107 protein-coding genes and 4 tRNA genes are annotated in these 102277 nt (G+C 70.8%); 20 read left to right on the top strand and 91 right to left on the bottom strand.

Annotated elements, in window-relative coordinates:
• The first annotated feature begins 233 nt into the window (after positions 1 to 233).
• Positions 234 to 1439 carry a class I SAM-dependent methyltransferase gene (locus V2J85_RS31880; protein WP_330823551.1) on the top strand — a complete coding sequence of 402 codons (1206 nt, stop codon included), beginning with the start codon at positions 234 to 236 and terminating at the stop codon, positions 1437 to 1439.
• Positions 1440 to 1446: 7 nt separating this feature from the next.
• Here V2J85_RS31880 and V2J85_RS31875 read toward each other — a convergent pair whose 3' ends face one another.
• The 4 genes from V2J85_RS31875 to tsaB all read right to left on the bottom strand — a co-directional run bounded on the left by V2J85_RS31875 (position 1447) and on the right by tsaB (position 4365).
• A complete protein-coding gene (locus V2J85_RS31875; protein ID WP_261957071.1) occupies positions 1447 to 1812 on the bottom strand; it encodes a hypothetical protein in 366 nt (121 codons plus the stop codon).
• A 191-nt stretch (positions 1813 to 2003) separates the two neighbouring features.
• Entirely contained in the window at positions 2004 to 3146 is a 1143-nt protein-coding gene (gene tsaD / locus V2J85_RS31870) for a tRNA (adenosine(37)-N6)-threonylcarbamoyltransferase complex transferase subunit TsaD (protein ID WP_330823550.1), read from the bottom strand.
• 5 nt (positions 3147 to 3151) lie between these two features.
• Positions 3152 to 3625 carry a ribosomal protein S18-alanine N-acetyltransferase gene (rimI, locus tag V2J85_RS31865; RefSeq protein WP_261957568.1) on the bottom strand — a complete coding sequence of 158 codons (474 nt, stop codon included), beginning with the start codon at positions 3623 to 3625 and terminating at the stop codon, positions 3152 to 3154.
• Positions 3626 to 3705: 80 nt separating this feature from the next.
• Positions 3706 to 4365, bottom strand: a complete 660-nt coding sequence (gene tsaB, locus V2J85_RS31860; protein WP_261957069.1) for a tRNA (adenosine(37)-N6)-threonylcarbamoyltransferase complex dimerization subunit type 1 TsaB — start codon at positions 4363 to 4365, stop codon at positions 3706 to 3708.
• An 88-nt stretch (positions 4366 to 4453) separates the two neighbouring features.
• On the opposite strand from tsaB, the gene V2J85_RS31855 reads away from it, so the two are divergent.
• Positions 4454 to 5020 (top strand): hypothetical protein, encoded by a 567-nt coding sequence (locus V2J85_RS31855; protein ID WP_330823549.1) that lies wholly within the window; start codon positions 4454 to 4456, stop codon positions 5018 to 5020.
• Between the two features lie 45 nt (positions 5021 to 5065).
• Here V2J85_RS31855 and V2J85_RS31850 read toward each other — a convergent pair whose 3' ends face one another.
• The 9 genes from V2J85_RS31850 to V2J85_RS31810 form a co-directional block, all read right to left on the bottom strand.
• Positions 5066 to 5326, bottom strand: a complete 261-nt coding sequence (locus V2J85_RS31850; RefSeq protein ID WP_330823548.1) for a hypothetical protein — start codon at positions 5324 to 5326, stop codon at positions 5066 to 5068.
• Positions 5327 to 5543: 217 nt separating this feature from the next.
• On the bottom strand, positions 5544 to 6077 hold the full coding sequence (gene tsaE, locus V2J85_RS31845; RefSeq protein ID WP_261957066.1) for a tRNA (adenosine(37)-N6)-threonylcarbamoyltransferase complex ATPase subunit type 1 TsaE: 534 nt from the start codon (positions 6075 to 6077) through the stop codon (positions 5544 to 5546).
• Between the two features lie 54 nt (positions 6078 to 6131).
• The gene (locus V2J85_RS31840; protein WP_261957065.1) at positions 6132 to 7469 is read right to left on the bottom strand and encodes an alpha/beta fold hydrolase; all 1338 of its coding nucleotides are present in this window, start codon (positions 7467 to 7469) and stop codon (positions 6132 to 6134) included.
• Positions 7466 to 8863 (bottom strand): alanine racemase, encoded by a 1398-nt coding sequence (gene alr, locus V2J85_RS31835; RefSeq protein WP_330823547.1) that lies wholly within the window; start codon positions 8861 to 8863, stop codon positions 7466 to 7468. Before alr ends, V2J85_RS31840 begins: the two co-directional genes overlap by 4 nt.
• 59 nt (positions 8864 to 8922) lie before the next feature.
• Positions 8923 to 9756 carry a L,D-transpeptidase gene (locus tag V2J85_RS31830; RefSeq protein WP_330823546.1) on the bottom strand — a complete coding sequence of 278 codons (834 nt, stop codon included), beginning with the start codon at positions 9754 to 9756 and terminating at the stop codon, positions 8923 to 8925.
• A 112-nt stretch (positions 9757 to 9868) separates the two neighbouring features.
• Positions 9869 to 11293, bottom strand: a complete 1425-nt coding sequence (locus tag V2J85_RS31825; protein WP_261957063.1) for an NAD(P)H-hydrate dehydratase — start codon at positions 11291 to 11293, stop codon at positions 9869 to 9871.
• A gap of 10 nt (positions 11294 to 11303) precedes the next feature.
• Entirely contained in the window at positions 11304 to 11672 is a 369-nt protein-coding gene (locus V2J85_RS31820; protein ID WP_261957062.1) for a holo-ACP synthase, read from the bottom strand.
• Positions 11669 to 13516 (bottom strand): glutamine--fructose-6-phosphate transaminase (isomerizing), encoded by a 1848-nt coding sequence (glmS, locus tag V2J85_RS31815; protein WP_261957061.1) that lies wholly within the window; start codon positions 13514 to 13516, stop codon positions 11669 to 11671. The genes V2J85_RS31820 and glmS overlap by 4 nt, the downstream gene beginning before the upstream one ends.
• Before the next feature lie 25 nt (positions 13517 to 13541).
• On the bottom strand, positions 13542 to 13811 hold the full coding sequence (locus tag V2J85_RS31810; protein ID WP_330823545.1) for a hypothetical protein: 270 nt from the start codon (positions 13809 to 13811) through the stop codon (positions 13542 to 13544).
• Positions 13812 to 13979: 168 nt separating this feature from the next.
• On the opposite strand from V2J85_RS31810, the gene coaA reads away from it, so the two are divergent.
• Both coaA and V2J85_RS31800 read left to right on the top strand, forming a co-directional pair.
• A complete protein-coding gene (coaA, locus tag V2J85_RS31805; protein WP_261957059.1) occupies positions 13980 to 14969 on the top strand; it encodes a type I pantothenate kinase in 990 nt (329 codons plus the stop codon).
• A gap of 16 nt (positions 14970 to 14985) precedes the next feature.
• Entirely contained in the window at positions 14986 to 15933 is a 948-nt protein-coding gene (locus tag V2J85_RS31800) for a DUF389 domain-containing protein (protein ID WP_261957058.1), read from the top strand.
• A 31-nt stretch (positions 15934 to 15964) separates the two neighbouring features.
• Here the strand turns inward: V2J85_RS31800 and glmM are convergent, their stop codons facing one another.
• The 4 genes from glmM to V2J85_RS31780 all read right to left on the bottom strand — a co-directional run bounded on the left by glmM (position 15965) and on the right by V2J85_RS31780 (position 20387).
• Positions 15965 to 17323 carry a phosphoglucosamine mutase gene (gene glmM, locus V2J85_RS31795; protein ID WP_261957057.1) on the bottom strand — a complete coding sequence of 453 codons (1359 nt, stop codon included), beginning with the start codon at positions 17321 to 17323 and terminating at the stop codon, positions 15965 to 15967.
• 160 nt (positions 17324 to 17483) lie between these two features.
• Positions 17484 to 17987, bottom strand: coding sequence for a 30S ribosomal protein S9 (gene rpsI, locus V2J85_RS31790; protein ID WP_261957056.1), 504 nt, complete (start codon positions 17985 to 17987; stop codon positions 17484 to 17486).
• A 44-nt stretch (positions 17988 to 18031) separates the two neighbouring features.
• Complete coding sequence (rplM, locus tag V2J85_RS31785) at positions 18032 to 18475, bottom strand: 50S ribosomal protein L13 (RefSeq protein WP_030413033.1); 444 nt, start codon at positions 18473 to 18475, stop codon at positions 18032 to 18034.
• A gap of 283 nt (positions 18476 to 18758) precedes the next feature.
• Positions 18759 to 20387: an ABC-F family ATP-binding cassette domain-containing protein gene (locus V2J85_RS31780; RefSeq protein WP_261957055.1), complete on the bottom strand. Its 1629-nt coding sequence runs from the start codon at positions 20385 to 20387 to the stop codon at positions 18759 to 18761.
• A gap of 56 nt (positions 20388 to 20443) precedes the next feature.
• Between V2J85_RS31780 and V2J85_RS31775 the strand changes: the two genes are divergently transcribed.
• Positions 20444 to 21316, top strand: coding sequence for a hypothetical protein (locus tag V2J85_RS31775; protein WP_261957054.1), 873 nt, complete (start codon positions 20444 to 20446; stop codon positions 21314 to 21316).
• 24 nt (positions 21317 to 21340) lie between these two features.
• Here V2J85_RS31775 and truA read toward each other — a convergent pair whose 3' ends face one another.
• From truA to V2J85_RS31540, 47 genes are all read right to left on the bottom strand, one after another.
• Positions 21341 to 22198, bottom strand: a complete 858-nt coding sequence (truA, locus tag V2J85_RS31770) for a tRNA pseudouridine(38-40) synthase TruA (protein WP_261957053.1) — start codon at positions 22196 to 22198, stop codon at positions 21341 to 21343.
• Positions 22199 to 22286: 88 nt separating this feature from the next.
• Positions 22287 to 22769 carry a 50S ribosomal protein L17 gene (gene rplQ, locus V2J85_RS31765; RefSeq protein ID WP_030413029.1) on the bottom strand — a complete coding sequence of 161 codons (483 nt, stop codon included), beginning with the start codon at positions 22767 to 22769 and terminating at the stop codon, positions 22287 to 22289.
• A gap of 128 nt (positions 22770 to 22897) precedes the next feature.
• Complete coding sequence (locus V2J85_RS31760) at positions 22898 to 23920, bottom strand: DNA-directed RNA polymerase subunit alpha (protein ID WP_003956430.1); 1023 nt, start codon at positions 23918 to 23920, stop codon at positions 22898 to 22900.
• A gap of 134 nt (positions 23921 to 24054) precedes the next feature.
• Positions 24055 to 24681: a 30S ribosomal protein S4 gene (gene rpsD / locus V2J85_RS31755; protein ID WP_261957052.1), complete on the bottom strand. Its 627-nt coding sequence runs from the start codon at positions 24679 to 24681 to the stop codon at positions 24055 to 24057.
• A gap of 27 nt (positions 24682 to 24708) precedes the next feature.
• Positions 24709 to 25113: a 30S ribosomal protein S11 gene (gene rpsK / locus V2J85_RS31750; protein WP_004571845.1), complete on the bottom strand. Its 405-nt coding sequence runs from the start codon at positions 25111 to 25113 to the stop codon at positions 24709 to 24711.
• A gap of 64 nt (positions 25114 to 25177) precedes the next feature.
• Positions 25178 to 25558, bottom strand: coding sequence for a 30S ribosomal protein S13 (gene rpsM, locus V2J85_RS31745; RefSeq protein WP_018090888.1), 381 nt, complete (start codon positions 25556 to 25558; stop codon positions 25178 to 25180).
• Positions 25559 to 25757: 199 nt separating this feature from the next.
• Positions 25758 to 25871, bottom strand: coding sequence for a 50S ribosomal protein L36 (gene rpmJ / locus V2J85_RS31740; RefSeq protein ID WP_003956441.1), 114 nt, complete (start codon positions 25869 to 25871; stop codon positions 25758 to 25760).
• A 60-nt stretch (positions 25872 to 25931) separates the two neighbouring features.
• Positions 25932 to 26153 (bottom strand): translation initiation factor IF-1, encoded by a 222-nt coding sequence (gene infA / locus V2J85_RS31735; RefSeq protein ID WP_003956442.1) that lies wholly within the window; start codon positions 26151 to 26153, stop codon positions 25932 to 25934.
• 171 nt (positions 26154 to 26324) lie between these two features.
• Positions 26325 to 27161: a type I methionyl aminopeptidase gene (gene map / locus V2J85_RS31730; RefSeq protein ID WP_261957051.1), complete on the bottom strand. Its 837-nt coding sequence runs from the start codon at positions 27159 to 27161 to the stop codon at positions 26325 to 26327.
• A gap of 100 nt (positions 27162 to 27261) precedes the next feature.
• Entirely contained in the window at positions 27262 to 27915 is a 654-nt protein-coding gene (locus V2J85_RS31725) for an adenylate kinase (RefSeq protein ID WP_261957050.1), read from the bottom strand.
• Positions 27915 to 29228, bottom strand: a complete 1314-nt coding sequence (secY, locus tag V2J85_RS31720) for a preprotein translocase subunit SecY (protein ID WP_030413025.1) — start codon at positions 29226 to 29228, stop codon at positions 27915 to 27917. Before secY ends, V2J85_RS31725 begins: the two co-directional genes overlap by 1 nt.
• A 227-nt stretch (positions 29229 to 29455) precedes the next feature.
• A complete protein-coding gene (gene rplO, locus V2J85_RS31715) occupies positions 29456 to 29911 on the bottom strand; it encodes a 50S ribosomal protein L15 (protein ID WP_030803138.1) in 456 nt (151 codons plus the stop codon).
• Between the two features lies 1 nt (position 29912).
• The gene (gene rpmD, locus V2J85_RS31710) at positions 29913 to 30095 is read right to left on the bottom strand and encodes a 50S ribosomal protein L30 (RefSeq protein ID WP_030413023.1); all 183 of its coding nucleotides are present in this window, start codon (positions 30093 to 30095) and stop codon (positions 29913 to 29915) included.
• Positions 30095 to 30697, bottom strand: a complete 603-nt coding sequence (rpsE, locus tag V2J85_RS31705) for a 30S ribosomal protein S5 (protein ID WP_030413022.1) — start codon at positions 30695 to 30697, stop codon at positions 30095 to 30097. Before rpsE ends, rpmD begins: the two co-directional genes overlap by 1 nt.
• Positions 30698 to 30744: 47 nt before the next feature.
• Positions 30745 to 31128 carry a 50S ribosomal protein L18 gene (rplR, locus tag V2J85_RS31700; RefSeq protein ID WP_261957049.1) on the bottom strand — a complete coding sequence of 128 codons (384 nt, stop codon included), beginning with the start codon at positions 31126 to 31128 and terminating at the stop codon, positions 30745 to 30747.
• Positions 31129 to 31131: 3 nt separating this feature from the next.
• The gene (gene rplF, locus V2J85_RS31695) at positions 31132 to 31671 is read right to left on the bottom strand and encodes a 50S ribosomal protein L6 (RefSeq protein WP_201803195.1); all 540 of its coding nucleotides are present in this window, start codon (positions 31669 to 31671) and stop codon (positions 31132 to 31134) included.
• A gap of 22 nt (positions 31672 to 31693) precedes the next feature.
• Positions 31694 to 32092 (bottom strand): 30S ribosomal protein S8, encoded by a 399-nt coding sequence (rpsH, locus tag V2J85_RS31690; RefSeq protein WP_006604885.1) that lies wholly within the window; start codon positions 32090 to 32092, stop codon positions 31694 to 31696.
• A 239-nt stretch (positions 32093 to 32331) separates the two neighbouring features.
• The gene (locus tag V2J85_RS31685; protein ID WP_003956452.1) at positions 32332 to 32517 is read right to left on the bottom strand and encodes a type Z 30S ribosomal protein S14; all 186 of its coding nucleotides are present in this window, start codon (positions 32515 to 32517) and stop codon (positions 32332 to 32334) included.
• Positions 32518 to 32522: 5 nt separating this feature from the next.
• Positions 32523 to 33083: a 50S ribosomal protein L5 gene (gene rplE, locus V2J85_RS31680; protein WP_030413018.1), complete on the bottom strand. Its 561-nt coding sequence runs from the start codon at positions 33081 to 33083 to the stop codon at positions 32523 to 32525.
• Positions 33083 to 33406 (bottom strand): 50S ribosomal protein L24, encoded by a 324-nt coding sequence (rplX, locus tag V2J85_RS31675; protein ID WP_030062892.1) that lies wholly within the window; start codon positions 33404 to 33406, stop codon positions 33083 to 33085. Before rplX ends, rplE begins: the two co-directional genes overlap by 1 nt.
• Positions 33407 to 33409: 3 nt before the next feature.
• Entirely contained in the window at positions 33410 to 33778 is a 369-nt protein-coding gene (gene rplN / locus V2J85_RS31670; protein ID WP_003998823.1) for a 50S ribosomal protein L14, read from the bottom strand.
• 104 nt (positions 33779 to 33882) lie between these two features.
• Positions 33883 to 34167, bottom strand: a complete 285-nt coding sequence (gene rpsQ / locus V2J85_RS31665; RefSeq protein ID WP_261957048.1) for a 30S ribosomal protein S17 — start codon at positions 34165 to 34167, stop codon at positions 33883 to 33885.
• Positions 34167 to 34391 carry a 50S ribosomal protein L29 gene (rpmC, locus tag V2J85_RS31660; protein ID WP_046927445.1) on the bottom strand — a complete coding sequence of 75 codons (225 nt, stop codon included), beginning with the start codon at positions 34389 to 34391 and terminating at the stop codon, positions 34167 to 34169. The genes rpsQ and rpmC overlap by 1 nt, the downstream gene beginning before the upstream one ends.
• The gene (gene rplP / locus V2J85_RS31655; protein ID WP_004571829.1) at positions 34391 to 34810 is read right to left on the bottom strand and encodes a 50S ribosomal protein L16; all 420 of its coding nucleotides are present in this window, start codon (positions 34808 to 34810) and stop codon (positions 34391 to 34393) included. The genes rpmC and rplP overlap by 1 nt, the downstream gene beginning before the upstream one ends.
• 5 nt (positions 34811 to 34815) lie before the next feature.
• On the bottom strand, positions 34816 to 35634 hold the full coding sequence (gene rpsC, locus V2J85_RS31650; RefSeq protein ID WP_261957047.1) for a 30S ribosomal protein S3: 819 nt from the start codon (positions 35632 to 35634) through the stop codon (positions 34816 to 34818).
• On the bottom strand, positions 35634 to 35981 hold the full coding sequence (rplV, locus tag V2J85_RS31645; protein WP_009997296.1) for a 50S ribosomal protein L22: 348 nt from the start codon (positions 35979 to 35981) through the stop codon (positions 35634 to 35636). The genes rpsC and rplV overlap by 1 nt, the downstream gene beginning before the upstream one ends.
• A 44-nt stretch (positions 35982 to 36025) precedes the next feature.
• Complete coding sequence (gene rpsS / locus V2J85_RS31640; protein ID WP_129279480.1) at positions 36026 to 36307, bottom strand: 30S ribosomal protein S19; 282 nt, start codon at positions 36305 to 36307, stop codon at positions 36026 to 36028.
• A gap of 12 nt (positions 36308 to 36319) precedes the next feature.
• Positions 36320 to 37156, bottom strand: coding sequence for a 50S ribosomal protein L2 (gene rplB / locus V2J85_RS31635; RefSeq protein ID WP_006604876.1), 837 nt, complete (start codon positions 37154 to 37156; stop codon positions 36320 to 36322).
• Between the two features lie 39 nt (positions 37157 to 37195).
• The gene (gene rplW / locus V2J85_RS31630) at positions 37196 to 37519 is read right to left on the bottom strand and encodes a 50S ribosomal protein L23 (protein WP_030413013.1); all 324 of its coding nucleotides are present in this window, start codon (positions 37517 to 37519) and stop codon (positions 37196 to 37198) included.
• On the bottom strand, positions 37519 to 38172 hold the full coding sequence (rplD, locus tag V2J85_RS31625; protein ID WP_261957046.1) for a 50S ribosomal protein L4: 654 nt from the start codon (positions 38170 to 38172) through the stop codon (positions 37519 to 37521). The genes rplW and rplD overlap by 1 nt, the downstream gene beginning before the upstream one ends.
• A gap of 8 nt (positions 38173 to 38180) precedes the next feature.
• Positions 38181 to 38825 carry a 50S ribosomal protein L3 gene (gene rplC / locus V2J85_RS31620; RefSeq protein ID WP_030413011.1) on the bottom strand — a complete coding sequence of 215 codons (645 nt, stop codon included), beginning with the start codon at positions 38823 to 38825 and terminating at the stop codon, positions 38181 to 38183.
• 18 nt (positions 38826 to 38843) lie between these two features.
• Complete coding sequence (rpsJ, locus tag V2J85_RS31615; RefSeq protein WP_003948644.1) at positions 38844 to 39152, bottom strand: 30S ribosomal protein S10; 309 nt, start codon at positions 39150 to 39152, stop codon at positions 38844 to 38846.
• A 424-nt stretch (positions 39153 to 39576) separates the two neighbouring features.
• Positions 39577 to 40770, bottom strand: coding sequence for an elongation factor Tu (tuf, locus tag V2J85_RS31610; protein WP_261957045.1), 1194 nt, complete (start codon positions 40768 to 40770; stop codon positions 39577 to 39579).
• A gap of 166 nt (positions 40771 to 40936) precedes the next feature.
• Positions 40937 to 43057 carry an elongation factor G gene (gene fusA / locus V2J85_RS31605; RefSeq protein WP_261957044.1) on the bottom strand — a complete coding sequence of 707 codons (2121 nt, stop codon included), beginning with the start codon at positions 43055 to 43057 and terminating at the stop codon, positions 40937 to 40939.
• Positions 43058 to 43096: 39 nt separating this feature from the next.
• Positions 43097 to 43567, bottom strand: a complete 471-nt coding sequence (gene rpsG / locus V2J85_RS31600; protein ID WP_004571813.1) for a 30S ribosomal protein S7 — start codon at positions 43565 to 43567, stop codon at positions 43097 to 43099.
• Positions 43568 to 43569: 2 nt separating this feature from the next.
• On the bottom strand, positions 43570 to 43941 hold the full coding sequence (rpsL, locus tag V2J85_RS31595) for a 30S ribosomal protein S12 (RefSeq protein ID WP_003948652.1): 372 nt from the start codon (positions 43939 to 43941) through the stop codon (positions 43570 to 43572).
• Positions 43942 to 44296: 355 nt separating this feature from the next.
• On the bottom strand, positions 44297 to 44776 hold the full coding sequence (locus V2J85_RS31590) for a DUF1707 and DUF4190 domain-containing protein (protein ID WP_261957043.1): 480 nt from the start codon (positions 44774 to 44776) through the stop codon (positions 44297 to 44299).
• A 208-nt stretch (positions 44777 to 44984) separates the two neighbouring features.
• Positions 44985 to 48884 (bottom strand): DNA-directed RNA polymerase subunit beta', encoded by a 3900-nt coding sequence (locus V2J85_RS31585; protein ID WP_030413006.1) that lies wholly within the window; start codon positions 48882 to 48884, stop codon positions 44985 to 44987.
• Positions 48885 to 48981: 97 nt separating this feature from the next.
• Entirely contained in the window at positions 48982 to 52464 is a 3483-nt protein-coding gene (gene rpoB / locus V2J85_RS31580) for a DNA-directed RNA polymerase subunit beta (RefSeq protein ID WP_330823507.1), read from the bottom strand.
• Positions 52465 to 53089: 625 nt separating this feature from the next.
• Entirely contained in the window at positions 53090 to 53476 is a 387-nt protein-coding gene (rplL, locus tag V2J85_RS31575) for a 50S ribosomal protein L7/L12 (RefSeq protein WP_261957042.1), read from the bottom strand.
• Positions 53477 to 53602: 126 nt separating this feature from the next.
• Entirely contained in the window at positions 53603 to 54130 is a 528-nt protein-coding gene (gene rplJ, locus V2J85_RS31570; protein ID WP_261957041.1) for a 50S ribosomal protein L10, read from the bottom strand.
• Between the two features lie 305 nt (positions 54131 to 54435).
• On the bottom strand, positions 54436 to 55281 hold the full coding sequence (locus tag V2J85_RS31565) for an SCO4651 family lipoprotein (RefSeq protein WP_330823506.1): 846 nt from the start codon (positions 55279 to 55281) through the stop codon (positions 54436 to 54438).
• 145 nt (positions 55282 to 55426) lie between these two features.
• Entirely contained in the window at positions 55427 to 56143 is a 717-nt protein-coding gene (gene rplA, locus V2J85_RS31560) for a 50S ribosomal protein L1 (RefSeq protein WP_201803183.1), read from the bottom strand.
• A gap of 82 nt (positions 56144 to 56225) precedes the next feature.
• Complete coding sequence (gene rplK, locus V2J85_RS31555) at positions 56226 to 56660, bottom strand: 50S ribosomal protein L11 (RefSeq protein ID WP_030412999.1); 435 nt, start codon at positions 56658 to 56660, stop codon at positions 56226 to 56228.
• A 194-nt stretch (positions 56661 to 56854) separates the two neighbouring features.
• Positions 56855 to 57730 carry a transcription termination/antitermination protein NusG gene (nusG, locus tag V2J85_RS31550; RefSeq protein WP_330823503.1) on the bottom strand — a complete coding sequence of 292 codons (876 nt, stop codon included), beginning with the start codon at positions 57728 to 57730 and terminating at the stop codon, positions 56855 to 56857.
• A 72-nt stretch (positions 57731 to 57802) separates the two neighbouring features.
• Positions 57803 to 58099: a preprotein translocase subunit SecE gene (secE, locus tag V2J85_RS31545; protein ID WP_030412997.1), complete on the bottom strand. Its 297-nt coding sequence runs from the start codon at positions 58097 to 58099 to the stop codon at positions 57803 to 57805.
• Between the two features lie 106 nt (positions 58100 to 58205).
• A tRNA-Trp gene (locus V2J85_RS31540) sits at positions 58206 to 58278 on the bottom strand.
• A gap of 183 nt (positions 58279 to 58461) precedes the next feature.
• On the opposite strand from V2J85_RS31540, the gene V2J85_RS31535 reads away from it, so the two are divergent.
• Complete coding sequence (locus V2J85_RS31535; RefSeq protein ID WP_261957039.1) at positions 58462 to 59697, top strand: pyridoxal phosphate-dependent aminotransferase; 1236 nt, start codon at positions 58462 to 58464, stop codon at positions 59695 to 59697.
• Positions 59698 to 59826: 129 nt separating this feature from the next.
• Positions 59827 to 60903 carry an adenosine deaminase gene (locus V2J85_RS31530; protein WP_261957038.1) on the top strand — a complete coding sequence of 359 codons (1077 nt, stop codon included), beginning with the start codon at positions 59827 to 59829 and terminating at the stop codon, positions 60901 to 60903.
• Between the two features lie 79 nt (positions 60904 to 60982).
• Here V2J85_RS31530 and V2J85_RS31525 read toward each other — a convergent pair whose 3' ends face one another.
• From V2J85_RS31525 to V2J85_RS31500, 6 genes are all read right to left on the bottom strand, one after another.
• Positions 60983 to 62047: a UDP-N-acetylmuramate dehydrogenase gene (locus tag V2J85_RS31525; protein WP_261957037.1), complete on the bottom strand. Its 1065-nt coding sequence runs from the start codon at positions 62045 to 62047 to the stop codon at positions 60983 to 60985.
• Positions 62048 to 62115: 68 nt separating this feature from the next.
• The gene (locus V2J85_RS31520) at positions 62116 to 62550 is read right to left on the bottom strand and encodes a MaoC family dehydratase (RefSeq protein ID WP_030803088.1); all 435 of its coding nucleotides are present in this window, start codon (positions 62548 to 62550) and stop codon (positions 62116 to 62118) included.
• Between the two features lies 1 nt (position 62551).
• A complete protein-coding gene (locus tag V2J85_RS31515) occupies positions 62552 to 63004 on the bottom strand; it encodes a MaoC family dehydratase N-terminal domain-containing protein (RefSeq protein ID WP_330823499.1) in 453 nt (150 codons plus the stop codon).
• An 84-nt stretch (positions 63005 to 63088) separates the two neighbouring features.
• Entirely contained in the window at positions 63089 to 63253 is a 165-nt protein-coding gene (gene rpmG, locus V2J85_RS31510) for a 50S ribosomal protein L33 (RefSeq protein ID WP_006604855.1), read from the bottom strand.
• 88 nt (positions 63254 to 63341) lie between these two features.
• Positions 63342 to 63414 (bottom strand) — tRNA-Met (locus V2J85_RS31505).
• Between the two features lie 46 nt (positions 63415 to 63460).
• Positions 63461 to 63533 (bottom strand) — tRNA-Thr (locus V2J85_RS31500).
• A 182-nt stretch (positions 63534 to 63715) separates the two neighbouring features.
• Here V2J85_RS31500 and V2J85_RS31495 point away from each other — a divergent pair.
• On the top strand, positions 63716 to 64984 hold the full coding sequence (locus tag V2J85_RS31495) for an amidohydrolase family protein (RefSeq protein WP_261957035.1): 1269 nt from the start codon (positions 63716 to 63718) through the stop codon (positions 64982 to 64984).
• Positions 64985 to 65085: 101 nt separating this feature from the next.
• Positions 65086 to 65748, top strand: coding sequence for an NAD(P)H-binding protein (locus V2J85_RS31490; RefSeq protein WP_330823496.1), 663 nt, complete (start codon positions 65086 to 65088; stop codon positions 65746 to 65748).
• 106 nt (positions 65749 to 65854) lie between these two features.
• Here the strand turns inward: V2J85_RS31490 and V2J85_RS31485 are convergent.
• A tRNA-Tyr gene (locus V2J85_RS31485) sits at positions 65855 to 65936 on the bottom strand.
• Positions 65937 to 66126: 190 nt separating this feature from the next.
• Between V2J85_RS31485 and V2J85_RS31480 the strand changes: the two genes are divergently transcribed.
• Positions 66127 to 66615, top strand: a complete 489-nt coding sequence (locus tag V2J85_RS31480; RefSeq protein WP_261957033.1) for a YajQ family cyclic di-GMP-binding protein — start codon at positions 66127 to 66129, stop codon at positions 66613 to 66615.
• A 151-nt stretch (positions 66616 to 66766) separates the two neighbouring features.
• Positions 66767 to 67516, top strand: a complete 750-nt coding sequence (locus V2J85_RS31475) for an antibiotic biosynthesis monooxygenase (RefSeq protein ID WP_261957032.1) — start codon at positions 66767 to 66769, stop codon at positions 67514 to 67516.
• 27 nt (positions 67517 to 67543) lie between these two features.
• Here V2J85_RS31475 and V2J85_RS31470 read toward each other — a convergent pair whose 3' ends face one another.
• The 14 genes from V2J85_RS31470 to V2J85_RS31405 all read right to left on the bottom strand — a co-directional run bounded on the left by V2J85_RS31470 (position 67544) and on the right by V2J85_RS31405 (position 82805).
• A complete protein-coding gene (locus V2J85_RS31470; RefSeq protein ID WP_261957031.1) occupies positions 67544 to 67936 on the bottom strand; it encodes a YccF domain-containing protein in 393 nt (130 codons plus the stop codon).
• A gap of 134 nt (positions 67937 to 68070) precedes the next feature.
• On the bottom strand, positions 68071 to 68937 hold the full coding sequence (gene htpX / locus V2J85_RS31465) for a zinc metalloprotease HtpX (protein WP_261957030.1): 867 nt from the start codon (positions 68935 to 68937) through the stop codon (positions 68071 to 68073).
• Between the two features lie 207 nt (positions 68938 to 69144).
• Complete coding sequence (locus V2J85_RS31460) at positions 69145 to 70674, bottom strand: NADH-quinone oxidoreductase subunit N (protein WP_261957029.1); 1530 nt, start codon at positions 70672 to 70674, stop codon at positions 69145 to 69147.
• A complete protein-coding gene (locus V2J85_RS31455; RefSeq protein WP_330823554.1) occupies positions 70674 to 72293 on the bottom strand; it encodes a complex I subunit 4 family protein in 1620 nt (539 codons plus the stop codon). The genes V2J85_RS31460 and V2J85_RS31455 overlap by 1 nt, the downstream gene beginning before the upstream one ends.
• Positions 72294 to 72310: 17 nt before the next feature.
• Positions 72311 to 74308 (bottom strand): NADH-quinone oxidoreductase subunit 5 family protein, encoded by a 1998-nt coding sequence (locus V2J85_RS31450; protein ID WP_261957028.1) that lies wholly within the window; start codon positions 74306 to 74308, stop codon positions 72311 to 72313.
• The gene (nuoK, locus tag V2J85_RS31445) at positions 74305 to 74673 is read right to left on the bottom strand and encodes an NADH-quinone oxidoreductase subunit NuoK (protein WP_261957027.1); all 369 of its coding nucleotides are present in this window, start codon (positions 74671 to 74673) and stop codon (positions 74305 to 74307) included. The genes V2J85_RS31450 and nuoK overlap by 4 nt, the downstream gene beginning before the upstream one ends.
• Positions 74673 to 75302 (bottom strand): NADH-quinone oxidoreductase subunit J family protein, encoded by a 630-nt coding sequence (locus V2J85_RS31440; RefSeq protein ID WP_261957026.1) that lies wholly within the window; start codon positions 75300 to 75302, stop codon positions 74673 to 74675. The genes nuoK and V2J85_RS31440 overlap by 1 nt, the downstream gene beginning before the upstream one ends.
• The gene (locus V2J85_RS31435) at positions 75299 to 75898 is read right to left on the bottom strand and encodes a NuoI/complex I 23 kDa subunit family protein (protein ID WP_261957025.1); all 600 of its coding nucleotides are present in this window, start codon (positions 75896 to 75898) and stop codon (positions 75299 to 75301) included. Before V2J85_RS31435 ends, V2J85_RS31440 begins: the two co-directional genes overlap by 4 nt.
• On the bottom strand, positions 75895 to 76863 hold the full coding sequence (locus V2J85_RS31430) for a complex I subunit 1/NuoH family protein (protein ID WP_330823490.1): 969 nt from the start codon (positions 76861 to 76863) through the stop codon (positions 75895 to 75897). Before V2J85_RS31430 ends, V2J85_RS31435 begins: the two co-directional genes overlap by 4 nt.
• Positions 76860 to 78098 carry an NADH-quinone oxidoreductase subunit C gene (locus V2J85_RS31425; RefSeq protein WP_330823489.1) on the bottom strand — a complete coding sequence of 413 codons (1239 nt, stop codon included), beginning with the start codon at positions 78096 to 78098 and terminating at the stop codon, positions 76860 to 76862. Before V2J85_RS31425 ends, V2J85_RS31430 begins: the two co-directional genes overlap by 4 nt.
• A complete protein-coding gene (locus V2J85_RS31420) occupies positions 78095 to 78739 on the bottom strand; it encodes an NADH-quinone oxidoreductase subunit B (protein WP_315975476.1) in 645 nt (214 codons plus the stop codon). Before V2J85_RS31420 ends, V2J85_RS31425 begins: the two co-directional genes overlap by 4 nt.
• Entirely contained in the window at positions 78730 to 79131 is a 402-nt protein-coding gene (locus tag V2J85_RS31415; protein ID WP_261957023.1) for an NADH-quinone oxidoreductase subunit A, read from the bottom strand. The genes V2J85_RS31420 and V2J85_RS31415 overlap by 10 nt, the downstream gene beginning before the upstream one ends.
• 288 nt (positions 79132 to 79419) lie before the next feature.
• On the bottom strand, positions 79420 to 81039 hold the full coding sequence (locus V2J85_RS31410; protein ID WP_330823487.1) for a hypothetical protein: 1620 nt from the start codon (positions 81037 to 81039) through the stop codon (positions 79420 to 79422).
• A gap of 617 nt (positions 81040 to 81656) precedes the next feature.
• The gene (locus V2J85_RS31405; protein WP_330823553.1) at positions 81657 to 82805 is read right to left on the bottom strand and encodes a secretion protein snm4; all 1149 of its coding nucleotides are present in this window, start codon (positions 82803 to 82805) and stop codon (positions 81657 to 81659) included.
• A gap of 316 nt (positions 82806 to 83121) precedes the next feature.
• Here V2J85_RS31405 and V2J85_RS31400 point away from each other — a divergent pair, with 316 nt between their 5' ends.
• The 7 genes from V2J85_RS31400 to rarD all read left to right on the top strand — a co-directional run bounded on the left by V2J85_RS31400 (position 83122) and on the right by rarD (position 92450).
• Complete coding sequence (locus tag V2J85_RS31400; protein WP_261957021.1) at positions 83122 to 84387, top strand: sensor histidine kinase; 1266 nt, start codon at positions 83122 to 83124, stop codon at positions 84385 to 84387.
• A gap of 308 nt (positions 84388 to 84695) precedes the next feature.
• The gene (locus V2J85_RS31395) at positions 84696 to 86009 is read left to right on the top strand and encodes a sensor histidine kinase (RefSeq protein ID WP_330823486.1); all 1314 of its coding nucleotides are present in this window, start codon (positions 84696 to 84698) and stop codon (positions 86007 to 86009) included.
• 159 nt (positions 86010 to 86168) lie between these two features.
• Positions 86169 to 86828, top strand: coding sequence for a response regulator transcription factor (locus V2J85_RS31390; RefSeq protein WP_330823552.1), 660 nt, complete (start codon positions 86169 to 86171; stop codon positions 86826 to 86828).
• A gap of 295 nt (positions 86829 to 87123) precedes the next feature.
• Positions 87124 to 89076, top strand: coding sequence for a 2-oxoacid:acceptor oxidoreductase subunit alpha (locus V2J85_RS31385; protein ID WP_261957019.1), 1953 nt, complete (start codon positions 87124 to 87126; stop codon positions 89074 to 89076).
• Positions 89069 to 90163, top strand: a complete 1095-nt coding sequence (locus tag V2J85_RS31380) for a 2-oxoacid:ferredoxin oxidoreductase subunit beta (protein WP_261957018.1) — start codon at positions 89069 to 89071, stop codon at positions 90161 to 90163. The genes V2J85_RS31385 and V2J85_RS31380 overlap by 8 nt, the downstream gene beginning before the upstream one ends.
• A gap of 179 nt (positions 90164 to 90342) precedes the next feature.
• Complete coding sequence (locus V2J85_RS31375) at positions 90343 to 91209, top strand: SDR family oxidoreductase (RefSeq protein ID WP_330823485.1); 867 nt, start codon at positions 90343 to 90345, stop codon at positions 91207 to 91209.
• A gap of 215 nt (positions 91210 to 91424) precedes the next feature.
• A complete protein-coding gene (gene rarD, locus V2J85_RS31370; protein ID WP_330823484.1) occupies positions 91425 to 92450 on the top strand; it encodes an EamA family transporter RarD in 1026 nt (341 codons plus the stop codon).
• Here the strand turns inward: rarD and V2J85_RS31365 are convergent.
• The 6 genes from V2J85_RS31365 to V2J85_RS31340 all read right to left on the bottom strand — a co-directional run bounded on the left by V2J85_RS31365 (position 92440) and on the right by V2J85_RS31340 (position 99902).
• Positions 92440 to 93312 (bottom strand): ABC transporter permease, encoded by an 873-nt coding sequence (locus V2J85_RS31365; protein WP_261957015.1) that lies wholly within the window; start codon positions 93310 to 93312, stop codon positions 92440 to 92442. The two genes, rarD and V2J85_RS31365, sit on opposite strands and share 11 nt — an antisense overlap.
• Positions 93299 to 94369 (bottom strand): ABC transporter ATP-binding protein, encoded by a 1071-nt coding sequence (locus tag V2J85_RS31360; protein ID WP_330823483.1) that lies wholly within the window; start codon positions 94367 to 94369, stop codon positions 93299 to 93301. Before V2J85_RS31360 ends, V2J85_RS31365 begins: the two co-directional genes overlap by 14 nt.
• A gap of 85 nt (positions 94370 to 94454) precedes the next feature.
• Positions 94455 to 95735, bottom strand: coding sequence for a LolA family protein (locus V2J85_RS31355; RefSeq protein WP_330823482.1), 1281 nt, complete (start codon positions 95733 to 95735; stop codon positions 94455 to 94457).
• Between the two features lie 246 nt (positions 95736 to 95981).
• The gene (locus V2J85_RS31350) at positions 95982 to 96995 is read right to left on the bottom strand and encodes a polyprenyl synthetase family protein (protein WP_261957012.1); all 1014 of its coding nucleotides are present in this window, start codon (positions 96993 to 96995) and stop codon (positions 95982 to 95984) included.
• A 352-nt stretch (positions 96996 to 97347) separates the two neighbouring features.
• Positions 97348 to 98550, bottom strand: a complete 1203-nt coding sequence (locus V2J85_RS31345; RefSeq protein WP_330823481.1) for an FAD-dependent oxidoreductase — start codon at positions 98548 to 98550, stop codon at positions 97348 to 97350.
• A complete protein-coding gene (locus tag V2J85_RS31340) occupies positions 98547 to 99902 on the bottom strand; it encodes a carboxylate--amine ligase (RefSeq protein ID WP_261957010.1) in 1356 nt (451 codons plus the stop codon). The genes V2J85_RS31345 and V2J85_RS31340 overlap by 4 nt, the downstream gene beginning before the upstream one ends.
• A gap of 499 nt (positions 99903 to 100401) precedes the next feature.
• Here V2J85_RS31340 and fahA point away from each other — a divergent pair, with 499 nt between their 5' ends.
• Positions 100402 to 101628, top strand: coding sequence for a fumarylacetoacetase (fahA, locus tag V2J85_RS31335; protein WP_261957009.1), 1227 nt, complete (start codon positions 100402 to 100404; stop codon positions 101626 to 101628).
• Entirely contained in the window at positions 101625 to 102266 is a 642-nt protein-coding gene (locus tag V2J85_RS31330) for a GOLPH3/VPS74 family protein (protein WP_261957008.1), read from the top strand. Before fahA ends, V2J85_RS31330 begins: the two co-directional genes overlap by 4 nt.
• Positions 102267 to 102277 lie beyond the last annotated feature (11 nt).

The raw sequence follows: 102277 nt of genomic DNA, 5'->3' as shown, positions 1-102277 counted from the left end.
CGGGAGGGGACGGGCCGGAGGGGCCGGTTGTGTGGACGTAAAGCGTCAGCAGTCCACACAACCGGCCCCGGAGGCCCGTCACCGCACCCGACACCCACCCAGCCCGCCGCAGGCGCAACGGCGAGAACAACCGCGGCGGGACAGCCAAGTACGTGGGAGGCGCCGCCAAGCGCGCAACGGCGAGCAAGCCCCGCGGCGGGAAAGACGGGTACGTGGGAAGCGACAATGACTCCGTGAATGACCTCGACACCTTCGTCGCCCTCCTAGGCCCGGAGGGCCAAGCGCTGCTTCAGGAGTTGCGGGACCACGACCCCGCCGACGAGCTGGCGGCAGCCACCCGGCTGCGGCGGGACCACGCCGCACCGCTCGTTTCCGCCGCGCTCACCCAGGCGCGGCTCCGGCAGCGGGCGGCCGCGAAGTTCGGGGCCGACGCGCAGCGGATGTACTTCACGCCGAACGGGGTCGAGCAGTCCACCCGCGCCTCGGTCGCCGCGCACCGCGCGGCACGGCTGGCCGGGCTCGGCGTGCGGACGCTGGCCGATCTGTGCTGCGGGATCGGCGGTGACGCGCTGGCCCTGGCGCGGGCCGGGATCCGGGTGCTGGCCGTCGACCGGGACCCGCTGGCCTGCGCGGCGGCGCGGGCGAACGCCGAGGCGCTGGGGCTCGCGGAGCTGATCGAGGTGCGCTGCGCGGACGTGACGGAGGTGGACACCGCCGGGTACGACGCGGTGTTCGTCGACCCGGCGCGCCGCACCAAGGCGCGCGGGGGCCGGATCTTCGATCCGGAGGCGTACTCACCGCCGTTGTCGTGGGCCGTCGAGGCGGCCCGTACCGCCCCGTTCGCGGCGCTGAAGATCGCGCCGGGGGTGCCGCACGAGGCGCTGCCCGAGGACGCCGAGACGGAGTGGATCTCCTACGGGGGCGAGGTGAAGGAGGCGGTGGTGTGGTTCGGCCGGCCCGGCGGGGGCGACGGGCCGGTGGCCGGCGGGCGCCGGGCCACGCTGCTGCCCGGTGGGGGCTCGCTGCTCGGCGCCGGTCTGCCGGACCCGGAGCCCGGTCCGGTGGGCCCCTACCTGTACGAGCCGGACGGCGCCGTCATCCGCGCCCACCTCGTCGCGGAGGTCGCCCAGCAGGTCGGCGGGCGGCTGATCGACCCGACGATCGCGTACGTCACCGCCGACGAACTGCGCCCGACCCCCTTCGCCACCGCCTACGCGATCACCGATGTGCTGCCGTTCAACGTCAAGCGGCTCAAGGCGCTGCTGCGGGAGCGCGGGGTCGGCGTCGCGGTGATCAAGAAGCGGGGGTCCGCGGTGGAGCCCGAGGAGCTGCGCAAGAAGCTGAAGCTGGCCGGCGGCGGCAATTCCTGCACGATCTTCCTCACCCGGGTCGCGGGGGCGCCGACGATGCTGCTGGGGCACCCGGCGGACGAGGTCTGACCGGCGGTCAGGCGAGGTCGGTGAGGTCCTCGGCGTAGATCTGGGAGAGCGGCTGCGGGCCGACGTACTGCTGGCAGGTGCACTGGCCGGCCTCGTACTGGACCGGCTTGTGGTCGGCGTCCCAGGCGACCGGAATCTCCACCCGCTCATGACACTTGCCCTTTTTGTCATGCTTGGCGAGGTGGTGGGTGCAGCCGCACACCGGCTCCGGCGGCTTCTGGGCGGCCTCCAGCGCCTGCCGTTCGTGACGGGCGGACTCCAGCCGCTCCATCTTGCGCTCGTGGCGGGTGCGCAGCGCCGTACGGGCGGTGTCCGCGACCTTCGCGAAGCCGCCCGCCATGAAGAAGATGAACACCCACCAGAACCAGTCCACAGCCTGCCGCCTCCCCACGCGCCCGGTGCTGCACCAGAGTAAGACCTCGCGGCAGCCGCGGAGTCCGGGGAGGCGGCGGTTGTCACCGATCCTCAGATGTCGCCGGTCCGGAGGCCGACATTCCGGACCGGCGCCCCTTACGGGAGGCCCTTACGGAAGGCCCCCTTACGAGGAGGGATGGCGAGCGGGGATCACTGGTAGAGGTTCTGCTTGCTCAGCTCGTGGACGTGGTCGTGGCTGTGGCTGTGACCGTGGTCGTGGTGGCCGTCGTCCTCGGCCGGTTCCGCCGGGACGTGCGGTTCGGTGACCGGGAGCGAGGAGTCCGCGGACAGGTCCCAGGCGGAGGCCGCGCGGCCGCGCGCCACCATCTCGGCGCCGAGCGCCGCGACCATCGCGCCGTTGTCGGTGCACAGCTTGGGCCGCGGCACCCGCAGCGTGATCCCGGCGTCCTCGCAGCGGCGCTGGGCCATCGCCCGCAGCCGGGAGTTGGCCGCGACGCCGCCGCCGATCATCAGGTGGTCGACGCCGTTGTCCTTGCAGGCGCGTACGGCCTTGCGGGTCAGCACGTCCACCACGGCCTCCTGGAAGGACGCCGAGACGTCCGCCACCGGCACCTCCTCGCCGGCCGCCCGCTTGGCCTCGATCCAGCGGGCCACGGCCGTCTTCAGACCGGAGAAGGAGAAGTCGTAGGCGGGGTCGCGGGGGCCGGTCAGGCCGCGCGGGAAGCGGATCGCGTCCGGGTCGCCCTCGCGGGCGTAGCGGTCGATGACCGGGCCGCCGGGGAAGCCGAGGTTCAGCACCCGGGCGATCTTGTCGAAGGCCTCGCCGGCCGCGTCGTCGATGGTCGAGCCCAGTGGGCGCACGTCGGAGGTGATGTCCGGGGCCAGCAGCAGCGAGGAGTGGCCGCCGGAGACCAGCAGGGCCATCGTCGGCTCCGGCAGCGGGCCGTGTTCGAGCTGGTCGACGCAGATGTGCGAGGCGAGGTGGTTGACGCCGTAGAGCGGCTTGCCGAGCGCGTAGGCGTACGCCTTGGCGGCCGAGACGCCGACCAGGAGGGCGCCGGCCAGGCCCGGGCCCGCGGTGACCGCGATGCCGTCCAGGTCGCTCGCCGCGACACCGGCGTCCTTCAGGGCGCGCTGGATGGTGGGGACCATCGCCTCCAGATGGGCGCGGGAGGCCACCTCCGGCACCACGCCGCCGAAACGGGCGTGTTCGTCGACGCTGGAGGCGACCGCGTCGGCGAGGAGGGTGTGGCCGCGGACGATGCCGACACCGGTCTCGTCGCAGGAGGTCTCGATACCGAGGACGAGCGGTCCGCCGCGTGAGTCAGCCATGGTTGTCAGGTTCCTTGTACGGAGGGTGCTTCGGAGGAGGTCTGGGTGGTGCGGCGCATCACCAGGGCGTCGATGTTGCCGGGCTGGTAGTAGCCGCGCCGGAAGCCGATCGGCTCGAAGCCGAAGCGTTCGTAGAGGCGCTGCGCGCGGAGGTTGTCGACCCGCACCTCCAGCAGCACCTCGTGGCATTCGAAGTCCGTTGCGGCGCCGAGGAGTTCGGTCAGCAGCCGGGCGCCCAGTCCGGTGCCCCACTGGTCGCGGGCGGCGGCGATGGTCTGGACGTCGCCGGTGCCGTCGACGGCGGCCAGTCCGGCGTAGCCGACCAGCCGGCCCGCGAGTTCGGCGACCAGGTAGCGGCGGGTGGCCCGCGGGCCGCGGGCGTGCGCCAGCTCGGACCAGAACATGCCGTGCGACCAGGCGTCCTCGGGGAACAGCCGGCGCTCCAGCTCCAGCACCGGGGCTATGTCCCACCAGCGCATCTCGCGCAGCTCGGCGGAATGGGGGGTGCCGCCGCGCAGCGGTGCCGTTGAGGGGCGGTGGTCGGGCGACGGGCGGGACGTCACTTGGGGGTGACCACCTTGTAGTTGGCGGGCACCTGGGCGTCCGGGCGGCGCAGGTACAGCGGCTGCGGCGGCAGCAGCTCCTCGCCCGCGGCCAGCTTGGCGGCGGCCAGTTCGGCGAGCGCGCCGGCGGACTGGTGCTCGGGGGCGTCCCGCCGTACGCCGGTGAAGACGGAGTCGTAGAGCAGCGCGCCCGCGCCCACGGCCGGGACGCCGGCCACCTGGTCGGCGATGTCGGCGGGCCGGTCCACGGCGGGCTCGGTGATCCGCGTACGGGCGTCCGCGTAGCGGGCCCAGTAGACCTCTTTGCGGCGGGCGTCGGTGGCGACCACGAACGGCTCGGTCAGGCCGGAGGCGTGGGCCAGGCCGTCGAGCGTGCACAGGCCGTGGACGGGGACGTCGAGCGCCGCGCCGAACGTGGCGGCGGTCACCAGACCGACCCGCAGTCCGGTGTACGGGCCCGGGCCCACGCCGGCCACGATGGCGCTGACCTCGTCGAGCTTGCGGCCGGCCTCGGCCAGCACCCGGTCGACGGCGGGCAGCAGCAGCTCGCCGTGCCGGCGCGCGTCCACCTGGCGGGACTCGGCGAGGACCCGCTCGCCGTCGTGGAGCGCGACGGTGACGGCGGGGGTGGCGGTGTCAAGAGCTAGCAGCAGCACGTCTCAAGACTACGGCGCGGCCGGTGGTGCCCGTCGCGGTGCTACCGTCGGCCCGTGGTCAAGGCCCGTACGGAAAGGTGGCACAGCGGTGCCCGCTAAGAGCAGCACGATCGTCACCGCGCTGACCACGGCCGCCGTGGTCGTGGTCGGGGTGCTCGGCTACCAGGCCGCGGCCTCGGCCCCGGACTCCCTCGCCCCGGCCCGCAAGGGTCACCACGGCACCGCCAAGGGCCACGAGGACGGCTCCGGCAAGAAGCGCCGCGCGCCCGCTCCGGCGCCGGTCCCGGCGGCGTCCGGCACCGGCAAGAGGGTGGTGTACTCGCTCGCCGCCAAGCGGGTCTGGCTGGTCGGGGCGAACGGCAAGGCGCTGCGGACGTACCAGGTCGCGCCCAGCACGGTCAGCCCGCCGGCCGGCGCGTACGCGGTGACCTCGCGGTCGGTGAGCATCACCGGCTCGGACGGGGTCGCGATCGAGCACGTGGTGCTGTTCGGCAGCGCCGGCGGCGTCCCGGTCGGCTTCAGCGCGGCCGTCGACGGCTCGCGGCCCGACCCCGCCGCCAAGAAGAAGACCGGCGGCATCCGGGAGTCCCGGGCCGACGGCAAGGCGATGTGGGATTTCGCACTCCAGGGCACCAAGGTCGTGGTGGTGTCCTAGGGCCGCGCCCCGGCTGGGCAAGGAGAGTTTCTTAGCCCGTACGGACTACGCCGCGGTGCGGCCCGGAGTGGACGCCGGTGTGTCCCCGCCGTCCGCCGGCGGCTCCTCCGCGGCGGCCGCGGGCCGTTCCGCCTGCCGGTCCTTACGGGGTTCCGGGCGTTCCTTGCGGGATTCCTCGGCGGCGTCGGGGGGCGTGGAAACGGCGCTGGCCGCGGCGCACGCCGCCAGCAGTTCGTTCATCGTCGGCGTCTCGCGCGCGTCGTGCTGGTGGGCCGGCATGGACGCCTCCCGGGGCTCCTGGGGCAAGCGACAGAAGCTAGGCCGCCTCCGAGCTCGGCGAGCTCGTTACTTAGGCTGACCTAACTGGGGTCACATCCCATGTGACCACGCCCGGCACCGGCTACGCAACATCTTGCCGACGGCTTGTCGGAAACTACGGGACCCGCGGCCGGATATCCGCCCGCCTACGGGACACCCCGGCCCGGTCGGGTCGGCGGGTTCGTCGGCCGAGTCGTGAGCCGGGTCAGATCCCCAGGTCGGCCAGGCCTGCGTCCGCCCAGCGCGCACCGAACCCGCTGACCGTCACCTCACGGACGTCGTCCACGTCGTCCTCCGGGTGCCCGTCCAGCCCCCCGGGAGCATCGGCACCCACGGCCCGCCCGATGACGACGTGCAGCCGGTCCTCGGAGAGCTCCTCGACCTTGCCCTCGCCCCACTCGACGACCACCACCGACTCGGGCAGCGAGACGTCGAGGTCGAGGTCCTCCATCTCGTCCAGCCCGCCGCCGAGCCGGTAGGCGTCGACGTGCACCAGCGCGGGGCCGCCGGTCAGGGACGGGTGCACCCGGGCGATGACGAACGTGGGCGAGGTCACGGCGCCGCGCACGCCCAGGCCCTCGCCCAGCCCGCGGGTCAGCGTGGTCTTGCCGGCGCCCAGCTCACCGGTGAGCAGCACCAGGTCGCCGGGGCGCAGCAGCGGAGCCAGTCTGCGGCCCAACTCCTGCATCTGGTCGGGGGACTTGACAGTGACATGCGCAACGGGGGCGGTGGTGCTCATGCCGCAAATGGTACGGCCTGCCCCTCATCCGACCACCACCCCCGAGCGACGCCCTCACGCCCGTGCGTGCCCCGAGCTGCGGGCCGCGGCGGCCGCGCGTTCCACCAGGGCCACCAGATGGTCGTTGACCAGCTCGGGCCGCTCCAGCATCACCAGATGGCCGGCGCCGGGCACGCACACCAGCTCCGCGTCCGGCAGCACCTCCGCGATCGTCCGGCTGTGGTCGGCGGGGGTGATCAGATCGCTCTCACCGGCGAGCACCAGCGCGGGCACCGCGTCGTACGCCACCAGTGCCTCGGTCTTGTCGTGCACCGCGAACGCCGGGAAGAACTCGGCGACCACATCGATCGGGGTGCCCTCGATCAGCCGCTCGCCGAACCGCGCGATGCCCGGATCCACGTCCTCCGGCGTGCCGAACGAATACCGCTTGACCAGCCCGGCGAACAGATCCGCGGTCGCCCGCCGGCCGCGTTCGACCAGATCGGGCTGCCAGCCCAGCGCCTTGAGCACGTTCGGCGCGAGCCAGTGGAACGCCTTCATGCCCATCGAGGGCAGCCCGTAGGTGACCTCGCTGAGCCGGCCCGCTGACGTGCCGATCAGGGCCACGCCGATCACCCGCTCCGCGACGTACTCGGGGAACTGGTCGGCCAGCGCCATCACCGTCATCCCGCCCATGGAGTGCCCGACCAGGACGATCGGCCCCTCGGGCACCGCCGCGTCCAGCACCGCCTTCAGGTCCCGGCCGAGCAGGTCGATGGTGACGTTCTCGGTGCCCTCGATCTGGCTGTGGCCGCGGGCCGAGCGGCCGTGGCTGCGCTGGTCCCAGTGGACGGTGCGCACGGTGCCGCGCAGCGCGGCCCGCTGGAAGTGCCAGGAGTCCTGGTTGAGGCAGTAGCCGTGGCTGAAGACGACCGTCGGGGCGGCCGCCGGGCGGCGGCCCAGCGCCGCCGTCAGCCGCTTGCGCAGCCCGCCGTGCGCCTCCTGGGCGGCACGGGCCTGCTTGCCGCGGACCGGCCTCGCCGACGGGTCGTTGCGGCCGTGTTTGCCGCCGCGGCGGTCGCCCTTCTCCAGGCGGGCGGGCTCCGCGCCCACCTCGTCGATCTCGAAGTACAGCTCCGTGCCGTCCTCGGAGATCGCCGCGCCGGGCGTGCCGCGCAGCGTGCCGTACGGGCCGGCCGCGTCCAGGGCGAGCCGGGCCCGGCGGCGCATCCCGCGGCCGACCGTCAGCCGCTCTATGGCCACGCCGGCCGCCGCCCCGGCCGCGACCACGCCGATCGCGGCACCGGCGATGCCGGCGTGGCGGCCCGCCTTGGCCCAGTTGTTCGCGGCCTCGGCCGCCACCTCGGCGGCCGTCTCGACCGCCTGCGCGGCGGCTTCGGTGCCGTCGGTCATGCCGTACCCCCCGTGAGCGCGGTGTCTCCCTCGGCCGTTCCGGCTGTCGCGGTGTCGGTCGCGTGGGTGGTCGCGCTGGTCGTTGCGGTGGTCGTTGCGTCGATCGTGGCGGTGCTGGTTGCGGTGTCGGTCGGGTTGTTCGCCGCGGTGTCCGGTGCGCTGTTCGCTGCGATTTCTCTTCCGGCTTCCGTTCCGGTCGCTTCGTGTGCCTCGTGTTCCTCTTCTGTCCCGTCTGCCCCGGCTACCCCGCCGTCCATGCCACTGTCCACATAGACGCGCGGAACACGGGTTCCGATCCGGGTGACGATTTCGTACCCGATGGTTCCGGCCGCCCGGCCCCAGTCCTCCGCGATCGGCTCGCCGCGGTCGCCGGGGCCGAAGAGCACCGCGAGATCGCCCTCCTCGGCGCTGTCGCCGCCCAGGTCGACGACGAACTGGTCCATCGCGATCCGCCCGGCGACCGTCCGCCACTTCCCGGCGATCAGCACCGGGCCGGTGCCGGAGGCGTGCCGCGGGATGCCGTCGGCGTAACCGAGCGGGACCAGCGCGAGCGTCGTCTCACCGGGGGTGGTGTACCGGTGCCCGTACGACACGCCGTGGCCGCCCGGCACCCGCTTCACCGAGGCGAGCGAGGCCTCCAGGGTCATCGCGGCCCGCAGCCCGAAGTCCTGGGGAGTGCCGAGTTCGGCGCTGGGCGAGACGCCGTAGATGCCGATACCCGCACGGACCAGGTCGAAATGGGCTTCGGGGAGGGTGAGCGCCGCCGCGGTGTTGGCGATGTGCCGCACCTCGGGGCGCAGCCCGGCCGACTCCGCCGTCCGCAGCGCCTGATGGAAGACGTCGAGCTGGGCGGCGATCGAGGGGTGGCCGGGCTCGTCGGCGCAGGCGAAGTGCGACCAGACGCCGGTGACCCGCAGCGCGCCCGCGGCCTCGGCGGCGCGCGCCGCGGCGGTCAGCTCCGGCCAGTCGGCGGGCTGGCAGCCGTTGCGGCCGAGCCCGGTGTCGACCTTGAGCTGGACGCGGGCGGTACGGCCGGCCGCCTGCGCCGCCGCCGTCACCTCGCGCAGCGCCCACAGGCCGCTCACCGAGACATCGATGTCCTGCTCCACCGCTCGCCGCCAGGGCCCGCCCGGCGTCCACAGCCAGCACATCAGCCGCCCGGTGTCGCCGGCCGCGCGCAGGGCCAACGCCTCCTCGGGGAGCGCGGTGCCCAGCCAGCTCGCACCGGCCGCCCGGGCGGCCCGGGCACACGGCACCGCGCCGTGCCCGTAGCCGTCGGACTTGACCACGGCCATCAGCTCTGCCCCGGGGGCGCGGTCCCGCAGGACACGGACGTTCGCCCGCACGGCGGCGAGGTCGACGACGGCACGGGCGCGCTTCGCTGTCTCGTTCATCCCCCTCAGTGTCGCAGGCGATCGCGCGGCGCCCCGGGGGACCGGCACGGAAACCGTGCTCACCCGCTGGGTTTCCGCCCCCAGACGTACACGAGGTCGTGCTTCTTGAGCAGGTACCAGAGGTTGCGCGCGTCCGACCAGGTCAGATTGACGCACCCGTGCGAGCCGAGGCCCTCGTAGATGTCGTCCTCGACGCCGTGGAACGCCTCCCCGCGGTCGAAGAACTGCGCGAACGGCATCGGCGTGTGGTACAGGTTCGAAATGTGGTACCTGCGCCGCAGATAGATCCGGTACGTCCCGGTTCGGGTCTCCATCGTCGGCTGGCCGGAACGGATCGGCACCGGATCGAAGATCACCCGTCCGGCCTGCTGCACCCACATCACCTGCCGGTCCAGGTCGACGCACGCGGTCCGCTCCTGGCGGACCGGGCAGTGACCGGCCCGGTTGGGGTCCTTCCTGGCCCGCAGCAGCCGCACCACGGCGCCGGTGACCGGCCCCGCGTAACCGGTCGCCGGGGCGATCCGGTGCGTCTGCTGGAACCGCCGGATCGCCCGGCAGTCCCCCGCGCTCTGCCGCCCGTCCGCTCTCCGCCGCAGATAGCGCTCGGCCTGCCGCTGGAACGGCCCGGCGGAGCGGGTGCAGCGCCCGGCCCGGGCGCCGCGGCCCGCCTCGGACCGGGGGACGTACTCGATGTGCACCTGCCGCCCACCGGGCGCCGGGCGCCGGGCGCTGCGCGGGATCCCGGGGACGAGGTCGAGGGCCGCGTGGCGGGCGGCCGCGTACCGGGTGGAGGCCGCGGGCCGGGCGGCTGACGGGGCGACGGCCACCGCGGGCGGTCCGGCGAGCGGGAACAGCGAGGCGCCGGCCAGCAGCGCCACAAGCGTGCGTTTCATGCCCTCACGCATGCCGTGACCGGACCGCCCTGCCGCCCGACCGGCCACGAGGTTCGCCCTGCTGCCCGCGGCATTCCCCCGCGGGGCGTAACCCCGGCCCCGCCAAGACCTGTCACCCCGTCACATCCCGCCAGGCCGCCCCCAGATGGTCCGCCACCTCCGTGGCGAGGATGGGGGCACCCTCGGGGCCGGCGGCCCGGCGGGCCGCCAGGCCGTGGAGGTACGCGCCGACGGATGCCGCGTCGCGGGCGGGCAGGCCGGCGGCGAGGAGCGAGCCGGTGACGCCCGACAGGACGTCACCGCTGCCGGCCGTGGCCAGCCAGCCGGTGCCCGTGGGGTTCACCCGCACCGGGCCGCTCTCCTGCGCGACCAGCGTCGTCGAGCCCTTCAGCAGCACCGTCGCGGCATAGCGCGCCGCCAGCTCCCGTACGGACGCGAGCCGTTCCGCCTCGACCTCGTCGCGGGCCCGTCCCAGCAGCGCCGCCGCCTCCCCGGCGTGCGGCGTCAGCAGGGTCTCGGCGGTGCGCGCCCGGACCCGTTCCGGCGTCAGGAAGCGCAGCCCGTCGGCGTCCACCAGGACCGGTACGTCGGAGGCCAGCACGTCCTGAAGGGCGTCCGATTCGTCGCCGAGGCCGGGGCCGATCACCCAGGACTGCACCCGGCCGGCCTTGTGCGGCGGCCCGGCGTGCACCAGCGTCTCGGGGAAACGGGCCAGCACCGCGTCCGCGGCCGGCCCGACGTACCGCACCGCCCCCGCGCCGCCGCGCAGCGCACCGGCCACCGCCAGCACCGCCGCCCCCGGATAGCGCGCCGACCCGGCGACCACGCCGACCACGCCCCGCCGGTACTTGTCGCTCTCCGCCGCCGGGCGCGGCAGCAGTTCCGCCACGTCCGCGTGCTGCAGCGCCTCGTACTCGGCCTCCCCGGGCAGCGTCAGGCCGATGTCCACCAGCCGCAGCGCGCCCGCCCGCTCCCGGGCCGGGTCGATCAGCAGGCCCGGCTTGTACGCCCCGAACGTCACCGTCGCATCGGCCCGGACCGCCTCGCCGCGCACCTCGCCGCTGTCCGCGTCCACCCCGCTGGGCAGGTCGACCGCGACGACGGGCGCCGACTCCCATGCCGCGCGGGCGAGTTCGGCGGCGTCCGGCCGCAGCCCGCCGCGGCCGCCGATGCCCACGATCCCGTCCACGACCAGATCGCACCGGGCGATGTCCCGCAGCGCGTCGTCCGACACCCGGCCGCCGGCCGCCCGCAGCGCGCCGAGGCCGCCCTGGTGGGCCCGCTCCGGCGAGAGCAGGACGGCCACCACGCCGGCCCCGCGCCGGGCCAGCCGGGCCCCGGCGTACAGCGCGTCCCCGCCGTTGTCGCCGCTGCCCACCAGCAGGACGACCCGGCTGCCGTAGACCCGGCCCAGCAACTCCCGGCAGGCGGCGGCCAGTCCGGCCGCCGCCCGCTGCATCAGGGCCCCTTCCGGCAGACGGGCCATCAGGTCCCGCTCGGCGGCCCGCACGGTCGATACGCTGTAGGCAGTCCTCATGGCCCCAGTGTCACCCCTCGGCGATCACCACGGCCGAAGCGACCCCCGCGTCATGGCTCAGCGAGAGGTGCCACGACCGCACGCCCAGCCGGGCCGCGCACGCCTCGACCGTGCCGCGCACCCGCAGCCGCGGCTGGCCGCTGTCCTCGACGTACACCTCCGCGTCCGTCCAGTGCAGCCCGCCCGGCGCGCCCAGTGCCTTGGCCACCGCCTCCTTGGCGGCGAACCGGGCCGCGAGCGACGCCGTGCCGCGCCGCTCCCCGCTCGGCAGCAGCAGTTCCGACGCGACGAACAGCCGGCCGGCCAGCTCGGGCGTGCGGTCCAGCGCCGCGGCGAACCGGTCGATCTCGGCGACGTCGATCCCCACCCCGATGATCACTCCACCGTCACCGACTTGGCGAGGTTGCGCGGCTGGTCGACCTCGTTGCCGCGGGCGGTGGCGAGCTCGCAGGCGAAGACCTGCAGCGGGACGGTGGACACCAGCGGCTGCAGCAGCACCGGGGTGTGCGGGATGCGCACGAGGTGGTCGGCGTACGGCACCACGGCCTCGTCGCCCTCCTCGGCGATCACGATCGTGCGGGCGCCGCGGGCCCGGATCTCCTGGATGTTGGAGACGATCTTGTCGTGCAGCACGGACCGGCCGCGCGGCGACGGGACCACGACGACGACCGGCAGATCGTCCTCGATCAGCGCGATCGGGCCGTGCTTGAGCTCACCGGCCGCGAACCCCTCGGCGTGCATGTACGCCAGCTCCTTGAGCTTCAGCGCGCCCTCCAGCGCCACCGGGTAGCCCACGTGCCGGCCGAGGAACAGCACGGTGTTCTTGTCGGCGAGGCTGCGGGCCAGCTCCCGCACCGGCTCCATCGTGCCGAGCACCTGCTCGACCTGGGTGCCGATGGCGGCCAGTTCGCGCACCACCGCCCGGATCTCGTCGCCCCACTTCGTGCCCCGTACCTGCGCGACGTACAGCGCGACCAGGTAGCAGGCGACCAGCTGGGTCAGGAACGCCTTCGTCGACGCCACCGCGACCTCGGGACCGGCGTGTGTGTACAGCACCGCGTCCGACTCGCGGGGGATCGTCGAGCCGTTGGTGTTGCAGATGGCCAGCACCTTCGCGCCCTGCTCACGGGCGTGCCGGAGCGCCATCAGGGTGTCCATGGTCTCGCCGGACTGACTGATCGCGATCACCAGCGTGCGCCGGTCCAGGATCGGGTCGCGGTAGCGGAACTCGCTGGCCAGCTCGGTCTCGCAGGGGATGCGGGTCCAGTGCTCGATCGCGTACTTGGCGATCATGCCGGCGTGGTACGCCGTCCCGCACGCGACGATGACGACCTTGTCGACCTCGCGCAGCACCTCCGGCGGGATCCGCACCTCGTCCAGGGACAGCACCCCCGAGGCGTCGATCCGGCCCAGCAGGGTGTCCGCGACGGCCTTGGGCTGCTCGGCGATCTCCTTGAGCATGAAGTAGTCGTAGCCGCCCTTCTCGGCGGCCGAGGCGTCCCAGTCGACGTGGTACTCGCGGACGTCCGCCGGCGCACCGTCGAAGTCGGTGACCGTCACCCCGTCCCGGCGGGCCTCGACGACCTGGTCCTGGCCCAGTTCGATCGCCTCGCGGGTGTGCGCGATGAACGCCGCGACGTCCGAGGCGAGGAAGGCCTCGCCGTCCCCGACGCCCACCACCAGCGGGGAGTTGCGGCGCGCCCCGACGACCACGTCGGGCTCGTCGGCGTGCACCGCGACCAGCGTGAACGCGCCCTCCAGCCGCCGGCACACCTGCCGCATCGCCTCGGCCAGCTCACCGCACGAGGAGTAGCACTCGGCGAGCAGATGCGCCACGACCTCGGTGTCCGTCTCGGACGCCAAGGTGTGGCCGCGCTCGGCGAGTTCGGTGCGCAGCGCGGCGAAGTTCTCGATGATGCCGTTGTGCACCACCGAGACCCGCCCGGCGTTGTCCAGGTGCGGGTGGGCGTTCTCGTCGGTGGGCCCGCCGTGGGTGGCCCACCGGGTGTGCCCGATGGCGGTGGAGCCGGCCGGCAGCGGACGGTCCGCCAGCTCCTTCTCCAGGTTGGCGAGTTTGCCGGCCTTCTTGGCCGCGGCCAGCCCGCCGTCGGCCAGCACGGCGACGCCCGCCGAGTCGTAGCCGCGGTACTCCAGCCGCTTCAGCCCGGCCAGGACGACGTCCAGGGCGCTCTGCCCGCCCACATAACCCACGATTCCGCACATGGAGGCAGCCTACGACGCGGCCCGCTCAATACCCGCGCGCTATCCGGTGGTGCGCCTCCCGCACCGTCTCCAGGAACTCCTCGTCGGCCTCCGCGTCGGCGCCGGGCCCGCCGGCCGGCTCGTACCGCTCCAGGAAGTCGGCGAGGTCCTCGCCCAGATCCTCGTCCGGCAGATCCTCGGCGAGTTCGGCGTGCACCCGGGCGACGAAGAGGTCCGTCGCCGTGCCGTCCGTTCCGGTCTTCCTGCGCCGGTACCGCAGTCCCGGCAGTGCTGGCTTGCGCGTGCGCACAGCCACCCCCCTGTGTCTTCTTCGCGGCCCGGATCGCGGGCCGCCCCCGCGCCGACCGTACCGGGCCGAATCCGTCCGGTACAGACCTGCAGGTGGTGAAGGCCACACCCCGGGCCGGGGTGGCGTATGACACCCCGGCATGAACGGCGTGTGACGGCTGCGCACAATGGGCGCGTGGCCCTGACGACCGATCCGCCCGCGCGCCGCCGCGCCGACAGCTCCCCCTACGTCGATCTGACGCGCGCCCAGTGGAGCGCCCTCAGGGAGAAGACCCCGCTGCCGCTGACCGCCGAAGAGGTGGAACGGCTGCGCGGCCTGGGCGACGTCATCGACCTGGACGAGGTCCGCGACGTCTACCTCCCGTTGTCCCGGCTGCTGAACCTCTACGTCGGCGCGACCAGCAACCTGCGCGGCGCGCTGAACACCTTCCTGGGCGACGCCGGCGACGGCCACGGCTCGCAGCCCGGCACCCCGTTCGTCATAGGCGTCGCCGGCAGCGTCGCGGTCGGCAAGTCGACCACCGCCCGGCTGCTGCAGGCGCTGCTCGCCCGCTGGCCGGAGCATCCGCGCGTCGAACTGGTCACCACCGACGGGTTCCTGTTCCCCAACGCCGAGCTGCACCGACGCGGCCTGATGTCCCGCAAGGGCTTCCCGGAGTCCTACGACCGCCGGGCGCTGACCCGATTCGTCGCGGACGTGAAGTCCGGCAAGGCGGAGGTCACCGCCCCGGTCTACTCGCACCTGATCTACGACATCGTGCCCGGCGAGCGGCTCACCGTGCACCGCCCGGACATCCTCATCGTCGAGGGCCTCAACGTCCTGCAGCCGGCGCTGCCCGGCAAGGACGGGCGCACCCGCCTCGGTCTGGCCGACTTCTTCGACTTCTCCGTGTACGTCGACGCCCGCACCGAGGACATCGAGCAGTGGTACCTCGGCCGGTTCCGCAAACTGCGCGAGACCGCCTTCCAGAACCCGTTCTCGTACTTCCGCAAGTACACCCAGGTCTCCGAGGCGGAGGCCCTCGACTACGCCCGCATGATGTGGCGCACCATCAACAAGCCCAACCTGCAGCAGAACGTGGCCCCCACCCGCGGCCGCGCCAGCCTGGTGCTGCGCAAGGGCCCGGACCACAAGGTGCAGCGGCTGTCGCTGCGCAAGCTGTAGGAAGGGTGCGCGGACCGTGCTGCATCTGCGAATGATCGTGCCGACGGACCGTACGGACGCGGCCCTGGAGCTGCTGGAGACGACGGTCGGTACGGCCCATGTGGCGGTGCTGGCCGGGGCCGCCCGGGACCCGCGGGGCGATGTGGTGCTGTGCGACGTAGCCCGGGAGGCCGCCGACGGACTGCTGGCCGAGCTGCGGGCGCTGGGCCTGCACAAGGACGGCTCGATCGCGATCGAGAACATCGACCTGTCGCTGTCGGTACGGGCCGAACGGGCCGAGGAGGAGGCGCCCGGCGAGGGGGCCGACGCGGTGCTGTGGGAGTCGCTGACCGACGCCACCCACGAGGAGTCCACGCTCTCCGCCACCTACCTGGCGTTCCTGACGGTCGCCACGATGATCGCGGCCTGCGGTGTGGTCCTCGACAACGCGATCCTGATTGTCGGCGCGATGGCGGTGGGCCCGGAGTTCGGCCCGCTGGCCGGTATCTGCACCGCGCTGGTGCAGCGGGCGCCGCGGCTGGCCTGGCGCTCGGTGACGGCGCTGGTCGTCGGCTTCGCCGCGGCCATGGTCCTGACGGTGGGCTTCAGCCTCTTCATGGACGCGATGGGCCTGTTCCACGCCGGGGCGCTGGCGGCGGAGCGGCCCAACACGAACTTCATCTACCGGCCGGACTGGTTCTCGTTCGTCGTCGCCGTGCTGGCCGGGACCGCCGGGGTGCTCTCCCTGACGTCCGCGAAATCGGGCGCCCTGGTAGGAGTGGCGATCTCCGTGACGACCGTCCCGGCCGCCGCCAACGCCGCGGTCGCGCTCGCCTACGGCGCGTACGGCCAGGCCTGGCACTCCATGGAGCAGCTGCTGCTGAACTTGGCGGGCATCATCGTGGCCGGCACCCTGACCCTGGTCGCCCAGAAACTGCTGTGGGCCCGGCACGACACGGGCCCCGCCCGCCGGCCGCGCCACTGACGGCGCGCCCGGCGGGCGGGGCCCACATCCCTTATCCCAGCGCGGACTTGACCGCGTCCGCGAGCCGGCCGGCCACCGCCCGCGCCTGCTCCTCGTCCGCGGCCTCCACCATCACCCGGACCAGCGGCTCGGTGCCGGACGGCCGCAGCAGCACCCGCCCGGTCGCTCCCAGCTCCCGCTCGGCCTCGGCGACCGCCTGGGTCAGCTCGGGCGAGGAGGCCACCCGCGACCTGTCGACGTCGGGGACGTTGACCAGGACCTGCGGCAGCCGCTCCATGACGCCCGCCAGCTCCCCGAGCGTACGGCCGGTCGCCGCGACCCGGGCCGCCAGCATCAGGCCGGTCAGCGTGCCGTCGCCGGTGGTCGCGTGGTCCAGCACGATGACGTGCCCGGACTGCTCACCGCCCAGCGCGAAACCGTGGGCCTTCATCTCCTCCAGGACGTACCGGTCGCCGACCGCGGTCTGCACGAGGTCGATGCCCTCGCGCTCCATGGCCAGCTTGAAGCCCAGGTTGGACATGACGGTGGCGACCACGGTGTTCTTCCGCAGCGCCCCGGCCTCCCGCATGCCGAGCGCCAGCACGGACAGGATCTGGTCCCCGTCGACCTCGTTGCCCTCGCGGTCCACGGCCAGGCAGCGGTCCGCGTCCCCGTCGTGGGCGACGCCGAGGTCGGCGCCGTGCTCGACGACGGCCGCGCGCAGCTGCGCGAGGTGGGTGGAGCCGCAGCCGTCGTTGATGTTCAGGCCGTCGGGGTCGGTGCCGAGGGTGACGACCTCGGCGCCGGCCCGGGCGAACGCCTCGGGCGAGACCCGCGCCGCCGCGCCGTGCGCACCGTCGATGACGACCTTCAGCCCGTCCAGGCGGTTCGGCAGGACGCCGACCAGGTGCGCGACGTAGTTGTCGAAGCCCTCGTCGTAGACGGTGACCCGGCCCACGCCGCCGCCGGTCGGCCGCTCCCACGGCTCACCGGAGCTGTGCGCGCGGTAGGTCTCCTCGATCCGGTCCTCCAGCTCGTCGGCGAGCTTGTGGCCGCCGCGGGCGAAGAACTTGATGCCGTTGTCGGGCATCGGGTTGTGGCTGGCGGAGAGCATCACGCCCAGGTCCGCGCCCAGCGAGCCGGTCAGGTACGCCACCGCCGGGGTCGGCAGCACGCCCACCCGCAGCACGTCCACCCCGGCGCTGGCCAGCCCGGCCACCACCGCCGCCTCCAGGAACTCCCCCGACGCCCGCGGATCCCGCCCGACCACGGCCACCGGCCGGTGACCCTCGAATGTGCCCGCTTCCGCAAGCACATGCGCCGCAGCGACCGACAGACCGAGCGCCAGCTCCGCCGTCAGGTCCGCATTGGCGACGCCGCGCACACCGTCCGTGCCGAAGAGTCGTCCCACTGGTGTCCTCCGAGTTTCTGAGCTTGGACCAGAGCGTCACGTCCAGGTATACGCCCCTGGACGGGGATCTACGCCGCCCGGTCCCGGATAGCCGAACGCCCCGGCAGCACGGGAAGTGCCACCGGGGCGTACGCCACGAGCTGCATGATGCAGCGCGTGATTAGCGCTTGCTGTACTGCGGCGCCTTGCGGGCCTTCTTCAGACCGGCCTTCTTGCGCTCGACCGCACGGTCGTCACGCTTGAGGAACCCGGCCTTCTTCAGCGCGGGGCGGTTGTTCTCGACGTCCGCCTCGTTCAGCGCACGGGCCACGCCCAGGCGCAGCGCACCGGCCTGGCCAGAGATGCCGCCGCCGGCGATGCGGGCGATGACGTCGTAGCGGTTGTCGAGCTCGAGCACCTTGAAGGGCTCGTTGACTTCCTGCTGGTGCACCTTGTTCGGGAAGTAGCCCTCGAGGGTGCGGCCGTTGATCTTCCACTGGCCGGAGCCCGGAACGATCCGGACGCGGGCGATGGCGTTCTTGCGACGGCCCAGGCCGGCGGCCGGCTGCGGGTCGCCGAAGCGGGACGCGAGGGACTCGGAGGTGTACTCCGACTCCACGACCTCGGTCTCGGTGGTGTACTCCTCGACCTCGTCCAGCGGGGTCTCGGGGGTGGTCTCAGCCACGATGCTCCTTAAGAATTCTCTGTCGTCTTAGGGGGTGGCCGGACTTACTGCGCGACCTGGGTGATCTCGAACGGCACCGGCTGCTGCGCAGCGTGCGGGTGCTCGGCGCCCGCGTAGACCTTCAGCTTCGAGAGCATCTGACGGCCGAGGGTGTTCTTGGGGAGCATGCCCTTGATGGCCTTCTCGACGGCCTTCTCGGGGTTCTTGTCGAGCAGCTCGTCGTAACGGACGGAGCGCAGACCACCCGGGAAGCCGGAGTGACGGTAGGCCATCTTCTGGGTCTTCTTGTTGCCGGACAGGTGCACCTTGTCGGCGTTGATGATGATGACGAAGTCACCGGTGTCAACGTGCGGTGCATACACCGGCTTGTGCTTACCCCGCAGGAGGGACGCGGCCTGGCTGGCCAGACGGCCCAGGACAACGTCCTGCGCGTCAATGATGTGCCACTGGCGCTGGACATCGCCGGGCTTGGGGCTGAACGTACGCACGGTCGTAGCCTTCGCTTCTTCAGTGATGGGACCCCCGGGCCGTGAGGACTCGGGGGTGGGTCCTGTACTGGTCACCACAATCGATCACGCAGCAGGGCGGCACTACGGGTGACGCAACCCGTTCGTCCGCCGCTGGTGATCGGTCCGGTGGACCGGCGTAAGGGCCCCTCACGTGAGATAGAGCAAGCCAATACGCATAACGAACCAGCAGAATACCGGGCCGTCCCCAGCGCGGTCAAAACGCCCCCCACACCGGCCCGCGCCCCCGCTCGCCCGGCGCCTCCTACCGCTTCCGCTCGACCCTCCGCTCGTCCCACACCGGCTCCGCCGTCTCCCGCACCACGCCGTCCGACCCGAACACCAGGAACCGGTCGAAGGAACGCGCGAACCAGCGGTCATGCGTGACCGCCAGAACCGTCCCCTCGTACGACTCCAGGCCCTCCTGCAGCGCCTCCGCCGACTCCAGGTCCAGGTTGTCGGTCGGCTCGTCCAGGAGCAGGGCCGTGGTGCCCGAGAGCTCCAGGAGCAGGATCTGGAAGCGGGCCTGCTGGCCGCCGGAGAGGCGGTCGAAGGGCTGCTCGGCCTGCTTCTCCAGCTCGTAGCGACGCAGGGCGGACATCGCCTGGCCCTTGTCCTTGGCGTGCTCGGTCCAGAGGATGTCGAGCAGGGGGCGGCCCCTCAGCTCGGGGTGGGCGTGGGTCTGGGCGAAGTGGCCGGGCACGACGCGGGCGCCCAGCTTCCAGGTGCCGGTGTGGGCCACCGGATCGTCGGCGTCTCCGGCCAGCAGGCGCAGGAAGTGCGACTTGCCGGAGCCGTTGGAGCCCAGCACCGCGACCCGCTCGCCGTAGAAGACCTCCAGCGAGAACGGCTTCATCAGGCCGGTCAGCTCCAGGTCCGCGCAGGTCACCGCCCGGACGCCGGTGCGGCCGCCGCGCAGCCGCATCGTGATGTCCTGCTCCCGCGGCGGCTCCGGCGGCGGGCCGGCCTCCTCGAACTTCCGCAGCCGGGTCTGCGCCGCCGCGTAGCGCGAGGCCATCTCATGGCTCACCGCGGCCGCCTGCCGCAGATTGACCACCAGCTTCTTCAGCTGGGCGTGCTTCTCGTCCCAGCGCCGCCGCAGCTCCTCGAAGCGGGCGAAGCGCTCCCGGCGCGCCTCGTGGTACGTGCCGAAGCCGCCGCCGTGCACCCACACGTCCGAGCCCGCCGGGCCCGGCTCGACGCTGACGATCTTCTCCGCGGCGCGGGCCAGCAGCTCCCGGTCGTGCGAGACGAAGAGCACCGTCTTACGGGTCTGCCGCAGCTGCTCCTCCAGCCAGCGCTTGCCCGGCACGTCCAGATAGTTGTCCGGCTCGTCCAGCAGCAGCACCTCGTCCGTGCCGCGCAGCAGCGACTCCAGCACCAGCCGCTTCTGCTCGCCCCCGCTGAGCGTGCGCACCTGCCGCCACTGCGCCTTCTCGTACGGGACGCCGAGCGCGGCCGTCGTGCACATGTCCCAGACCGTCTCGGCCTCGTAACCCCGTGCCTCGGCCCAGTCACTCAGCGCCTGCGCGTAGGCCATCTGCGCGGCCTCGTCGTCCTCGGTCATGAGCGCCAGCTCCGCGGCGTCCACCGCCGCGGCCGCCTCCCGGATCCGCGGCTGGGCCACCGACACCAGCAGGTCACGCACCGTCCGGTCGTCCCGCACCGAGCCGACGAACTGCGGCATCACGCCCAGCCCGCCGCTGACCGTCACCGATCCGCCGTGCGGCGCCAGCTCCCCCGCGAGCAGCCGCAGCAGCGTTGTCTTGCCCGCGCCGTTGGCCCCGACCAGCGCGACCGTCGCGCCCTCCGCCACCCGGAAGGACACGTCCCCCAGCAGGACCCTCCCGTCCGGCAGGTAGTACTCCAGGTGCCCTGCTTCCAGATGTCCCATGGTCCGGATTGTGACCGGCCTATAAGCGTTCCACCAACCCCATTAGGATGCGCGCCATGAGTTTTGGGCAAGGCGGGCCCTTCGACGGCCCCGGGGGATCTTTCTCGTCCACGCCGGACTGGGACGCGCTCGCCGAGGAGAGCGAGGCGCAGTCCCGCCGCAAACGGTGGATGTGGATCGGCGGCGGAGCACTGGCGACCGTCGCGGTGGCCGGCATCGTCGCCGCCGCGGTGATGGCCGGCGGCGACTCCCCCGGCGGCAAGCCGACCGCCGCGCCCACCTCCTCCGGCCAGGCCGCGGTCCCGGACGACAAGCCGTCCTTCCCGGACGTCTCCGTCCCGCCGCCGCCCAACCCGCAGGACTACATCTCCGATCCCAAGAAGGACACCGCGCCGCTCACCCCGGCCACGCTCTTCCCGCAGAAGACCATGGTCATCGGCGAGCACAGCTACCCGCGCACCAGCACCGCCTCGACCAAGGACTGCACCGCAGGCGCCCAGGGCGCGCTGGTCTCCTCGCTGTCCCACAACGGCTGCAAGCAGCTGCTGCGCGCCACCTACGCCAAGGGCGGCGTGGCGGTCACCATCGGCATCGCGGTCTTCGACTCGCCCGCCAAGGCGAGCAAGGTCATGAACGAGAACCGGACCAACCTCATGCCGCTGCCCGGCGGAGGCGTCCCCTCGGACTTCTGCCAGGGCCACAAGTGCCGGATGGCCACCAACGCCACCGGCCGCTACGCCTACTTCACCATCGCCGGCTACCTCAACGGCAAGGACGTCACCACCTCGGAGACCAAGGCCCGGCAGATCGCCCGGGACGGCGGCTCCTACGCGTTCACCCAGATCACCCAGCGCGGCAAGGACCAGGCCGCCAAGGCCGCCGAACGCCAGCTGAAGGAAGCCCAGAAGAAGGCCGGCCAGTCCTCCTGACCGGCCGGCTCCCCGGCGGGCGGCTCAGCAGCAGCCGCCCGCCGGCAGCGCCCGCTTGTTCCGGGCCTCCTTGTTGCGGGCCGCCAGCAGCTCGTCCGCCGGATACCCGACCTCTTCGAGCGTCAGCCCGTGCGGCCGGACCACGTGCACGGCCGAGTCGCGTATGCCGGCCGCGAGCACCTTCCCCGGCCAGTCCGCCGGCCGGTGCCCGTCCCCCACGAACAGCAGCGCCCCGATCAGCGAGCGCACCATGTTGTGGCAGAAGGCGTCGGCCCGCACCGTGGCGGTGATGATCCCGTCGTCGCCCCGCACCAGGCCGAGGTCCTGGAGCGTACGGATGGTCGTCGCACCCTCGCGCTTCTTGCAGTACGCCGCGAAGTCGTGCTCCCCGAGCAGCCGCCGGGCCGCCTCGTTCATGGCGTCCACGTCGAGCGGCCAGTCGTGCCACAGGACGTGCCCGCGCAGCAGCGGGTCGACACCGCCGGGGTTGTCGGTGACGCGGTAGGCGTAGCGCCGCCAGATCGCCGAGAAGCGCGCGTTGAAGCCCTCGGGGGCCTCGGTCAGGCGCCAGATCCGTACGTCCTTGGGAAGCCGCCCGGCGAGCCGCTTCAGCAGCTTCTCCCGGTGCTCCGCCCACAGCTCCCCGGGCAGGTCGACGTGCGCCACCTGGCCCCGCGCGTGCACCCCGGCGTCCGTCCGGCCGGCCACCGTCAGCTCGTACGTCGTGTCGCCGGACCGCGTCACGGTGCGCAGGGCGTCCTCGATCTCGGCCTGCACGGTGCGCCGGCCGCCGGCCTGCTTGGCCCAGCCGTGGAAGGCGGACCCGTCGTACGACAGGTCGAGGCGGATGCGGACGTGTCCGGGCCGTACTTCGTCACTCACGGGGAGATCCTCTCAGGGCAGATCCCTTGGGAAAAACGCGAAAGCGGGCCCGCCCTCTCGGACGGACCCGCTTCACGCGAGGTCAACCTCAGGCGTCCTTGGACTCCTCGGCGGGCGCCTCGGCCGGAGCCTCGGTCGCCGCGGCCTCATCGGCTTCCTTCACCGCGCGCTTGGTCGCGGCCTCGGCCTCGGCGACGGTCGCCTTCTTGGCGATCTCGCCCTCGACCAGCTCGATGACGGCCATCGGGGCGTTGTCGCCACGACGGTTGCCGATCTTGGTGATACGGGTGTAGCCACCCGGACGCTCCGCGAACCGCGGCGCGATCTCCGTGAAGAGCGTGTGCACGACGCTCTTGTCCGAGATCAGCTGCATGACCTGACGGCGGTTGTGAAGGTCGCCCTTCTTCGCCTTGGTCACCAGACGCTCCGCGTACGGACGCAGACGGCGGGCCTTGGCCTCGGTCGTCGTGATGCGGCCGTGCTCGAAGAGGTTGGTCGCCAGGTTGCGCAGCATGGCACGCTCGTGCGCAGCGCTGCCGCCCAGACGGGCACCCTTGGTGGGCTTCGGCATGGTGTATCTCCTTCATTGCTGCACCGGCCGTATCAGGTACCGGTGTCAGTTCCCACGAGGCGGCCGCCCCGCGGAAGATGCACACGGCAGGGGCCCGGGAAAGGCTCCCGGACCCCTGCCGGTCGAACTCAGTACTGCTCGGTCTCCACGAACCCGGCGTCCGCGTCGTCGTCGGCGCCGAAGGCGTCGGCAGCGGCGGTCGGGTCGAATCCGGGCGGGCTGTCCTTCAGGGCCAGGCCCATGCCGGCCAGCTTCGCCTTGACCTCGTCGATGGACTTCGCACCGAAGTTGCGGATGTCCAGCAGGTCCGCCTCGGAGCGGGCGACGAGCTCACCCACGGAGTGGATGCCCTCGCGCTTGAGGCAGTTGTAGGAGCGGACGGTGAGCTCCAGCTCCTCGATGGGCAGCGCCAGGTCGGCGGCCAGGGCGGCGTCCGTGGGGGACGGGCCCATGTCGATGCCCTCGGCGTCGATGTTCAGCTCGCGGGCGAGACCGAACAGCTCGACCAGGGTCTTACCGGCGGAGGCCATGGCGTCACGGGGACGCATCGCCTGCTTGGTCTCGACGTCGACGATCAGCTTGTCGAAGTCGGTGCGCTGCTCGACACGGGTCGCCTCGACCTTGTACGTGACCTTGAGCACCGGGCTGTAGATGGAGTCGACCGGGATGCGGCCGATCTCCTGGCCCACCTGCTTGTTCTGCACGGCGGAGACGTAGCCGCGACCGCGCTCGACGGTCAGCTCCATCTCCAGCTTGCCCTTGCCGTTGAGCGTGGCGAGGACCAGGTCGGGGTTGTGCACCTCGACACCGGCCGGCGGCGCGATGTCCGCGGCGGTCACGAGGCCCGGACCCTGCTTGCGCAGGTACATCACGACCGGCTCGTCGTGCTCGGAGGAGACGACCAGCTGCTTGATGTTGAGGATGAGGTCGGTGACGTCCTCCTTGACGCCCGGCACGGTGGTGAACTCGTGCAGAACGCCGTCGATGCGGATGGACGTGACCGCCGCACCCGGGATCGAGGAGAGGAGCGTACGACGCAGGGAGTTGCCGAGGGTGTAGCCGAAGCCCGGCTCCAGCGGCTCGATCACGAACCGGGAACGGTACTCGTCCACGACCTCTTCGGTCAGGGAGGGACGCTGAGCGATCAGCATGTTTTTCGGTCCTTCAGTCGTGGGCGCCCGCTATTTGACGCCCGCTGTACTGACAAGGGTACGGGCGGTACGACGCACAAGGCCCCGTACCGCCCCCACCCACCGGCCCCCGACGTGACGGGGGCCGACGAGCCTTACTTCGAGTAGAGCTCGACGATCAGCTGCTCCTGCACCTGGGTGTCGATCACCTGGCGCTCGGGCAGGCTGTGCACGAGGATCCGCAGCTGCGAGGGGATCGCCTCCAGCCACGCCGGAACGGTCTTCTCGCCGGCCTCGGCCTTGGCCACCTCGAAGGGGGTCAGGTTCCGAGAGCTCTCGCGGACCTCGATGATGTCGTTGACCGCCACGCGGGCCGACGGGATGTCGGTCTTGCGGCCGTTGACGACGATGTGTCCGTGACGGACCAGCTGACGGGCGTGGTCGCGGGACTTGGCGAAGCCGGCCCGGTAGACCACGTTGTCGAGGCGGGTCTCAAGGATGCGCAGAAGGTTCTCACCGGTCTTGCCGGTCTTCTGGTTCGCTTCCTTGTAGTAGTTCACGAACTGCTTCTCAAGGACACCGTAGATGCGGCTGCACTTCTGCTTCTCACGAAGCTGGAGCAGGTACTCGCTGTCCTTGGTGCGCCCGCGACCGTGCTCACCCGGGGGGTAAGGACGGATCTCGATCGGGCACTTCGCGCTCTCGCACTTGCTCCCCTTGAGGAAGAGCTTCTGCTTCTCCCGACGGCAACGCTTGCAGTCGGCCCCGGTGTAACGCGCCATTGTCTAGTTGTCTCCTACTTCAGTGGGTCAGACGCGGCGACGCTTGGGCGGGCGGCATCCGTTGTGCGGGGTGGGGGTGACGTCCTGGATCGAGCCGACCTCCAGGCCGGTGGCCTGGAGCGAGCGGATCGCGGTCTCACGGCCGGAGCCGGGACCCTTGACGAAGACGTCAACCTTGCGCATGCCGTGCTCCTGCGCGCGGCGGGCGGCCGACTCGGCGGCCATCTGCGCGGCGAAGGGGGTGGACTTGCGCGAGCCCTTGAAGCCGACGTGGCCGGCAGAGGCCCAAGAGATCACGTTCCCGGTCGGGTCGGTGATCGAGACGATCGTGTTGTTGAACGTGCTCTTGATGTGAGCGTGCCCGTGGGCGACGTTCTTCTTCTCCTTGCGGCGCACCTTCTTGGCGCCGGCCGTACGGCCCTTCGGAGGCATTCAAATCTCCCGTGGAGGTGGTCGGTCCTACAGCGAAGACCGCTGGTAAGCGTCCTGCTGAGGACTACTTCTTGCCCGGCTTCTTCTTGCCGGCGATCGCGCGACGCGGACCCTTGCGGGTACGGGCGTTCGTGCTGGTGCGCTGACCGTGCACCGGCAGACCGCGGCGGTGACGCAGACCCTGGTAGCAGCCGATCTCGACCTTGCGGCGGATGTCGGCCTGGATCTCGCGACGGAGGTCACCCTCGGTCTTGAGGTTGTTGTCGACGTACTCGCGGATCTTGACGAGGTCTTCCTCGGCCAGGTCGCGGACCCGGGTGTTCGGGTTCACGCCGGTGGCGGCGAGGGTCTGCTGCGAGAGCGTCCGCCCGATACCGAAGACGTAGGTGAGGGCGACCTCCACACGCTTTTCGCGCGGGAGATCAACGCCTGCGAGGCGTGCCATTGATGTGGCTCCTGATGGCTATTCGGAGGTCTTCCGCAGCACCGTTCCCGTAAGACTCTGCAGAATTACGAGCCGGGTCCCCGGCCTCCGAGCCGGGGGTGTCGTCCCCACGCCGCTGGTGCGGGGGGTCGGGTGACTGCGTATGAACGTGTGGTGCTTGCGTCGCGCGAACTGCGAAATTGCAGGTGGTCGGCGTGCGTCAGCCCTGGCGCTGCTTGTGGCGCAGGTTGTCGCAGATGACCATGACCCGGCCGTGGCGGCGGATCACCTTGCACTTGTCGCAGATCTTCTTGACGCTCGGCTTGACCTTCATGGGATGTGAGGTTCTCCGGGTCAGTGCCGTCACCCCACGGGAGCGGGGTGCCGACAAGATCTACTTGTAGCGGTAGACGATCCGGCCACGCGTCAGGTCGTAGGGAGAGAGCTCCACGACGACCCGGTCATCCGGAAGGATACGGATGTAGTGCATCCGCATCTTGCCGCTGATGTGCGCGAGGACCTTGTGACCGTTCTGAAGCTCCACCTTGAACATCGCGTTCGGGAGGGACTCGATCACGGTGCCCTCGATTTCGATGGCACCTTGCTTCTTGGCCACGCTTCGCCCTTCGAATCGGCTACCTTTTGGCGGCTGTCATTCGCAGGTGAAACACCTACGACACGTCCGCACCCCTTTACAGGCATACGGATGCACGAGAGCCGACGCGTCAGTCTACGTCAGGGCCCGGGAAAAGACGAATCCAGGATTATTGCCCATGCCGGGTGATCCTTACGCCAGCGGGTCCGGCGCGGCGGTGATCCCGAGCTCCGCGAGCCTGGCCTTGCCGCCGTCGGGCGCGGTCAGCACCAGCGGGCCCTGCTCGGTCAGCGCGACCGAGTGCTCCCAGTGCGAGGACCAGCTGCCGTCGTTCGACTTCACGGTCCAGTCGTCCTCGAGGACATGGGTCTTCGGGGTGCCGAGGTTCACCATCGGCTCGATCGCGATGCAGAAACCGGGCACCAGCTTGGGGCCGCGGCCGCGCTTGCGGTCGACGTAGTTCAGCAGGTGCGGGTCCATGTGCATCTGCGAGCCGATGCCGTGGCCGCCGTAGTCCTCGACGATGCCGTACTTGCCGCCGGCCGGGCGGGGCTGGCGGCGGATGTAGCCCTCGATCGCCTTGGAGATGTCGACCAGTCGGTTGCCCTTGGCGACCGCGGCGATGCCCGCCCACATCGAGCCCTCGGTGACCCGGCTGAGCTCGATCAGCTCCGCGGAGTGACCGGAGCCGACGAACGCGGTGTACGCGGCGTCGCCGTGCCAGCCGTCGACGATCGCGCCGCAGTCGATGGAGATGATGTCGCCGTTCGCGAGGACGGTTTCGGTGTCCGGGATGCCGTGGACCACGACGTCGTTCACCGAGGTGCAGATCGTCGCGGGGAAGCCGCCGTAGCCGAGGAAGTTCGACTTCGCGCCGTGCTCCGCGAGCACCTTGCGCGCCGCGTCGTCCAGGTCCTTGGTCGTGGCGCCCGGCACCGCGACCTCCCGGGTCGCGGCGTGGATGGCGGCGACCACCAGCCCCGCCTCGCGCATCTTCGCGATCTGCTCGGGGGTCTTGATCTCCACCATCGCGGCTTACGCCCTTCCGTCCGTGCTGTGTCCGTCGTACCCGACCAACAGTACGGCCGCGGTGCCCGTGCTGGACACCGCGGCCGTACGAAGCTGTCGGCTACTCGCCGCCCTGGAGCGCGGCCATCGCGCGCTCCGTGACCTCTTCGACCTTCCCGAGTGCCGGGATGGTGACGACCAGGTCCTGGGCCTTGTAGTAGTCGATGATCGGCTCGGTCTGCGTGTGGTAGACCTCCAGCCGCTTGCGGACGGTCGCCTCGCTGTCGTCGTCGCGCTGGTACAGCTCCCCGCCGCAGACGTCGCAGACGCCCTCCTGCTTCGGCGCGCTGTAGGACACGTGGAAGACGTGGCTGGAGTCGTTGCGGCAGATGCGGCGGCCGGCGATGCGCTTGACCACCTCTTCCTCCGGGACCTCCAGGTCCAGGACCGCGTCGAGCGTGACGCCGTCCTCCTTGAGGGCCTCGTCGAGCGCCTCGGCCTGCGAGACGTTGCGGGGGAAGCCGTCCAGCAGGAAGCCGCCGATCGCGTCCGGCTGGTTCATCCGGTCGCGGGCCATGCCGATGGTGACCTCGTCGGGAACGAGCTCACCGGCGTCCATGAACGCCTTGGCCTTCTTGCCGAGGTCGGTGCCCTGGCTGATGTTGGCCCGGAACAGGTCCCCCGTGGAGATGTGCGGGATCGCGAGGTTCTTGGCAAGGTACGCAGCCTGCGTACCCTTGCCGGCCCCCGGGGGCCCGACGAGGACGATTCGCATCAGCGGAGGAACCCTTCGTAGTTGCGCTGCTGAAGCTGGCTCTCAATCTGCTTCACGGTCTCCAGACCCACACCCACGATGATGAGGATGCTCGTCCCGCCGAACGGGAAGTTCTGGTTCGCGTTGAACAGCACCAACGCCACTGTTGGTACGAGCGCGATCAGCCCCAGGTACAGCGAGCCCGGCCACGTGATCCGGTTGAGCACGTAGCTGAGGTACTCGGCCGTCGGGCGACCAGCCCGGATACCCGGGATGAAGCCACCATACTTCTTCATGTTGTCGGCAACTTCTTCGGGGTTGAAGCTGATGGCGACGTAGAAGAACGCGAAGAAGACGATCAGCAGGAAGTACGTAACGATGTAAACCGGGTGATTTCCCTTGGTGAAGTTGGTGGCGATCCAGGTCGCCCATGCCGCCTTCGACCCGCTGAACTGTGCAACCAGGGCTGGAATGTAGAGCAGCGACGACGCGAAGATGACGGGAATCACACCCGCCTGATTCACCTTGAGCGGGATGTACGTGGACGTACCGCCATAGGACCGGCGGCCGATCATCCGCTTCGCGTACTGCACCGGGATGCGTCGCTGGGCCTGCTCGACGAAGACCACCAGCGCGACCATCGCCAGGCCCACCGCGATCACCGAGAAGAACTCGATCCAGCCGTCCGCGAGCTTGCCGGTGAGCTTGATCTGCCACAGGGCGCCCGGGAAGCCGGCGGCGATCGAGATGAACATCAGGATGGACATGCCGTTGCCGATGCCGCGGTCGGTGACGAGCTCACCGAGCCACATGATCAGGCAGGTGCCGGCGGTCATGCAGATGACCATCGTGATGGTGGTGAAGATCGAGTCGCTGGGCACGATCTCGCTGGCGACCGGGCAGCTCTGGAAGAGCGCGCCACTGCGGGCGGTGGCCACCAGGCCGGTGCCCTGCAGGACCGCGAGCGCCACGGTCAGGTAGCGGGTGTACTGGGTGATCTTCCCCTGGCCCGACTGCCCCTCTTTCTTGAGGGCCTCCAGCCTGGGGATGACCACGGTCAGCAGCTGGAGGATGATGCTCGCCGTGATGTACGGCATGATCCCCAGCGCGAAGATCGTGATCTGCAGCAGCGCACCACCGCTGAACATGTTCACCAGGGCGAACAACCCGCTGTTGCCGCCGGCCTGCTTCATGCAGGTCTCGACGTTCGCGTAGTTCACCCCAGGGACCGGGACGTGCGCTCCGATCCGGTAGAGCACGATGATGCCCAACGTGAACAGCAGCTTCTTGCGCAGGTCGGGCGTCTTGAACGCTCGGGCGAACGCGGTGAGCACGGTGCCTCCTGCGCCTCCCGCCCGCGGGCGAGAGGTGACGGTCTTGAGGATCGACGAATTCGTAACGGCCGGAAACCGCGCGGGCGCGGCCCACGCGGCGGGGGCCCGGGGCATTGGCCCCGGAAAACAACAGTGCATGCCACCTTACCGGCGACCGTACCCCCGTGGAACGACCAACCGGGGATGCCCCAATCGATGGGCATCCCCGGTCAGTTGAACCAACGAACTCAGATGAGCTCGGTGACGGTGCCGCCGGCGGCGGCGATCTTCTCCTTGGCGGAGCCGGAGACGGCGTCAACCGAAACCTGCAGCGCCACGGAGACCTCGCCCTGGCCCAGGACCTTGACGAGCTCGTTCTTGCGCACCGCGCCCTTGGCGACCAGGTCGGCCACCGTGACCTCGCCACCCTGCGGGTACAGCGCGGCCAGCTTGTCCAGGTTCACGACCTGGAACTGCTTGTGGGCGGGGTTCTTGAAGCCCTTCAGCTTCGGGAGGCGCATGTGGAGGGGCATCTGCCCACCCTCGAAGCGCTCCGGAACCTGGTAACGGGCCTTGGTGCCCTTGGTACCACGACCGGCGGTCTTACCCTTGGACGCCTCACCACGACCGACACGGGTCTTGGCGGTCTTGGCGCCCGGGGCGGGCCGGAGGTTGTGGACCTTCAGCGGGTTCTGCTCCGCCATGTCAGTCGACCTCCTTGACCGACACGAGGTGGCGGACGGTGTGCACCATGCCGCGGAACTCGGGGCGGTCCTCCTTGACAACCACGTCACCCAGGCGCTTCAGGCCGAGCGAACGCAGCGTGTCGCGGTGGTTCTGCTTGCTGCCGATGTAGGACTTGGTCTGCGTGATCTCCAGGCGAGCCATTACGCGCTCACCCCTGCACGCGCCCGCAGCAGAGCGGCGGGAGCCACGTCCTCCAGCGGCAGGCCACGACGGGCCGCGATCTCCTCGGGGCGCTGCAGGCCCTGAAGCGCGGTCACCGTGGCGTGCACGATGTTGATCGGGTTCGACGAACCGAGCGACTTGCTCAGCACGTCGTGGATGCCCGCGCACTCCAGAACGGCACGCACGGGGCCACCGGCGATCACACCGGTACCGGGGGAAGCCGGCTTGAGCAGGACGACGCCCGCAGCCTTCTCGCCCTGGATGGGGTGCGGGATGGTGCCCTGGATACGGGGGACCTTGAAGAAGTTCTTCTTGGCCTCTTCCACGCCCTTGGCGATGGCAGCCGGAACTTCCTTGGCCTTGCCGTAACCGACACCCACGGTGCCGTCACCGTCGCCCACCACGACCAGCGCAGTGAAGCTGAAGCGACGACCACCCTTGACAACCTTGGCGACGCGGTTGATCGCGACTACGCGCTCAACGTACGCGGTCTTCTCGGCGGCAGCGCCACCGTCGCGACCCTTCCGGTCCCGCCGCTCGCCGCCACCGGCACCGCTGCCGCGGCGCTGGGGTCCAGCCATTGGATTTACCTCTCTCTGTTACGTCCGCTAGCTCCGGAACCGGGGCTTTAGAACTTCAGCCCGGCTTCGCGGGCGGCGTCGGCCAGAGCGGCAATCCGCCCGGCGTACTGCTTGCCACCGCGGTCGAACACGACGGCCTCGACACCGGCGGCCTTGGCACGCTCGGCAACCAGGGCGCCGACCTTCTGGGCCTGGGCGCTCTTGTCGCCCTCGCCACCACGGATGGACGCGTCCAGGGTCGACGCCGAGGCCAGGGTGTGGCCCTGGATGTCGTCGATGACCTGAGCGGTGATGCCGCGGTTGGACCGCGTCACGACCAGACGCGGACGCTCCGAAGTACCCGAAATCCGCTTACGGATGCGGATGTGGCGACGCTTGGCGGCCGCGCGCTTGTACGCGTTGCCCTTAGCGATCTTCACACCGTATGCCATGGCTTACTTACCAGCCTTTCCGACCTTGCGGCGGATGACCTCGCCGGCGTACTTGACGCCCTTGGCCTTGTACGGGTCAGGCTTGCGCAGCTTGCGGATGTTCGCCGCCACCTCGCCGACCTTCTGCTTGTCGATGCCCTCGACGCTGAGCTTGGTCGGGGACTCGACCTTGAACGAGATGCCCTCGGGGGCCTCGATCAGGATCGGGTGGCTGTAGCCCAGGGAGAACTCCAGGTTGGAGCCCTTCGCCTGGACGCGGTAACCGACACCGCTGATCTCGAGCGCCTTGCTGTACCCCTGGGTCACGCCGGTGATCATGTTCGCCACCAGCGTGCGGGACAGGCCGTGCAGGGCCTTGTTCTGACGCTCGTCGTTCGGGCGGGTGACGTTGATGACGCCGTCCTCACCCTTGGCGACCTCGATGGGAGCCGCGACGGTGTGCGAAAGGGAACCCTTGGGACCCTTCACGTTGACCGTGCGGCCCTCGATGGTGACGTCCACGCCAGCGGGAACCTGGATGGGCAGCTTGCCAATGCGCGACATTAGCTCTTCCTCCGTTCCCGGGTTACCAGACGTAGGCGAGGACTTCCCCACCCACGCCCTTCTTGCTGGCCTGCTGACCGGTCAGGAGACCGTGGGACGTGGAGATGATCGCCACGCCCAGGCCGCCGAGGACCTTCGGCAGGTTGGTGGACTTTGCGTAGACCCGGAGGCCCGGCTTCGAGATCCGCTTGATGCCGGCGATCGAGCGCTCGCGGTTCGGGCCGAACTTCAGCTCGAGGACGAGGTTCTTGCCAACCTCGGCGTCCTCGACACGCCAGCCGGTGATGTAACCCTCCTGCTGGAGGATCTCCGCGATGTGCGACTTGATCTTGCTGTGCGGCATCACGACGGTGTCGTGGTACGCCGAGTTCGCGTTCCGCAGACGGGTCAGCATGTCTGCGATGGGGTCAGTCATGGTCATGAATTGGCCTTCGGCCTCTCTCGCCGGGGTTTCCTATGTGCGCCATCCCTCTCCCCGATCAAGGTCGGGACGGGTGCGGCGCGGGGACCTACGGCGTAGTAAGCGACGTTATGCGGGCTCGGCCCGCGGTCGGTCTCGGGCGGCGGGACACCCAAACCCCTCTACCCTACGGGAAAAGGGGGCAGGTGCCCGCCGACCGACTGCTTACCGAGAGTCTCCGGGGAATCCCAACTGGGGGATTACCAGGAGCTCTTGGTCACGCCCGGCAGCTCGCCACGGTGAGCCATCTCACGAAGGCACACGCGGCACAGGCCGAACTTGCGGTACACGGAGTGCGGACGGCCGCAGCGCTGGCAGCGGGTGTACGCGCGCACACCGAACTTGGGCTTGCGAGCAGCCTTGGCAATCAGAGCCTTCTTCGCCATCTCGCTCACGCCTCCTTGAACGGGAAGCCGAGGTGACGAAGGAGAGCGCGGCCCTCATCGTCGTTGGTCGCCGTGGTGACCACGGTGATGTCCATACCCCGGGTACGGTCGATCTTGTCCTGGTCGATCTCGTGGAACATGACCTGCTCCGTGAGACCGAAGGTGTAGTTGCCCCGACCGTCGAACTGCTTCGGGGACAGACCACGGAAGTCGCGGATGCGCGGGAGCGCGAGCGACAGCAGACGGTCCAGGAACTCCCACATGCGGTCACCGCGGAGGGTGACGTGGGCACCGATCGGCTGGCCCTCACGCAGCTTGAACTGCGCGATGGACTTACGGGCCTTGGTGACGGCCGGCTTCTGGCCGGTGATCGTGGTGAGGTCGCGGATGGCGCCCTCGATCAGCTTGGAGTCGCGGGCGGCGTCGCCCACACCCATGTTGACCACGATCTTGGTCAGACCGGGGATCTGCATGACGTTCTCGAAGGAGAACTCGTCCTTCAGCTTCCCGGCGATCTCTTCGCGGTAGCGCGTCTTGAGACGCGGCGCGTTGGTGGTGGCAGTCATCAGATGTCCTCACCGGTCCGCTTGGCAACGCGGATCTTGTTGCCCTCGTCGTCGAAGCGGTACCCGACGCGGGTGACGACCTTGTTGCCGTCCTTCTCCACCACGAGCTGAACGTTGCTCACGTGGATCGGGGCCTCGGTGGTCACGATGCCGCCGGTCTTCGAACCACGAGCGGTCTGTCCGGCCTTGGTGTGCTTCTTGACCCGGTTGACACCCTCGACCAGAACACGGTCCTCGCGGGGGAAGGCCTGGATGACCTTGCCCTGCTTGCCCTTGTCCTTACCGGTGATGACCTGGACCAGGTCGCCCTTCTTGATCTTCATCGGTTACAGCACCTCCGGCGCGAGCGAGATGATCTTCATGAACTTCTTCTCGCGCAGTTCCCGGCCCACGGGGCCGAAGATGCGGGTGCCGCGGGGGTCGCCATCGTTCTTGAGGATGACGGCCGCGTTCTCGTCGAAGCGGATGTACGAGCCGTCCGGACGGCGGCGCTCCTTGACGGTGCGAACGATGACCGCCTTGACGACGTCACCCTTCTTCACGTTGCCACCGGGGATCGCATCCTTGACGGTGGCGACGATGACGTCACCGATGCCCGCGTAGCGGCGACCGGAACCACCGAGAACACGGATGCAAAGGATCTCCTTCGCACCAGTGTTGTCGGCGACACGCAGTCGCGACTCCTGCTGGATCACGTCTATCTCCTGAATGTCTGCCGGTTCCCGGCGAGAAGCGCGAGTGCTTCGCGCCTCTCGCCGAGCCTGGCGGAACTGTTCCTAGGGGGTCCCCCTAGGAGGGATTACTTGGCCTTCTCGAGGATCTCGACGATGCGCCAGCGCTTGGTGGCGGACAGCGGCCGGGTCTCCATCAGGAGGACGCGGTCGCCGACACCGGCAGCGTTCTGCTCGTCGTGCGCCTTGAGCTTGTTGGTACGGCGGATGACCTTGCCGTACAGCGCGTGCTTGACGCGGTCCTCGACGGCGACGACGACGGTCTTGTCCATCTTGTCGCTGACGACCAGACCCTCACGGGTCTTGCGGAAACCGCGCTCGGTCTTCTGCTCAGTCACATTCTTCTCGCTCATCAGGCGCTCTCCACCGTCTCGATGCCGAGCTCGCGCTCCCGCATCAGGGTGTAGATCCGGGCGATGTCCTTCCGGACGGCCTTCAGCCGGCCGTGGTTCTCGAGCTGTCCGGTCGCCGCCTGGAAGCGGAGGTTGAACAGCTCTTCCTTGGCCTCACGGAGCTTCGCAACGAGGTCCTCGTTGTTCAGCTCGCGCAGCTCGGACGCCTTGGTAACGGCCGACATCACGATTCACCTGCCTCGCGCCGAACGATGCGGCACTTCATCGGAAGCTTGTGGGCGGCGCGGGTCAGCGCCTCCTTAGCAACCTTCTCGTTCGGGAAGGACAGCTCGAACATCACCCGACCGGGCTTGACGTTCGCGACCCACCACTCCGGGGAACCCTTACCGGAACCCATGCGGGTCTCGGCAGGCTTCTTCGTCAGCGGGCGGTCCGGGTAGATGTTGATCCAGACCTTGCCGCCACGCTTGATGTGACGGGTCATCGCGATACGAGCGGACTCGATCTGACGGTTCGTCACGTAGGCCGGGGTGACGGCCTGGATTCCGTACTCACCGAAGGCCAGCTCGGTGCCACCCTTGGCCATGCCGTTGCGCTTCGGGTGGTGCTGCTTGCGGTGCTTGACCCTGCGAGGGATCAGCATGTCGGTCAGGCCTCCGTTCCGGGGGTCTCCGCCGGAGCAGCGGCAGCGGCCTCGGCCTTGGGGGCCTCGGCAGCGGCGGTCTGCTGCGGCTTGCGGCCGCGGCCGCCGCGCTCGCCACCGCGACGCGGACGGTCGTTGCCACCACGGGCCGGGCGGTTGCCCGCACGGGCCGCGGCGTTCTCGGCGCGCACCTCGGCGATGTTCTTGACGTCGCCCTTGTAGATCCAGACCTTCACGCCGATGCGGCCGAAGGTGGTCTTGGCCTCGAAGAAGCCGTAGTCGACGTTCGCACGGAGGGTGTGCAGGGGCACACGGCCCTCGCGGTAGAACTCCGAGCGGGACATCTCGGCGCCGCCGAGACGGCCACCGCACTGGATCTTGATGCCCTTGGCGCCGGCCTTCATCGTCGACTGCATGCTCTTACGCATGGCGCGACGGAAGGAGACGCGGGAGGACAGCTGCTCGGCGACGGCCTGGGCCACGAGCTGAGCATCGGTCTCGGGGTTCTTGACCTCGAGGATGTTCAGCTGGACCTGCTTGCCGGTCAGCTTCTCGAGCTCACCGCGGATGCGGTCGGCCTCGGCGCCGCGGCGGCCGATGACGATGCCCGGGCGAGCGGTGTGGATGTCAACGCGGACGCGCTCACGGGTGCGCTCGATCTCCACCTTGGAGATACCGGCGCGCTCCATGCCCTTCGTCATCATGCGACGAATGGCGACGTCTTCCTTGACGTAGTCCTTGTACAGCTTGTCGGCGTACCAGCGGGACTTGAAGTCCGTCGTGACGCCGAGCCGGAACCCGTGCGGGTTTACCTTCTGGCCCATTACCGGGTTCCTTCCTTGCTGCTGACGACCACGGTGATGTGGCTGGTCCGCTTGCGGATCCGGTAGGCACGGCCCTGGGCACGCGGACGGAACCGCTTCAGGGTCGGACCCTCGTCGACGTACGCCTCGCTGATAACCAGCGTGGAGGCGTCCGTGTGGTCGTAGTTGTGCGCGGCGTTGGCAATGGCGCTGTCCAGCACCTTGCCCACCGGCACGCTCGCGGCCTGCGGGGCGAAACGCAGGACCGCCTGAGCCTCCGTGGCATCCATGCCACGGATAAGGTCCACCACGCGGCGGGCCTTCATGGGCGTGACGCGGATGTACCGCGCCTGGGCCCTGGCTTCCATGGTTGTCCCTTCGGTGTCAGTCATAGTCTTCGCACTCCGGTCGATCAGCGACGACGCGACTTGCGGTCGTCCTTCTCGTGGCCGCGGAAGGTGCGGGTCGGCGCAAACTCGCCGAGCTTGTGGCCGACCATCGACTCGGTGACGAACACCGGGACGTGCTTGCGGCCGTCGTGCACCGCGATCGTGTGGCCGAGCATGGCCGGGACGATCATGGAGCGGCGGGACCAGGTCTTGATGACGTTCTTGGTGCCAGCATCGTTCTGACCATCCACCTTCTTGGCGAGGTGGTCGTCGACGAAGGGCCCCTTCTTGAGACTGCGCGGCATCTAAACCCGCTCCTAGCGCTTCTTGTTCGTCTTGCGGCGGCGGACGATGTACTTGTTGCTGGCCTTCTTCGGCGAGCGAGTACGACCCTCCTTCTGGCCCCAGGGCGAGACCGGGTGGCGACCACCGGAGGTCTTGCCCTCACCACCACCGTGCGGGTGGTCGACCGGGTTCATCACGACACCACGCACGGTCGGGCGGACGCCCTTCCAGCGCATACGGCCGGCCTTGCCCCAGTTGATGTTCGACTGCTCGGCGTTGCCGACCTCGCCGACGGTGGCGCGGCAGCGCACGTCGACCAGGCGGATCTCACCGGACGGCATACGAAGGTGGGCCATCGCGCCCTCCTTCGCCAGCAGCTGCACGGAGGCACCGGCCGAGCGGGCGAACTTCGCACCGCCGCCCGGACGCAGCTCGATCGCGTGGATCGTCGTACCCACGGGGATGTGGCGCAGCGGCAGGTTGTTGCCCGGCTTGATGTCGGCGCCAGGGCCGTTCTCAATCCGAGCACCCTGGGCCAGGCCACGGGGCGCGATGATGTAGCGCTTCTCGCCGTCTGCGTAGTGCAGCAGCGCGATGCGCGCGGTGCGGTTCGGGTCGTACTCGATGTGCGCGACCTTGGCCGGCACGCCGTCCTTGTCGTGACGACGGAAGTCGATCACGCGGTAGGCGCGCTTGTGGCCACCGCCCTGGTGGCGAACGGTCACACGACCGGCGTTGTTACGGCCGCCCTTGCTGTGCAGCGGGCGGACCAGCGACTTCTCCGGCGTGGACCGCGTGATCTCGACAAAGTCGGCGACGCTGGAGCCACGACGGCCCGGGGTCGTCGGCTTGTACTTGCGGATACCCATTTCTCAGTCCTCGTCCGATTCCGGACGACTCGGACTCCGTTAGGAGACCGGGCCGCCGAAGATGTCGATACGGTCGCCCTCGGCGAGGGTCACGATGGCGCGCTTGGTGTTGGCGCGCTTGCCGTAACCGGTGCGGGTGCGCTTGCGCTTGCCCTGCCGGTTGATCGTGTTGACCCCGGTGACCTTGACCGAGAAGACCGCCTCGACGGCCTGCTTGATCTGGGTCTTGTTGGCACGCGGGTCGACGACGAACGTGTACTTGTTCTCGTCCAGCAGCGCGTAGCTCTTCTCGGAAACCACCGGCTTGACGAGAATGTCACGCGGGTCCGTGAAGGTCTTGCTGGTGACGACGGCCTCAGTCATCAGGCGTCGCTCCCTTCGGTCTCAGCGTTGGCCTTGGGGCCGGACACGAAGGACTCGAAGGCGGCCTTGGTGAAGACCACGTCGTCGGAGACGAGCACGTCGTACGTGTTCAGCTGGCCCGGCTCCAGGATGTGAACCTGGGGCAGGTTGCGGGCGGACAGCCACGCGGCCTCGTCGCTGCGCTCGGCGACCAGGAGCACGTTCTTGCGCTCGCTGACCTTGCCGAGAAGCGCCTTGGCGGCCTTGGTGGAAACCGCGCCCTCGACCACGCCGGAAACGACGTGGATGCGGCTGTTGCGGGCCCGGTCGGTGAGGGCACCGCGCAGCGCGGCGGCCTTCATCTTCTTCGGGGTCCGCTGGCTGTAGTCACGCGGCACGGGGCCGTGGACGACGCCACCGCCGGCGAACTGCGGCGCACGGGTCGAACCCTGGCGCGCGCGGCCGGTGCCCTTCTGGCGGTAAGGCTTCTTGCCACCGCCGCGGACCTCGCCGCGGGTCTTGGTCTTGTGCGTGCCCTGACGGGCCGCGGCCAGCTGCGCAACAACGACCTGGTGGATCAGCGGAACGCTGACCTTGGCGTCGAAGATCTCCGCGGGGAGCTCGACGGACCCGGCCTTGTCGCCAGCAGGCGAAAGGATGTCAATGGTGCTCATCGGTTACCTCAGGCCCCCTTGGCCGCGGTACGGACCAGGACGAGGCCGCCGTTCGGACCAGGAACTGCGCCCTTGATGAGCAGCAGACCCTTCTCCGCGTCAACGGCGTGGACGGTCAGGTTCTGGGTGGTGACCCGCTCATTGCCCATACGGCCGGCCATCCGCATGCCCTTGAACACGCGGCCCGGGGTGGCGCAGCCACCGATGGAGCCCGGCTTGCGGTGCACGCGGTGGGCACCGTGCGAGGCCTTGCCGCCGCCGAAGCCGTGACGCTTCATGACACCGGCGAAGCCCTTGCCCTTGCTCTTGCCGGTCACGTCCACCTTGACGCCGGACTCGAAGGTCTCAGCGGTCAGCTCCTGGCCGAGGGTGTACTCACCGGCGTCGGGAGTACGGACCTCGACGAGGTGACGGCGGGGGGTGACGTCGGCCTTCGCGAAGTGGCCCTTGAGGGGCTTGTTCACCTTGCGCGGGTCGATCTCGCCGAAGGCGATCTGGACGGAGTCGTAACCGTCCTGGTCATTGGTGCGCACCTGGGTAACGACACAGGGCCCGGCCTTGACGACGGTGACCGGAACAACACGGTTGTTCTCGTCCCACACCTGCGTCATACCGAGCTTCTCGCCCAGGATGCCCTTGATCTGCTTAGCCATCTCTCAGATCACCGACCCTCAGAGCTTGATCTCGATGTCGACACCGGCCGGGAGGTCGAGTCGCATCAGGGAGTCAACGGTCTTCGGCGTCGGGTCGAGGATGTCGATCAGGCGCTTGTGCGTGCGCATCTCGAAGTGCTCGCGCGAGTCCTTGTACTTGTGCGGCGACTTGATGACGCAGTACACGTTCTTTTCAGTGGGCAGCGGCACCGGGCCCGCGACCGACGCACCAGTGCGGGTCACCGTCTCGACGATCTTCTTCGCCGAGGAGTCGATGACCTCGTGGTCGTAGGCCTTGAGCCGGATGCGGATCTTCTGTCCCGCCATGGCTACTTCGTAGTCCTGTCTCTCGTAACGCTCTGGGACCCGGCAGGTTCGCGTCCTTCTCCGACCCACGCGGTCGGGCGTGTCGCACCCCTTCTCGTAAATCTCCGCACGGAAGATCCCTCAAGAAGGAGGAGGCGGGGGAAGGACACCCACCGGGCGCCTGGCCGAGGCACCCCGCTGACGCTTCCCGGAAGATTCCCGTATTTCCGGCCCTGAGAAGGGACGACGAATACCTGGGACTCGCTTCCGGTCCTCCCGGCGGGAGGCGCGCAGCATCGGCACTCAACCGAGCAACCTGGACAGTGTGCCATACGCCCGGCACCCAAGGCCAATCGACCCCCAACTGTCAAGGAGCCCCGCCCACCTTGCGGTGGGCGGGGCTCCTTGGAGTGCTCCGGAGAGCTACCAGGTCGAGCGGATCGTCTTACTTGACGATCTTGGTGACCTGGCCGGCGCCGACGGTCCGGCCACCCTCACGGATGGCGAACTTCAGGCCCTCCTCCATGGCGACCGGCTGGATCAGCTGGACGGACATCTCGGTGTTGTCGCCCGGCATGACCATCTCGGTGCCCTCGGGGAGGGTCACAACGCCCGTCACGTCCGTGGTACGGAAGTAGAACTGCGGACGGTAGTTGTTGAAGAACGGCGTGTGGCGGCCACCCTCGTCCTTGGACAGGATGTAGGCCTGCGCCTCGAACTCGGTGTGCGGGGTGACCGAGCCCGGCTTGATGATGACCTGGCCGCGCTCGACGTCCTCGCGCTTGATGCCGCGGAGCAGCAGACCGACGTTCTCACCGGCCTGGCCCTCGTCGAGCAGCTTGCGGAACATCTCGATGCCGGTGACCGTGGTGGTGGTCTTCTCGGTCTTGATGCCGATGATGTCGACGGTCTCGTTGACCTTGAGGACACCACGCTCGATACGACCGGTGACAACGGTGCCACGGCCGGTGATCGTGAAGACGTCCTCGATCGGCATCAGGAACGGCTTGTCGACGTCGCGCTCGGGCTGCGGGATCGACTCGTCGACGGCCTTCATCAGCTCGAGGACGGAGTTGCCCCACTCCTTGTCGCCCTCGAGCGCCTTGAGCGCCGAGACCTTGACGACCGGAACGTCGTCGCCGGGGAACTCGTACTCGGAGAGGAGCTCACGGACCTCGAGCTCGACGAGCTCCAGGATCTCCTCGTCGTCCACCATGTCGGCCTTGTTCAGGGCGACAACGATGTACGGAACGCCGACCTGGCGGGCCAGGAGCACGTGCTCCTTGGTCTGCGGCATCGGGCCGTCGGTCGCGGCGACCACGAGGATGGCGCCGTCCATCTGCGCCGCACCGGTGATCATGTTCTTGATGTAGTCCGCGTGACCGGGGCAGTCGACGTGCGCGTAGTGACGCGACTCGGTCTGGTACTCGACGTGCGCGATGGAGATGGTGATACCGCGCTGGCGCTCCTCAGGAGCCTTGTCGATCTGGTCGAAGGCCGAGGCCTCGTTCAGGTCCGGGTACGCGTCGTGCAGCACCTTGGTAATGGCGGCCGTGAGGGTCGTCTTACCGTGGTCAATGTGACCGATGGTGCCGATGTTGACGTGCGGCTTAGTCCGCTCGAACTTCGCCTTCGCCACTGGGGTCCTCCTGTGGAGTGGTTCTGTACGCCTTACTCATCGGCGCCAGGTGATCTTTGCTGGGGTGCCGGCTGACGGGGGCAATCCTCACGGTTTGCGGGGATTACCCCCCTCAGACGGTGTCAAGCCTAAAGCGTGTTGCGCTCCGGTTCTTACGGGACCGGAGTTACTCGCCCTTGGCCTTCGCGATGATCTCCTCGGCGACGTTCCGGGGAACCTCGGCGTAGGAGTCGAACTGCATCGAGTAGCTCGCGCGACCCGACGTCTTGCTGCGGAGGTCTCCGACGTAGCCGAACATCTCCGAGAGCGGAACCAGGCCCGTGACGAGCTTGGCGCCGCTGCGGTCCTCCATGGACTGGATCTGACCACGGCGGGAGTTGATGTCGCCGATCACGTCGCCCATGTAGTCCTCGGGCGTGGTGACCTCGACCTTCATCATCGGCTCGAGCAGGGCCGGGGAGGCCTTGCGGGCGGCCTCCTTGAAGGCCATCGAACCGGCGATCTTGAACGCCATCTCGGACGAGTCGACCTCGTGGAACGCGCCGTCGAGCAGCGTGACCTTGACACCGGTCAGCGGGTAGCCGGCGAGAACACCGAACTCCATGGCCTCCTGGCAGCCCGCGTCCACGGACGGGATGTACTCCCGCGGGATACGGCCACCGGTGACCTTGTTCTCGAACTCGTACCCGTCGCCCTCGAGGGGCTCCAGCGCGATCTGGACCTTCGCGAACTGACCGGAACCACCGGTCTGCTTCTTGTGCGTGTAGTCCAGGCGCTCGACCGGCTTGCGCAGGGTCTCGCGGTAGGCGACCTGCGGCTTGCCGACGTTGGCCTCGACCCGGAACTCACGCTTCATACGGTCGACCAGCACGTCGAGGTGCAGCTCGCCCATACCCGCGATGATGGTCTGGCCGGTCTCCTCGTCGGTGTGCACCTGGAACGAGGGGTCCTCTTCGGCGAGACGCTGGATGGCGACACCCAGCTTCTCCTGGTCGCCCTTGGACTTGGGCTCGATGGCGACCTGGATGACCGGGGCCGGGAACTCCATCGACTCCAGGATGACCTGGTTGGCGGAGTCACAGAGGGTCTCACCGGTGGTGGTCTGCTTCAGACCCATGACGGCGACGATGTCACCGGCACCCACCGAGTCGATCTCCTCACGCTTGTTCGCGTGCATCCGGTAGATCTTGCCGATGCGCTCCTTCTTGCCCTTCACCGAGTTCTGCACCTGCGAGCCGGCCTCAAGGCGACCCGAGTACACGCGGATGAAGGTGAGCTTGCCCAGGTGGGGGTCGCTCGCAATCTTGAACGCCAGGGCGGCCAGCGGCTCGTCCTCGGACGGCTTGCGCTTGACGACCTCCTCCGGGTCGTTGACCGCGTGGCCCTCGATGGCCTCGACGTCAAGCGGGGAGGGGAGGTAGCGCACGACCGCGTCGAGCAGGGGCTGGACGCCCTTGTTCTTGAACGCGGTACCGCAGAACACCGGGGTGACCGTGGTGTTCTCGGCCTTGCCGGAGGCGATGGTGATCCGGCGGATCGCCGCGTAGAGCTGCTCCTCGGTGGGCTCCTGGCCCTCCAGGTAGAGCTCCATGACCTCTTCGTCGTTCTCGGCGACGACCTCGAGGAGCTTGCCGCGCCATTCGTCGGCGGCCTCGATGTGCGTGTCCGGGATGTCGACGGTGTCGTACATCTCGCCCTTGGCGGCCTCGGCCGACCAGACGAGAGCCTTCATCTTGACGAGGTCGACGACGCCCTTGAAGTCCATCTCGGTACCGATGGGCAGCTGCATCACGATCGGGGTCGCGCCGAGGCGGTCCGTGATCATGTCGACGCAGCGGTGGAACTCGGCACCCGTACGGTCGAGCTTGTTGACGAAGCAGATGCGCGGCACGCCGTAGCGGTCCGCCTGACGCCAAACGGTCTCGGACTGGGGCTCCACACCGGCAACACCGTCGAACACCGTCACCGCACCGTCGAGCACGCGCAGCGAACGCTCCACCTCGACGGTGAAGTCGACGTGGCCCGGGGTGTCGATGATGTTGATGGTGTTGTCGACGTTGTCCAGCGGCCAGTGGCAGGTCGTCGCGGCAGACGTGATCGTGATGCCGCGCTCCTGCTCCTGCTCCATCCAGTCCATCGTGGCAGCGCCGTCGTGGACCTCACCGATCTTGTACGAAACACCGGTGTAGAACAGGATCCGCTCGGTGGTGGTCGTCTTGCCCGCGTCGATGTGGGCCATGATCCCGATGTTGCGGACCTTGGCCAGGTCAAGCGAAGTGGTAGCCATAGTGGCTCAATCTTCTCTCGGTCTCGATGTGGGTTGCGACTACCAGCGGTAGTGCGCGAAGGCCTTGTTGGACTCGGCCATCTTGTGCGTGTCCTCACGCTTCTTGACCGAAGCGCCGAGGCCGTTGGAGGCGTCCAGCAGTTCGTTCATGAGGCGCTCGGTCATGGTCTTCTCGCGACGGGCGCGCGAGTAGCCCACGAGCCAGCGGAGCGAGAGGGTGGCGGCACGGCCGGGCTTGACCTCGACCGGGACCTGGTAGGTCGCGCCACCGACGCGGCGGGACTTGACCTCGAGGGTCGGCTTGATGTTCTCGAGCGCGCGCTTGAGGGTGATGACCGGGTCGTTGCCGGTCTTCTCGCGCAGCCCCTCCATGGCGCCGTAAACGATGCGCTCGGCGGTGGAGCGCTTTCCGTTCAGCAGCACCTTGTTGATGAGGGAGGTCACCAGAGGAGAACCGTAGACCGGGTCGATGATGACCGGGCGCTTCGGGGCGGGGCCCTTACGAGGCATTCTTACTTCTCCTTCTTGGCGCCGTAGCGGCTGCGAGCCTGCTTGCGGTTCTTGACGCCCTGCGTGTCGAGGGAGCCGCGGATGATCTTGTACCGAACACCCGGCAGGTCCTTCACACGGCCGCCACGCACGAGCACGATCGAGTGCTCCTGGAGGTTGTGGCCCTCACCCGGAATGTAAGCGGTGACCTCGATCCCGCTGGTCAGACGCACACGCGCGACCTTACGCAGGGCCGAGTTCGGCTTCTTCGGGGTGGTGGTGAAAACACGCGTGCAGACGCCGCGGCGCTGGGGGGAACCCTCGAGTGCGGGCGTCTTGTTCTTCTCGACCTTGTCCTGCCGGCCCTTGCGGACCAGCTGCTGGATCGTAGGCACCGTTTCTCCGGTTTCTGTGTGCCAGTCTCGGTAAAGCTAACCTGGAACGCTCCCGACCCACGCGGTCGGGTGTGTCGAATACTGCAGTCCGATTCCCGCTGGAACGGGAAGGCGGCAGATTGCGGTGTCGAGACCCGGCTTCCGTGCTGGTGGCCTCCCGGCCGGTGGCTTGGGAGATTGCGCGCACGGCAGCCCAGGGACACCCCAGGCACAAGGTCAGAGCGTACCTACCGCATTGGCTGCGGTCAAAACAAATGCACACGCGAAGGACACGCCGGACTCGTCACGGCGCTGCCGCCACCGTAGTGCGCGAGCGGCCCGTACGGAAGAAGGCGCAACGCCGCCGCAACACGGGTCAGAGGTTGACCGCCGCGAGCAGGATCCACACCAGGAACATCAGCGACCAGCCCCCGATCGCCAGCCAGCCCAGCACCAGCCCGGTGATGGCCTGCCCGTCCCCGCGCTCTCCGGTGCGGCGGATCTCGGCGCGCGCCTTGTGGCCCAGGATCACCGCCGGGATCGCGGTCAGCCCCCAGGTCACCGGCGTCATGAGGCCGCAGACCAGCGCGCCCGTCGCCGAGCTGTTCGTCGTCACCGGCGGCGGCATCTGCATCGGCAGGAACGTCGCCGGCACCGGCCGCTGCGGTACGAACTGCGCCTGCGGCACCGGCCCCATCGGCAGGTCCGAGACCAGCATCTGCAGCTCGGCGTGGGTCTGCGCCTGGTAGGCGCGGGTCAGCCGCTGCTCGTACTCGTTCTGCGACAACCGCCCCTCGGCGAACCCCGCCTTGAGCACATCGACCGCCCGCTCACGATCGGCGTGCGAGGCACGCATGGCAGGCACCTGATTCCACGGCTGCGCGGGCTGTCCACCCTGCCACGGCTGGAATGCCACGTCGCGACCCTCCCCCCGCTCGACAGTTCTCCCCATCTTCTCATCACAGACGCAGGGATGGGGGGACAAGTTCCCCCGCACGGCCCCCAATGCCGCAGGGCGGCCACCCCGGAGGATGGCCGCCCTGTGGACGGTGTACGGACCAGGATTACTGGTTGTACGGGCCGTAGTCGTAGTCCTCCAGCGGGACCGCCTGGCCGGAGCCGGTGCCGAAGGGCGAGTAGTCGATGTCGTCGTAACCGACGGCCGAGTACATCGCGGCCTTGGCCTCCTCGGTGGGCTCGACCCGGATGTTGCGGTAGCGGGACAGGCCCGTACCGGCCGGGATGAGCTTACCGATGATGACGTTCTCCTTGAGGCCGATGAGGCTGTCGGACTTGGCGTTGATCGCCGCGTCCGTCAGGACTCGGGTCGTCTCCTGGAAGGAGGCGGCCGACAGCCAGGATTCCGTCGCCAGCGAAGCCTTGGTGATACCCATCAGCTGCGGACGGCCGGAGGCCGGGTGGCCGCCTTCCGCCACGACGCGACGGTTCTCGCTCTCGAACTTCGTGCGCTCCACCAGCTCGCCCGGCAGCAGCTCCGCGTCGCCGGACTCGATGATCGTCACGCGGCGCAGCATCTGCCGGATGATGATCTCGATGTGCTTGTCGTGGATCGCCACGCCCTGGCTGTTGTAGACCTTCTGGACCTCGCCGACCAGGTGGACCTGGACGGCACGCTGGCCGAGGATCCGCAGCACGTCGTGCGGGTTGATCGCACCCACGGTCAGCGGCTGGCCGACCTGGACGTGGTCACCCTCGCCCACCAGCAGACGGGCGCGCTTGGAGACGCCGTACGCCGTCTCGTCGCTGCCGTCGTCCGGCGTGACGATGACCTTCTTGGTCTTCTCGGTCTCCTCGATCCGGACACGGCCGGCCGCCTCGGAGATCGGGGCGACACCCTTGGGCGTACGGGCCTCGAAGAGCTCGACGACACGCGGCAGACCCAGGGTGATGTCGTCACCGGCCACACCACCGGTGTGGAAGGTACGCATCGTCAGCTGGGTACCGGGCTCACCGATGGACTGGGCGGCGATGATGCCGACCGCCTCACCGATGTCGACCAGCTTGCCGGTGGCCAGCGAACGGCCGTAGCAGAAGGCACAGGTGCCGACCGCGGACTCACAGGTCAGGACCGAGCGGGTCTTGACCTCCTCGACGCCGTGCGCGACCAGCTGGTCGATGAGCACGTCACCGAGGTCGACGTTCGCGGAGGCGACGACCTTGCCGTCGACGACCACGTCTTCCGCCAGCATGCGGGCGTAGACGCTGGACTCGACGTCGTCCGCCTTGCGCAGGACACCGGCGGCGTCCTTCGAGGCGATCCGCAGCTTGAGGCCGCGCTCGGTGCCGCAGTCCTCCTCGCGAATGATGACGTCCTGGGAGACGTCGACCAGACGACGGGTGAGGTAACCGGAGTCGGCGGTACGAAGGGCGGTGTCCGCCAGACCCTTACGGGCACCGTGGGTGGAGATGAAGTACTCCAGCACGGACAGACCCTCGCGGAACGACGCCTTGATCGGACGCGGGATGGTCTCGTTCTTCGCGTTCGACACCAGACCACGCATACCGGCGATCTGCCGCATCTGCATCATGTTTCCTCGGGCACCCGAGTCAACCATCATGAAGATGGGGTTGGTCTTGGGGAAGTTCTCGTTCATCGCCTCGGCGACCTCGTTGGTCGCCTTGGTCCAGATGTTGATCAGTTCCTGAGTGCGCTCGTCCTTGGTGATCAGACCGCGCTCGTACTGCTTCTGGACCTTCTCGTCCTGGGCCTCGTAGCCCGCGACGATGGCCTTCTTGGCCTCCGGCACGACGATGTCCGAAACGGCGACGGTGACGCCGGAACGGGTCGCCCAGTGGAAGCCGGCCGCCTTCAGGTTGTCGAGCGTCGCCGCCACGATGACCTTGGGGTAGCGCTCGGCCAGGTCGTTGACGATCGCTGAGAGCTGCTTCTTGCCCACCGAGTAGTCGACGAACGGGTAGTCCTCGGGCAGCAGCTCGTTGAAGAGCGCACGGCCCAGGGTCGTCCGCAGCCGGAAGCTGTCACCCTGCTGCCACTCGGGCTCGCCCTCCTCCGGAACCGGCGGGGTCCAGCCGCGGGGCGGAACCGTACCGATCGGGAAGCGGATGTCGACCTTCGCCTGCAGCGAGAGCTCGCGGGCGTCGAAGGCCATGATCGCCTCGGCGACCGAGCCGAAGGCCCGGCCCTCGCCCTTGACCTCGCGCTCCTCTTCATCCGTGGTGAGGAAGAAGAGGCCGAGCACCATGTCCTGGGTCGGCATGGTGACCGGACGGCCGTCGGCCGGCTTGAGGATGTTGTTCGAGGACAGCATCAGGATGCGGGCCTCGGCCTGCGCCTCCGCGGACAGCGGGAGGTGGACGGCCATCTGGTCACCGTCGAAGTCCGCGTTGAACGCGGTGCAGACGAGCGGGTGGATCTGAATGGCCTTGCCCTCGACCAGCTGCGGCTCGAAGGCCTGGATGCCGAGGCGGTGCAGGGTGGGCGCACGGTTCAGCAGCACCGGGTGCTCGGCGATGACCTCTTCGAGGACGTCGTACACGACGGTGCGGCCGCGCTCGACCATGCGCTTGGCCGACTTGATGTTCTGCGCGTGGTTCAGGTCCACCAGGCGCTTCATCACGAACGGCTTGAAGAGCTCCAGCGCCATGGCCTTGGGCAGACCGCACTGGTGCAGCTTCAGCTGCGGGCCGACGACGATGACGGAACGCGCCGAGTAGTCGACTCGCTTACCGAGCAGGTTCTGACGGAAGCGGCCCTGCTTGCCCTTGAGCATGTCGGACAGCGACTTCAGCGGACGGTTGCCGGGGCCCGTGACCGGGCGACCACGACGGCCGTTGTCGAAGAGCGCGTCGACGGCCTCCTGGAGCATGCGCTTCTCGTTGTTCACGATGATCTCGGGCGCGCCGAGGTCGAGAAGCCGCTTCAGGCGGTTGTTGCGGTTGATCACGCGGCGGTACAGGTCGTTCAGGTCGGAGGTCGCGAAGCGGCCACCGTCCAGCTGCACCATCGGACGCAGGTCCGGCGGGATCACCGGGATGCAGTCCAGCACCATGCCCTTGGGGCTGTTGCGGGTCTGCAGGAAGGCGGAGACGACCTTCAGGCGCTTGAGCGCACGGGTCTTCTTCTGGCCCTTGCCGGTCCGGATGATCTCGCGGAGGCGCTCGGCCTCCTCCTCCAGGTCGAAGGTCTCCAGGCGCTTCTGCAGCGCCGCGGCACCCATCGAACCGTCGAAGTACGTGCCGAAGCGGTCGCGCAGCTCGCGGTAGAGCAGCTCGTCGCCCTCCAGGTCCTGGACCTTGAGGTTCTTGAAGCGGTTCCAGACCTCGTCGAGACGGTCGATCTCGCGCTGCGCACGGTCGCGCAGCTGCTTCATCTCACGCTCGGCGCCCTCGCGCACCTTGCGGCGCACGTCGGCCTTGGCGCCCTCGGCCTCCAGCTCGGCCAGGTCGGTCTCGAGCTTCTTGGCGCGGGCCTCCAGGTCGGAGTCGCGGCGCTGCTCGATCTGCTGGCGCTCGACGGAGACGTGGGCCTCCAGCGAGGGCAGATCGCGGGTGCGGCGCTCCTCGTCCACGAACGTGATCATGTACGCGGCGAAGTAGATGACCTTCTCGAGGTCCTTGGGGGCGAGGTCCAGCAGGTAGCCCAGCCGGCTCGGGACGCCCTTGAAGTACCAGATGTGGGTGACGGGAGCGGCCAGCTCGATGTGGCCCATCCGCTCACGGCGCACCTTGGCGCGAGTGACCTCGACGCCGCACCGCTCGCAGATGATGCCCTTGAAGCGGACGCGCTTGTACTTACCGCAGTAGCACTCCCAGTCCCGGGTCGGGCCGAAGATCTTCTCGCAGAAGAGGCCGTCCTTTTCGGGCTTGAGGGTGCGGTAGTTGATGGTCTCCGGCTTCTTGACCTCACCGTGGGACCACTGACGGATGTCGTCAGCGGTGGCGAGGCCGATCCGCAGCTCGTCGAAGAAGTTGACGTCGAGCACTATGCGTCAATCCCTCTCAGGGTCGTATCTAGATGGTCTGTACGGGGTCCGGGGCGGGGCCGGGAACTTCTTGGGCAGAAGCTCCCGGCCAGACCCGTCAGACCTCTTCGACGCTGCTCGGCTCGCGCCGGGACAGGTCGATGCCGAGCTCCTCCGCAGCGCGGAAGACGTCCTCGTCGGTGTCGCGCATCTCGATGGACATGCCGTCCGAGGACAGCACCTCCACGTTGAGGCACAGGGACTGCATCTCCTTGATGAGCACCTTGAAGGACTCGGGGATGCCGGGCTCCGGGATGTTCTCGCCCTTGACGATGGCCTCGTAGACCTTCACGCGGCCGGTGACGTCGTCGGACTTGATCGTCAGCAGCTCCTGGAGGGCGTATGCGGCGCCGTAAGCCTCCAGCGCCCACACCTCCATCTCACCGAAGCGCTGGCCACCGAACTGGGCCTTACCACCCAGCGGCTGCTGGGTGATCATCGAGTACGGACCGGTCGAGCGGGCGTGCAGCTTGTCGTCGACCAGGTGGTGGAGCTTGAGGATGTACATGTACCCGACCGAGATCGGGTCCGGGAACGGCTCACCGGAGCGGCCGTCGAAGAGCTGGGCCTTGCCGGAGCTCTTGACCATCCGCTCGCCGTCGCGGTTGGGGAGCGTCGACTCGAAGAGACCGGCGAGCTCGTCCTCGCGCGCACCGTCGAAGACCGGGGTCGCGACGTTGGTGCGGGGCGCGACGTCGTCGGCGCCGATCGCCTGGAGCCGCTGCTGCCACTCCTCGCCGCCCTCGACCTTCCAGCCCTGGCTGGCGAGCCAGCCGAGGTGGATCTCCAGGACCTGTCCCGGGTTCATTCGGGACGGGACACCCAGCGGGTTGAGGATGATGTCGACCGGGGTGCCGTCCTCCAGGAACGGCATGTCCTCGACCGGCAGGATCTTCGAGATGACGCCCTTGTTGCCGTGGCGGCCGGCGAGCTTGTCACCGTCGGTGATCTTGCGCTTCTGCGCGACGTAGACGCGGACCAGCTGGTTCACGCCCGGGGGCAGCTCGTCGCCCTCCTCACGGTCGAAGACGCGGACGCCGATGACCTTGCCGATCTCACCGTGCGGCACCTTCAGCGAGGTGTCGCGCACCTCGCGCGCCTTCTCACCGAAGATCGCGCGGAGCAGGCGCTCCTCGGGGGTCAGCTCGGTCTCACCCTTGGGCGTGACCTTGCCGACGAGGATGTCGCCGGCGACGACCTCGGCACCGATCCGGATGATGCCGCGCTCGTCGAGGTCGGAGAGGACCTCCTCGGAGACGTTCGGGATGTCCCGGGTGATCTCCTCGGGGCCGAGCTTGGTGTCACGGGCGTCGACCTCGTGCTCCTCGATGTGGATCGAGGAGAGGACGTCGTCCTGCACGAGGCGCTGCGACAGGATGATCGCGTCCTCGTAGTTGTGGCCCTCCCACGGCATGAACGCGACGAGCAGGTTCTTGCCGAGCGCCATCTCGCCTTCGTCCGTGGACGGACCGTCGGCGAGGACCTGGCCCTCGATGACCCGCGCGCCCTCGTCCACGACGACCTTCTGGTTGAAGGAGGTGCCCTGGTTGGAGCGGGTGAACTTGGCGACGCGGTACGTGGTGTACGTGCCGTCGTCGTTGGCGACGGTGATGTAGTCCGCGGAGACCTCCTGGACCACACCGTCCTTCTCCGCCTTGATGACGTCGCCGGCGTCGACCGCGCAGCGGTACTCCATGCCGGTGCCGACCAGCGGCGACTCCGCCTTGATCAGCGGAACGGCCTGGCGCATCATGTTCGATCCCATGAGCGCGCGGTTGGCGTCGTCGTGCTCGAGGAACGGGATCATGGCGGTCGCGGCCGACACCATCTGGCGCGGCGAGACGTCCATGAAGTGGACCTCGTCGGCGGGGACCAGGTCGACCTCGCCGCCACGGCGGCGGACCAGGACACGCTGCTCGGCGAACCGCATGTCGTCGGTCAGCTTCGCGTTGGCCTGGGCGATGAGGAAGCGGTCCTCCTCGTCGGCGGTGAGGTAGTCCACCTCTTCGGTGACCTGACCGTCGACGACCTTGCGGTACGGGGTCTCGATGAAGCCGAAGACGTTGACCCGGCCGTACGAGGCGAGCGAGCCGATCAGACCGATGTTCGGGCCTTCCGGCGTCTCGATCGGGCACATGCGGCCGTAGTGCGACGGGTGCACGTCACGGACGTCCAGGCCGGCCCGCTCACGGGAGAGACCACCCGGGCCCAGCGCCGACAGACGGCGCTTGTGGGTCAGACCCGACAGCGGGTTGGTCTGGTCCATGAACTGGGACAGCTGGCTGGTGCCGAAGAACTCCTTGATGGAGGCGACGACCGGCCGGATGTTGATCAGCGTCTGCGGCGTGATCGCCTCGACGTCCTGGGTGGTCATGCGCTCACGCACGACGCGCTCCATACGGGCCAGACCCGTGCGGACCTGGTTCTGGATGAGCTCGCCGACGTTGCGCAGACGACGGTTGCCGAAGTGGTCGATGTCGTCGGTCTCGACGACGATCGTGGTGCCGTTCTCGCCGATCGTCTCGGTCTCGCCGGCGTGCAGCTTCACCAGGTACTTGATCGTGGCGATGACGTCGTCGGTGGTGAGCACACCGGCGTCCAGCGGCTCGTCGCCACCGAGCTTCTTGTTGACCTTGTAGCGGCCGACCTTGGCGAGGTCGTAGCGCTTCGGGTTGAAGTAGAGGTTCTCGAGCAGCGTCTGCGCGGCCTCGCGGGTCGGCGGCTCGCCCGGACGCAGCTTGCGGTAGATGTCCAGCAGCGCGTCGTCCTGGCCCTGGGTGTGGTCCTTCTCCAGGGTGGCGCGCATGGACTCGTAGTCGCCGAACTCCTCGAGGATCTGCTCGGTGGTCCAGCCGAGCGCCTTGAGCAGGACGGTGACGGACTGCTTGCGCTTGCGGTCGATGCGCACACCGACCATGTCGCGCTTGTCGATCTCCATCTCCAGCCAGGCACCCCGGGACGGGATGATCTTGGCGGAGAAGATGTCCTTGTCGGACGTCTTGTCGATGGAGCTGTCGAAGTACACGCCCGGCGAGCGGACCAGCTGCGACACCACGACACGCTCGGTGCCGTTGATGACGAAGGTGCCCTTGTTCGTCATGAGCGGGAAGTCGCCCATGAAGACCGTCTGGGACTTGATCTCACCGGTCTCGTTGTTGGTGAACTCCGCCGTGACGAAGAGCGGCGCGGCGTAGGTGAAGTCGCGCTCCTTGCACTCGTCGATGGAGTTCTTCGGGGGCTCGAAGCGGTGGTCGCGGAACGTCAGCGACATCGACCCGGAGAAGTCCTCGATCGGGGAGATCTCTTCGAAGATCTCTTCGAGACCGGACTTGGTGGGAACTTCCTGCCCACTCTCCAGCGCAGCCTCGACGCGACCCTTCCATGCGGCATTGCCGAGCAGCCAGTCGAAGCTTTCGGTCTGCAGCGCAAGGAGGTTCGGAACCCCGAGGGGCTCCTTGATCTTCGCAAAAGAGATGCGCAGCGGGGCGGTGCTGTCGCCGTTGTTCGTATTGGCAGTCGAGGCGTTGCGCGAGGCGGCCAAGAGGGGGTCCTTCCGAGGGCTCGGACTCACTACGCGCGTACCGGTCCCGAATCGAGCAGACTGAGGGAAAGCCCAGGTCAGGGCGGATCATCCAGCTTTGCTCGGGCTCGGATATGCCCCTGGTGACGGGCAGGGAGCAGCTAACAGGCAGCGCAAAGGGTCAGTGTAGCCACAAGGCCCACTGATGTCCAGGGCGAGTTTCCGGAGACCGGTTCAGCACCGTGATACCGATCTTCTCCCTCCGGGAAGTCGCGTCCTCCGTCGCGCCGGAGGATCCCCTCGTTTGTTCTTCTCAATGCCCTGCGCCTGCCGAAAGCCCTGCGCCAGTGGCGCACACCGATGCTTCCCTCTTCGTCGGCGATCCATGCCTCGAACCCTGGATCGCTTCAGCGTCGCGTCCCGAGAATTGCGCGCCGCGTCCGGTTCGTCAAGGCCCCCCACCTCTGCGAGATCGTCACATGGGAGCACGTCCGGGCAACGAAGATCACCATACTCGCACTCCGGCCGGAGACAACGCAGCCCGGGCGAGCACGCCGAAGGGCGACCACCCGCATGGGTGATCGCCCTTGGCTGGGTGTCCGTTACACCTCAGGTGACACGGACGTGAGTCGGAGACTCAGTGGGGTCACTTGACCTCGACGGAGGCACCGGCGCCCTTGAGGGCCTCGGCAGCCTTGTCGGCGGCGTCCTTGGCGACCTTCTCGAGGACCGGCTTCGGGGTGCCGTCGACGAGGTCCTTGGCCTCCTTCAGGCCCAGGGAGGTCAGCTCACGCACGACCTTGATGACCTGGATCTTCTTGTCGCCGGCACCGGTGAGGATGACGTCGAACTCGTCCTTCTCCTCCTCGGCGGCGGCGGCCGGGGCACCCGGGGCACCGGCGGCGACGACGGCGGCCGGGGCGGCAGCGGTGACGTCGAACTTCTCCTCGAACGCCTTCACGAACTCGGAGAGCTCGATGAGGGTCATCTCCTCGAACTGCGCGAGCAGGTCTTCCTGGCTGAGCTTCGCCATGATGGGCGGTCCTTCCACTAATTCGGCTGGTGCCGGATGTACATGTGAGGCGGGCGTACGTTCGGGCCCGCTGTGGCCTCCCGGCCTAGGCGTACCTGGGCGCGGGGTGCCAATGTGCGAGCCGAATTACTCGGCACCGCCCTGCTCGGCCTGCTTGGCGCGAAGCGCTTCCGCGGTGCGGACGAACTTCGACGGCAGCGCCTGGAAGAGCGCGGCAGCCTGCGACTGCTTGCCCTTCATGGCACCGGCCAGCTTGCTGAGCAGAACCTCGCGGGACTCGAGGTCCGCAAGCTTCTTGATCTCGTCGGCGGACAGCGCCTTGCCTTCAAGGACACCGCCCTTGATGACGAGAGCGGGGTTGTCCTTGGCGAAGTCACGAAGACCCTTCGCCGCCTCGACCGGGTCACCGGTCACAAAGGCGACAGCCGTCGAGCCACTGAGGTGCTCGTCCAGCTGAATCCCGGCCTCATTGGCCGCGATCTTGGTCAGCGTGTTCTTCACCACACGGTACTGAGCGTTCTCGCCGAGAGAACGACGCAGCTCCTTGAGCTGCGCCACAGTCAGTCCGGTGTAAGAGGTCACAACAGCTGCGTTGGAGTCACGCAGCTTCTGCGTGATCTCCTCAACGGCTGCGATCTTGTCGGACGTCGCCATGAGCCTCGGCCTCCTTCCGGGTGATGAGGACCGCGCAGAAGGGGCTGGGCAAAACAAACGCCCCGGCGCAGGCGCACGGGGCGAGAACTCGACCAGGCTGACGCCCGGGAGCTTTCTTCCTCAGTCACCTGCGCAGGTCGTCCGCAGCTAGCGGATCCTTCGGCCTCCACACGCCCGGGTTCGGACGCGCAGCGACAACCAGCGGTCTTTGGCTTCCCGCATACGGTACGGGAGCGACCCGCGTCAGGCAAATCGGCCGACAGGGGGCGCCGGCCACGCCCCCTGCCCGCCGTTCAGCGGCTCACTTACGGCTTGCCGACCTTGTCGAAGTCCACCGTGTCACCGGCGGGCGGCGTCTGGTCGGTGACCTTGGTGCCGTAGTTGGAGTAGAAGACCGTCGAGTCGTACGGAACCTTGCCGCCGACCAGCTGCTCACGCTTCTTGACCAGCAGGTTGTCCGGGCCGATCCACAGGTCGATGGACTCCTGGCCGGCACCGGACGTCTTGAGCTGCTGCTCCAGCGCCTTCATGTCCGTCTCGCTGACGTTCTTCGACTGCATGCGGGTCAGCTCGGAGATCGAGAGGGTGCCGGTGTAGTGGCTGGCCTGGACGCCGCGGACGTCCTCCTTGCCGACCGCCTTGACCTTGCCGGAGGCGATCAGCAGCTCCATCGCCCGGGTGGGGTTGTTGTTGTTCATCTGGTCCTTGATCAGGGCGCCGGCCGGGCCCATCTTCTTGGCCAGGGCGTCGTAGCCGTACTTGATCCAGGACTTGCCGCCCACCGGCGTGCCCATGTTCATGTACATCGCGTCCGACGTGTACACCGCCTTCGTGGGCCGGCCGGCCATCATCCCCGCGGACTGCTTGATGTCGAGGTTCATCCGCATGCCCTGGGACCAGTCCATCGCACCCTTCATCGACTGGGTGGAGGTGGCGTTCTTGAGCGTGCCATCGACCTCGGCGGACTTCTTGCCGTCCGTCTGCTGCGCGGCCGTCTTCAGCGACGCCAGCGCGACCTGGAGCGGGGACTGGCCGGAGCCCGATCCGCCGCCGCTGCCGCCGGCGTTGTCGCTCTTGCCACCGTTACAGGCGGTCAGGCCGGCCATCATGACAACTCCCGCCACCACGGCGGTCATACGCGTGCTGCGCACTGGGCTCCCCCTTTGGATATCCCTTACTGGGCGTCGGGAGGACTTTAGACCAGAGGGGTGACACCGCATGCGTCAGGCCCCGCTCTCCGTGCGGGAGAACGGGGCCTGAGGCGTTACGCGCGCTACGAGGCGTCGATCAGGGAGATCAGACGGCCTCGTCCTCGACGAGGAGGTTGCGGGTGCGGTTGCTGTCCACCGGGATGCCGGGGCCCATCGTGGTGGTGATGGTGGTCTTCTTGATGTACCGGCCCTTGGCGGCGGACGGCTTGAGGCGGGTGATCTCCTCAAGGGCCGCGGCGTAGTTCTCCACCAGCTTGGTCTCGTCGAAGGAGACCTTGCCGATGATGAAGTGGAGGTTCGCGTGCTTGTCCACGCGGAACTCGATCTTGCCGCCCTTGATGTCGGTGACGGCCTTCGCGACGTCCGGGGTGACCGTGCCGGTCTTCGGGTTCGGCATCAGACCACGGGGACCGAGCACGCGGCCGAGGCGGCCGACCTTGCCCATCAGGTCCGGGGTGGCGACGACGGCGTCGAAGTCCAGACGGCCCTTGGAGACCTCGTCGATCAGTTCGTCCGAGCCGACGATGTCGGCGCCGGCGGCTTCCGCGGCCGCAGCACGGTCACCGGTCGCGAAGACCAGGACCCGGGCGGTCTTACCGGTGCCGTGCGGGAGGTTCACGGTGCCACGGACCATCTGGTCGGCCTTGCGCGGGTCGACGCCCAGACGCATGGCGACCTCGACGGTCGCGTCGAACTTGACGGACGTGGTGTCCTTGGCGAGACGGACGGCCTCGAGCGGGGCGTACAGACGCTCCCGGTCGATCTTCGCGTCCGCGTTGCGAAGAGTCTTGCTGCGCTTCACTTCTGCTCCTGATGCAGTGGGATGGAGTCGTGGTCCGGACCAGCGCCTGGTCCTGCCACGGGGTGCCAAGAGGGGGCTGGGATCAGCCCTCGACCGTGATGCCCATGGAACGGGCGGTGCCGGCGATGATCTTCTCGGCGGCGTCCAGGTCGTTGGCGTTCAGGTCGGGCATCTTGGTGGTGGCGATGTCACGGACCTGGTCGCGGGTGATCTTGGCGACCTTGGTCTTGTGCGGCTCGCCGGAGCCCTTCTCCACGCCCGCGGCCTTCAGGATGAGCTTGGCGGCCGGGGGGGTCTTGGTGACGAAGGTGAAGGAACGGTCCTCGTAGACCGTGATCTCCACCGGCACGACCATGCCACGCTGCGACTCGGTCGCGGCGTTGTAGGCCTTGCAGAACTCCATGATGTTGACGCCGTGCTGACCCAGCGCGGGGCCGACCGGCGGAGCCGGGTTAGCGGCACCGGCCTGGATCTGGAGCTTGATGAGCCCCGTGACCTTCTTCTTCTTGGGAGGCATGCTCTCTCCGGGTCCTAGTGAGAGGTGTTTCGCCGATCCATCCGGTCATCCGGATGGAGGCATACCGCACAACGATAACGGGTATGGTCGCGCGGCCAAAAACCGACAGGTCAGACAGGCTGCGCCCGTCTGACCTGGCCGGTGGCTGGTGGTCCGGAAAGGCCGTACGGCCCTCCCGGATCAGGGGAACTCGATCAGTTCTTCTGGATCTGGTCGAAGGACAGCTCGACCGGGGTCTCCCGGCCGAAGATCTCGACCAGGCCCTTGACCTTCTTCGAGTCGGCGTTGATCTCGTTGATCGTCGCCTGGAGGGTCGCGAACGGGCCGTCGGTGACCGTGACGGAGTCGCCCACCTCGAAGTCCAGCACCTGGACCTCGACCTTGCGGGACGGGGCCGGCTTGCCCTCGGCCGCGGCGGCCTCCTTGGCGGCCTTCTCCTCGGCCTCCGGCGCGAGCATCTTGACGATCTCGTCCAGCGTCAGCGGGTAGGGGTCGTAGGCGTTGCCGACGAAGCCGGTGACGCCGGGGGTGTTGCGGACCACGCCCCAGGACTCGTTCGTCAGGTCCATGCGCACGAGCACGTAGCCCGGGAGCTTGTTCTGGCGGACGGTACGGCGGTCGCCGTTCTTGATCTGGACGACCTCTTCCTGCGGCACCTCGGCCTGGAAGATGTAGTCCTCGACGTTCAGCGAGACGGCGCGCTGCTCGAGGTTGGTCTTCACGCGGTTCTCGTAGCCCGCGTAGGTGTGGATGACGTACCACTCACCGGGCAGACCGCGCAGTTCGTCGCGGAGGGCGGCCACCGGGTCGACCGGCTCCTGCTCCTCGGCCAGCTCGTCCTCGGCGACCTCGGCGGTGGCCTCGGCGTCCTCCTCGACGTGCACCGCGGCCTCTTCGGCGGGCTCGCTGGCGGCGGCTTCCTCGGCGTCGAGCTCGTCGACGGTGTCGGCGCCCTCGACGATCTCCTGCGCGGTGTCGTCGCCCTCGACCTCGGCCGAGGCAGCCGCGTCAACGTCGGCCGCTGCCGTCTCGGCGGATTCGGCGGCGTCGTTCAGGTTCGGGTCAGACACGGTGGCTGCTTCTTCCTGGCTTCAAGGGGTTGAACATGCGAAATGGCGCCCGCGCAGGCGCCCTCCGCGGGATCAGCCGAAGACGTACCCGACGACTCGGTTGATTCCCAAGTCAATCACGGTTACGAGACCGATGATGATGACAACGAAGACGATCACCACACTGGTGTACGTCGACAGCTGGCTGCGCGTGGGCCAGACGACCTTGCGGAGCTCCGCGATGACCTGGCGGTAGAAAAGCGCAAGACGCGCGAAGGGACCCTTCTTGCCGCGCTTGCCGCCGCGCCGGGGCTTCTTCTGGGACTCGGCGGCCTCGTCCTCGGAGCGACCGCGCTCAGGCATGTCGATGGAGCCCAGGGCGTCCGTCACTCGTCCTCACCTGAATCCGGTTCGTGGCCGTGCCGCGCCCTGCCCTGCCGCACGGCGGTGCATTTCATACGTACACGTGCACGCACTGCGGTGAGAGTGCGTGTAGCAGGGCCGGAGGGACTTGAACCCCCAACCGCTGGTTTTGGAGACCAGTGCTCTACCAATTGAGCTACGACCCTTTGTGGTTCCCCCAACCTACCGCATACGGGCGACTGCACTAAGTGCGTTCGCCGCGCCTGCCTGTTGAGGGCCAACGGTCAGCGAGTGTACGTGCTTCCGGGCCGGGCGTCGAACACGATCCCTCCGGGTGGTGGCCGCAAACCCGCGTACCGGGCCCGGCGGAGGTCTGCAACGATGCATGTATGAGCGCTGCGAACCCTTCCGTTTCGTCCCCCGCCGACCGCCGGGTCTCGGCCCGCGTCGGTTCGATCTCCGAGTCCGCGACCCTCGCCGTCGACGCCAAGGCGAAGGCCCTCAAGGCCGCCGGACGCCCGGTGATCGGCTTCGGCGCCGGTGAGCCCGACTTCCCCACGCCCGACTACATCGTCGAGGCGGCCGTGGAGGCCTGCCGCAACCCGAAGTTCCACCGCTACACCCCGGCCGGCGGCCTCCCCGAGCTGAAGTCCGCGATCGTGGCGAAGACGCTGCGCGACTCGGGCTACGAGATCGAGGCGGCGAACGTCCTGGTGACGAACGGCGGCAAGCAGGCGATCTACGAGGCGTTCGCGGCGATCCTCGACCCGGGCGACGAGGTCATCGTGCCCGCTCCGTACTGGACCACCTACCCGGAGTCGATCCGGCTGGCGGGCGGTGTGCCGGTCGACGTGGTCGCGGACGAGACCACCGGCTACCGCGTGACCGTCGAGCAGCTGGAGGCGGCCCTCACGGAGCGCACGAAGGTGCTGCTGTTCGTCTCGCCGTCGAACCCGACCGGTGCGGTCTACTCCCGCGAGCAGATCGAGGCGGTCGGCCGCTGGGCCGCCGAGCACGGCCTGTGGGTCCTCACCGACGAGATCTACGAGCACCTGGTCTACGGCGACGCGCAGTTCGCGTCGCTGCCGGTGGTCGTGCCCGAGCTGCGCGACAAGTGCATCATCGTCAACGGCGTGGCCAAGACGTACGCGATGACCGGCTGGCGGGTGGGCTGGGCGATCGGCCCCAAGGACGTCATCAAGGCCGCGACGAACCTCCAGTCGCACGCCACCTCCAACGTCTCCAACGTCGCGCAGGCGGCGGCCATCGCGGCCGTCTCCGGCGATCTGACGGCCGTCGAGGAGATGAAGGTCGCCTTCGACCGGCGCCGCAAGACGATCGTGCGGATGCTCAACGAGATCGACGGCGTGCTGTGCCCGGAGCCCGAGGGCGCGTTCTACGCGTACCCGTCGGTGAAGGAGCTGCTCGGCAAGGAGATCCGCGGCAAGCGCCCGCAGAGCAGCGTGGAGCTGGCCGAGCTGATCCTGGAGGAGGCGGAGGTCGCCGTCGTCCCGGGTGAGGCCTTCGGCACCCCCGGCTACCTGCGGCTTTCCTACGCGCTGGGCGACGAGGACCTGGTCGAGGGCGTGTCCCGGATCCAGAAGCTGCTGGCGGAGGCGAAGTAGCCGCACACCGGTTTCGGTGGGTGAAGCGGGCGGCCGGACGCGTTCCGGCCGCCCGCTCGCGCGTTCTTCCGGACACCCCTTCGGGAAAGGGCCTATCGGCGTGCCGCCCTGATACGGCAAGATCCTCAGATGGAGCAGTTTTCAGCGGGACACACCCCGAACCCCCCGTGCACTCCTGCCCGCGACGGTGCCGCCGCCCGGGACCTGCGCCGGCTGCCGAAGGCCCATCTGCACCTGCACTTCACCGGTTCGATGCGGTCCGCGACCCTGCTGGACCTCGCCGACAAGTACGGCGTCCATCTGCCCGAGGCCCTGCGCAGCGGTGAGCCGCCCCAGCTGCGGGCCACGGACGAGCGGGGCTGGTTCCGTTTCCAGCGGCTGTACGACATCGCGCGCTCGTGCCTGCGCGCGCCCGAGGACATCCAGCGGCTGGTGCACGAGGCCGCCGAGGAGGACGTCCGGGACGGCTCGCGCTGGCTGGAGATCCAGGTCGACCCGACCTCGTACGCGCCCCGGCTGGGCGGGCTGATCCCGGCCATGGAGATCATCCTGGACGCGGTGCGCACCGCCTCCCGGGACACCGGCCTCGGGATCCGCGTGCTGATCGCGGCGAACCGCATGAAGCACCCGCTGGACGCCCGGACGCTGGCGCGGCTGGCGGTGCGCTACGCGGACCGGGGCGTGATCGGTTTCGGGCTCTCCAACGACGAACGCCGGGGTTTCGCCCGGGACTTCGACCGGGCCTTCGCGATCGCCCGGGAGGGCGGTCTGCTGGCGGCGCCGCACGGCGGTGAGCTGTCCGGGCCGGCCAGCGTCCGGGACTGCCTGGACGATCTGCACGCCGGCCGGGTGGGGCACGGCGTACGGGCCGCGGAGGATCCCGCGCTGCTGCGCCGGCTGGCCGAGCGCCAGGTGACCTGCGAGGTGTGCCCGGCCTCCAACGTGGCGCTGGGCGTCTACGAGAAGCCCGAGGACGTACCGCTGCGGACGCTCTTCGACGCCGGGGTGCCGATGGCGCTGGGCGCGGACGACCCGCTGCTGTTCGGCTCGCGGCTGGCCGCGCAGTACGAGCTCGCCCGCACCGCGCACGACTTCAGCGATGCGGAGCTGGCCGAGCTGGCCCGGCAGTCCGTCCGCGGCTCGTGCGCCCCCGAGGACGAGCGGCGGCGGCTGCTGGCGGAGATCGACGCCTGGCTGGCCGGGTAGGGCGCCGACGGGCGTCGTAGGGGCTCAGCGGCGCCGTCGCAGGGCCTCAGCGGCCCGTCACGGCGCCCTGGCGGCCCGTCTAGAGGCTGACGCCGACCGTCACGGGTTCGTTGACGAGGGTGATGCCGAAGGCCGCGTGGACGCCGTCCCGGACCTCGCGGGCCAGGGCGAGGAGGTCCTCGGTGGTGGCCTCGCCGCGGTTGGTGAGCGCGAGGGTGTGCTTGGTCGAGATGCGTGCCGGGCCGCTGCCGTAGCCCTTGGTGAAGCCGGCGCGGTCGATGAGCCAGGCCGCGGAGGTCTTCACCAGGCCGTCGCCGGCCGGGAAGGCGGGCGGGGCGGTGTCGGGGCCGAGGCGGTCCCGGACGCGCTCCAGGAAGGCGGCGTGCTCGGCCTCGGTGAGGATCGGGTTGGTGAAGAACGACCCGGCCGACCAGGTGTCGTGGTCGTCGGGGTCCAGCACCATGCCCTTGCCGGCGCGCAGCGCCAGGACGGTCTTGCGGGCGATGTCCAGCGGGACCCGGTCGCCGACCTCGACGCCGAGGGCGCGGGCGGTCTCGGCGTACTTCAGGGGCGCGGAGCGGCCGCCGGCGTCCTCCAGGGCGAAGCGGACCCGCAGGACCACGAAGCGGTCGGGGTGCTGCTTGAAGCGGCTGTCGCGGTAGGCGAAGCCGCACTCCTCGTTGCTGAGGGTGACGGTCTCGCCGGAGCGGCGGTCGTAGGCGACGACCTCGGTGATCGTGGTGGCGACCTCCTGGCCGTACGCGCCGACGTTCTGCACCGGGGTGGCGCCGGCCGAGCCGGGGATGCCGGCCAGGCACTCGACGCCGGCCAGCCCGGCCTCGACCGTGCGGGCGACCGCGTCGGACCAGTTCTCGCCCGCGGCGAGGGTGAGGGCGGTGCCGTCCAGTTCGAAGCCGGTGGTGGCGATGAGCAGGGCCGTGCCGTCGAAGCCCTTGTCGCTGATGACGAGGTTGCTGCCGCCGCCGATGATCAGCAGTGGCGTGCCGGCGTCGTCGGCCGCGCGGACGGCGGCGATCACCTCGTCGTCGGTGGTGGCCGTGACGAGGCGGTTCGCCGGTCCGCCGAGCCGGAAGGTGGTCAGCGGGGCGAGCGGGGCGTTTTCTTGTCCGTGGCGTTCCTGCACGCGCACAAGGGTACGGGGGCGGTCGGACCATCCCGTCCGGCCGCCCCCGGCTGCGCTCTCCGGCGGGCTCAGGCCAGGCGGACGACCGCACGGGACATGCCCAGCACCTTCTGGCCCGCGCTCATCGCGGTGAGGTCGACCCGGACCGTGCGGGCGTCGTCGTCGAGCTTGGCCGCGACCTTGGCGCTGACCTCGATCAGCGCGCCCTGGTCGTCGTTGGGGACGATGACGGGCTTGGTGAAGCGCACGCCGTATTCGGCGACCGCGCCGGGGTCGCCGGCCCAGTCGGTGACCACCCGGATCGCCTCGGCCATGGTGAACATGCCGTGGGCGATGACGTCGGGCAGGCCGACCTCCTTGGCGAACTTCTCGTTCCAGTGGATCGGGTTGAAGTCGCCGGAGGCGCCCGCGTAGCGGACGAGTGTGGCGCGGTTCACGGGGAAGGTCTGCGCCGGGAGTTCGGTGCCGACCTCGACGTCGTCGTAAGAGATCTTCGCGGTCATCTCAGGCCTCCTCGGTGCGCCGGGCCACCAGCTTGGTGAAGGCGGTCACGACGTGTGCGCCCGTCTCGTCGTGCACCTCGCCGCGGATGTCGATGATGTCGTTGCCCGCCATGGTCTTGATCGCCTCGATGGTGGAGGTGACGGCCAGCCGGTCGCCGCTGCGCACCGGCCGGGTGTAGGCGAACTTCTGGTCGCCGTGCACCACCCGGCTGTAATCCAGGCCGAGTTGCGGGTCCTCGATGACCAACCCCGCGGCCTTGAAAGTGATCGCGAACACAAAAGTCGGCGGTGCGATCACGTCGGGATACCCGAGCGCCTTGGCGGCATCCGCGTCGGTGTAGGCGGGGTTGGGGTCCCCGATCGCCTCGGCGAATTCGCGGATCTTTTCCCGGCCGACCTCATAGGGGTCGGTGGGCGGGTACGTGCGTCCGACAAAAGACTGGTCGAGCGCCATGGGCTCGCAACCTCCGTGTACTGATGGTGATAACGCCGTGAGGCCGCCCCCAGGAATGGGGACGGCCTCACGGACGAGCCTGTGTTATCGCGTCTCGCGATGCGCGGTGTGCGAGTTGCAGCGCGGGCAGTGCTTCTTCATCTCAAGACGGTCCGGGTCGTTGCGCCGGTTCTTCTTGGTGATGTAGTTCCGCTCCTTGCACTCCACGCAGGCCAGCGTGATCTTCGGGCGGACGTCGGTGGCAGCCACGTGAGTGCTCCTTGACGGACGGATGGACGGATGAACGCAGAAAAGAGTAGCCGATCGAAGGACCGACCCCACAATCGGCTACTGTCAGTAGCGGTGACCGGACTTGAACCGGTGACACAGCGATTATGAGCCGCTTGCTCTACCGACTGAGCTACACCGCTGCGATGCGAGGGGCACCCGCCCGAAGGCGGGAACCTCACACATCAGAGCCCCAATACGGAATCGAACCGTAGACCTTCTCCTTACCATGGAGACGCTCTGCCGACTGAGCTATTGGGGCGAGCGATGAAGACATTACACGGCCCGCCGCCAAACGTGAAATCCGTATCCGCCCCGCGTCCCAACGGCCCCGCGCACCACACCGGTACGACTATTTCGCGCCTGCGCGAAGCTCTCCCGGCGGCGCCCTACGCTCGGGTCAACGCTGCGTGATCTTGCACGCCCGTGGCTTCGAGGAGCGCGATGTCCGACAGCAGTTCGCCGCAGCCGCACCCCCAGCCGGGAAAGCCCGGCGGACCCGGCCGGTACACCAGGTCGGACGGCGGCGCGCTGGTGCTGTGCGGCGCCCGGCTCGCCGACGGCCGCACCGTGGACGTACGGCTCGGCGGCGGACGCATCGAGGCCGTGGGCACGGCCGGCAGCCTCGCCCCCCAGGGGGCCCGCGTCGACCTCGCCGGCTATCTGCTGCTGCCCGCCCCCGCCGAGCCGCACGCGCACTGCGACACCGCCCTGACGGCGGACTCCGACGGCCCGGCCTCCGGCTCCCCGGAGGACGTCCAGCGGCGCACCACGGAGGCCGCGCTGCTCCAGCTGGGGCACGGGGCCACCGCGTCCCGGAGCCACGTCAGGATCGGCGACGTGCCGGGCCTGCGCTCGCTGGAGGCGGTGCTGCAGGCCCGCCGGTCGCTGCGCGGGCTGGCGGACCTGGCGGCGGTGGCGGTGCCGCGGGTGCTGACGGGGCTCGCCGGGGCCGACGGGCTGGCGATGCTGCGGGACGCCGTCAAGATGGGCGCCTCGGTCATCGGCGGCTGCCCGGACCTGGACCCCGATCCGGCCGGGTACGTCGAGACGGTCCTGGAGCTGGCCGGGGAGCACGGCTGCCCGGTGGACCTGCACACGGACGGTGACGACCCGGCGCGGCTGGCCCGGTTCGCGGCGATGTCCGGCGGGCTGCGGTCCGGCGTCGCGCTGGGCCCGTGCGCCGGGATGGCCCGGATGCCGCGCAGCGTGGCCTCGCGGGTCGCCGAGCAACTGGCCGCCGCCGACGTCACCGTGGTCTGTCTGCCGCAGGGCGACTGCACCGGCCTGGAGCGGTACGGCTCGCGGGTGTCGCGGCCGGCTCCGGTGCGGCTGCTGCGGGCGGCCGGGGTGCGGGTGGCGGCGGGCAGCGGGGCGCTGCGGGACGTGGCGAACCCGGTGGGGCGCGGCGACCCGTTGGAGGCCGCGTACCTGCTGGCGTCCCTCGGGGAGGCGACGCCGGAGGCGGCGTACGAGACGGTGAGTTCGGCGGCGCGGACCACGCTGGGGCTGCCCGAGGTACGGGTCGAGGCGGGCTTCCCGGCGGAGCTGCTGGCGGTGCGCGGCGAGCGGATCGCGGGGGTGCTCTCGCTGGCGTACAGCCGGATCGTGATCCACCGGGGGCGGGTGGTGGCCCGTACCAGCGCGGTGCGCGAGTACTGCGACTCGGCGGCCGAGGTGGCGCTGGAACTCCCCCGGCAGTCGCAGCGCTGACGCCGGGGCCGGTCCGCCCCCGGTGAGAACGCGGTGAGAAGCGCCGCTCCCCCGGCCGGGTCCCCCGCACCCCGGCGGCCCTTCGGCGTACGGTCGGCACCATGCGCATTGTCATCGCAGGTGGACATGGTCAGATCGCGCTGCGGCTGGAGCGGCTGCTCGCCAAGCGCGGGGACGAGGTCGCGGGCATCGTCCGCCGGCCGGAGCAGGCCGGCGATCTGCTGGCCGCGGGGGCCGAACCGGTGGTCTGCGACCTGGAGTCGGCGTCGGTCGAGGATGTCGCCCGGCACCTGGAAGGCGCCGACGCGGCGGTCTTCGCGGCCGGTGCCGGGCCGGGCAGCGGCACCGAACGCAAGGACACGGTGGACCGCGCCGCGGCGGCGCTCTTCGCGGACGCGGCCGAGGCGGCGGGTGTGCGCCGGTTCCTGGTCATCTCGTCGATGGGCGCCGACCGCGAGCCCCCGGAGGGCACCGACCCGGTCTTCGCCGCGTACCTGCGGGCCAAGGGCGCCGCGGACGCCGACGTACGGTCCCGGGCGGGCCTGGACTGGACGATCCTGCGCCCGGGCCGCCTGACGGACGGGCCCGGCACCGGCCTGGTCACCCTGGCCGACGCCACCGGCCGCGGCGACGTCCCCCGCGACGACGTGGCGGCCACCCTGATGGAGCTCCTCGACGAGCCCCGCACCATCGGCCGCACCCTGGAGCTGATCGGCGGCGATGTGCCGGTGGCGGACGCGGTGGGGACGGTGGCGGCGCACTGAGGGGCGGCGGGGCGCGCGGGGGGGGGAGCGGCGCCCCCGCCGAAGCTCCGCACGCACGAGAAAACCCCCTCCACTGCTGATTCGCAGTGGAGGGAGTTCCTCACTGTGGCGGCGCCAGGATTCGAACCTGGGAAGGCTGAGCCGGCAGATTTACAGTCTGCTCCCTTTGGCCGCTCGGGCACACCGCCGGGGTTTGCTGCCGGGAGAGCCGCTTTTCGGCGGTGCTCCGTGGCAACGACGTAAACCATACCCGATGGCTGGGGGTGGTTCGCCACTCGATTCGCGAGCGCTGGATCTTGGTGGGGTGGCTAGGCTTGGCAAGCGGTCCGGGGACGGTCCGCACCCCTGATGGATCTACGCACGAGGAGCCAACTCAACATGGCCGACTCCAGTTTCGACATCGTCTCGAAGGTAGAGCGGCAGGAGGTCGACAACGCCCTCAACCAGGCTGCCAAGGAGATCTCGACGCGCTACGACTTCAAGGGCGTCGACGCCTCGATCGCATGGTCGGGCGAGAAGATCGAGATGCGGGCCAACGCCGAGGAGCGGGTCAAGGCCGTGCTCGACATCTTCCAGTCCAAGCTGGTCAAGCGCGGGATCTCGCTGAAGGCGCTGGACGCCGGTGAGCCGCAGGCCTCGGGCAAGGAGTACAAGATCTTCGCCTCCCTCCAGGAGGGCATCTCGCAGGAGAACGCGAAGAAGGTCGCCAAGATCATCCGCGACGAGGGCCCGAAGGGCGTCAAGGCGCAGGTGCAGGGCGACGAGCTGCGGGTCAGCTCCAAGAGCCGGGACGACCTGCAGGCCGTGCAGCAGCTGCTGAAGGGCAAGGACCTGGACTTCGCCCTCCAGTTCGTGAACTACCGGTGAGCCGGTAGGGCAGGGGCTTCGGCCTTCGGGATGGGGCGGCGCGCCACGGGCGTGCCGCCCCACCGGCGTTTCGGACCGCTGTCGCACGGCTTCCGGGATCCTCGTGGATCACTCTTGACCTCAAGTTTGGTTGAGATTGCAGGCTCCTGGCATGACTTCTCAGGAGAACGAGAACGTGCAGAACGGCGAGAGCCCGGCCACCGGTCCCCGCGCGGGCTTCCGTGCCGATGCGTTTCCGCAGGTCAGGCGGGCGGGTGTGGGGACCGTGCTGATCAGCGAGGGGGATGCCGGGAGCCCGGAGGGGCAGCGGGCCGTCCTGGACGGGGTGGCCCGGGCGTGGGAGGGGACGCCGCTGCCGGCGGGCTTCCTGTCGCGGGTGCTGTTCGCGGGGACGGACGGGCGCAGCGTGCTCGACTACGCGCAGTGGACGAGCGAGGCGGCGCACGAGGAGTTCGTGCGCGGCGAGGACACCGGGCCACGGGAGCGGATCGCGGGCGCGCCGGCCGCCACGGGTGACGTCGGCGAGAGCGGCCCCACCCGTTACCGGCTCTACCGCAGCCTGCTGCCCCAGGGCGAGCCGGCGGCCCCGGGCTGCGTCGTGCGGGTCGCCTTCCGTACGACGGGGCACGACGCGGCCCGGGAGCTCGTCGACGGGCTGCTGGACCTGATCGGTGGCGTGCAGCCGGGCGAGGGCGGGATCGCCTCGCACTTCCACATCAGCGAGGACGGCACCCGGGTCGTCAACTACAGCGAGTGGACGACCGCCGAGGCCCATGAGCGGGAGATCGCCGGGAGCCTTGCGCGTGGTGGGCCGGTGATGGCCTTCATCGGGGGCCTGGACGGCGTGGAACCGCTCGGCTTCCGGCGGTACGTCGGGCCGCGGGGGCTGGTGCGGGAGTGACCGCCGGCCCCTGGGCGGGCCCGTAGGTCAGCGGGTGGCGAACGGCTGGTCCGTGGGGACGATCTCGCGGCCGAGCGGCAGCAGGGAGATCGGGATCATCTTGAAGTTGGCGATGCCGAACGGGATGCCGATGATCGTCACGCACAGGGCGAGGCCGGTGACGATGTGGCCCAGGGCCAGCCACCAGCCCGCGAAGACGATCCAGATGACGTTGCCGATGGCGGAGCCGGCGCCGGCGTCGTGCCGGACGACGGTCGTCCGGCCGAAGGGCCACAGGGCGTAGCCGGCGATGCGGAAGGACGCGATGCCGAACGGGATGGTGATGATCAGGATGCAGCAGATGACGCCCGCGAGGACGTAGCCGAGGGCCAGCCAGAACCCGCTGAGGATCAGCCAGAGGACGTTGAGGATGAGCTTCATGATCGGCAGCCTTCCACGGGCACGGCGAACGGGGTAACTGCCGTGCTAGACGCACCGGGGCCGGTGGAGCGTTGCGTTCATGATGCGCCGGTGGCCGGGGGTCGGCCAGCGGCGGCCGCGGGCCTCAGGGGGCCTCAGGGGCGGTGGTGGCCGGCCATCTGCTCCAGGCGGGCGATGCGTTCGCGCATCGGGGGGTGGGTGGAGAACAGCTTGGACATGCCCTCGCCGGCCCGGAACGGGTTGGCGATCATCATGTGGCCGGCGGTCTCCAGCCGCGGTTCGGGTGGCAGCGGCAGCTGCTGGGTGCCGATCTCCAGCTTGCGCAGGGCGGAGGCCAGGGCGAGCGGGTCGCCGGTGAGCTGGGCGCCCGAGGCGTCCGCCTGGTACTCACGGGAGCGGCTGACGGCCAGCTGGATGAGCGAGGCGGCGATCGGGCCCAGGATCGCGATCAGGAGCATGCCCAGCAGCCCGGGGCCCTCGTCGTCCTCGGAGCGGCCTATGGGGATCAGCCAGGCGAAGTTGACCAGGAACATCACGACGGAGGCCAGCGCGCCGGCGACGGACGAGATGAGGATGTCGCGGTTGTAGACGTGGCTGAGCTCATGGCCGATGACGCCGCGCAGCTCGCGCTCGTCGAGGAGCCGGAGGATGCCGTCGGTGCAGCAGACCGCGGCGTTGCGCGGGTTGCGGCCGGTGGCGAAGGCGTTCGGCGCCTGGGTCGGGGAGATGTACAGCCGCGGCATGGGCTGGCGGGCGGCCGTCGACAGCTCGCGGACCATGCGGTAGAGCTCCGGCGCCTCGAACTCGCTCACCGGGCGGGCCCGCATGGCGCGCAGGGCGAGCTTGTCGCTGTTCCAGTACGCGTAGGCGTTGGTCGCCAGGGCGACGAGAACGGCGACGATCAGGCCCGTACGCCCGAAGAAACTGCCGATGAGGATGATGAGTGCGGACAGTCCCCCGAGGAGTACGGCGGTTCTGAGCCCGTTGTGCCGGCGGTGCACGGTACGCCCTCCAAGCGGTGCGGCAGGGGAACCCTGTGCTGCGTTGCTCCACTCTCCAGTGGACCCTTACTCACTGGTCAACGCGAGATGAACGGGCCGGGTTCCCGCCGCCCGGACGACCGGGCCCGGGACGCGCGCCCGGGACTCGTCCGTGGGCCGCCCGGCGCCGTGCCGCCGTACGGGTGGCCCCGGGTCCGCCGCGTCCGGTCAGAGGAGCGCGCCGGAGGCGAAGCGCAGGACGAGTTGGGGCGCGCCGGAGAGGGCGAGGCCCAGGACGGTGGCCAGGGCGATGGCGGTGGCCAGCGGGGCCGGGATCCGGGGGGCGGGCGGCCGCGGGCCGGCGGGGGCGGCCGCGGGCTCCTCGGCGCCCCGGAAGAGCACCGCCGTCCACTGCAGGTAGTAGTAGAGCGCGATCACGACGTTGACGGCCATGACCACGGCGAGCCAGGCCAGCCCGGCGTCGACGGCCGCGGAGAAGACCGTGACCTTGGCGAACAGGCCGATGATGCCCGGCGGCAGACCGGCCAGGCAGAGCAGGAAGAAGCCCATGGCGAGTGCCACGAGGGGCCGGCGGGCGTACAGGCCCCGGTAGTCGGTGATGCGGTTGGCGGGGCGCGTACGGGCCACCAGGGCGGCGACGGCGAACGCGCCGAGGTTCACGGCCGCGTACATCAGGGCGTAGGCCACGGTGGCGCCGATGGCGTGCGCCGGCCGGTGGGTGTAGCCCGCGGCGGCCAGCGGCACCAGGAGGTAGCCGGCCTGGCCGACCGACGACCAGGCGAGCAGCCGGACCGCGCTGTGCTCCCGGCGCGGGTCCTGGCGGAGGGCGGCGACGTTGCCGACGGTCATGGTGAGCGCGGCGAGGACGGCCAGCGCCGGGCCCCAGACATCGGCGTACGCGGGGAAGCCCTGGACGGTGACGAGGATCAGACCGGAGAAGCCGACGGCCTTGCCGACCACGGAGAGGTAGCCGGCGATCGGCAGCGGCGCGCCGACGTAGGTGTCGGGCACCCAGAAGTGGAACGGGGCGGCCGCCGTCTTGAAGGCGAAGCCGACCAGGGTGAGCGCGACGCCGGCGCTCGCCAGGGTGGCGAGGCGGGCGTCGGGGAGGTCGGTGAGGGCGTGCGCCACCCGGGAGAGGTAGAGGCTGCGGGTGGCCGCGTAGACGAAGCTGACGCCGAGGAGCATCACGGCGGTGGCGGCCACCGAGGAGAGGAAGAACTTCAGCGCCGCCTCGGAGGAGAGCCGGTCGCCGCGGCGCAGGCCCACGAGGGCGAAGGCCGGCAGCGAGGCGACCTCCAGGGCGACGACGAGGGTGGCCAGGTCCCGGGAGGCGGGCAGCAGGGCGGCGCCGGCGGCCGAGGACAGCAGCAGGAACCAGTACTCGCCGGCGGGCAGGTCGTGGTCCTTGATGGTGTCCAAGGACAGCAGGGCGGTCAGCAGCGCACCGCCGAGCACCAGGAACTGGATGACCAGCGCGAACGGGTCGGCGACGTAGCTGCACACGTCCGGGTGCCCGGGGAGGCAGAACGTGCGGCGGTCGCCGCCCAGGAGGGGCAGCAGGGACAGCGCGGCGAGGACCAGGCCCCCGGTGGCGGCCCAGCCCAGCAGCGGCTTGCGGGCCGCCGGCACGAACAGGTCGGCGACCAGCACCACCAGGGCGACGACCGCGGTGATCGTGGGCGGGGCGACGGCGACCCAGTCGACGGACTGGACCAGAGAGGTGACCGAGCTCATCACTTACCGCCTCCGAGGAGCTGCTGGACGGCCGGGTCGGTGAGGCCGAGGAGGGCCGCCGGCCACAGTCCGGCGAGGACGGTGAGGGCGGCCAGGGGGGACCAGGCCGCGTACTCGTAGCGCGCGAGGTCGGGGACGGCCGGGGCGGGGGTGGGCACGTCCGCGACGGGCCGTTCCGGGTCGCCGTCGGCGCCGAGCGGGGCGGTGGGGGCGAGGTGCGGGGTGCCGCCCATGCAGACCCGGCGGACGACGAGGAGCAGGTACGCGGCGGTCAGCAGGGTGCCGAGGCCGGCCAGCACCATGAAGGTCAGGAAGGCCGGGCGGCTCAGGCCGGCGGCGGGCCGGAAGGCGCCGAACATGGCGAGCATCTCGCCCCAGAAGCCGGCGAGTCCGGGCAGGCCGAGCGAGGCGACGGCCCCGAAGGCGAGCAAGCCGCCGAAGCGGGGGGCCTTGCCGTAGAGGGCGGCGCCGGTGGTGCCGGCCAGGGCGTCGAGGTCGGTGGTTCCGGTGCGGTCCTTGAGGGCGCCGACCATGAAGAACAGCAGGCCGGTGATCAGGCCGTGGGCGATGTTGGCGAACAGCGCGCCGTTGACGCCGGTGGGGGTCATGCTGGCGATGCCGAGCAGGACGAAGCCCATGTGGCCGACGGAGCTGTAGGCGATCAGGCGCTTGAGGTCGCCCTTGGCGCCCTTGCGGACGAGGGCGAGGCAGGCGAGCGAGCCGTAGATGATGCCGACGGCGGCGAACGCGGCGAGGTAGGGCGCGTAGGTGTGCATGCCCTCGGGGGTGATGGGCAACGCGATCCGTACGAACCCGTAGGTGCCCATCTTCAGCAGGACGCCGGCCAGCAGCACCGAGCCGACGGTGGGGGCCGCGGTGTGCGCGTCGGGCAGCCAGCTGTGCAGCGGCCACATCGGGGACTTGACGGCCAGTCCGATGCCGATCGCGAGCACCGCCAGGAGCTGGACGGTGTGGCTGAGCTGGGCTTTCGGGCCGTTGTCAGTGGCGAGTGCGACCATGTCGAACGTGCCGGATTTCACGCCGATGAGGAGGAGGCCGAGCAGCATCACGACGGAGCCGAGCAGCGTGTAGAGGATGAACTTCCAGGCCGCCGCCTGCTTCCCCGCACCGCCCCAGCGGGCGATGAGGAAGTACATCGGGATGAGGACCATCTCGAAGGCGAGGAAGAAGAGCATCAGGTCCAGGACAGCGAAGGTGGCGAGGGTGCCGGCCTCCAGGACGAGCAGCAGGGCCACAAATGCCTTGGGAGACGGGCCCGTTGGCATGTGGAAGTAGGAGTAGAGCGCGCAGAGGAAGGTCAGCAGCGCGGTCATGACGACGAGGGGGAGCGAGATGCCGTCGACGCCGAGATGGATACGGATGCCGAGCGCCGGGATCCAGCTGATGTCGGTGGTGGCCTGCATACGCGCCGGCTGAGCGTGGTCGAAGCCGGCGGCCAGTGCGACGGTGGCGGCGAGCACGACGCCGGTGACGGTCACGCCGTGGCGCAGTACGGCCTGGTCGGGGTTCTTGCCCTTCAGGCCGGGCGGCGCGGGCAGCAGCGCGGCGAGCGCGCCGAGGAGGGGGAGGACGACGACGCCCACGAGGAGGATCTGCATGGCGGTGTGATTCACGGTCAGGCTCCCGTGCCCGTGGCGACGAGGACGGCGGCGATGGCCAGGACGAGCGATCCGGCCAGCAGCGCGCCGAGGTAGGTCTGCACGTTCCCGGTCTGGGCGCGGCGGACGGCGGCGCCCAGCCAGCGCGGGGCGGTGCCCGCACCGCGGACGTAGGTGTCGACGACCTCGCGGTCCAGGAAGCGGACGAGCGTGGCGGCGGCGCGTACGGGCCGGACGAACAGCGCGGAGTAGACGGCGTCCAGGTGGAAGCCGACGGCCGCGTGGCGGTGCAGCGGGCCGAGGAGGAGGCGGCCGGGGTCGGCCGGGTCCGCGGCGCCGGCGTTGTCGCCGTAGACCGGGGCGTGGGTGGCGATGGCCGTCTCCTCGGCGAGGCCGGGGGCCGCGTCCGGGTCGACGACGACCGCGCCGATGGGGGTGCGGGCGGCGAGCGCGGTGGTGTGGCGCCAGGTGGCGTAGGTGACCAGGCCGCCGACGACGGCGATGCCGGTGCCGAGGACGGAGGTGGTCAGGGTCGGAGCGAGCGAGCGCCCGTCGAACCACTCGGGCAGGAGGGGGGCGGAAAGGCCCAGTGCGACGGTCGGGATGAAGAGCACCCACAGGACGGCGTTCATGACGACCGGCTGCGGGCCGTGGTCGGGGACCTCGACGCCCCGGCCCTTGAAGGCGAGCAGCCACAGGCGGGCGGCGTAGGCCGCGGTGAGGAGGGCGGTGAGCAGTCCGGAGACCAGGACGGTCCAGCCGGCCGCGCCGGGGATGCCGTGGGCGGCGCCGGTCGCGGCGTGCTCGGCCGCGCCGAGGACGGCTTCCTTGGAGAAGAAGCCGGCGAACGGCGGGATCGCGGCGAGCGCGAGCAGCGCGACGGTCACGGTCCAGTAGGCGTCCGGGATGCGCCGGGACAGGCCGCTCATCCGGGACATGGCGGCGAGCGAGTTGGTGCCCGCGGCGTGGATGATCACGCCCGCGCCGAGGAAGAGGAGGGCCTTGAACGCACCGTGCGCAAGGAGGTGGAAGACGGCGGCGCCGCGGTCGCCGACGGCGAGCGCGCCCAGCATGTAGCCGAGCTGGCCGACCGTCGAATAGGCCAGCACCCGCTTGATGTCGTCCTGGGCCAGCGCGGCGAGGCCGGAGCCGACCATGGTGATCGCCGCGATGACGGCCATCACGACCAGCGCGGCCGCGGAGGCCGCGAAGACCGGGAGGAGGCGGGCGACGACGTAGATACCGGCGGCCACCATCGTCGCGGCGTGGATCAGCGCGGAGACCGGGGTCGGGCCGGCCATCGCGTCCGGGAGCCAGGTGTGCAGCGGGAACTGCGCGGACTTGCCCGCGACGCCGGCCAGCAGCAGCAGCGCGATCAGCGTCGGGTGGTCCAGGCCGCGGTTGGCGACCGAGCCGAGGATGCCGGTGATGCGGAAGGTGCCGGTGTCGGCGGCCAGCGCGAAGATGCCGAAGAGGAAGGGGACGTCGCCGAGCTTGGTGACCAGGAACGCCTTGAGGGAGGCGGCCCGGGCGGTCTCGGTCTCCCAGTAGTGGCCGACGAGGAAGTACGAGCAGATGCCCATGACTTCCCAGCCGACCAGCAGCACCATCAGGTCGCCGGTGTAGACGACCAGCAGCATCGCGGCGGTGAAGAGTGAGACCAGCGCCGCGTAGGAGGGGTAGCGCGGGTCGTCGCGCAGATAGCCGGTGGAGTAGATCTGCACACAGGTCGCCACGACACCGACGACGACGGCGATCAGCGCGGCGAAGCCGTCGATGTGCAGCGCCAGGTCGATCGGGATCGATCCGGTCGGGGTGAGCCGGGTGGCGACGTCGGTGGCCGGGCCGCCGCCCTGGCCGACGGCGACCGCGATGGTCAGCGCGGCCGCGGCGAGCGTCGGCAGCACGGCCAGCGGCCGTACGAAACCGGGCGCGCGCCGCCCCAGGAGGAGGCCGGCGGCGGCCCCGAGGAAGGGCAGGAGGGGGACGAGAACGGCGGTGGTCGTGAGGGTCACGCGGTGGCCTCCGCCTTGGTGTCCGGCTGCGGGGTCCCGTCGGCGTCGGTGCCGTCCGGCCGCTCGGCGAGGTCACGGAGCCGGTCGATGTCGGAGCTGCCGCGGTTGCGGTAGACGAGCAGCACGATCGCCAGGCCGATGCCGATCTCGGCGGCGGCGATGGCGATGGTGAAGAGGGTGAGAGCCTGGCCGGCGTGCAGGGTGTCGCGCAGCCAGACGTCGAAGGCGACGAGGTTGAGGTTGACGGCGTTGAGCATCAGCTCGACGGACATCAGCACCAGGATCGCGTTGCGGCGGGCGAGCACGCCGTACAGACCGGTGCAGAAGAGGAGGACGGCGAGGACGGCCGGATAGGCGAGGTGCATCAGCGCTGCTCCTCTCGTGGGGTGGTGGCGGGGGCTCCGAAGACGCGGGCCGCGCCGTCCTTCAGGGCGGCCGCCGGGGCCCTGCCCTCACCGCCCCTGCGGGACAGCACGATCGCCCCGACGAGCGCGGCGAGCAGCAGCACGGACAGCGCCTCGAAGGGCAGTACCCAGTACTGGAAGAGGCTGCGGCCGGAGGCCTCGGCGGAGCCCTGGACGGCCCCGCCGAAGTCGATCCAGGTGGCGCGGAAGGCGTCGACGACGACCCAGACCAGGGCGGCGGCCGCGGCGAGCGCGACCACGAGCGCGGCCCAGCGGTTGCCGGAATCGGCGTCCGGGGAGCGCCCGATGGGCGCCTTGGTCAGCATCAGCCCGAAGAGCAGCAGGACGACCACGGAACCGACGTAGATGAGCACCTGCACCCAGGCGATGAACTCGGCCGTGAGCAGGAGGTATTCGACCGCGACCCCGCCGAGCGCGACGACCAGCCAGAGGGCGGCGTGCACCAGCTGCCGGGTGGTGACGGTGATGACGGCCGCCCCCAGGGTGCCGATGCCGACGAGCAGGAACGCGATCTCGACGCCGGTGGGCGACAGGAAGCCGTGCCCGGCGGCCGTGGCGGCGAGCGTCACGTCCCCTCCTCGGTGTCCGGGGCCTGGTTCTGGTTCTCGTTCTGGTTCTCGTTCTGCGCCGCGGCCTCGGCCGCCTGCTGGGCGGCGAGTTTGTCCGCGGCCTTACGGGCGGCGGCGATCTCCTTGGGCTCCTCGGCCGCCGGGTCGAGCGCCGGCGGCTCGGGCACCGTCCACATCCACTCGCGGAGCTTGTCGCGCTCGTGGGTGAGGTCGCGGATGTCCGTCTCGGCGTACTCGAACTCCGGTGACCAGAAGAGCGCGTCGAAGGGGCAGACCTCGATGCAGATCCCGCAGTACATGCACAGTGCGAAGTCGATGGCGAAGCGGTCGAGCACGTTCCGGCTGCGCTCACGGCCTCCGGGCGCGGCCGGCGGCACGGTCTCCTTGTGGGAGTCGATGTAGATGCACCAGTCGGGGCACTCGCGGGCGCACAGCATGCAGACCGTGCAGTTCTCCTCGAACAGCCCGATGACGCCGCGGGTGCGCGGCGCGAGGTCGGGCTGGACGTCCGGGTACTGCGCGGTGACGGAACGCTTCGTCATCGTCCGCAGGGTGACGGCCAGGCCCTTGGCGAGACCGGAACCGGGGAAGCTCATGACGAGATCACCACCTTGACGACGCCGGTGAGGGCGATCTGGGCGAGCGCGAGCGGGATGAGCACCGTCCAGGCGAGCTTCTGCAGCTGGTCCTCGCGCAGCCGCGGGTAGGTGACCCGCAGCCAGATGACGCCGAAGGCGAGCAGCGCGGTCTTCAGCAGCGTCCACAGCCAGCCCAGGCCGTCGGCGCCGAACGGGCCGTGCCAGCCGCCCAGGAAGAGCACCGAGGTCAGCGCGCAGAGAACGACGATGCCCGCGTACTCGGCGAGCAGGAAGAGGGCGAACCGCAGGCCGGTGTACTCGGTGTACGCACCGAAGATGATCTCCGAGTCGGCGACCGGCATGTCGAACGGCGGCCGCTGCAGCTCGGCGAGGCCCGCGGTGAAGAACACCACGCCGCCGACGATCTGCCACGGCACCCACCACCAGTGGAACGCCTCGACGATGCCGGGCAGCGAGAGCGTGCCGGCCGCCATCGCGACGGAGGCCGCGGCGAGCAGCATCGGCAGCTCGTACGCGAGCAGCTGCGCGGCCGTCCGCAGGGCGCCGAGCAGCGAGAACTTGTTCGCCGAGGCCCAGCCGGCCATCAGCGAGCCGAGCACCCCGACGCCCATGACGGCGAGGACGAAGAAGATGCCCGCGTCCAGGGCCTGCCCGACGGCGTTGTGCGGCCCTATCGGGATGGCGACCAGGACCAGGAGGTACGGCAGCAGGGCGACGGCCGGGGCGAGCTGGAAGATCCGCCGGTCGGCGCCGGCCGGCACGATGTCTTCCTTCTGCGCGAACTTCACGCCGTCGGCGACCAGCTGCGCCCAGCCGTGGAACCCGCCCGCGTACATCGGACCGAGCCGGCCCTGCATGTGGGCCATGACCTTGTGCTCGGTCTGCCCGATGACCAGCGGGAACACCAGGAACACGACGAAGACGGCGATGAGGCGCAGCGCGATGTCGAGCGCGTCGCTCATGGGGTGTCGCCTCCTGCCGGGTCGTGGGTCTGCGGCTTCGCCTCGGGGGTGGGCTCGGGCTTCTGCTGCGGCTCGGGCTCGGCCTGCGGTTCCGGCTCGGGCTCGGCTTCCGACTCCCGCTTCGGCTCGGCCTGCTTCTGCGGCTCATCGAAGGCCGGGCGGGCGTGGTGCCACGGTGCGTCGGAGGAGCGCGGGGCCGCCGGAGCCGCGGGGGCCTCGGTGGTCGCCGATGGTTCGGTGGTCGCCGGGGGTGCACCCTTCTCCGCCGGCTGCTGCTGGCTGGCCGAGCCCTGGCTCGCGGACCGGGTACGGCGGGCCGGCCGCTCGGCGCGCGCCGGGGCCGCCGGTGCCTCCGGGGCCGCGGAAGCCCCGGACGACGCGGCCTGGGCCGCCTGCTGGCTGGCCGAGCCCGCGCTCACCGACCGCGTACGCCGCGCCGGACGCTCGCCCGCCGCGCCGCCGGCCGCCCGCGCACCCCGTGCCGGACGTGCCGGCGCGGGCGGGAGCTGGCCCTTCAGCGGACCCCACTCGTTCGGGTCCGGAACGCCCGGCGGCAGCATCTGCCGGCGCTTGGGCCCGCCGTGCTCCGATTCGCCCGGCTCCTTGGCGCCCGGCCACGCCTTGGCCACCCGCGCCGCCAGCACGAAGTCCTTGCGCAGCGGGTGGCCCTCGAAGCCCTCCGGGAGGAGCAGCGGGACGAGGTGGGGGTGGCCGGTGAAGTCGACGCCGAACATCTCGTGCGTCTCGCGCTCATGCCAGCCCGCGCCCGCGTACACGCCGACGGCGGTGGGCAGCGCGGCCGCGTCGTGCGGCACCGTGGTCCGCACGACCAGCCGGTGGACGGTGCCCGGGCGGGCGACGTCCGCGAGGTGCGCGCAGATACGGAAGCCGGTGCCGGGCTCGTCCACGGCGCTGAGCCAGTCGAAGTAGCGGCAGCCGAGGTCGTCCCGGGCGGCGGTCAGCGCGGTGAGCCAGCCGTCCACCGGGACGTCGACGGTCAGCAGGTCGTACGCCAGCTCCGCGGTGGCTCCGGCGCCGAAGATCTCGCTCGCGGGCCGCGGCAGCCACCCGACGACGGGCTCAACGGGCTCAACGGGCTCCGCCGGCTCGGCGGACTCGACCGGCTCGACGGCCTCGGGCTGCTGCTCGGACCGGTCAGCCGGCTTGGCCCGGTCGGGCTGCTGAGGCTGATCGGGCTGCTGGGCCTGATCGGGCCGCTGGGGCTGGTCGCTCATCGGGGTTCCTCCCCCGCGGGCGCCGGCGCGGGCGGCGTCACCAGGCCGCTGCGCAGGGCGGCCGCCGAAGGCCGGGCCGCGCCGCCCTGGGCATACCGCTCCCCCAGGGACTCGCGCGCGATCTTCTCCTGCAGCTTGAGGATGCCCTGGAGCAGCGCCTCCGGCCGCGGCGGGCAGCCCGGCACGTATACGTCGACCGGGATGATCTGGTCGACGCCCTTGGTGACCGAGTACGAGTCCCAGTAGGGGCCGCCGCAGTTGGAGCAGGCGCCGAAGGAGATGACGTACTTGGGCTCGGGCATCTGCTCGTAGAGGCGCTTGACGGCCGGGGCCATCTTGTCCGTCACCGTGCCGGAGACGACCATCAGGTCGGCCTGGCGCGGGCCGGGCGCGAACGGGATCACCCCGAGCCGGATGAAGTCGTGGCGCGCCATGGAGGCGGCGATGAACTCGATCGCGCAGCAGGCCAGCCCGAAGTTGAAGACCCACAGGCTGTAGCGGCGGCCCCAGTTGAGGACCACCTTCATCGGTTCGGGCGCGAGCCGGGCCAGGGTGCCCAGGCGGCGCGGCTCCGGAAGGAATTCCGGCGCGGCGCCCCCGGCCGCGGCCGCGGAGCTGTTGGCGGCGGGGGTCACGTCCATTCCAGGACGCCCTTCTTCCATGCGTAGAGCAGGCCGACGGCGAGGAACCCGAGGAAGATGAACATCTCCACGAGCGTCGCGCCGCCGAAACCGGGGGCGGCGAAGACCGTCGCCCAGGGGAACAGGAAGATCGAGTCGACGGCGAAGATGACGTAGAGGAAGGCGTAGACGTAGTAGCGGACCTGGGTGTGCGCCCAGCCCTCACCGACCGGGTCCACGCCGCACTCGTACGTCAGCATCTTCTCGGGCGTCGGTACGACAGGCCGCAGCAGCCGCCCGGCTCCGAAGGCGACGGCGACGAAGAGCACACCGATTACGGCGATGATCCCGACGACCGAGTAGCCCTGGAAGTAGTCCGCGGCGACGGTGGTGCGTACGGTCGCGTCCGGCACGTCCGCCCCTCGCTCCCTGACTGCGCTTGTTCAACGACTTCGACGATCTGCGATCTGTACGAACCGGAGTCTAGGCCCTGGTAGGCCCGCCCCGAGAAGCCGCGTCGTCGCGGACGGTGAGCTTGTCCGTACTTCGCCCTACCTGGGCGGCTGGCAGCGTAGACGGCGGGCCCGGTTGTCTCAGAAGCCGTCTCACGGAGCGGACGAACGGGCCGTCTCCGCGGGGCCCGCGCGCTCCGGAGGGCGAAGCCGCGGACGATGATCCCGATCAGTGAACGATGATCCCGATCAGCGGATCGGGCCGCCGTCGAAGGGGCTGCGGTGGTCGGGGCCGGGGGGTGCCGGAGCGGGGCTCGGGGGTGCGGCCGGGGCCTGTGCTGGGGCTTGGGCCGGTGGTGCCGCCGGGGGTGCGTACGTCGGTGGCGGCTGGTGGGGCGGAGGTGCTTGCTGCGGCTGAGTTGGCGCCGGATGGAGGTGGGGCATCTGCTGCGTTTGAGGCATCTGGTAGGTCTGCGGTGCCTGGTGGGTCTGCGGCGCCTGTGGGGCCTGAGCTGCCTGTGGGGCCTGAGGTGTCTGTTGGGCGTGAGGTGTCTGTTGGGCGTGAGGTGCCCTTGGTGACTGATGCGGTTGTGGCTGCTGCGGCTGTCCGTTCTGCTGCTGCGGCTGCCGGCTCGGTTGGTGGACCGGGTGGCCCGGCTGGTGGGCAGGCTGCTGTGCCCGCTGGCCCGGGTGGCTCGGCTGGCCGGGCTGGTGGACCGGCTGGCTCGGCTGGTGGGCGGGCTGCCGGGCCTGGTGCTGTCGGCGTATCGGGTCCCGGGAGACCGCGCGGTCCATCGCCTCGGCCGCGATCCGGGCCGCCGCCTCCCGCGTCCGCTCCCCGAGCAGCTCGGTGCGGATGGCGCCGCCGGCCGCCAGATGGCGGTCGTACGGCAGCGGCAGCACCGCCGCGCCACCGGCTCCGAGGTGGTCGGCGGCCTTGCGCACGTCGACGCCGCTGTCGGGCGAGGAGTGCGTGAGCACGACGACCGTGGTGGGCAGCAGGCCGGGGTGCAGCCCGCCGATCCAGTTGAGTACGGAGCGGGTGGCCGCGACGCCCTCCGGGGTCGCCGGGGTGACCAGCACCCGCGCCTGCGTCGTCACCAGCGCCGTACGCGCCACCTCGGCGGGCAGCGTCTCGCAGTCCACCACCGTGGCCGCGAAGTGCCGGCGCAGGGAGGTCATCACGATGCGGTAGGTGTCGAGGTCCAGGCGGGCGCCGATGGAGCCCTGGCTGCCGGGCAGCAGCCAGCCGCCGCCCGCGAACGGCAGCAGATAGCCGGTCAGGTCGGTGATCAGCATCGACGGATCGACGATCTGTGCCAGGTCCGTCCCGGACCAGCGCACCTCGCGGGCGCCGAGGCGGTGCGGCAGCGTGCCGAGCGCCGGGTCGGCCTCCACGGCGAGCACGGGGTCGGGCCGGTAGTGGGCGTAGGTGAGCGCCAGGAGGGCGGCGACGGTGGACTTGCCGGCGCCACCGCGGATGCTCGACACGGCTATCTGCCGACCGGTCGTCACCGGCTGCTGGATGGCCTGGGCGGCCTGTGTGACGGCGGCCGTCTCGGCGGCCGGCGACGAGGCGAACACCCGGCGCAGCGCGCGTCCCGCACGCCGGGCCAGCGGGTCGCCACGGCGCGGCCGCGGCCCGCCGTCGGCCAGTTCCGGCGGCAGGAGCGGAACGGAGACCGGCGTCCGCGCCGGCAGCCCGGGCCCCGGCCGGCCGTATCGGCCGGGCGCGGGAGCGGGAGCGGAAGCCGGGACCTGGTCGGTGGTGGGGGCGGACATGGGCGCGGGGCTGGGGACGGGGGTGGGGGTGTAGACGGGCGGCGCGGCCATCGCCCCGGCCGCCGGCATCGGCCCCGGGACGGGCACCTGCGGGGATGCTGCGGGTGCCGGCGGGGATGCTGCGGATGCCGGCGGGGATGCTGCGGGTGCGGGCGGGGTGACGGCAGGCTGCGCCGGCGCCGGCATCGGTCCGGCACCCACGGCGCCCGACACCTGCCACCCGGCCGACTCCTGCCCGCCGACCGACTCCAGGCCACGTGCCGACTCCTGGCCACCGAACTGCGCCTGTCCGCCGTTCGGCACCTGCCCGCCGGCCGCCGCCTGACCCTGACCCGGCCGCTGTTCCGCCGCCGGCCCGGACTCCGCCGTCGGCACGGACCCGGCCGCCGGAAGGGCGCCGTCACCCGCCCCCGCAGCCCCGTCCCTCGTCGTCACCGCGTCCACGTCCCCTCCTGCTTCCCATCCGGTCCCGCCCCCGTGCTCCCCCGCTCCCCCAGCTCCCCCGACTCTCCGTGCCCCCGTCTCCTGATACGTGCCCGCATCCGCCCGCGAGCCCGCATCCGCCCCCGCACGCGCATACGTCCGCGGGCGACCGTCCGCCCCCGCACCCGCATCCCCCTGCGCCCCCGTAGGCCCGCCTATAGGCCCGTCCATAGGCCCGCCCGTAGGCGCTCCCGAAGCCGACATGCCGTCATCCCTCCGGGTCAGGACGCGCCGAAGAGCAGGCCGTAGAGCCCGAAGGCGCCCAGGGCCACCGGGATCAGCGCCGCCACGCTCACCGACTCGGCCAGGTCCAGCCAGCGCCGCAGCCGGGTGCGCAGCGGCTCCGGCACCCGTATCGCCGGGACCACGGCGGGCAGCACCGCCAGCACCCCGAGGGCGGCCAGCGCGAACGCCGGGGCGCCGCCGTCGCTGGCCCAGAGCAGGATCAGCCGGACGGCCGTCGCGAGGCCGGCCGCGAGCAGCGCGACGACCTCCACCGCCAGCGGGTACGCCCGCGCCCGCGAGCACAGGACGACGCTCAGCAGCAGCGCCGCGAGCACCGTCCACAGGCCGGGGGTCTGCACCGCGAGCACCCCGCCCGCCCCCGCCGAGACGGCCGTCGCCACCGTGGCCAGGGAGAGCTCCCGGTGTGCGCCGCCGAGGGCGGCCCCCACCTGGTGGCGGCTGACCGGGGTGCCGCCGGAGCGCTGGTCGTCGAGCCGGGTCAGCCCTGCCGTCATCAGGGCGAGCCGGGGGAGGTATCCGAGGACCAGTACGGAGACGAAGGCGAGCGCAACTCCCGTACGGGCAGGGGTGGTCAGCGCCAGTCCCAGCTCCCACGCGCCGACCGCGAGCGCGACCGACGCGGCGCCCGTCAGGGCGGAGCGGCCCGCGGCCGTGCAGAGTCCGAGGAGCGCGAGCACGGCCGCGGCGGTGAGGCCGACGGCGGCGAGCCGGGCGCCGCCACCGGGGGCGGCCTGCCAGGCGGCGGTCACCCCGAGGGTGCCGCCGAGCAGCAACAGGGCGGCCGCCGGGGCGTGCTGCCCGCTCCGCACGGCACCCGGGGCGCGCTGTCCGTCCCTCCCGGCGAGCACGCCGACGGCCGCTCCGGCCCCGGCGACCACGACAGCGGCGATACCGGTCGCCAGGGCGGCGCCGTCCCCGAACCAGCTGTGCGCACAGACCCCGGCGACCGCCGCGAGCAGCACGCTCGCCGTCGCCGCCGTCCACGTCCTGCTGCGGTCGCCCCAACCCCAGCCGCGGACGTCGAGGGAGGCGGCCACCGTGCCGGTGGCGTGCGGCGCCGGGTCAGCCGGCTGCCGTACGGCGGATTCCGGCGTCACTACCAGGCCGTCGTCGCCCCGCGCCATCGCCACTCGCCCCTCCCGTTGTGCATCGCCACACAATAAGGTCCCGCCGGCGCGCCGTGTCCACCGCTGTGGACAACGAGACCGGCATCAACCTGCACCAACGCCCTGTACCGGGTCGCGGATCGGCTCGCGGATCGGGTCGCCTTCCCGCTCGCTCCCCGCGTCGCGCCGACGACCTGCGGGAAGGTCCACCGCACGAGGCGTCGGGGCGGCCCGTCGCCCGGCCGCCGCACGGCGCGCGGGGTGGGGAAAACCCCACCGCCCCTGCCCCGGCCACCCCATGGCACGGCGGGCCGCGGCCGGGCAGGCTGGGCGCATGACCGCGAGTTCCCGACCCCGTATCGCCGACGACACCCCTGACGAGGTGTCACCTCCGCCGCCACGCGCCCCGTTCGACGTCGTGACCTGGCGGGAGATCGGCCATCTGCTGGCCAACTTGCCGCTGGGCGTCGCGGCGTTCGCGGTGCTGGTGGTGTGGCTGACGCTGGGCACCGGGCTCTCGGTGACCGTCATCGGGCTGCCGCTGCTGGCTCTGGGCCTCAAGGCGTGCCGCCTGTACGGGAGGCTGGAGCGGGCCCGGGCGCGGGCGCTGCTCGGGGTGCGGGTCGCCGAGCCGAGCCCGCTGCGCCCGCGCGACCAGGGGTTCTTCCCGTGGTTGTGGACGGGCCTGAAGGACCCGGTCGCCTGGCGGCACGCGCTGTTCGCGTTCGTCCGGCTGCCGTGGTCCGTGCTGACCTTCGGGGTCGTGCTGGTCTCGCTCTTCGTGGGCTGGCCGGTGCTGCCCTGGGTGGCGCGCGGGCTGGCGAACGTGGACCGGGCGATGGTGCGCGGGCTGCTGTCGCCCTCGGACGAGCTGGAGCGGCGGATCGCCGAACTGGAGGCGGACCGGATGACGGTCACCGACACCGCGGCCGCCGATCTGCGGCGTATCGAACGGGACCTCCACGACGGCGCGCAGGCCCGACTGGTGGCGCTCGCGATGGGCCTGGGCCTGGCGAAGGAGAAGCTGCTGGAGGGGCAGGCCGACGAGACCGTGGCGGCGATGGTGGACGAGGCGCACGGCGAGGTGAAGCTGGCGCTGCAGGAGCTGCGGGACCTGGCCCGCGGCATCCACCCGGCGATCCTGACCGACCGCGGGCTGGGGCCGGCCCTGGCCTCGCTGGCCGGGCGCTGCACGGTGCCGGCGACGGTGGCGGTGGATCTGACCGAGCGGCCCGCGCCGGCGATCGAGGGCATCGCGTACTTCACCGTCTCGGAGCTGCTGCAGAACGTCTCCAAGCACAGCGCGGCCCGCCAGGCGTCCGTCGAGGTGTGGCGGTCCGCGGACCGGCTGCTGATCCAGGTCGGGGACGACGGGAAGGGCGGGGCGCGGCTGGACGGCGGCAGCGGGCTGGCGGGGCTGGCCGAGCGGCTGGGGTCGGTGGACGGGCTGTTCCTGCTGAGCTCACCGGCCGGCGGACCCACCCGGGTGACCGCGGAACTGCCCTGGCGGGCCCGGCCGGGCTCCGGCGCGGGGCCGTCCTCCGGGGCCGGGCAGGCCGCGTCCGGGACCCGCGCGGAGCCGGCACGTAAACGCCGCTGAGCAGCGGACCCCGCACCCGCGGCCCCGGGGTAACGGCGCTGAGCAGCGGACCGTTACCCCGACCCGCGGCCCGGGGTAACGGCGCTGAGCAGCGGAGCGCCCCCGACCCGCGGCCCCGGGGTGGGGAAAACCCCCGGAACGGACTGCGAGCAGCCTCATGGTGCGGGGCGGGCCGGGTCGCGGACGCTGGTCACGGCGCACGCGACGGCCCCACGGCACATGGCGGCAGGTCCGCCCGGCCACCCCGGCCACCCCGGCCACCCGGCAGAACGGCAGAACGGCCACCCGGCAGAACGGACGATGAGACGATGGAATCCGCATACACCCCGCAGCCCCGCCCCCGCCCTCATCCCTCCCGGGTGCCCGTGGCACTGCGCGCCCCCGTCTCCGGGCGCACCTGGCGGGAGTTCCTGTACCTCTTGCTCAGCTATCCGATCGCCTGCCTGATGTTCGTCTACGCGGTCGGGGTGATCACGGTCGGCGCCGGCCTGCTGGTGACGTTCCTGGGCATCCCGGTGCTGGCCGGCGGTCTGGCCGGCGCGCGGGGGCTGGGCGTCCTGGAGCGGGCGCGGGCCCGGGCGCTGCTGGGGCTGGAGGTGGCCGCCCCGGAGCCGGTGCGTCCCGCGAAGCCGGGGCCGATGGCGTGGATCGGGGCCGCGCTGAAGAGCGGGGTGTCCTGGCGGCACCTCCTCTACTGCCTGCTGCACTTCCCGTGGGCGATCTTCGCCTTCGTCTTCTCGCTGACGTTCTGGACGCTCGGCTGGCTGCTGCTGACGTACCCGTTGTGGCGGTGGACCTTCCCCGCGTACCTGGGGCAGCCGGGCATCCAGCTGTGGGTCGACGGCCGCTACGTCGACACCCCGGCGGAGATCGGGCTGGTCAGCGGGACCGGGCTGCTGCTCGTGCTGGCCGGGCCGTGGCTGATCCGGGGGCTGACCCAGGTGGACCGGGTCTTGGTGCAGGGCCTGCTGGGGCCCTCGTCGCTCGCCACCCGGGTCTCGCAGCTGGAGTCGGACCGCGGGGTGGTGGTGGACACCGCGGCCGCCGATCTGCGGCGCATCGAGCGGGATCTGCACGACGGGGCGCAGGCCCGGCTGGTGTCGCTGGCGATGGACCTGGGCCTGGCCAAGGAGAAGCTGGCGGAGGATCCGCAGGCCGCCGCGAAGATGGTCGACGAGGCGCACGGTGAGGTGAAGATCGCCCTCCAGGAGCTGCGTGACCTGGCCCGCGGCATCCACCCGGCGATTCTCACCGACCGGGGGCTGGGCCCGGCGCTGTCGGCGCTGGCGGCGCGCTGCACGGTCCCGGTGACGGTGACCGTGGACCTCGACCACCGGCCGGCCGCGGCGATCGAGGGCATCGCGTACTTCACCGCCTCCGAGCTGCTGCAGAACGTCTCCAAGCACGCCCGGGCCGGCGCCGCCACGCTGGACGTCTGGCGCACCGGGGACCGCCTGATGGTCCTGGTGACGGACGACGGCCGGGGCGGCGCCCACACGGACGACGGGACCGGGCTGGCCGGACTCTCCGAACGCCTCGCCGCCGTCGAGGGCCTGCTGATCGTCGACTCGCCGGTCGGCGGCCCGACGCACATCACCGCCGAGCTGCCCTGGCGCGGCTGACCCGGGCCCCGCCTCCGGCGGCCCCGCCCCCTCGTCCGCGCCTCCCCCGACCACCTGGGACGCCGCCTTCCTCCCCCGCTCCGTCCGGATCCTGGGATGCTGGGTCCCGACAGGACGGGCGCGTACGAGGCATGGGGGATCCGATCCGTGGAGAACAAGGTGCGGGTGGTCATCGCCGAGGATTCGGTGCTGCTCCGGGAGGGGCTGACCCGGCTCCTCACCGACCGGGGGCACGAGGTCGTGGCGGGCGTGGGGGACGCCGAGGCGCTGATCAAGGTGATCGGGGAGCTGGCCGACGAGGGCGCGCTGCCGGACGTGGTGGTGGCGGACGTGCGGATGCCGCCGACGCACACCGACGAGGGCGTACGGGCCGCCGTCCGGCTCCGCCGGGACCACCCCGACCTGGGGGTTCTGGTGCTCTCGCAGTACGTGGAGGAGCAGTACGCCACGGAGCTGCTGGCCGGGTCGACCCGGGGCGTCGGCTATCTGCTGAAGGACCGGGTGGCCGAGGTCCGCGAGTTCGTCGACGCGGTGGTGCGGGTCGCCGGGGGCGGTACGGCCCTGGACCCGGAGGTGGTGGCGCAGCTGCTGGGCCGCAGCCGCAAGCAGGACGTGCTGGCGCGTCTGACGCCGCGCGAGCGGGAGGTGCTGGGGCTGATGGCCGAGGGCCGGACGAACTCCGCCGTCGCCCGCCAGCTGGTGGTCAGTGACGGCGCGGTCGAGAAGCACGTCAGCAACATCTTCCTGAAGCTGGGCCTGGCGCAGAGTGACGGGGATCACCGCAGGGTGCTCGCCGTCCTGACCTATCTCAATTCCTGAGCACCTGACAGGCTGTCAGACGTCCAGTTCACGGGGTGTTCACCGCCGGACCGGGCCCTGGGACGGAGAACCGGGGGCGGAGTCCGGAGCGTCATGAAGAAGGGGTCACGGGGGCGGTGATTTCATGACAAAACGCACCAGATCGGTGTCTCATGGTGACGTCCACCATGTGATCGACCCAGGGAAGGGCACCCTTACCCACGTACGATGGTTATGGGACAACCGGTCGGTACGACACGTCCCGAGCCCTGCCTCCGGCGGGGACGCCGCACCCCTTAGAGGGAGGTCCGAAGCAGTGACCAGCCAGGTCAGTAGCCCAGCCGAGCAGGCCGACGCAGCGCTCGTCGGGGGACAGCGCTCCTCCGGCAGTGGCGGCGAGGGCAAAGAAGTCCGGCGCCTGGACCGGGTGATCATCCGGTTCGCCGGTGACTCCGGTGACGGAATGCAGCTCACCGGGGACCGGTTCACATCGGAGACGGCGTCGTTCGGTAACGACCTGTCGACGCTGCCGAACTTCCCCGCCGAGATCCGGGCCCCCGCCGGGACCCTGCCCGGCGTCTCCAGCTTCCAGCTGCACTTCGCCGACCACGACATCCTCACGCCCGGTGACGCTCCGAACGTGCTGGTCGCGATGAACCCGGCCGCGCTGAAGGCGAACCTCCCGGACGTCCCGCGGGGCGCGGAGATCATCGTCAACACCGACGAGTTCACCAAGCGCCCGATGGCGAAGGTCGGCTACGCCACCAGCCCGCTGGAGGACGGCTCGCTCTCGGCGTACAACGTCCACCCGGTGCCGCTGACGACGCTGACCATCGAGGCGCTCAAGGATTTCGGGCTCTCCCGTAAGGAGGCCGAGCGCAGCAAGAACATGTTCGCGCTGGGTCTGCTGTCGTGGATGTACCACCGCCCGACCGAGGGCACCGAGAAGTTCCTGCGGGACAAGTTCGCCAAGAAGCCGGACATCGCGGAGGCGAACGTCACCGCGTTCCGGGCCGGCTGGAACTTCGGCGAGACGACCGAGGACTTCGCGGTCTCCTACGAGGTCGCGCCGGCCACCAAGGCGTTCCCGACCGGCACCTACCGCAACATCTCCGGCAACCTCGCGCTGTCCTACGGCCTGGTCGCCGCCTCCCGGCAGGCCGACCTGCCGCTGTACCTGGGCTCGTACCCGATCACCCCGGCCTCCGACATCCTGCACGAGCTGTCCAAGCACAAGAACTTCGGTGTGCGGACGTTCCAGGCGGAGGACGAGATCGCCGGCATCGGCGCGGCGCTGGGCGCGGCGTTCGGCGGCTCGCTCGCGGTGACGACCACCTCCGGCCCGGGCGTGGCCCTGAAGTCCGAGACCATCGGGCTCGCGGTCAGCCTCGAACTGCCGCTGCTGATCGTCGACATCCAGCGCGGCGGCCCGTCGACCGGTCTGCCGACCAAGACGGAGCAGGCCGACCTGCTGCAGGCGATGTACGGGCGCAACGGCGAGGCACCGGTGCCGATCGTGGCGCCCAGGACACCCGCCGACTGCTTCGACGCGGCACTGGAGGCGGCCCGCATCGCGCTGACGTACCGCACCCCGGTCTTCCTGCTCTCCGACGGCTACCTGGCCAACGGCTCCGAGCCCTGGCGGATCCCCGAGGTCGCCGAACTCCCCGACCTGCGCGTGCAGTTCGCCTCCGGCCCCAACCACGTCGCGGTGGACGGCACCGAGGTGTTCTGGCCCTACAAGCGCGATGAGCACACCCTCGCGCGCCCCTGGGCCGTCCCCGGCACGCCGGGCCTGGAGCACCGCATCGGCGGCATCGAGAAGCAGGACGGCACCGGCAACATCTCCTACGACCCGGCCAACCACGACTTCATGGTGCGCACCCGCCAGGCGAAGGTGGACGGCATCGAGGTCCCCGACATCGAGGTCGACGACCCCACCGACGACGGCGGCCGCGGCGCCGGCACCCTCGTCCTGGGCTGGGGCTCGACGTACGGCCCGATCACCGCCGCGGTACGGCGCGTACGGGGCGCAGGGGAGCGCATCGCGCAGGCCCATCTGCGCCACCTCAACCCCTTCCCGCGGAATCTCGGCGAGGTGCTGGCGCGTTACGACAAGGTGATCGTGCCGGAGATGAACCTCGGACAGCTCGCCACCCTGCTGCGCGCCAGGTACCTCGTCGACGCGCGGTCGCACACCCAGGTCAGCGGAATGCCGTTCAAGGCCGAGCAGCTCGCGGAGGTCTTTAAGGAGGCCATCAATGACTGAGACGATCTCGGAGCGGGCCTCGCACCCCGAGGCGCTCTCCCTGGTGCCCAAGGCCGAGGCCAGGCAATCCATGAAGGACTTCAAGTCCGACCAGGAAGTGCGCTGGTGCCCCGGCTGCGGTGACTACGCCGTCCTCGCCGCCGTGCAGGGCTTCATGCCCGAGCTCGGCCTGGCGAAGGAGAACATCGTCTTCGTCTCCGGCATCGGCTGCTCCTCCCGCTTCCCGTACTACATGAACACCTACGGGATGCACTCGATCCACGGCCGCGCCCCGGCCATCGCCACCGGCCTGGCGTCCTCGCGGCGCGATCTGTCCGTGTGGGTGGTCACGGGTGACGGCGATGCGCTCTCCATCGGCGGCAACCACCTCATCCACGCCCTGCGGCGCAACGTCAACCTCAAGATCCTGCTGTTCAACAACCGGATCTACGGCCTGACCAAGGGCCAGTACAGCCCCACCTCCGAGGTCGGCAAGATCACCAAGTCGACCCCGATGGGCTCGCTGGACGCGCCGTTCAACCCGGTCTCGCTGGCCCTCGGCGCCGAGGCGACCTTCGTGGCCCGCACGGTCGACTCCGACCGCAAGCACCTCACCTCGGTGCTGCGCGCCGCCGCCGACCACCCCGGCACGGCCCTGGTCGAGATCTACCAGAACTGCAACATCTTCAACGACGGCGCCTTCGAGGTGCTCAAGGACAAGGAGCAGGCCCAGGAGGCCGTCATCCGCCTGGAGCACGGCCAGCCGATCCGCTTCGGCGCGCCGGCCGAGGACGGTCTCGGCGTCAAGGGCGTGGTCCGCGACCCGGCCACCGGCGACCTCAAGGTCATCGACGTCCGGGAGGAGGGCGCGGACGGCGTGCTGGTGCACGACGCCCACAGCCCCTCCCCCACCACCGCCTTCGCGCTGTCCCGGCTCGCCGACCCCGACACGCTGCACCACACCCCCATCGGTGTGCTGCGCAACGTCGACCGGCCGGTCTACGACACGCTGATGGCCGACCAGCTGGACACCGCCGTCGAGCAGAAGGGCAAGGGCGACCTGTCCACCCTGCTCACCGGCACGGACACCTGGACGGTCGTCGGCTGAGGACCTGCCCGAGGAGCTGCTGAGGGCCTGCTGAGGACCTCTTGCGGGTGCCCGTGGGAGAGGCGTCGTACGGCGCCCCCTGCGGGCACCCGCTGCTTCGGGCCCCGGCTTCCGGCGCGTCCCTTCTGCGCGTCCGGTACGGGTGCCATGCTGGCGGCCTCCGAACCAGGGGGCAGAACATGGGCATCGTCGTCACCGGCGCCACCGGAGCGCTCGGCCGGCTCGTCATCGAGGAACTGCTCACCCGTACCGCCCCGGCCGGCATCGTCGGCCTCGCCCGGGCCCCGGCCAGGGCCGTCGATCTGGAGGCGCGCGGCGTCGGGATCAGGACCGTGGACTACGGCCGGCCCGACACCCTGGAGGACGTCTTCGCGGCCGGCGACCGGGTGCTGCTGATCTCCGGGAACGAGGCCGGGCAGCGGGTCACCCAGCACCGCGCGGTGATCGACGCCGCCCGGGAGGCCGGCGTGGCGCTGCTGGCGTACACCAGCGTGCTGGGCGGCCCCACCGCCACCTTCACCCTCGCCGAGGAGCACCTCGCCACCGAACAGGCGCTGCTCGCCTCCGGTGTGCCGTACTGCCTGCTGCGCAACGGCTGGTACCACGAGAACTACACCGGGGCGCTCGCCACCACGCTCAAGAACGGCGCGGTGTTCGGCTGTGCCGGCCAGGGCCGGGTGGCCACCGCCGCGCGCCGGGACTACGCCGAGGCGGCCGCCGTGGTGCTCACCGGCACCGGCCACGAGAACACCGTCTACGAGCTGAGCGGCGACACCGCCTGGTCGATGGCCGAGTACGCCGCCGCGGTCTCCCGGCAGACCGGCCGCCGGATCCCGTACCGCGATCTGCCGCAGAAGGAGTACGTGGCCCGGATGATCGAGTCGGGCATGCCGGCGCTGGGCGCGCGGATGGCCGCCGAGGCGGACGCCGGGATCGCGCGCGGGGAACTGGCGGCCACCCCCGGCGACCTCTCCCGGCTCATCGGCCGCCCGACCACCCCGATCGCCGAGGCCATCGCGGAGGCACTGGCGCGGCTGGCGGGTTGAGAGGGCCTGCGCGGCTGCGGGGCGGGCGGCCGGGAAGCCTCACGGCCCGCACGGCCCCGGCCGTCCCGCGCTCGTCCCGCCCCCGGCGTCCGACCTGCGACGGCGCCTGTCATCACCGTTTTTTGCATACACACATGACACGCGACCCGGTCCGGCGCTACCTTCAACAGGGGCGACCGTCACCGAGCCGGCGCAGCACAACCAGGAGGGCCTCCTTGCAGTCTCGAAGCGATCAGCGCGCCGGCCTCGTCTTCGGCATCGCCGCCTACACCATGTGGGGCCTGCTGCCCCTGTACTGGCATCTGCTGGACGCCGCCTCGCCGTCGGAGATCCTGGCGCACCGCATGGCGTGGTCGCTGCCCGTCGCGGTCGTCATCCTGGCCGCGATGCGCCGCTGGGCCTGGATACGTCCGCTGCTGCGGCAGCCCAGGCGGCTGGGGCTGGTGCTGGTCTGCGCCGTGGTGATCTCGGCGAACTGGTTCCTCTACATCTGGGCGGTCAACGCCGGTCACGTCCTGGAGGCCTCGCTCGGCTACTTCATCAACCCGCTGGTCAGCATCGCCTTCGGCGTGTTCTTCCTGCGCGAGCGGCTGCGGCCGCTGCAGTGGACGGCGGTGGGCGTCGGCGCCCTCGCCGTCGTCGTGATGACCGTCGCCTACGGCAAGATGCCCTGGATCGCGCTCGGCCTGGCCTTCACGTTCGCGACGTACGGGCTGGTCAAGAAGGGCATCAAGCTCGACGGCATCGAGGGCTTCAGCGCCGAGACGGCGATGCAGCTGCTGCCCGCGCTGGGCTTCCTGATCTATCTGGGGGCGCGCGGCGAGTCGGCCTTCGTCAGCGGCGGGGTGGGCCAGGCGCTGCTGCTGGCCGGCTGCGGGGTCGCGACCGCGGTGCCGCTGATCTGCTTCGGCGCCTCGGCGGTCCGGCTGCCGCTGACCGTGATCGGGATGATGCAGTACCTGGCGCCGACGTTCCAGTTCGTGCTGGGCCTCACCGTCTTCCACGAGGAGATGCCGGTCGAACGCTGGGCCGGTTTCGGGCTGGTGTGGGTCGCGCTGGCTGTGCTGACCTGCGACGCGCTGCGCACGGCGCGGCGGGCCCGGGTCGAGCTGGCCGAAGCCGCCGCCCGCGCGGGCGAGGCGGCCGCGGAAGTGGCCCGGGCGGCCGCGGAACAGGCCCGGGCGGCCCGGACCGCGCAGCCGGGCCCCGGGCCGGCGGACGCCGCCGGTCCTACGCCGTGATGTCGCGGGTGGTGAACCGCGCCCAGGCCGCCGAGCCGAACACCGCGGCGTAGAGCGCCTGCAGTCCGAGGTTCTTCTGCAACTGGTCCCAGTAGACCGGGTCCCGGAGCAGGTCGGCGAACGACAGCCAGTAGTGCGGGAAGAGATACGGCTGGACGGCGCTGAGCTGCGGGATGGTGTCCAGGATCTGCACGGTGATCAGCAGGCCGACCGTGGTCGCCATCGCGGCGATACCGCTGCTGGTGAGCGCCGAGATGAACAGGCCCACGGCGGCCACGCCGATCAGGGACAGCGCCACCACAACGGCGATGGCCAGCGCCCGCAGCAGCCCCTCGCCGAAGGATATGGACGTCCCGGACAGCAGGGTGACCTCGCCCAGCGGGAAGAGCAGCGCCCCGGTGACCAGCGCGGAGAGCGCCACGACCAGGGTGGCCACCAGGCAGAACGTCAGGGTGGTGGCGTATTTGACGAGCAGCAGGCGGGTACGGCCGGCGGGCGCGACGAGGAGGTAGCGCAGGGTGCCGCCGTGGGCCTCCCCGGCCAGGGAGTCGCCGGCTATCACGCCGATGGACATCGGCAGGAAGAACGGCAGCGTCACCGCGAGCGAGGTGAACACCAGGAAGAGGCCGTTGTGGGTGACCTGGGAGATGAACGCCGGGCCGCCCTGGCCGCCCCCGCCGCCCGGACCGCCGTCCCCCGTCTCGATCTTGACGGCGATGCCGACCAGCACCGGCACGCCCGCGAGCACCGCCAGCAGCGCGAGGGTCCGCCAGCGCCGGAAGGTCATGGTGATCTCGCTGCGCAGCAGGCCCAGCGACCACAGCGGTCGGGGCCGGCGCAGCACGCCCTCAGCCTGCGACATCGAAGCCCTCCCCGGTCAGCTGCACGAAAACGTCCTCCAGCGTGGCCCGTTCGGTGCCGAAGCCGCGCACCCGGACCCCGGCGTGCACCAGCGCGGCGTTGAGGTCGGCGAGCTCGGGCGGGCCGGCCCCGTCGTCGGCTTCCGGCAGCTCGCCCGTGACCCGGTCGTCGGTGATCTGCAGGCCGGTCAGGCCGTGCTCCTTCAGTACCCGGACCGCGTCCGCCGGGTCCGGGGTGGTGACCGTCAGCCGGCCGGGGCCGCGTGAGCCGAGGACGGTCGAGGAGAGGTCCGCGACCGTGCCCTGGGTGATCAGCCGGCCGCGGGCCATCACCGCCGCGTGGGTGCAGACCTGCTCGATCTCGTCGAGGAGGTGCGAGGAGAGGAAGACCGTGGTGCCGTCCGCGGCCAGCTCACGGACCAGCGCGCGGATCTCCCGCATGCCCTGCGGGTCCAGGCCGTTGGTCGGCTCGTCGAGCACCAGCAGCTCGCGGGGCCGCAGCAGCGCCGCGGCCAGGCCGAGCCGCTGCTTCATACCGAGGGAGTAGGCCCGCGCCTTCTTCCCGGCCGCCGCGCCCAGGCCCACCCGCTCCAGGGCGTGGCCCACCCGCGCGTCGCGGCTGCGCGGGTCGGCGTCCGGGTCGGCGGCGTCGAAGCGCCGGAGGTTCTCCCGGCCGCTGAGGAAGCCGTAGAGCGCCGGGCCCTCGATGAGCGCTCCCACCTTGGGCAGCACCCGGCGGCCCGCGGCGGGCATCGGCTGCCCGAGCACCCGGGCGGTGCCGGCGGTCGCGTCGATCAGGCCCATCAGCATCCGGATGGTGGTGGTCTTGCCGGAGCCGTTGGGACCGAGGAACCCGAAGACGCTGCCGCGCGGCACGACCAGATCGAGCCCGTCGACCGCGAGCTGACCCCCTCGGTACGCCTTGGTCAGCCCCCGCGTCTCGATCGCCCACTCCCCTGCGGACGGCACCCCGGGACCGGGCGCAGGCGTGCCGGCCGGGCCGGACCCGCGGGCGGGCGGGCGCGCGCCGTCGGGGCCCGTGGCGGGCTGCTTGGGCATCGGCTCCCCCATGTCGTGCGGCTGGGCCACGGGCCGCCGCACCGCCCCGACGGGCGGCACGGCGGTCCCGCGCTGACGGGGCCCGTTACTTCGCGGCGTCGGCCGCGTGGATCAGGGCCTGCTTGTCGACGGCACCGACGTAGACCGTGCCGTTGTCCGTTATCAGGGCGTTGACCAGGCGGGTGCTGAACATCCGGCCGGAGCCGAACGACCCGCTGACCTTCTCGCCGAGGCTGTCCAGGAACTTCCCGGCGTCACCGGCGGCCTGGTCCTTGCCGGAGGGCAGTCCCGCGCCGGCGCCCTTGATCGTGGCGATGGACGTCCAGCCCTTGCCGAGGACGTTCAGCCCGCCGAAGTCCTTCCGCGGGTCCTTCACGTCCTTGCGGGCCCCGAAGTCCTTGAACTTCTTGCCGTGTTCGCGCTGCGCCGTCGCCCGCTGCTTGTCGCCGTCGACGACCTTGGCGCCCTTGGGCGGCGTGAAGGAGAAGAGGTCCGCGGCCGGCTTGGCGAAGTCGACGTTGGTGTAGCCGACGTCGATGGCGGCCGCGCCGCCGCTCTTCGGGGTCAGGGTGAACTTCAGCGGGACGCCGTTGGCGGCGTCCACCGCGACCCGGATCGACCCGACCGTCGAGGCGGCCTGCTTGGGCTTGATCAGCAGCTGGTAGGCGTCCCGTCCGGCGACCCTGGCGGTGCCGTCGACGGTGACCGAGGTGGTGTCGCCGGCCGCCTGGAGGACCTTCTTCGCCAGGTCCTGCGGAGTGGCGTTCTTCAGGTCGCCCGGGAGGCCCTCGGGGGCCCGCTTGTGGGTGCCGTGCCGGCCGGCGTCGGGTGCGGTGCTGTGCACCGCGGTGTTGCTGCCGCTGTCGTACGCCCAGACCTCGTTGCCGTTGTGGACGAGGCTGTACTCGGCGGCCTTGTCGACGATGGACACCCGCTGCTTCTCGGGGCCGTCGGCGGCGACGCGGAGCGTGTGCGCGCCGGACGCCAGCTCCATCAGCTTGCTCCGGGGCGACGCGGACGCGCCGTCGTCCTGGCCGTGCTCACCCTTCTCGCCGCCCTGGCCGCCGCCGAAGCCGCCGGCCGCCACACCGCCCGGCAGGGACGGCAGGCCGAGGTCCGTGCTGACCCGGACCGTGCCGGACAGCTGCTGGACGTCCGACTTGGCGACCTTGGCTATGAGGTCCTGGGCCGAGATCTTCGGCAGATCCGGGGAACCCGAGCCGGCGAATGCCGGGACCAGCCCGATCGTCGCCGCCGCCACCCCCGCCACCGCGACCGGTACGGCGTACCGCACCGCTTTCCGGCGCCTCGGGGACTGCCCCCCGTCCGCTTCGCCGGTGACCTCTGTCGGTTCGTACCGTGGCATCTGCCTACCTCCGTCGTCTGCGGCGGCCGCCGAGCTGTCCACTCGCCCTCCCCTGGGGCTCATTGTGGCCTGACCGCCGCGCTGTGGTGTTCTCCATCTCACCAATTCACGCGGCGGATCGCGTCAGCCCGCGGGTCCAACTCGTCCTACTGCTGAGGTATGACGCCCGGTCACCGCACGACGGGGCCCGTACGACCTGGGGTTGACCGAACCCTGAGGAGAAGGGGGGCGAACCCTTAGGGGGTGTCAGCCCGCCCGGTGGACCACCGCGTCGCAGAGGCCCTCCAGGGCCGCCTTGGACGTGCACGCCGGGAGCGGGGCCAGCGTCGCGCGGGCTTCCTCCGCGTAGCGGATGGTGTCCTGGCGGGCCTCTTCGAGCGCCGGGTGGGCGCGCAGCCCGGCGAGCGCCTCGGCGTGCCGGACGTCGTCGGTGAGGTCGCCGGCGAGCAGTTCGCACAGCGCCCGGTCCTCGGGCGTGCCGGCGTCGCTCTCGGCGCGGGCCCGCAGCCGCAGCACCGGCAGCGTCGGGATGCCCTCGCGGAGGTCCGTACCGGGCGTCTTGCCCGATTCGTGCGAGTCGCTGGCGATGTCCAGGACGTCGTCGGCCAGCTGGAAGGCGGTGCCCAGCCGCTCGCCGTACTGGGTGAGGATGTTGGCCGTGGACTCCTGGGCGCCCGACATCATGGCGCCGAAGCGGCAGGCGACGGCCACGAGCGAGCCGGTCTTGCCCGCGAGGACGTCGAGGTAGTGGTCGATGGGGTCACGCCCGTCGCGCGGTCCGGCGGTCTCCAGGATCTGGCCGGTCACCAGGCGCTCGAACGCCTCGGCCTGGATCCGGACGGCCTCCGGCCCGAGGTCGGCGAGGATGTGCGAGGCGCGGGCGAAGAGGAAGTCGCCGGTCAGCACCGCGACGGAGTTGCCCCAGCGGGCGTTGGCGCTGGCCACCCCGCGGCGCACTTCCGCCTCGTCCATCACGTCGTCGTGGTAGAGCGTCGCCAGATGCGTGAGCTCCACGACGACGGCGGAGGGCACCACGCCCGGGCTGTGGGGGTCACCGAATTGGGCGGCCAGCATCACCAGCAGCGGCCGGAACCGCTTGCCGCCCGCGCGCACGAGATGCTGCGCGGCTTCGGTGATGAACGGCACGTCGCTCTTGGTGGCCTCCAGCAGGCCCTCCTCGACAGCCGCCAACCCGGCCTGGACATCGGCCTCAAGAGCCTGGTCCCGCACGCTCAGCCCGAAGGGCCCGACGACGGTCACGAGGGGTACTCCTGTCTGCTGACGATCAAACTGAATGTCGATCTGTCGCTGTCTCCACCATTGGCCAGCGTATCCGGTCGCAGTTCGATCACCATGAGCGCCCGCCCCCCGAACCACCCGGGAAGCACAGCAACCCCCGACCCGACACCTTCTTGATCACCGTTGATCACGTTTTGGCGTGGCTTTGACATCGGAGCACCCACCCGGCGGAGGCCGACAGAACCCCGTAAACCCCAGCAGACACAGGGGTCACCGAGGAGCCGGATATCCACCCGGACCACACGTACTTCAGCCATCTTCATGACCCGCGCACCTCACCGGCGACGCGACGCCGCCGGCCTCCCACGGGCCGTCAGGCGTATGCCCGCGCCACCGCCCTGGCCAGCCGCGGCCCGGCGAAGGCCGTCCCGCACACGAAGCGCATCACCGGGCCGAACGACGCGGCGGCCGGCAGCCCCGTGAAGTACAGCCCCGGTACCGACGAGCCGAACCCGGCGTCCAGAAGAGGACCGCCGGCCCGCGCGACGATCCCGGTGCGCAGCCCCGGCCCGAGGAAGTCCAGCGCCGCCAGGTCCATCCGGTAGCCGGTCGCCGCCAGCACATGGTCCGCGGCCAGCTCACCCCCGTGCCCGTCGGCGCCGCGCAGCGCCAGTACGGGGCGGCCGTCGCGGACCGTGGCCCGTACGATCCGCCGCCCCTGCGTGACCTGCACCCGCCCGGTGAACCGGTCCCGGAGCCACCACGCGCCGAGCGGTCCGAGCACCCGCCGCACCAGGGCGCGCCGCACCGGCGGCGGCAGAAACCGGAACGCCCCGGCGTGGTGCGTCAGCGCGTACAGCGACCAGGCGTTGCCGAACGGCGAGGCGGGCCGCAGCCGCGGCTGGCGGTCCGGCGGCGCCCCGAAGCCCACCGCGGCCGGCCCGCGCGCCACGACCCGCACGGACGCCGCGCCCGCCTCGGCGAGCAGGACCGCGCTCTCCAGCGCCGACTGCCCGGCACCGACCACGACCACCTCCCGGCCGGCCAGCGCCGCCAGGTCGTGGTGCTGGGAGCTGTGCGAGACCGGGCCGGTGGCGGACGGCCCGTCCGGGACCGCGGCGGCCAGCCGGCGGGGCAGATGCGCCAGTCCGCTCAGCCCGGTGGCGACGACCACGGCCCGGGCGCCCACCTGGTCACCGCTGTCCAGCTTGAGCTCGAAACCGTCCGCCCGCCTGTCCACCGACACCACCCGGACCTGCTCCACATCGGGCAGCAGCCGCCGCTGCACCCACCGCCCGTACCGCACGAACGTCTCGACGGGCAGGAGGTCCCAGTCCGACTCGTACCGCGGCTCGCCCGCCGCGGCGCAGTAATCGGCGAGGGTGTGGCCCTCCAGGGGGACGTCGATGCCGGACGCCGCGGGCGTCGATTTCAGCAGCATGCCCGCGGGCATCTGCTCCTGCCAGCTGGCCATCGGGCGGCCGAAGACCCGCACCGGCACGCCCTGCGCCCGCAGATGGGTCGCCGTCGACAGGCCGTAGGGACCGGCCCCGATGACCGCTACCGGAGTGCTCACTGCGGTTCCTCCCCTTGCCTCGGTGGTGCCTCGTACCCAGGTGGTGCCTCGTGCTTCGGGGGTGGCTGGTCCTTCGGGGGTGGCGCCTCGCGCTCCAGGGGCGGGGTGGTGGCCGCCCGGCGGGCCGCCCGGTGCAGCTGCCACAGATGCCGGGCACCCGGCACGGCGGACCGCGCCAGCATGGTGAGGAACGGCAGCGGATCGTCGGCGGCGAACCACGCCGTCTCGGTCCCGCGCCGGCGCGCCGGTACGTGGGGCCCACGGCCACCGCCCCGCCCGTAGGCGAGACGGGCCGGCAGATCGACGTTCTCGACGACGAAGCGGCGCCCCGCCCGCTGGACGCCCCCGGGAACGGCGCGCCCCGTGAGGTGCAGATGCTGGGCGCGGACGACATCGACGCCCGCCGTGGTTTCGAACAGCCGGAACTGCGCGCCCATACGGGGGTTGAAGTCCAGCAGCTTGTACCGGCCGTCGCGCCGGTCGAACCGCCAGTCCAGGTCGGCGGTCCCGGCGAACCCGATCCGGCGCGCGAAATGCGCGGCCTGCCGCGCCAGTTCGGGATTGTCGACCACCCACGCGCAGGCCGTCATGCCCGCGTGCGGCGGCCACGAGCGCACCTTGACCCCGGTGAACAGTGTCAGCGGCGTGCCGTCCGCCGCGAAGCAGGCGTGCACGATCCAGTCCTCGGCCTGCTCCCGCGGCAGGTACTCCTGCAGGACCACGGCGGGCCGCGGGCCCCAGTCCCGGGCCAGATCGAGCAGGTGCTCCGGCCCCGCGATCCGGGTGGTGCCGGCGACCGCGGGCCGGCTGCGCCGGACGAAGGCCTCCCGGTTCTTCGCCACCACGGGGAAGCGCGCCCGCCCGGCGTACGCCTCGACGTCCGCGTACGAGGCGGGGAAGACGGCGGCCGGTGACGGGACGCCGTGCGCGGCGCACAGTTCGTGCAGCCCCTGTTTGCTGGCCAGCCGCCGCGGCAGGCCGGGTGCCGGGCGGGGGAACAGAAACGATCCGGCGAGCGCTTCGGCGTGCTCGGCGATCAGCACCGCCGCCTCGTCGTCGGTGGGCAGCAGCACCGCCGGCCGGCCGATCCGGCGCCCGATCCGCAGCAGCCCGGCGACCAGCCGCTCCGGCTCCTCGCGGCCCGTGGTCGGCCAGACGAAACGGCCGCACAGATAGCGGGAGGCCGCGGCGGGCGTGAAACGGTCCTCCGTCACCGCGTACATGGGGACGCCCAGCCGCCCCAGGCTGCGGATGGCACCCACACCGCCGTGATGCAGGGGGTACGCCCCGATCTTCACGATCAGGCCCGGAACGCTCCGGTCGACCGCGAGCCGTGCGCCACTGCGAGCCACGTGTCCCCCTTCGGAACGGTCCCGCCCCGGCCCGTGCCAGCACAGGAAGCTAGGCCCGAATTGCGCAGTGCGGCAAGGCTTTTCAGGACATTGCCAGGACTTGGGGCGTGCGGCATCGAGTGCCCGCCCGCCGCCCCGCCTCACCGCACGCCGTTCACTCCCCTGCCGCCCCGACGCGCCGCGCCTCCCCGCCGTCCCGCCCCGCCTTGTCGCCCTCCCCTCCCGACTCGGGCCGGCCCCGCGCCCCCGCCGTCGCCCTCCCCGCGCCGTCCGCCGTCCCGGCATGCCCGCGGGGCCGTCCGAGGGGCTTCCGGAGCCGTCCGCGGGCCGGTTCCCGTCCCGCCGTTCACCGCGCCGACCACGCCTTTCGGAAGTTATCCACAGGCTCCTTCGCCGCGACGCCCCCGGCCGTACTCTGATCACCGAGCCACCGGCCCGGGGCCCCTCGCCCCGGCCGGCCCGGCCGCTCACCGGCGACGACGAACGCGAGGAGCTGTCCATGCCCGAGCAGAGCCCGTTCGACCTGGCGGAAGGCGACCCCTTCGGCCCGCACAACCTCCCCTACGGCGTCTTCAGCACCACCGACGCACCCGGACAACACCGGATCGGCGTCCGCTACGGCAGTCACGTCCTCGACCTGAGCGCACTGCCCAGCGCCCTGCCCGCGGCCATCCACCCGCACGCCGAGCTGCTCACCGCACCCACCCTCAACCCGCTGCTGGCGGCCGGCCGGCCCGTATGGCAGCAGATCCGCGCGGCTGTCCACAGCGCGGTCACCGACCCCGCGCACCGCGACGAGGTCGCCCCGCTGCTCCACCCGCTCGCCGAGGTCACCCTGCACCTCCCCTTCGAGGTCGCCGACTACGTCGACTTCTACTCCAGCGAGCACCACGCCACGAACGTCGGCCGGATCTTCCGCCCCAACGGCGCGGTCCTGCCGCCCAACTGGAAGCATCTGCCGATCGGTTACCACGGCCGCGCGGGCACCGTCGTCGCCACCGGCACCCCGGTCGTCCGGCCCAACGGGCAGCGCAAGACCGCCACGGACGACGCCCCCGTCTTCGGCCCGTCCACCCGCCTCGACATCGAGGCCGAGATCGGCTTCGTCGTCGGCACCCCCTCCGCCCTCCACGAACCCGTCGGCCTCGACACCTTCCGCGACCACGTCTTCGGCGTCTGCCTCGTCAACGACTGGTCCGCCCGCGACATCCAGGCCTGGGAGTACGTGCCGCTCGGCCCGTTCCTGGGCAAGTCCTTCGCCACCTCCGTCTCCGCCTGGATCACCCCGCTCGACGCCCTCGACCACGCCCGTACGCCCCCGCCCACCCGCGACCACCCGCTGCTGCCCTACCTCGACGACGCAGGCCTGGAACCGGGCGGCATCGACATCCATATCGAGGTGCGGATCAACGACGAGACGATCTCCCGCCCGCCCTTCTCCGCCATGTACTGGACCGCCGCGCAGCAGCTGGCCCATATGACCGTCAACGGCGCCTCGCTGCGCACCGGTGATCTGTTCGCCTCCGGCACGGTCTCCGGCCCGGAACCCGACCAGCTCGGCTGCCTGCTCGAACTCACCCAGGGCAAGGGCCCCTACCTCCAGGACGGCGACGAGGTCACCCTCACCGCCTGGGCACCCGGCCCGGACGGGGCCCGGATCGGTCTGGGCGAGGTCACCGGCCGCATCCTGCCCGCACCCACGGTCCCGGCCCGTGACGCGACATGACCGGCACCCCGCTCAGCCTCCCCGAGGAACTGCTCCTCCTGGGCCTCGACCCGGTGCGCGGCCGCCCCCTGACCAACCCGAAGTACCTGCACTACGGGCTGGCCGGCGCGGCCCTGGCGGACCTGGAGGCGGCCGGGCGGATCACCGTGGAGCGCGGCGACCGGATCACGGTGATCAATCCGCTGCCGCTCGGCAACGCGATAGGGGACGGCGCGCTGGCGGCACTGCCCGCCCCGACCAAGGGCGGCAAGGGCGTCAAGGCGCACCGCTGGGTCCACGGCGCCGGCCGGCCCCTGCAGGAGCTGTGCCTGCGCGTGCTGGAGAAGCGCGGCGCACTGCGCAGAGAGACCCACCGGGCGCTGGGCCTGTTCCCGTACGAACGGTTCCCCGTGGGGCCGGTGGACCTCAGCGGGCCGGCCCGGGCCCGCTTCACGGCAGCCGTCGAGGCCGGGCTGCCCGGGTGGCGTGATCGGCTGCTGGCCGCGCAGGTGGCGGCCTGCGACCTGGACGCCAGGCTCCTGCCCGGCGCAGCCGGACGCCCGCACCGGCGCGCCCTGCGCGGCCTGGTCAAGGAGTGCTGGACGTCCCGCGCCGTCCACCACGCCGTACAGCAGGACAAGAGCGCGGCGGGGGGTTAGGGGGTGGGGGC

The sequence above is a fragment of the Streptomyces bugieae genome (genome assembly GCF_036352915.1).
Lineage (GTDB): Bacteria > Actinomycetota > Actinomycetes > Streptomycetales > Streptomycetaceae > Streptomyces > Streptomyces endophytica.
This window is presented reverse-complemented; position numbering and strand designations above follow the sequence as displayed.

Excerpts from the sequence above, each read along its gene's own strand:
- rplD (WP_261957046.1), bottom strand. The coding sequence starts at position 38,172 with ATGAGCACCATTGACATCCTTTCGCCTGCTGGCGACAAGGCCGGGTCC.
- V2J85_RS31825 (WP_261957063.1), bottom strand. The coding sequence starts at position 11,293 with ATGAGGACTGCCTACAGCGTATCGACCGTGCGGGCCGCCGAGCGGGAC.
- V2J85_RS31490 (WP_330823496.1), top strand. The coding sequence starts at position 65,086 with ATGCGCATTGTCATCGCAGGTGGACATGGTCAGATCGCGCTGCGGCTG.
- rpsK (WP_004571845.1), bottom strand. The coding sequence starts at position 25,113 with ATGCCTCCGAAGGGCCGTACGGCCGGCGCCAAGAAGGTGCGCCGCAAG.
- rplL (WP_261957042.1), bottom strand. The coding sequence starts at position 53,476 with ATGGCGAAGCTCAGCCAGGAAGACCTGCTCGCGCAGTTCGAGGAGATG.
- V2J85_RS31725 (WP_261957050.1), bottom strand. The coding sequence starts at position 27,915 with ATGCGAATCGTCCTCGTCGGGCCCCCGGGGGCCGGCAAGGGTACGCAG.
- V2J85_RS31355 (WP_330823482.1), bottom strand. The coding sequence starts at position 95,735 with ATGCCACGGTACGAACCGACAGAGGTCACCGGCGAAGCGGACGGGGGG.
- V2J85_RS31515 (WP_330823499.1), bottom strand. The coding sequence starts at position 63,004 with ATGGCGCTCGACCAGTCTTTTGTCGGACGCACGTACCCGCCCACCGAC.
- alr (WP_330823547.1), bottom strand. The coding sequence starts at position 8,863 with ATGAACGAGACAGCGAAGCGCGCCCGTGCCGTCGTCGACCTCGCCGCC.
- nuoK (WP_261957027.1), bottom strand. The coding sequence starts at position 74,673 with ATGCACCTCGCCTATCCGGCCGTCCTCGCCGTCCTCCTCTTCTGCACC.
- V2J85_RS31360 (WP_330823483.1), bottom strand. The coding sequence starts at position 94,369 with ATGCCCAAGCAGCCCGCCACGGGCCCCGACGGCGCGCGCCCGCCCGCC.
- rplQ (WP_030413029.1), bottom strand. The coding sequence starts at position 22,769 with ATGCCGAAGCCCACCAAGGGTGCCCGTCTGGGCGGCAGCGCTGCGCAC.
- V2J85_RS31775 (WP_261957054.1), top strand. The coding sequence starts at position 20,444 with ATGAGTTTTGGGCAAGGCGGGCCCTTCGACGGCCCCGGGGGATCTTTC.
- V2J85_RS31590 (WP_261957043.1), bottom strand. The coding sequence starts at position 44,776 with ATGCGTGCCTCGCACGCCGATCGTGAGCGGGCGGTCGATGTGCTCAAG.
- rpsQ (WP_261957048.1), bottom strand. The coding sequence starts at position 34,167 with ATGAGCGAGAAGAATGTGACTGAGCAGAAGACCGAGCGCGGTTTCCGC.
- V2J85_RS31400 (WP_261957021.1), top strand. The coding sequence starts at position 83,122 with ATGACCGCGAGTTCCCGACCCCGTATCGCCGACGACACCCCTGACGAG.
- V2J85_RS31475 (WP_261957032.1), top strand. The coding sequence starts at position 66,767 with ATGACTTCTCAGGAGAACGAGAACGTGCAGAACGGCGAGAGCCCGGCC.
- V2J85_RS31840 (WP_261957065.1), bottom strand. The coding sequence starts at position 7,469 with ATGACCGACGGCACCGAAGCCGCCGCGCAGGCGGTCGAGACGGCCGCC.
- rplF (WP_201803195.1), bottom strand. The coding sequence starts at position 31,671 with ATGTCGCGCATTGGCAAGCTGCCCATCCAGGTTCCCGCTGGCGTGGAC.
- V2J85_RS31470 (WP_261957031.1), bottom strand. The coding sequence starts at position 67,936 with ATGAAGCTCATCCTCAACGTCCTCTGGCTGATCCTCAGCGGGTTCTGG.
- rpsC (WP_261957047.1), bottom strand. The coding sequence starts at position 35,634 with ATGGGCCAGAAGGTAAACCCGCACGGGTTCCGGCTCGGCGTCACGACG.
- rplC (WP_030413011.1), bottom strand. The coding sequence starts at position 38,825 with ATGGCTAAGCAGATCAAGGGCATCCTGGGCGAGAAGCTCGGTATGACG.
- rpmC (WP_046927445.1), bottom strand. The coding sequence starts at position 34,391 with ATGTCGGCCGTTACCAAGGCGTCCGAGCTGCGCGAGCTGAACAACGAG.
- V2J85_RS31425 (WP_330823489.1), bottom strand. The coding sequence starts at position 78,098 with ATGAGCGACCAGCCCCAGCGGCCCGATCAGGCCCAGCAGCCCGATCAG.
- V2J85_RS31480 (WP_261957033.1), top strand. The coding sequence starts at position 66,127 with ATGGCCGACTCCAGTTTCGACATCGTCTCGAAGGTAGAGCGGCAGGAG.
- rpmD (WP_030413023.1), bottom strand. The coding sequence starts at position 30,095 with ATGGCTCGCCTGGAGATCACGCAGACCAAGTCCTACATCGGCAGCAAG.
- rplJ (WP_261957041.1), bottom strand. The coding sequence starts at position 54,130 with ATGGCGACGTCCGACAAGATCGCAGCCGTTGAGGAGATCACGCAGAAG.
- V2J85_RS31520 (WP_030803088.1), bottom strand. The coding sequence starts at position 62,550 with ATGACCGCGAAGATCTCTTACGACGACGTCGAGGTCGGCACCGAACTC.
- V2J85_RS31830 (WP_330823546.1), bottom strand. The coding sequence starts at position 9,756 with ATGAAACGCACGCTTGTGGCGCTGCTGGCCGGCGCCTCGCTGTTCCCG.
- V2J85_RS31435 (WP_261957025.1), bottom strand. The coding sequence starts at position 75,898 with ATGAGCTTCCCCGGTTCCGGTCTCGCCAAGGGCCTGGCCGTCACCCTG.
- rplV (WP_009997296.1), bottom strand. The coding sequence starts at position 35,981 with ATGGAAGCCAGGGCCCAGGCGCGGTACATCCGCGTCACGCCCATGAAG.
- V2J85_RS31495 (WP_261957035.1), top strand. The coding sequence starts at position 63,716 with ATGTCCGACAGCAGTTCGCCGCAGCCGCACCCCCAGCCGGGAAAGCCC.
- rplW (WP_030413013.1), bottom strand. The coding sequence starts at position 37,519 with ATGACTGAGGCCGTCGTCACCAGCAAGACCTTCACGGACCCGCGTGAC.
- V2J85_RS31330 (WP_261957008.1), top strand. The coding sequence starts at position 101,625 with ATGACCGGCACCCCGCTCAGCCTCCCCGAGGAACTGCTCCTCCTGGGC.
- glmS (WP_261957061.1), bottom strand. The coding sequence starts at position 13,516 with ATGTGCGGAATCGTGGGTTATGTGGGCGGGCAGAGCGCCCTGGACGTC.
- rpsS (WP_129279480.1), bottom strand. The coding sequence starts at position 36,307 with ATGCCGCGCAGTCTCAAGAAGGGGCCCTTCGTCGACGACCACCTCGCC.
- rpsH (WP_006604885.1), bottom strand. The coding sequence starts at position 32,092 with ATGACCATGACTGACCCCATCGCAGACATGCTGACCCGTCTGCGGAAC.
- V2J85_RS31535 (WP_261957039.1), top strand. The coding sequence starts at position 58,462 with ATGAGCGCTGCGAACCCTTCCGTTTCGTCCCCCGCCGACCGCCGGGTC.
- rplE (WP_030413018.1), bottom strand. The coding sequence starts at position 33,083 with ATGACTGCCACCACCAACGCGCCGCGTCTCAAGACGCGCTACCGCGAA.
- V2J85_RS31375 (WP_330823485.1), top strand. The coding sequence starts at position 90,343 with ATGGGCATCGTCGTCACCGGCGCCACCGGAGCGCTCGGCCGGCTCGTC.
- V2J85_RS31405 (WP_330823553.1), bottom strand. The coding sequence starts at position 82,805 with ATGGCGCGGGGCGACGACGGCCTGGTAGTGACGCCGGAATCCGCCGTA.
- map (WP_261957051.1), bottom strand. The coding sequence starts at position 27,161 with ATGGTGGAGATCAAGACCCCCGAGCAGATCGCGAAGATGCGCGAGGCG.
- tsaD (WP_330823550.1), bottom strand. The coding sequence starts at position 3,146 with ATGGCTGACTCACGCGGCGGACCGCTCGTCCTCGGTATCGAGACCTCC.
- rpsE (WP_030413022.1), bottom strand. The coding sequence starts at position 30,697 with ATGGCTGGACCCCAGCGCCGCGGCAGCGGTGCCGGTGGCGGCGAGCGG.
- rplO (WP_030803138.1), bottom strand. The coding sequence starts at position 29,911 with ATGGCGGAGCAGAACCCGCTGAAGGTCCACAACCTCCGGCCCGCCCCG.
- fahA (WP_261957009.1), top strand. The coding sequence starts at position 100,402 with ATGCCCGAGCAGAGCCCGTTCGACCTGGCGGAAGGCGACCCCTTCGGC.
- rpsM (WP_018090888.1), bottom strand. The coding sequence starts at position 25,558 with ATGGCACGCCTCGCAGGCGTTGATCTCCCGCGCGAAAAGCGTGTGGAG.
- fusA (WP_261957044.1), bottom strand. The coding sequence starts at position 43,057 with ATGGCTACCACTTCGCTTGACCTGGCCAAGGTCCGCAACATCGGGATC.
- V2J85_RS31780 (WP_261957055.1), bottom strand. The coding sequence starts at position 20,387 with ATGGGACATCTGGAAGCAGGGCACCTGGAGTACTACCTGCCGGACGGG.
- rpsD (WP_261957052.1), bottom strand. The coding sequence starts at position 24,681 with ATGGCGCGTTACACCGGGGCCGACTGCAAGCGTTGCCGTCGGGAGAAG.
- rimI (WP_261957568.1), bottom strand. The coding sequence starts at position 3,625 with ATGCGCTGGTGGGACATAGCCCCGGTGCTGGAGCTGGAGCGCCGGCTG.
- V2J85_RS31460 (WP_261957029.1), bottom strand. The coding sequence starts at position 70,674 with ATGAGCTCGGTCACCTCTCTGGTCCAGTCCGTCGACTGGGTCGCCGTC.
- rplX (WP_030062892.1), bottom strand. The coding sequence starts at position 33,406 with ATGAAGATCAAGAAGGGCGACCTGGTCCAGGTCATCACCGGTAAGGAC.
- rpsG (WP_004571813.1), bottom strand. The coding sequence starts at position 43,567 with ATGCCTCGTAAGGGCCCCGCCCCGAAGCGCCCGGTCATCATCGACCCG.
- V2J85_RS31380 (WP_261957018.1), top strand. The coding sequence starts at position 89,069 with ATGACTGAGACGATCTCGGAGCGGGCCTCGCACCCCGAGGCGCTCTCC.
- rplK (WP_030412999.1), bottom strand. The coding sequence starts at position 56,660 with ATGCCTCCCAAGAAGAAGAAGGTCACGGGGCTCATCAAGCTCCAGATC.
- V2J85_RS31685 (WP_003956452.1), bottom strand. The coding sequence starts at position 32,517 with ATGGCGAAGAAGGCTCTGATTGCCAAGGCTGCTCGCAAGCCCAAGTTC.
- V2J85_RS31430 (WP_330823490.1), bottom strand. The coding sequence starts at position 76,863 with ATGAGCGACGCGCTCGACATCGCGCTGCGCCTCATCGCCGTCTTCGTC.
- V2J85_RS31420 (WP_315975476.1), bottom strand. The coding sequence starts at position 78,739 with ATGGACGTGACCCCCGCCGCCAACAGCTCCGCGGCCGCGGCCGGGGGC.
- V2J85_RS31395 (WP_330823486.1), top strand. The coding sequence starts at position 84,696 with ATGGAATCCGCATACACCCCGCAGCCCCGCCCCCGCCCTCATCCCTCC.
- rplB (WP_006604876.1), bottom strand. The coding sequence starts at position 37,156 with ATGGGTATCCGCAAGTACAAGCCGACGACCCCGGGCCGTCGTGGCTCC.
- V2J85_RS31530 (WP_261957038.1), top strand. The coding sequence starts at position 59,827 with ATGGAGCAGTTTTCAGCGGGACACACCCCGAACCCCCCGTGCACTCCT.
- rplP (WP_004571829.1), bottom strand. The coding sequence starts at position 34,810 with ATGCTGATCCCTCGCAGGGTCAAGCACCGCAAGCAGCACCACCCGAAG.
- V2J85_RS31760 (WP_003956430.1), bottom strand. The coding sequence starts at position 23,920 with ATGCTGATCGCTCAGCGTCCCTCCCTGACCGAAGAGGTCGTGGACGAG.
- V2J85_RS31455 (WP_330823554.1), bottom strand. The coding sequence starts at position 72,293 with ATGCAGATCCTCCTCGTGGGCGTCGTCGTCCTCCCCCTCCTCGGCGCG.
- V2J85_RS31365 (WP_261957015.1), bottom strand. The coding sequence starts at position 93,312 with ATGTCGCAGGCTGAGGGCGTGCTGCGCCGGCCCCGACCGCTGTGGTCG.
- tsaE (WP_261957066.1), bottom strand. The coding sequence starts at position 6,077 with ATGAGCACCACCGCCCCCGTTGCGCATGTCACTGTCAAGTCCCCCGAC.
- rplR (WP_261957049.1), bottom strand. The coding sequence starts at position 31,128 with ATGGCATACGGTGTGAAGATCGCTAAGGGCAACGCGTACAAGCGCGCG.
- rpmJ (WP_003956441.1), bottom strand. The coding sequence starts at position 25,871 with ATGAAGGTCAAGCCGAGCGTCAAGAAGATCTGCGACAAGTGCAAGGTG.
- rpsJ (WP_003948644.1), bottom strand. The coding sequence starts at position 39,152 with ATGGCGGGACAGAAGATCCGCATCCGGCTCAAGGCCTACGACCACGAG.